General features: G+C 37.4%; 78 protein-coding genes, 1 other RNA gene and 2 pseudogenes (1 of these 81 cut by a window edge). 27 read left to right on the top strand and 54 right to left on the bottom strand.

Annotation, left to right across the window (positions count from 1 at the left end):
* Positions 1-623, top strand: a pseudogene (locus AC3WSK_RS05170) (IS3-like element ISBsp3 family transposase); the annotation flags it as partial.
* A 74-nt stretch (positions 624-697) separates the two neighbouring features.
* Here the strand turns inward: AC3WSK_RS05170 and AC3WSK_RS05165 are convergent.
* Positions 698-1,186: a metal-dependent hydrolase gene (locus AC3WSK_RS05165; RefSeq protein WP_079560058.1), complete on the bottom strand. Its 489-nt coding sequence runs from the start codon at positions 1,184-1,186 to the stop codon at positions 698-700.
* 204 nt (positions 1,187-1,390) lie between these two features.
* Between AC3WSK_RS05165 and AC3WSK_RS05160 the strand changes: the two genes are divergently transcribed.
* Complete coding sequence (locus AC3WSK_RS05160; RefSeq protein WP_079560057.1) at positions 1,391-2,635, top strand: ferredoxin reductase family protein; 1,245 nt, start codon at positions 1,391-1,393, stop codon at positions 2,633-2,635.
* A 391-nt stretch (positions 2,636-3,026) separates the two neighbouring features.
* The gene (locus AC3WSK_RS05155) at positions 3,027-3,653 is read left to right on the top strand and encodes a nitroreductase family protein (protein WP_427484679.1); all 627 of its coding nucleotides are present in this window, start codon (positions 3,027-3,029) and stop codon (positions 3,651-3,653) included.
* Positions 3,654-3,818: 165 nt separating this feature from the next.
* Here the strand turns inward: AC3WSK_RS05155 and AC3WSK_RS05150 are convergent, their stop codons facing one another.
* The 3 genes from AC3WSK_RS05150 to AC3WSK_RS05140 form a co-directional block, all read right to left on the bottom strand.
* Positions 3,819-3,926 carry a putative holin-like toxin gene (locus AC3WSK_RS05150; RefSeq protein ID WP_427484680.1) on the bottom strand — a complete coding sequence of 36 codons (108 nt, stop codon included), beginning with the start codon at positions 3,924-3,926 and terminating at the stop codon, positions 3,819-3,821.
* A gap of 220 nt (positions 3,927-4,146) precedes the next feature.
* Entirely contained in the window at positions 4,147-4,368 is a 222-nt protein-coding gene (locus AC3WSK_RS05145) for a YdbC family protein (RefSeq protein ID WP_079560055.1), read from the bottom strand.
* A 364-nt stretch (positions 4,369-4,732) separates the two neighbouring features.
* Entirely contained in the window at positions 4,733-5,476 is a 744-nt protein-coding gene (locus tag AC3WSK_RS05140; RefSeq protein ID WP_492412787.1) for a hypothetical protein, read from the bottom strand.
* Between the two features lie 432 nt (positions 5,477-5,908).
* Here AC3WSK_RS05140 and AC3WSK_RS05135 point away from each other — a divergent pair, with 432 nt between their 5' ends.
* Complete coding sequence (locus tag AC3WSK_RS05135) at positions 5,909-6,394, top strand: hypothetical protein (RefSeq protein ID WP_492412785.1); 486 nt, start codon at positions 5,909-5,911, stop codon at positions 6,392-6,394.
* A gap of 26 nt (positions 6,395-6,420) precedes the next feature.
* On the opposite strand, the gene AC3WSK_RS05130 is transcribed toward AC3WSK_RS05135, so the two are convergent.
* The 3 genes from AC3WSK_RS05130 to AC3WSK_RS05120 form a co-directional block, all read right to left on the bottom strand.
* Complete coding sequence (locus AC3WSK_RS05130) at positions 6,421-6,693, bottom strand: lipoprotein (RefSeq protein WP_427484684.1); 273 nt, start codon at positions 6,691-6,693, stop codon at positions 6,421-6,423.
* Between the two features lie 85 nt (positions 6,694-6,778).
* The gene (locus tag AC3WSK_RS05125; protein WP_427484685.1) at positions 6,779-7,114 is read right to left on the bottom strand and encodes a pyrophosphohydrolase domain-containing protein; all 336 of its coding nucleotides are present in this window, start codon (positions 7,112-7,114) and stop codon (positions 6,779-6,781) included.
* 24 nt (positions 7,115-7,138) lie between these two features.
* On the bottom strand, positions 7,139-7,831 hold the full coding sequence (locus AC3WSK_RS05120; RefSeq protein WP_079560051.1) for a nuclease-related domain-containing protein: 693 nt from the start codon (positions 7,829-7,831) through the stop codon (positions 7,139-7,141).
* Positions 7,832-8,045: 214 nt separating this feature from the next.
* Here AC3WSK_RS05120 and AC3WSK_RS05115 point away from each other — a divergent pair, with 214 nt between their 5' ends.
* Complete coding sequence (locus tag AC3WSK_RS05115) at positions 8,046-9,227, top strand: pyridoxal-phosphate-dependent aminotransferase family protein (RefSeq protein ID WP_492412782.1); 1,182 nt, start codon at positions 8,046-8,048, stop codon at positions 9,225-9,227.
* A 449-nt stretch (positions 9,228-9,676) separates the two neighbouring features.
* On the opposite strand, the gene AC3WSK_RS05110 is transcribed toward AC3WSK_RS05115, so the two are convergent.
* On the bottom strand, positions 9,677-10,258 hold the full coding sequence (locus AC3WSK_RS05110) for a TetR/AcrR family transcriptional regulator (protein ID WP_079560049.1): 582 nt from the start codon (positions 10,256-10,258) through the stop codon (positions 9,677-9,679).
* Positions 10,259-10,510: 252 nt separating this feature from the next.
* Here AC3WSK_RS05110 and AC3WSK_RS05105 point away from each other — a divergent pair, with 252 nt between their 5' ends.
* From AC3WSK_RS05105 to AC3WSK_RS05090, 4 genes are all read left to right on the top strand, one after another.
* Positions 10,511-11,728, top strand: coding sequence for an MFS transporter (locus tag AC3WSK_RS05105; RefSeq protein ID WP_079560048.1), 1,218 nt, complete (start codon positions 10,511-10,513; stop codon positions 11,726-11,728).
* Between the two features lie 22 nt (positions 11,729-11,750).
* On the top strand, positions 11,751-12,824 hold the full coding sequence (locus AC3WSK_RS05100) for an LLM class flavin-dependent oxidoreductase (RefSeq protein WP_427484688.1): 1,074 nt from the start codon (positions 11,751-11,753) through the stop codon (positions 12,822-12,824).
* 29 nt (positions 12,825-12,853) lie between these two features.
* On the top strand, positions 12,854-13,795 hold the full coding sequence (locus AC3WSK_RS05095; RefSeq protein ID WP_492412779.1) for an alpha/beta hydrolase: 942 nt from the start codon (positions 12,854-12,856) through the stop codon (positions 13,793-13,795).
* 227 nt (positions 13,796-14,022) lie between these two features.
* On the top strand, positions 14,023-14,214 hold the full coding sequence (locus AC3WSK_RS05090) for a hypothetical protein (RefSeq protein WP_053482024.1): 192 nt from the start codon (positions 14,023-14,025) through the stop codon (positions 14,212-14,214).
* Between the two features lie 128 nt (positions 14,215-14,342).
* Here AC3WSK_RS05090 and dsdA read toward each other — a convergent pair whose 3' ends face one another.
* Both dsdA and AC3WSK_RS05080 read right to left on the bottom strand, forming a co-directional pair.
* Positions 14,343-15,662 (bottom strand): D-serine ammonia-lyase, encoded by a 1,320-nt coding sequence (dsdA, locus tag AC3WSK_RS05085; RefSeq protein WP_492412793.1) that lies wholly within the window; start codon positions 15,660-15,662, stop codon positions 14,343-14,345.
* The gene (locus AC3WSK_RS05080; RefSeq protein WP_492412776.1) at positions 15,652-16,125 is read right to left on the bottom strand and encodes a YaiI/YqxD family protein; all 474 of its coding nucleotides are present in this window, start codon (positions 16,123-16,125) and stop codon (positions 15,652-15,654) included. Before AC3WSK_RS05080 ends, dsdA begins: the two co-directional genes overlap by 11 nt.
* 187 nt (positions 16,126-16,312) lie before the next feature.
* On the opposite strand from AC3WSK_RS05080, the gene gdhA reads away from it, so the two are divergent.
* From gdhA to AC3WSK_RS05065, 3 genes are all read left to right on the top strand, one after another.
* A complete protein-coding gene (gene gdhA, locus AC3WSK_RS05075) occupies positions 16,313-17,686 on the top strand; it encodes an NADP-specific glutamate dehydrogenase (protein ID WP_492412774.1) in 1,374 nt (457 codons plus the stop codon).
* Between the two features lie 173 nt (positions 17,687-17,859).
* On the top strand, positions 17,860-18,546 hold the full coding sequence (locus AC3WSK_RS05070) for a phosphoribosylaminoimidazolesuccinocarboxamide synthase (protein ID WP_197144151.1): 687 nt from the start codon (positions 17,860-17,862) through the stop codon (positions 18,544-18,546).
* Between the two features lie 171 nt (positions 18,547-18,717).
* Positions 18,718-19,371, top strand: a complete 654-nt coding sequence (locus AC3WSK_RS05065; RefSeq protein WP_427484691.1) for a Yip1 family protein — start codon at positions 18,718-18,720, stop codon at positions 19,369-19,371.
* A gap of 60 nt (positions 19,372-19,431) precedes the next feature.
* On the opposite strand, the gene AC3WSK_RS05060 is transcribed toward AC3WSK_RS05065, so the two are convergent.
* On the bottom strand, positions 19,432-20,634 hold the full coding sequence (locus tag AC3WSK_RS05060) for an NAD(P)-dependent malic enzyme (RefSeq protein ID WP_427484692.1): 1,203 nt from the start codon (positions 20,632-20,634) through the stop codon (positions 19,432-19,434).
* A 403-nt stretch (positions 20,635-21,037) separates the two neighbouring features.
* Entirely contained in the window at positions 21,038-21,868 is an 831-nt protein-coding gene (locus AC3WSK_RS05055; RefSeq protein WP_079560039.1) for an MBL fold metallo-hydrolase, read from the bottom strand.
* Positions 21,869-21,983: 115 nt separating this feature from the next.
* Between AC3WSK_RS05055 and AC3WSK_RS05050 the strand changes: the two genes are divergently transcribed.
* A complete protein-coding gene (locus tag AC3WSK_RS05050; RefSeq protein WP_492534971.1) occupies positions 21,984-22,529 on the top strand; it encodes a hypothetical protein in 546 nt (181 codons plus the stop codon).
* A gap of 154 nt (positions 22,530-22,683) precedes the next feature.
* Here the strand turns inward: AC3WSK_RS05050 and AC3WSK_RS05045 are convergent, their stop codons facing one another.
* The gene (locus tag AC3WSK_RS05045; RefSeq protein WP_079560037.1) at positions 22,684-23,493 is read right to left on the bottom strand and encodes a sulfurtransferase; all 810 of its coding nucleotides are present in this window, start codon (positions 23,491-23,493) and stop codon (positions 22,684-22,686) included.
* Between the two features lie 10 nt (positions 23,494-23,503).
* Positions 23,504-27,115, bottom strand: a complete 3,612-nt coding sequence (locus AC3WSK_RS05040; protein WP_492412769.1) for a dynamin family protein — start codon at positions 27,113-27,115, stop codon at positions 23,504-23,506.
* Between the two features lie 563 nt (positions 27,116-27,678).
* On the opposite strand from AC3WSK_RS05040, the gene AC3WSK_RS05035 reads away from it, so the two are divergent.
* Positions 27,679-28,098: a DUF4183 domain-containing protein gene (locus AC3WSK_RS05035; protein ID WP_492412767.1), complete on the top strand. Its 420-nt coding sequence runs from the start codon at positions 27,679-27,681 to the stop codon at positions 28,096-28,098.
* A 205-nt stretch (positions 28,099-28,303) separates the two neighbouring features.
* Here the strand turns inward: AC3WSK_RS05035 and AC3WSK_RS05030 are convergent, their stop codons facing one another.
* Entirely contained in the window at positions 28,304-28,918 is a 615-nt protein-coding gene (locus AC3WSK_RS05030) for a pyroglutamyl-peptidase I (protein WP_492412766.1), read from the bottom strand.
* A gap of 582 nt (positions 28,919-29,500) precedes the next feature.
* Between AC3WSK_RS05030 and AC3WSK_RS05025 the strand changes: the two genes are divergently transcribed.
* The 4 genes from AC3WSK_RS05025 (at position 29,501) to AC3WSK_RS05010 (ending at position 32,606) form a co-directional block, all read left to right on the top strand.
* The gene (locus AC3WSK_RS05025; RefSeq protein ID WP_079560033.1) at positions 29,501-29,956 is read left to right on the top strand and encodes a chemotaxis protein CheX; all 456 of its coding nucleotides are present in this window, start codon (positions 29,501-29,503) and stop codon (positions 29,954-29,956) included.
* 357 nt (positions 29,957-30,313) lie between these two features.
* The gene (locus tag AC3WSK_RS05020; protein WP_255505077.1) at positions 30,314-30,436 is read left to right on the top strand and encodes a hypothetical protein; all 123 of its coding nucleotides are present in this window, start codon (positions 30,314-30,316) and stop codon (positions 30,434-30,436) included.
* A gap of 30 nt (positions 30,437-30,466) precedes the next feature.
* Positions 30,467-30,961, top strand: coding sequence for a cupredoxin domain-containing protein (locus AC3WSK_RS05015; RefSeq protein ID WP_079560032.1), 495 nt, complete (start codon positions 30,467-30,469; stop codon positions 30,959-30,961).
* Positions 30,945-32,606, top strand: coding sequence for a b(o/a)3-type cytochrome-c oxidase subunit 1 (locus tag AC3WSK_RS05010; protein ID WP_079560031.1), 1,662 nt, complete (start codon positions 30,945-30,947; stop codon positions 32,604-32,606). The genes AC3WSK_RS05015 and AC3WSK_RS05010 overlap by 17 nt, the downstream gene beginning before the upstream one ends.
* A 59-nt stretch (positions 32,607-32,665) precedes the next feature.
* Here the strand turns inward: AC3WSK_RS05010 and AC3WSK_RS05005 are convergent, their stop codons facing one another.
* From AC3WSK_RS05005 to AC3WSK_RS04880, 26 genes are all read right to left on the bottom strand, one after another.
* Entirely contained in the window at positions 32,666-34,162 is a 1,497-nt protein-coding gene (locus tag AC3WSK_RS05005) for a carboxypeptidase M32 (RefSeq protein ID WP_492412764.1), read from the bottom strand.
* Between the two features lie 492 nt (positions 34,163-34,654).
* Positions 34,655-35,095, bottom strand: coding sequence for a DUF1453 family protein (locus tag AC3WSK_RS05000; RefSeq protein ID WP_079560029.1), 441 nt, complete (start codon positions 35,093-35,095; stop codon positions 34,655-34,657).
* Positions 35,096-35,396: 301 nt separating this feature from the next.
* Positions 35,397-36,410 carry a serine hydrolase domain-containing protein gene (locus tag AC3WSK_RS04995; protein WP_492412762.1) on the bottom strand — a complete coding sequence of 338 codons (1,014 nt, stop codon included), beginning with the start codon at positions 36,408-36,410 and terminating at the stop codon, positions 35,397-35,399.
* Between the two features lie 16 nt (positions 36,411-36,426).
* Complete coding sequence (locus tag AC3WSK_RS04990; RefSeq protein WP_492412760.1) at positions 36,427-37,251, bottom strand: MerR family transcriptional regulator; 825 nt, start codon at positions 37,249-37,251, stop codon at positions 36,427-36,429.
* A 292-nt stretch (positions 37,252-37,543) separates the two neighbouring features.
* A complete protein-coding gene (gene mdh, locus AC3WSK_RS04985) occupies positions 37,544-38,491 on the bottom strand; it encodes a malate dehydrogenase (protein ID WP_079560026.1) in 948 nt (315 codons plus the stop codon).
* Positions 38,491-38,850, bottom strand: coding sequence for a BMC domain-containing protein (locus AC3WSK_RS04980; protein WP_079560025.1), 360 nt, complete (start codon positions 38,848-38,850; stop codon positions 38,491-38,493). Before AC3WSK_RS04980 ends, mdh begins: the two co-directional genes overlap by 1 nt.
* On the bottom strand, positions 38,843-39,127 hold the full coding sequence (locus AC3WSK_RS04975; protein ID WP_079560024.1) for a EutN/CcmL family microcompartment protein: 285 nt from the start codon (positions 39,125-39,127) through the stop codon (positions 38,843-38,845). Before AC3WSK_RS04975 ends, AC3WSK_RS04980 begins: the two co-directional genes overlap by 8 nt.
* A 37-nt stretch (positions 39,128-39,164) precedes the next feature.
* Positions 39,165-40,031 (bottom strand): phosphate propanoyltransferase, encoded by an 867-nt coding sequence (locus AC3WSK_RS04970; RefSeq protein WP_079560023.1) that lies wholly within the window; start codon positions 40,029-40,031, stop codon positions 39,165-39,167.
* Positions 40,032-40,043: 12 nt separating this feature from the next.
* A complete protein-coding gene (pduL, locus tag AC3WSK_RS04965; protein WP_492412757.1) occupies positions 40,044-40,634 on the bottom strand; it encodes a phosphate propanoyltransferase in 591 nt (196 codons plus the stop codon).
* Positions 40,635-40,872: 238 nt separating this feature from the next.
* Complete coding sequence (locus tag AC3WSK_RS04960) at positions 40,873-41,151, bottom strand: BMC domain-containing protein (RefSeq protein ID WP_053482447.1); 279 nt, start codon at positions 41,149-41,151, stop codon at positions 40,873-40,875.
* Positions 41,152-41,167: 16 nt separating this feature from the next.
* Positions 41,168-42,658, bottom strand: a complete 1,491-nt coding sequence (locus tag AC3WSK_RS04955; protein ID WP_492412755.1) for an aldehyde dehydrogenase family protein — start codon at positions 42,656-42,658, stop codon at positions 41,168-41,170.
* Between the two features lie 14 nt (positions 42,659-42,672).
* Complete coding sequence (gene eutL, locus AC3WSK_RS04950) at positions 42,673-43,323, bottom strand: ethanolamine utilization microcompartment protein EutL (protein WP_427484702.1); 651 nt, start codon at positions 43,321-43,323, stop codon at positions 42,673-42,675.
* An 11-nt stretch (positions 43,324-43,334) separates the two neighbouring features.
* Complete coding sequence (gene eutC / locus AC3WSK_RS04945) at positions 43,335-44,369, bottom strand: ethanolamine ammonia-lyase subunit EutC (RefSeq protein WP_492412753.1); 1,035 nt, start codon at positions 44,367-44,369, stop codon at positions 43,335-43,337.
* Positions 44,370-45,740 carry an ethanolamine ammonia-lyase subunit EutB gene (locus AC3WSK_RS04940; protein WP_492412751.1) on the bottom strand — a complete coding sequence of 457 codons (1,371 nt, stop codon included), beginning with the start codon at positions 45,738-45,740 and terminating at the stop codon, positions 44,370-44,372. It abuts the gene before it with no gap.
* A 5-nt stretch (positions 45,741-45,745) separates the two neighbouring features.
* The gene (locus AC3WSK_RS04935; RefSeq protein WP_079560017.1) at positions 45,746-47,170 is read right to left on the bottom strand and encodes an ethanolamine ammonia-lyase reactivating factor EutA; all 1,425 of its coding nucleotides are present in this window, start codon (positions 47,168-47,170) and stop codon (positions 45,746-45,748) included.
* A 21-nt stretch (positions 47,171-47,191) separates the two neighbouring features.
* On the bottom strand, positions 47,192-47,689 hold the full coding sequence (locus tag AC3WSK_RS04930) for a EutP/PduV family microcompartment system protein (RefSeq protein WP_079560016.1): 498 nt from the start codon (positions 47,687-47,689) through the stop codon (positions 47,192-47,194).
* A 10-nt stretch (positions 47,690-47,699) separates the two neighbouring features.
* Positions 47,700-48,041, bottom strand: coding sequence for an ethanolamine utilization microcompartment protein EutS (gene eutS, locus AC3WSK_RS04925; protein WP_079560015.1), 342 nt, complete (start codon positions 48,039-48,041; stop codon positions 47,700-47,702).
* 15 nt (positions 48,042-48,056) lie between these two features.
* Positions 48,057-49,310 (bottom strand): ethanolamine utilization protein EutH, encoded by a 1,254-nt coding sequence (eutH, locus tag AC3WSK_RS04920; protein ID WP_427484706.1) that lies wholly within the window; start codon positions 49,308-49,310, stop codon positions 48,057-48,059.
* An 81-nt stretch (positions 49,311-49,391) separates the two neighbouring features.
* Positions 49,392-49,970, bottom strand: coding sequence for an ANTAR domain-containing response regulator (locus tag AC3WSK_RS04915; protein ID WP_079560013.1), 579 nt, complete (start codon positions 49,968-49,970; stop codon positions 49,392-49,394).
* On the bottom strand, positions 49,963-51,393 hold the full coding sequence (locus AC3WSK_RS04910) for a sensor histidine kinase (RefSeq protein ID WP_079560012.1): 1,431 nt from the start codon (positions 51,391-51,393) through the stop codon (positions 49,963-49,965). The genes AC3WSK_RS04915 and AC3WSK_RS04910 overlap by 8 nt, the downstream gene beginning before the upstream one ends.
* 256 nt (positions 51,394-51,649) lie before the next feature.
* Entirely contained in the window at positions 51,650-53,557 is a 1,908-nt protein-coding gene (locus AC3WSK_RS04905; protein WP_079560011.1) for an ATP-dependent DNA helicase, read from the bottom strand.
* A gap of 85 nt (positions 53,558-53,642) precedes the next feature.
* The gene (locus tag AC3WSK_RS04900; RefSeq protein WP_492412746.1) at positions 53,643-54,779 is read right to left on the bottom strand and encodes a THUMP domain-containing class I SAM-dependent RNA methyltransferase; all 1,137 of its coding nucleotides are present in this window, start codon (positions 54,777-54,779) and stop codon (positions 53,643-53,645) included.
* A gap of 3 nt (positions 54,780-54,782) precedes the next feature.
* The gene (locus AC3WSK_RS04895) at positions 54,783-56,522 is read right to left on the bottom strand and encodes a putative bifunctional diguanylate cyclase/phosphodiesterase (protein ID WP_427484707.1); all 1,740 of its coding nucleotides are present in this window, start codon (positions 56,520-56,522) and stop codon (positions 54,783-54,785) included.
* A 293-nt stretch (positions 56,523-56,815) separates the two neighbouring features.
* An RNA gene (rnpB, locus tag AC3WSK_RS04890) (RNase P RNA component class B) lies at positions 56,816-57,196 on the bottom strand.
* A gap of 60 nt (positions 57,197-57,256) precedes the next feature.
* Positions 57,257-57,550, bottom strand: coding sequence for a cell division regulator GpsB (gpsB, locus tag AC3WSK_RS04885; protein WP_079560008.1), 294 nt, complete (start codon positions 57,548-57,550; stop codon positions 57,257-57,259).
* Between the two features lie 117 nt (positions 57,551-57,667).
* A complete protein-coding gene (locus AC3WSK_RS04880) occupies positions 57,668-58,924 on the bottom strand; it encodes a ribonuclease H-like domain-containing protein (RefSeq protein ID WP_492412743.1) in 1,257 nt (418 codons plus the stop codon).
* A 380-nt stretch (positions 58,925-59,304) separates the two neighbouring features.
* Here AC3WSK_RS04880 and AC3WSK_RS04875 point away from each other — a divergent pair, with 380 nt between their 5' ends.
* Complete coding sequence (locus AC3WSK_RS04875) at positions 59,305-59,895, top strand: hypothetical protein (protein WP_492412741.1); 591 nt, start codon at positions 59,305-59,307, stop codon at positions 59,893-59,895.
* Positions 59,896-60,055: 160 nt separating this feature from the next.
* Here AC3WSK_RS04875 and AC3WSK_RS04870 read toward each other — a convergent pair whose 3' ends face one another.
* Positions 60,056-60,796 (bottom strand): S-layer homology domain-containing protein, encoded by a 741-nt coding sequence (locus tag AC3WSK_RS04870; protein ID WP_492412739.1) that lies wholly within the window; start codon positions 60,794-60,796, stop codon positions 60,056-60,058.
* A 274-nt stretch (positions 60,797-61,070) separates the two neighbouring features.
* Here AC3WSK_RS04870 and AC3WSK_RS04865 point away from each other — a divergent pair, with 274 nt between their 5' ends.
* The 3 genes from AC3WSK_RS04865 (at position 61,071) to AC3WSK_RS04855 (ending at position 63,781) form a co-directional block, all read left to right on the top strand.
* Positions 61,071-61,661, top strand: a complete 591-nt coding sequence (locus tag AC3WSK_RS04865; protein ID WP_079560005.1) for a copper amine oxidase N-terminal domain-containing protein — start codon at positions 61,071-61,073, stop codon at positions 61,659-61,661.
* Positions 61,662-62,437: 776 nt separating this feature from the next.
* The gene (locus AC3WSK_RS04860) at positions 62,438-63,424 is read left to right on the top strand and encodes an ETX/MTX2 family pore-forming toxin (RefSeq protein ID WP_492412737.1); all 987 of its coding nucleotides are present in this window, start codon (positions 62,438-62,440) and stop codon (positions 63,422-63,424) included.
* Positions 63,425-63,472: 48 nt separating this feature from the next.
* Positions 63,473-63,781 (top strand): hypothetical protein, encoded by a 309-nt coding sequence (locus tag AC3WSK_RS04855; protein WP_079560003.1) that lies wholly within the window; start codon positions 63,473-63,475, stop codon positions 63,779-63,781.
* Between the two features lie 35 nt (positions 63,782-63,816).
* Here the strand turns inward: AC3WSK_RS04855 and AC3WSK_RS04850 are convergent, their stop codons facing one another.
* The 3 genes from AC3WSK_RS04850 to AC3WSK_RS04840 all read right to left on the bottom strand — a co-directional run bounded on the left by AC3WSK_RS04850 (position 63,817) and on the right by AC3WSK_RS04840 (position 67,215).
* Positions 63,817-66,084 carry a DEAD/DEAH box helicase gene (locus tag AC3WSK_RS04850; RefSeq protein ID WP_492412735.1) on the bottom strand — a complete coding sequence of 756 codons (2,268 nt, stop codon included), beginning with the start codon at positions 66,082-66,084 and terminating at the stop codon, positions 63,817-63,819.
* A complete protein-coding gene (locus tag AC3WSK_RS04845) occupies positions 66,059-66,442 on the bottom strand; it encodes a YppE family protein (RefSeq protein WP_079560001.1) in 384 nt (127 codons plus the stop codon). Before AC3WSK_RS04845 ends, AC3WSK_RS04850 begins: the two co-directional genes overlap by 26 nt.
* Before the next feature lie 578 nt (positions 66,443-67,020).
* Positions 67,021-67,215: an endonuclease gene (locus AC3WSK_RS04840; protein WP_079560000.1), complete on the bottom strand. Its 195-nt coding sequence runs from the start codon at positions 67,213-67,215 to the stop codon at positions 67,021-67,023.
* 423 nt (positions 67,216-67,638) lie between these two features.
* Between AC3WSK_RS04840 and recU the strand changes: the two genes are divergently transcribed.
* Together recU and AC3WSK_RS04830 are read left to right on the top strand one after the other, a co-directional pair.
* Positions 67,639-68,289, top strand: coding sequence for a Holliday junction resolvase RecU (gene recU, locus AC3WSK_RS04835; protein WP_079559999.1), 651 nt, complete (start codon positions 67,639-67,641; stop codon positions 68,287-68,289).
* Positions 68,286-70,988 carry a PBP1A family penicillin-binding protein gene (locus AC3WSK_RS04830; protein ID WP_492412732.1) on the top strand — a complete coding sequence of 901 codons (2,703 nt, stop codon included), beginning with the start codon at positions 68,286-68,288 and terminating at the stop codon, positions 70,986-70,988. The genes recU and AC3WSK_RS04830 overlap by 4 nt, the downstream gene beginning before the upstream one ends.
* A gap of 68 nt (positions 70,989-71,056) precedes the next feature.
* Here AC3WSK_RS04830 and AC3WSK_RS04825 read toward each other — a convergent pair whose 3' ends face one another.
* The 6 genes from AC3WSK_RS04825 to AC3WSK_RS04800 all read right to left on the bottom strand — a co-directional run bounded on the left by AC3WSK_RS04825 (position 71,057) and on the right by AC3WSK_RS04800 (position 75,897).
* Positions 71,057-71,371, bottom strand: coding sequence for a YpoC family protein (locus tag AC3WSK_RS04825; protein WP_492412730.1), 315 nt, complete (start codon positions 71,369-71,371; stop codon positions 71,057-71,059).
* Entirely contained in the window at positions 71,368-72,030 is a 663-nt protein-coding gene (nth, locus tag AC3WSK_RS04820; protein WP_079559996.1) for an endonuclease III, read from the bottom strand. Before nth ends, AC3WSK_RS04825 begins: the two co-directional genes overlap by 4 nt.
* A 13-nt stretch (positions 72,031-72,043) precedes the next feature.
* On the bottom strand, positions 72,044-72,772 hold the full coding sequence (locus AC3WSK_RS04815) for a DnaD domain-containing protein (RefSeq protein WP_079559995.1): 729 nt from the start codon (positions 72,770-72,772) through the stop codon (positions 72,044-72,046).
* Between the two features lie 108 nt (positions 72,773-72,880).
* The gene (asnS, locus tag AC3WSK_RS04810) at positions 72,881-74,176 is read right to left on the bottom strand and encodes an asparagine--tRNA ligase (protein ID WP_492412727.1); all 1,296 of its coding nucleotides are present in this window, start codon (positions 74,174-74,176) and stop codon (positions 72,881-72,883) included.
* A 28-nt stretch (positions 74,177-74,204) separates the two neighbouring features.
* Positions 74,205-75,398, bottom strand: a complete 1,194-nt coding sequence (locus tag AC3WSK_RS04805; protein ID WP_492412725.1) for a pyridoxal phosphate-dependent aminotransferase — start codon at positions 75,396-75,398, stop codon at positions 74,205-74,207.
* Between the two features lie 16 nt (positions 75,399-75,414).
* A complete protein-coding gene (locus AC3WSK_RS04800; RefSeq protein ID WP_079559992.1) occupies positions 75,415-75,897 on the bottom strand; it encodes a cell wall elongation regulator TseB-like domain-containing protein in 483 nt (160 codons plus the stop codon).
* Between the two features lie 520 nt (positions 75,898-76,417).
* Between AC3WSK_RS04800 and AC3WSK_RS04795 the strand changes: the two genes are divergently transcribed.
* Positions 76,418-78,421 (top strand): multicopper oxidase family protein, encoded by a 2,004-nt coding sequence (locus tag AC3WSK_RS04795; RefSeq protein ID WP_427484717.1) that lies wholly within the window; start codon positions 76,418-76,420, stop codon positions 78,419-78,421.
* 118 nt (positions 78,422-78,539) lie between these two features.
* Here AC3WSK_RS04795 and AC3WSK_RS04790 read toward each other — a convergent pair whose 3' ends face one another.
* Positions 78,540-78,719: a hypothetical protein gene (locus tag AC3WSK_RS04790; protein ID WP_427484718.1), complete on the bottom strand. Its 180-nt coding sequence runs from the start codon at positions 78,717-78,719 to the stop codon at positions 78,540-78,542.
* A 76-nt stretch (positions 78,720-78,795) separates the two neighbouring features.
* Positions 78,796-79,560, bottom strand: coding sequence for a MerR family transcriptional regulator (locus AC3WSK_RS04785; RefSeq protein WP_079559989.1), 765 nt, complete (start codon positions 79,558-79,560; stop codon positions 78,796-78,798).
* Between the two features lie 191 nt (positions 79,561-79,751).
* Here AC3WSK_RS04785 and AC3WSK_RS04780 point away from each other — a divergent pair.
* A pseudogene (locus AC3WSK_RS04780) lies at positions 79,752-79,943 on the top strand (hypothetical protein); the annotation flags it as partial.
* A gap of 179 nt (positions 79,944-80,122) precedes the next feature.
* A complete protein-coding gene (locus tag AC3WSK_RS04775; RefSeq protein WP_079559988.1) occupies positions 80,123-80,656 on the top strand; it encodes a hypothetical protein in 534 nt (177 codons plus the stop codon).
* A 280-nt stretch (positions 80,657-80,936) separates the two neighbouring features.
* Here the strand turns inward: AC3WSK_RS04775 and AC3WSK_RS04770 are convergent, their stop codons facing one another.
* A protein-coding gene (locus AC3WSK_RS04770; RefSeq protein ID WP_079559987.1) for an MFS transporter crosses the window boundary here: on the bottom strand, positions 80,937-81,349 show its 3' end. The gene runs 850 nt beyond the window's last position; the window shows 413 of its 1,263 coding nt (coding positions 851-1,263); the start codon falls outside the window, past its right edge — the gene reads right to left on this strand; the stop codon is at positions 80,937-80,939.

Here is an 81,349-nt window from a genome sequence, read left to right as displayed (position 1 = left end):
TACGATTAATGCGTAAATTCAATCTATATTCGAAAGTAAGACGTGCAAACCCTTATCGAAATCTTGCCAAAGCTACAAAAATCCATCGTCAAGTACCTAATCATCTAAATCGTAATTTTCATCAAACAGAGCCAGGCAAAGTGTTTTTAACAGATATTACGTATTTACAATATCGTGGCGGACAAACAGCGTATCTATCGTGTATAAAGGATGTTGCAACACGAGAAATCGTTGCATATGAGGTATCGACAAGTTTACGCATGGAGTTTGTTTATCGTACGCTAAAGAAATTAGAAGAACATATCAATGACAATTTACATCCTGAAGCGATGATTCATTCAGATCAAGGTTTCCACTATACACACCCAGCATTTCAAAAATGCGTCAAAGAAATGGGATTACTTCAGTCAATGTCTCGCCGAGGAAACTGCCTAGATAATTCGCCAATGGAGTCATTCTTTGGGCATTTTAAAGATGAAATAGAATATAAAGAAGCTGGAAGCTTATCAGAATTAAAATATATGATAGATGATTATATGGAGCACTACAACAATACAAGAAAGCAATGGACGTTAAAAAAAATGACTCCGGCAGCATACCGAAGTCATTTAATCGCTGTTTAATGTAGCAAATGGTCTTTTATTAAACTGTCTACTTTATAGGGTTCAGTTCAAAAATTTCGTACAGGGCTTCTTTTTTATACTGTCTGTATTAGCTTAATCATAATTTCATAGCTAAAAAAGACTGAAAGTATTGTTAACAACATAAACACTACCTTTTCAGCTTTACTACCCGTTTTTGTAGTAATGGGTAGACGCACTGAAATGGAAACTGGGAAGAACAGTTTAACACCCTTCTTCGTCCCCATATCAAGAAGTATATGACTGGCCATCCCTAATAAAATACCTAGTGAAATGGATTTGTAAGGTATAAATGTATGTAGTAGCATTCCAACTAGAAATAAAAAAAGCAAACTATGTGTAAAGGAACGATGTCCAAACATAGTATTGACAATCTTTGAAATAATGGGAAGCTTCCTCCCAATTTTACTGCCGCCATGGCAAATATCTGGAAGTAATGCACCGATAACTCCTGCTCCTACTAAAACAAGAGGATTATCATTAGAAATTTGTGCAAAAGCAAGGCTTGCCGTGATGCCTCCGATAATATGTGTATTCCCTTGCATATTTACTTCCACTCCTTATGTCTCTATATTTTTACCTTTCTTAATTTATCACACCCCAGCCCAAAAGGGAACATATATTCCGAACAAACAATCCCCCTTTTTTATATTTACTCGTAAAAAACTCTCATAAAAATCAGAAACATTTCACGTTCTTATTGTATATATAAGATGATTAGAGATAAAAATGAGTATTGGAGGTTATATATGAAATCTATCAAAGGAATTTTGTTTATTATACTAATAATGAGTAGTAGTGCTTACCTGTGGTATTTTGCTACACCTATAGAACCTATCCATGCTATTAACAGGCTTAGTCATATCATTGGAGGCATGGCCATTACAGGCTTCTTTCTTGTCTTCTTTTTAGCAACAAGAATAAAAATTTTTGAGCGTTGGTTCTATGGGCTAGAGAATGTTTATTTTTATCATAAATATTTAGCAATATTTTCACTAGTATTGGTGATTATCCATGGGCAATTACAAGATCTAGTCCCCCGCTTCGATAAAGTAGAAAGAACTTCATTCAGTGAATTTGCGAAAGAACTAGGGTCACTTGGCCAATATGGGTTCATTGCGCTTATTTTAATTGCACTTTTAGCTAAATTTCTAAAATATGAACATTGGCGGATCTTTCATCGGTTATTGCTTATCCCTTATACATTTGGAATTTATCATGCTTATTTTTCAAGCAGATACGATTTATTACAGCCTACACCTTTAGGAATTTTCACCGTAATAACGGCTACTATTGGATTTATGTCAGCATTATATATGTTGACGATGTATCAGGATATGTTTTTTAAATATAATGGCAACATTACGGGGATCAAAAAATTGGGGCCAAATGTTATTGAGCTGGAACTCACACTTGATAAAACATTACCGTATCGACATGGACAATTTATTTTTATCAAGATTTTGCAAGATGGCATAGAAAAGGCGCCTCATCCATTTTCTATTTCAGGTGGCGATGAAAAAAAAGTATTTATCTCTATGAAGGTACTTGGTGATTTCACAAAAAAAGTATATGATTCCGTGCAACTGAACACACCAGTCACACTTGATGGTCCATATGGTCATTTTAATTTTGAAAATGCCTCACAACAACAAGTTTGGATAGCAGGTGGCATAGGCATTACTCCATTTTTATCTTATTTGCAATCACAGCCCGTCGATCGTAATATCGAGTTATTTTACACTTATCATGGCGAAGACAACGCAATCTATAAGGAATTTTTACAGGAGTATGCACAAACAAATCAACAATTTAGCGTGAATTTTATTGATACTGCCCAAATGGACAGGCTTTCTTTTGAAAATATTTCAGTGCCCGCGCATACGAGTATTTTTATGTGTGGCCCCCAAAAGATGCTTAAACGTTTTGCAAAGCAATTGAAAACCTGCAATAAAGATCTAAGCATTCACTTCGAAGCATTTAAATTTAAGTAATTAATCAATGTCCGGAATCGGCTTTGTGCTTAGGCCTACACGAGGGCCGACACGATGTCGGTCATTTCGGTAATGCCACAGGACGTGGCATTTTTACCGATGCAGGTCAGTTAGCCGTTATCGCATGGATGCGATGATTTTAGGCTAACATCCTAAGTGAACTCCTTTCCGATTCCGTGACATCCGCCGGAGGCTTTAGGCCAACACGATGTTGGTCACTCAGCCGTTGCCACAGGGCGTGGCGTTCTTAGACTGAGTTCCACTATTTCAGCAGATGTTTGGATACCCGCTAAAAGAAGTCAAAACTCTCTAATTCGAGCAATTTACTTGGAATATTAAAAAGGATATCGTATAGTAAAAATCTCATCAAATTTAAAGGAGATTTTTTAACATGACTACAACTAAAAGTTATTTAAATAAAGTAATGCACGATCGTAAATCTGTTCGTAAATATGAGGCAAATTTTAAAATTCCACAATCTGAATTAGAGGACTTGCTTGTTGAGGCAACAACCGCTCCATCATCAAGCAATTTACAACCTTGGCGCTTTTTAGTCATCCAAGATGAAGCAGTAAAAAAAGAACTACGTTTGATTGCTAATAACCAGGAGCAAGTTGAAACTGCTTCTGCCATCATTGCGGTATTAGGCGATACTGAAATGTACAATAATGTAGAAGAAGTCTATACAAAAAATTTCGAACTTGGCTATATGGATGAAGCAACATCGAATATGATGATTGAAAATTCATTAAAGCTTTATTCAAACCTTCCTAAAGAGGTTCTAAAAAATATTGCTACATTTGATGCAGGCTTAATTTCTATGCAAATCATGCTTTTAGCAAAAGATATGGGCTATGATACAGTACCAATGGGTGGCTTCAATAAAGAGGCTTTTGCGAAACACTTCGAATTAACAGATAATCTAGTGCCAATCGTCTTAATCGCCATCGGAAAAGCAGCAGCACCAGCTTACGGCTCATCTCGTTTAGCGTTAAATGACATTGCCAAATTCATTTAAGACTATACAAAATGTTCTTTTTAGAATAAATATGATACACTGACTATAGAATAAAAAAGACTGGATGCGTTAACATCCAGCCAAAAGCAACAATCATGCCGCAACCATAGCGGCTGACCAAGTGAAAGTTATAGCAATCGCCACCTTACTTAGCCGGCAGGGTGGCTATTTCTTTTTATTTTGAGAGACAATAATGCTAAGCATCAGTGTAAGTACTGCAATTAGCAAAATGCTACTTTGTACAATCAAACTGAATGCTTCAAATACTGTCATCCGCCTCACCCCCTTTCAAAAGGGAGTTCAGCCGCCACCTGCTTTATGAATTGTTGCTATTGATAGTCTACCAATTTTTTGAAATATATTCTACGGAAAATCCTCAGAAGATTTATGTTTTCCTCGCAGATAGTCAGGAAAGGCTATATTCTCATTTGCCGCTTCAGGAGCACGAATCCCGACTTACGTTGTGCCTAATAAACACGAAAAGATTCCTTTGTTATTCTGACAATTTAGCTAACGACTCTTTCAAAAGCTGCAGTTCGGGCATTGATAACGTAACACCCTTTCCCATCTTTGTATGATCCTCCGACCAATCTCTAATATCGTATTTCGGTTCACGATCATTCCAACTAATTAAATTCAATTCTTTTTTCCAGCCTTTATTGCCCTCCGATAACACCGCAATCGTTTCAATAATTTCGTACTTAATTTCTGCCATATGTATTCCTCCTTAATGCATCTGTAATAAGAACTATATCTTGAAATAATAGGATTATCAAACGTGACAAAGCATGAAATAATGGAATTGTATAGAAATTAGATCGCGAAATCTGGACTTTTCTATGGTCTTCCTTAAAGTAATCAAATTATTACTTCAATTTGTGTACTTTCTTTGGTTTCTATACTTCAAGTACTAATGGCAACAACCTTCCCAATTTAGTCTTTGCCCCATTGAAATTCCTTCAATGCTCATAAAAAAAGATAACGCCTGCACGATACAGTCATCATCTTTTTTAAGTTACCTAAAGCGTATTGTCTTTTACAAAGGACACAAATTATATTATTGTTAGTTTTTCTTTTTATTATTTTGTAGGAATCATTTCAATTTGATCAACAATGAATTCATTCTTGGCACTATCGAATTTATATGTGATGTTGAAATCACCTCCATATACTGGAGATACTCCTACAGACCCAGGCATATTTAATTTTATTTTTTGATTTTCCAATGTATAAACAACTACACCGCCGAAAGCAAGTTCATCTTGATCTAGATTTGGCGCTGGATCAAAATCATAATCAAATTTAGATTCTTTTCCTTGCGCTGTAGCTGTAATCGTTAATGTACCATCATTATTTTTAACAACTTTTGATCTAATTTCATTAGCCACAATGTCTTCATAACTTTGTACTTTAAACTCTGATAAATCCTCAACATTAATAACATGAATATCATAGTTATCTAATCCTGTTCCTCGTCCAGTTTGGATTATAACTACGGCTTCTTCCTTATCATCATTTGTAAGATCTGTATAGAAAAGCTGGGGTTTAGTTCCTGTATTAGGGATTTCCCAATCAAAGTTTTTTCGTTTACCATCAATATCCAAAACTACGCTTTTTATTTCATTGTTTTCTTCATTAAGTGCGTAAAGTTTAACTTTTTTATCATCTGAAGTCTCAATCAACTTTTCATCTTTCTGTTGCTCCGACTGCGTTGTTTCCTGTTCACCAGAAGCCTTTACTGTACTTGCTGTTGACTTATCTAAACTGCATCCAGATAGTGTAAAAATACTCAACAACATCAATATTCCAATTTCTTTTTTCAATTTCTATGCGCCCCTTCCGCCTATTATTTTACACGTGCTACATGCAATATAACATGTACTCTCTTCTACTGTAAAATAAAGGATAAAAACAACATTCATTTTTAAAATAACATCACCGAAGGCTTTAGGACAACAGATATTCTTTTGTGCTAAAGCCTAGTTCCAACGTAGCGGCAGCAACATTACTACCGAACTAGGAAGTAACGACAAGGCTAAGCCATCCTTTGTCATTACTTCCTTTTTTGGTTCAATCACTAATTCATGGTTTGTCTTATAATCCGGTAGCAAAAACACATTATTATTATCAAATATAATTCCAAGAAAATAATATAAATATGTTTTTACCATTAAGTTCCGGATATTTTTAACTGTAGATTTATTACTTTAGCACTGTTATCATAAAAAAGTATTTTTTAGAAAGGAGGTTATCTTGTGTACGATTCTTATTATTACGATGATTTTGATGCGGCTCTCGGAGGTATATTTATCATTATTATGTTAATTGGGCTTGTGCTGAGTATTGTAAGCTATGTTATTAGTTCACTCATTTATTATAAGGCTTCAAAAATAAATGGTTTTAGCGATTTAGCTTATATTGCATGGATTCCAATTATTAACGTTTATAGCCTTTTCCTATTAACTGCAAAGGGTGAAGATAACGCAACTGTCCGTGGTGCAGCGAAAAAGAATGCTCTTATTTACGTTGGATTAATAATTGTTTCATTTGTTCCGCTTATAGGTATTATTGCTTCATTAGGTCTTTTGGGCTTTACTTTATATTTCACTTATCGTCTCTTCTATCGTTGGACTGGTGAAACTGGCAAAGCTATACTTTATATCATTTTATCATTCATTACATTCGGACTATTCTATTATATTTACGGCTTAATGAAAATGAATAAACCTTTCGTTGCATAAATACATATGCAAGTACAAAAACCTCTTTACACCTTTAAAAGGGTATAAGAGGTTTTGAACTTATTTTTACTATAGAATCTCCTGATTTTTAGGGAAGACCTTATCTCACGTTTTAACTTTTGAATTTTTGATTCCTCTATCCTACCATTGTAGTTATTCGAAATTACTTGAGAAATCATTGTATATTGTTCTCCATTCACAATAACTTTGCCTCCAGGCTGACTAACAGTACCGTTTGGAAAACCGTTACATCCACTCAAAAGAGGTACAATCAAAATGGATAAAATTATTTTTTTCATTCCAATCACCCCTATAAATAAAATTATAGAATCGATCATAGTAAATGTTCTTCAGTATCCTATGTAAATGTATATCATTATAATTTTAGCTTCCCTCCTCATCCTTTACTTCAATTAAATATATACCTTTTGAAAACCCTCCTCGTTGCCTCTTCTTCTGAGTCCGTATTTCTTTTAATTGTTTGTAGGAAACATCGTACATTTGTATAGCTGTATGTACTAGTTCTAAAATATCTGCAAGTTCCTCAATGGCTTCTTTTGGAGAGGTTGCCTTTTGAAATTCTAATGCTTCTTCTTGCATTTTCACTTTTATTTCTTCTAAATGTTCACTCTGCTCTAGTATTCTTATGTTACATGTTTTACCTCTCGCCTCAATTACTTGTGGAATTAAATCACGTACTAATTTATTGTATATTGGCATGTCCCCAGTCTCCCTTTTAACATCTTATTTTTCACCATACTTCTGCTGAATCATTTGAATATGTTGTTTTTTGACTTCATCTGATACTTGCATTTGAGGCACAAGCTTATTGTAAATTGCTTGAATATCGTCTTGAGAGAAAAGCTGTCTTGCAGTTTGCTTTTGTGTTTGGATAAAACGCCTTAAATTCTCTCGTTTTACAATATGTACATTTTGGGAAGTTACAGCCACTTTTTTCAATGTACAGCGCTCACTAAACACAATGACTGAATGAATTGATTCTATCGGAAGCTCCAGGAAATCTTGAATTGCACGTATGTGCGTAGCATTTTGACGGATCGGATTGAAAAATTTATATTTTTTCTTATTCGGCATCGTTTGTGTCCATTGCTGTTGTGCTTCATTACCAAAAATCCAACCACTATAGTTTTTTGACTCAATCACATATAGTCCCGTTCGATCAATAAATAGAAGGTCAACTTCCGTTAATTCATCTGAATTTCTCTTTGGAACATATACATTTAATAATTGCCTATGACTCTGTAAAGCATGCTTCTCAATAATTTTCGATGTTAAGTACTCACCATTTCTCCCTTTATTGAATTTAACTGCAAAGAAATTATTTTTTGTCAGTTTATAATAGACACTTTTCCGATAATTTTTGTCCATGAGGTAAAAGCTTAAAACTATCAATACAAAGAAAATAATTAGCAACATAAATCCCCCTATCTTATAATTTTTTTACTCCATAAAGGCAATAATTCCCAAAATCATTATACCAATTTTACCAATTATGTTTTTACATTCTTCAACTATTTTCCTTATCAATTACCACTGTATTTTTGAAAAAGAAGTTAGCTATCAAAAAGTATGTTATAATATAATTAGAATATTTAGAATCTACAAATTTTAGCGCAAAGGGGTTATGATAGTGTACGAAAATATTTTAAGACATCCTGGGCCTACTCCTATCCCAAAAAAGGTTCAGCTTGCGATGAATCGTGATATTATTAGTCATCGAAGCAATGAGTTTGTGGAGCTTTACCGTGAAACAATTGAATTAGTAAAACCTGTCTTCGGGACAAAACAGGATATTTTACTCCTTCCATCAGGTGGTACGGCCGCTTTAGAAGCTGCTGCGATTAACACTGTTTCTGCTGGTGAAAATGTTGTTGTAATCACTGTTGGAGCGTTCGGAGACTATTTCGTTTCGATTTGTGAGAAATACGGTTTTCATGTACATAAGCTTGAAAAAGAATGGGGACAAGCTTGCACAGCGAAAGAGCTACGAGAATTTTTGCAGCCGTTACAAGAGATTAAAGCTGTTTTTATCACTTACAATGAAACTTCGACTGGGATCATAAACCCAATTGCTGAATTAGCACAAGTTGTTCGTGAAGAAACGGATGCATTATGTATTGTCGATGGTGTAAGTTGCCTTGGTGGAGCTCCTGCTGAAATGGATGCTTGGGGCATCGATATTCTTGTTACTGGCTCTCAAAAAGCCATGATGCTACCTCCTGGACTTTCTTTAGTCAGTGTAAGCGAAAGAGCTTGGAAAGTTATTGAAGAAAATAAAGCACCATCCTATTATTTAAACTTATTGAGCTATCGTAGCTGGGCAGAAAAAGGAATGACTCCGAATACGCCTACTGTCACACTAATATATGGACTTCATGAGGTATGTAAGCTTATAAAGGAAGAAGGAGGCATTGAACAAACAATTGACCGCCATGAACTTATGAAAAACATGGTTCGTCATGCAATGAACGCCCTTAATATTGAACTTCTCACTACTGATGAGCAGGCTTCTCCGACCATTACAGCGATTATGGCACCAAAAGGAATAACTCTCGGTGACTTCTTGTCACATTTAAAGCAGCAATATCATTTAGATTTCGCTGGAGGACTTGGTCATTTGCAGGGTAAAATTTTCAGATTCGGTCATATGGGCTATTGTTTCCCAAGTGATATTTTACAGGCCGTTTCTTTAATGGAAGCAGCACTTCAAGACTTTGAATATGACTTTGAGCCAGGCGCAGGTGTACGGGCAGCACAAGAAGTATTTTTAACCGCCCAGCGAAAACAATGCCACGAAAAAGCGAGACTTTAATCAGTGAGGTCTTCTGTATTCCCAGAGATTAGTCTTCACCAATTGGGCTTATACGAGCAGTTAATCTCCCATCTAGCTTGTTGTTTTCATTCTTACTGCTTGTAACGTGGGATAAAGCTTTAAACCTCCAAATCTATATATGGATTTGGAGGTTTGTTTATTTATTTGAGTTAATTTCATAAATTTAATCCCTCTAGTTTCAATGGGCCCGAAACAAATTTTTCGTTACTGCTTTTTATATTGAGGCTGGGACATAATTAGTCTCGAGAAGGAATAAAAAAAAGTGAAATCACGTCGTCGATTTCACTTTTTTTATTATTTTTGAAAGAGGCAGACAAGGCTTTGCCACCTTGTCTTATATTTTCGAATATTCACGGCTATTTCAGAAATTTATTTTGTCTCAGCCTCTACATGTACCATTTAATTTTATTCGTAATAGTTTACAAAATTTATTTAAGTAATGTGAGAGTTGTTGCGATTGCATTGTCAACAAATGATTTTTGTGGTTGAGATTTCATCATGACCGTTAATCCAATTAACGCTACAATTAGAGCCTGTGCTATAGACTTTGCATCCGTGCCTTCCTCTAATTCACCTGATTGGATTCCTCGTTCAATTGTCTCCTGAAAAATGACTGCTAGATAAAGTTGATGTTCTCTCGTTAAGATTTCAAATCTCTCATCATGAGGAGCTAGTTCAACCATTGTATTGATGCAAAAACAGCCGTTACTAAGATCTTTCGTATATTCAGCAGCAATCACTTCTTCAAAAAAAATAGCAAATGTCTGTTTTACAGAGGTATGACCTTGAAGTCTAGCTCGTATATCAGCTGCACGAGATGTCGTATATCTACGAAGTGCTGCTTCGAATAGTTCTTTTTTATCACCAAACGTTGAATATATACTCGGACGTTGAATCCCCATTCTAGCAGTGAGATCACTTAAAGAAGTAGCTTCATAGCCCTTCTCCCAAAATAACTGCATGGCAGCCTCTAAAACTTTTTCCTCATCAAATTCACGGGTTCTTGCCATAAAAAATCCACCTCCATTGTTTAAGAGTTAGTGAGTTTGTCACTTTAAATTTTTAAATACCAAACAGTATGTAAATATTGTATAATCAGCTGCTTTTATTGTCAATTTTCATTGTGTTAGGTAAATACGGAGTAAAATAATTTTAAATAAACACTTGACATTATAAACAGCACTAAGATATATTTACCAATAATTATATTGTACCGAACGGTATGTTATAATTAAAATCCAATATTGAATGGAGGATAGGGTATGGACAATGATCTGAGGCCAGAAGTGGATGCTTCTGTGATGATTCTACAACCCTCTATGTCTAGAACTGTAACTTTATTATTCGCTACAGCCTGTGGAATGTCTGTCGCCAATATTTATTTCGCACAGCCGTTACTTGATCAATTGTCTAATGAATTTAATATTGATCACTCGACAATAGGTGTTGTAATTACCATCACGCAGATCTTTTATGGGTTGGGCTTATTATTTCTAGTGCCTCTTGGAGATTTACTAAACCAGCGACGCTTGATTATCGGACAGATGCTATTATCCACAACGGCTTTGGTTATAGTTAGTACCGCTTCTTTTAGCGTGGTACTTTTTACAGGTATGGCCTTAGTTGGTCTACTTGCAGTTGTGACGCAGACACTTGTGGCGTTTGCAGCAACTATGGCCTCCCCTACAGAACGCGGACGTGTTGTTGGTATTGTTACAAGCGGGATCGTCATTGGCATTCTTCTCGCTCGAACCTTTGCTGGTCTATTAACAGACCTTACAGGATGGCGTTCCGTCTATCTAGTCTCTGCCGCCCTCATGTTTGTAATGGTTTGTATGTTTCTGAAGGTGTTACCAAAGGTGGAGCGTGAAGTAAAATCACTCCCCTATCATCAGCTAATTAAATCCGTTTTCACTCTGTTTATGCAAGAAAGAACATTACGCATCCGCTCAGTTTTAGCCATGCTAATTTTTGCTGATTTCAGTATTTTGTGGACTTCACTTGTTCTGCCACTTAGTGCGCCACCATTCGCTCTTTCACATAGTGTAATTGGCGCATTTGGTCTCGTTGGAGTGGCTGGTGCACTAGCTGCAGCACAGGCTGGGAAACTGGCCGATCGAGGTTACGGACAAAGAACGACAGGTATTGCTTTAATTCTATTACTCATTTCATGGTTGTTTATCGACTATCTAGAACAGTCGTTATTGGCATTAATTGTAGGTATTGTGTTGCTTGATTTGGCCGTACAGGCAGTACATGTCACTAATCAGACGATGATTCTTCCATTACGTACAGAGGCACGGAGTCGACTTACCGCGGGATATATGATGTTTTATTCCATCGGCAGTGCTGGCGGCTCATTTGCTTCTACACAGATGTATGCACACTTTGGTTGGGAAGGGGTTTGTTTCCTCGGAGCTTTAATCAGTGCAATTGCTCTAATTTTTTGGGTTACGACTAAACGGTTTACAAAATATTAGATTTGACTAGGAGAGATAACAAATGGAAATAGGAATTACCTCTTTTGTAGAAACAAAACCAGATGTTCATAGTGGTGAAGTGATTAGTCATGCACAACGTTTGCGTGAAGTGGTTGAAGAAATCATTCTTGCAGATCAAGTGGGGCTGGATGTGTTTGGTGTTGGCGAGCACCATCGAGAAGATTATGCTGCATCCTCTCCAGCAATGGTGCTATCTGCTGCAGCTCCACAAACAAAAAAGATTCGGCTTACAAGTGCGGTAACAGTTCTATCTTCAGCTGATCCTGTACGTGTCTTTCAGGATTTTTCCACATTAGATGGACTATCGAATGGGCGTGCTGAGATTATGGCAGGTCGTGGTTCCTTTATCGAATCCTTCCCCTTGTTTGGCTACAATTTAAATGATTATGATGAACTATTTGAGGAACATTTGGACTTACTCCTCAAAATTCGCGAGTCAGAAAAAGTAGTATGGGAAGGTAGACATCGACCAGCAATCAATAATTTAGGTGTGTATCCAAGACCCGTTCAAAACTCCTTACCAATATGGGTTGGTAGCGGAGGAAATCAACAATCTGCCATCCGTGCTGGACTTTTAGGATTACCACTTATGCTAGCAATCATCGGTGGCAATCCAATGCAGTTTGCACCTATCGTACAGCTCTATAAAAAGGCAGCTGCTCAAGCAGGGCATGATCTATCAAAACTTCAGGTGGGATCTCATTCGATAGGTTTTGTTGGCCCGAATACTGAATGGGCAGCGGATACGTTTTTCCCATCAACAAAGGCAGGTATGAATAAATTGGGCAAAGAACGGGGTTGGCGATATTATGATCGCACTAGCTATGATGCTGCACGAAGTTTCGAAGGTGCGTTATATGTAGGTGATGAAGATACAGTTGCTGAAAAAATCATCCATCTTCGTAAACACGTAGGGATTACACGTTTTATGCTGTACGTACCATTAAGTACAATGCCACATGATCAAGTTATGCAAGCTATAGAATTGCTCGGAACAAAAGTTGCTCCTCGTGTACGTGAGGAAGTTGCCAAATGGGAGGCGAAAATAGCACTAGAAGGACATCCATTTCTTTAAGATATCATTATTTAACAGGAGGAAATTATATGTCGATCAATAATCGAGTCTTGCCAGAATTAAGACAGGCTTACTCCCAATTTCCAGGCTTTCGGTTGGAGAAAGATTTAGAGTGGAGTCGAAGTCTCTTGTCCACCCCACCTTCGGAGAAGTCAGAACTTGTCCACACATCAAACCGTATGATTCCCAGGGGGGATAGAGACGAGATGTTGGTTAAAATTTATGAACCAGTTGAACGAAATATTAATCAACTTCCAGCGATGCTTTGGATTCATGGCGGTGGTTTCGTTATGGGACACCTTGATATGGATGATATTTTATGTGAACGCTTTGTTCAAACTGCTAATTGCGTTGTCGTTTCGGTTGATTATCGACTTGCTCCTGAGCATCCCTACCCGGCGGCTATAGAAGATTGTTATGCAGGGTTAGTATGGATGACAACCGAGGCACCATCCCTCGGCATCGATGTCAAACGGGTGGCGATTGCAGGCGCAAGTGGTGGCGGAGGACTAACAGCAGCTCTAGCATTATTGGCTCGCGATAAAGGAGGACCTTCAATTATATTCCAGATGCCACTGTATCCAATGCTTGATAACCGAAATGAAACACCTTCCAGCTATGAGATTACTGAGGACCATGCAACATGGAATAGAACTAATAATTTGACCGCTTGGGGTATGTACTTAGGTGAGGAAAAGGACACCCATGAGCTATCTCCGTATGCGGTCCCTTCAAGAGCAGATAACTTAGCAGGATTACCTTCAACTTATACATGTATAGGTCAACTCGATTTATTTCGAGATGAAACCATTGATTACGTGACACGTCTTGCCCAAGCAGGAGTAGATGTTGAATTCCAACTCTACCCTGGTAGCTTCCATTGCTTTGAAGTCTTTGTGCCAGATGCAGAAGTAAGTCGACGAGCTAGTCAGAATTATTTAGATGTCATGGCACGCGCTCTTCATTCTTAATATCGGATAACCTTAACTTCAAATGAAGCCCTCTCCCCTACTGGCTGATTTGAAAAAGTTGGACTGCGTAAGAGAACGATACACCTAAGTAAAATTGCAATTTAGGCCAATATTTCATGGCAGCGACTGAATAATCTTTTAAAGCTAGAATTATGAATATGAGTGCATTTTCAAAAGCTAAAAGTGTTATACTTATAAGCACGTTATAAAATGAGGAGTTAGACAGAATGAAATATTTTAAACCACAAATGCAGCAACTTGTGAAAGAAAACCGTGAATTACATGATCGCCTAAAAGAATTAATGGCCGAAATGGATTTACAAAAAAATTATGCTTTAAAAGCTCTATATCACGCTGAAGTAGCGGACGGTGGACGCTATCAGCAAGATTATCAAGCGTTGGACTATTTATATAAATAACCTCAATGAGCAAATACACTTTTAATAATTTCAAATCAATTGTTTAAAAGTAATAAACGCAAGAATGTTGATTCCGATCGCATTCTTGCGTTTTCTTATTAAATACTTTAATCATCAATCCTTGCTACTTACACTACCTTTGTCATGTATTCCTCACGCATTTCCACCGGCACCATACTTCCACCTGTTGCCCAAATAAGATGGGTAGCTTGCTCCATCTTATTAACTAAATCATGCTTTTCTAAATAACTTTGTCCTTTTTTCATTAACTGAATTGGTCCGAACATCCCTGCATGTGCAGATGGCTCTAAAAATAAACCTTCTACTTCCATCGCTAATGCAAGCGATTTAAATAATTGCTCATCTTTTACCGTGTAGCAGCCACTAATATAAGTTTCCATTACTTTCCCAACAAACTTAGAAGCGCGACCAACAGCAAGGCCATCTGCTTCTGTTTTATTATCAAGACCAATATCTTCTACACTGATGGCGTCATGTAAACCCGTCATCAAGCCCATTGTCATACAAGGAGAAGCTACGGGCTCAGCGAAGAAAACATGGGCATGTTCTCCAAAAATTTCACGTATACCGTATGCAACACCGCCTGGTCCACCACCTACACCACACGGCAAATACACGAACAATGGATGGGCTTGATCCACTGTAATATTCGTCTTTTCAAACTGTACTTTTAAACGCTTCGCCGCCACTGCATAGCCAGCAAATAAGTCCTTCGAATTCTCATCATCAATGAAATGGCACATAGGGTCAAGTTCAGCTTCTCGACGCCCTTGTTCCACAGCAACGCTATAATCTGCTTCATATTCAATAACTGTCGCACCTTTTTCACGCAACAATGCTTTTTTCCACTCTTTTGCATCACTCGACATATGTACAACGACATTAAAGCCGAGTTTTTTGCCCATAATGCCGATACTTAATCCTAAATTACCTGTAGAACCTACGGCAATTGTGTATTGCTGGAAGAATGACTGAAAATCATCTGTTGCCAATACAGCATAATTGTCCTCTTTTGTTAGTTTGCCACTAGCGATGGCAAGGCGCTCTGCATGCCTTAATACTTCAAAAATACCCCCACGAGCTTTAATAGAGCCTGAAATTGGCAAAGTATGATCACATTTTAAGATCAATTGACCTGGTATGAAAACGTCAAATTCCTTTTCAAGAGCTTTCTTTATCAAAGCTATGTCTTTTATAGATGATTCAATAAGTCCTTTACTTTCCAAAAGCTCAGGAAATGCAATAATCAAATAGGAAGAAAAACGTTTAAGTGTTTCTTCTGCTTCCTCAACCTCTTCCATTGAAAAAAGATTGGTTCCCCCCCCTTTTTTTCGATTTGTATTTTCCCATAGCACAGTTTCATGATTCGCTAGCTCTTCTAATCTCGGAAATCGATTAAATAGTTCGTGTTTAAGTTCATTTTTCACCATTAGATTCCTCCACTTTTTTAGCTAAAATTGCTCGTTCACAAATTTGTCGAAATTTCAATTCGAACGAAATATTGTTTTCTTGTGTTCGTTTTTTAGGCCCTCTCGTACGTCCACCTGCACGTCTAATTTTTTGTCCAACATGGCGCATATCGAGCAAACGTTCGATATTTTCATCGGACATCTCTCTTCCATTTTGATCGATTGGATAACCACCTCTTGCCAAAACCATTGCTGCTAATCCGTAATCCTGTGTAATGACAATATCATGCTTTGAAAGCGCATTCACTAGCGTAAAATCAACCGAATCTGGTCCCTTAGGAACAGTAATTGTTATTACATTATCACGTTCAACACGGTGGGATGTATCGCAAAACAAGATTGTTTCAATCTCAAACTCAGATGATATAGATAGTGCTAAATCCACGACTGGACAAGCATCAGCGTCAATTAAAACCTTCACAATAAAGCATCATTCCTTTCTCATAATTAGATAGATCAATCACATTATTATTATTTTAATATAACAAATTCTCGCCCCCGTTTGTTAAATTTTTCACAAACTTAAGACTGTTAAAAAAAGTATTTTATTGAATAGTGCGAAAAATAGATATACGATACACCTATCAACTTACTGGAGGTTTTTTACTATGACAACTTTAACTGTAAGCAACGAACAATTAGCAAAAGAATACGTTGATGGCGTATTTGAGCAACTAAAAAACCAAAATAGCTATCAAGCAGAGTTCTTACAAGCAGCTGAAGAAATTTTTATTTCATTAGTGCCTGTATTTGCACAACACCCTGAATATATAAAAGCCAATATCTTATCTCGTATCGTTGAGCCAGATCGAATCATTTCCTTCCGTGTTGCTTGGCAAGATGATAACAATCAAGTTCAAGTAAACCGTGGTTACCGTGTACAATACAATAACGTAATGGGGCCATACAAAGGCGGCCTTCGCTTCCACCCTTCCGTAAATGAATCCATTATCAAATTCTTAGGCTTTGAACAAATTTTTAAAAATGCTTTAACTGGCCAACCAATCGGTGGTGGTAAAGGCGGCTCAAACTTCGACCCTAAAGGTAAGTCAGATTCAGAAATCATGCGTTTCTGTCAAGCGTTCATGACTGAATTATACCGCCATATTGGTCCTGATGTCGATGTTCCAGCAGGTGATATTGGTGTAGGCGCTCGTGAAGTTGGCTATTTATGGGGCCAATATAAGCGCATAACAAAAGCAAGTGAATCTGGTGTATTAACTGGAAAAATTCCTGGCTATGGTGGTTCTTTAGCCCGTAAAGAGGCAACTGGTTATGGTACTGTTTATTTTGTAAATGAAATGCTAAAAGATGCCAACGATTCTTTCGAGGGTAAAACAGTTGTAGTTTCTGGTTCTGGTAACGTTTCAACATATGCAATTGAAAAAGCACAATCCTATGGTGCAAAAGTTGTTGCTTGCTCTGACTCTTCAGGCTATATTTACGATCCAGAAGGTTTAGACCTTGATGCAATTAAAGAAATTAAAGAAGTAAAAGGCAATCGTATCTCCACTTATTTAAACCATCGTCCAAATGCTACATTTAAAGAAGGCTGCACAGGTATCTGGACGATTCCTTGTGACATCGCGCTTCCATGTGCTACTCAAAATGAAATCAATGGCGATTCGGCTCGTACTTTAATTGAAAACGGCGTAAAAGCTATTGGTGAAGGTGCAAACATGCCATCAGACTTAGAAGCAATTAATGAATTTTTAAATGCGGGCGTATTATTTGGTCCTGCAAAAGCGGCTAATGCCGGAGGTGTTGCTGTATCTGCTCTTGAAATGGCGCAAGATTCAAGTCGCGTATTCTGGTCATTTGAAAAAGTAGATGCTAAATTACACGAAATTATGAAAAATATTTACGCAGATAGTAAAGCGGCTGCTGAAAAATATGGTTACCCTGGGAACCTTGTAGTTGGCGCGAACATAGCTGGCTTCGTAAAAGTTGCTGATGGTATGCTTGCTGAAGGCGTATATTAATAACTTTACCTCACCCTAAGATGATAACGAATATTCGTTATCATCTTATTTTTTAATAAAAAAAGCGTTGAAATACGCTTAAAATTTACATTAAAACGAACGATTTTACTATTAAATAATCAAAACATTCGTGTTATAATATTGGAGTACTACAACATATTGGAGGGTTTTTTGTGGAATTATTGTATACAGGTAAAACGAAAAATGTGTTCAAGTTAGAAGATGGTCATTACTTATTAAAATTTAAAGATGATGTAACTGGTGAAAACGGCGTATTCGACCCAGGTGCTAATACTGTTGGATTAACAATCGACGGTGCTGGTTTGGCTGGTCTTCGCTTAACTTCTTATTTCTACTCAAAACTAAACGAACAAGGTGTTCCTACTCACTATGTTGATGCAAACTTCAACGATGCAACAATGACGGTAAAACCTGCAACTGTTTTCGGTAAAGGGTTAGAGGTCATTTGCCGCTTCAAGGCAGTAGGTTCTTTCCTACGTCGCTATGGTGCTTACGTGAAAGAAGGTCAAGACTTAGATTCTTTCGTAGAAGTTACCATCAAAGATGATGATCGACTAGATCCTCCTATTTCTGAAGATGCTTTAGCAATGTTAGACCTGTTAACACACGAAGAATATGCAATTTTAAAACAACGTACAATTGAAATTGCTAAATTTGTTGCTGCAGAACTTGCCAAAAAAGGGTTAACTCTTTACGATATTAAATTAGAATTTGGCCGTGATGCTCAAACAAATGAAATTTTATTAATAGATGAAATTTCAGGTGGTAATATGCGCGCTTACAAAGGTGAACAATACATAGAACCATTAGAGCTTGAAAAAATTATGTTAGCTGAATAAAAAAACCATTCTATTAATATGCTATGTAAGACTAGTTACGAGTAATCAAAAGAGTCGCTTTTTTTGCGGCTCTTTTTGTTAATAAAATGATTTCTTTTGAAACTTTTCACTAGGTCATTCCGTATACTCATTATACGCATAAATTTATCCTATTATTTTGGAGGTAATTTGATGGATAACTATAATGAATCATCACAAGAAAGGCCAAAGGTTAATCCATTTTTGTCTATTTGGTTGCATCCAAAGAAAACAACCCGTTACATGATTGAAGAAAAATCAATAGGTTTTGCGATTCTTCTCATGTCAATTGGTTATATTGGCGTTACACTTACAGACCTTATTGATAGCACATTTTTGTCAGACGTGTCTCCTTGGTTTATCGTCATTTTTTGTGTTATTGCAGCACCGATTTTAGGGCTAATTGGTACGGCTTTTTCTGCACTAATCACTTGGCTGTTCGGTAAACTTTTTAAAGGAACAGGTACGTACTCACACTTATTCAAAGGGCTAAGTTTAACTTCTATCCCATTTATAGTACTTATTCCTTTTTATTTAATTTGGTTATTTACATCACCTGAGTCTTTAATGAATTCTGACTTCGCTGGAACTTATCCTTGGGTTATTTGGCCAGCACTTTTATTAACCCTTGTGGTTGTAATTTGGTCCCTCGTTATTACAGTAGGAATTGTTGCCGAAGCACATCAAATTCCAAATTGGATGGCCTTCTTAACGCTCTTAATTCCAACCATTATTTTCGGTATACTATTCATTATTCTTATTATTGTTCTATTTTTCATTTTCGGCATTTTTATCGGAATGATGTAAAAAAATCTCCCCTCTCTATGAGAGTGGGAGATTTTTTAGGTTCACCTGTATACGTAAATGTTAAACTGAAAGCACTGTATTTTGTTGGAAGAGCTCCGACACACCTGACTCAACAGCTGCACCACTTACAGCTTGCGAAACAATTTCAACAACCCGCTCATCTAATGATTTAGGTACAATATATTCTTCGGTTAATTCCTCATCACTAACAAGAGCCGCTATCGCTTCCACTGCCGCTATCTTCATCGCTTCATTAATATCTGTCGCTCGAACATCCAATGCCCCTCGGAAAATACCAGGGAAAGCGAGTACATTGTTAATTTGGTTCGGATAATCCGAGCGTCCTGTCCCCATAACACGCACTCCCCATGCCTTGGCGTTTTCATACGTAATTTCAGGATTTGGATTCGCAAGTGCAAACACGACCGGATCTTCATTCATTGAAGCAATATGTGCTTCTGTTAATAAATTGGCAACCGATACGCCGATAAAGACGTCAGAACCTTTAATGGCATCCTCCAATGTACCATGTATTTTTTCTGGATTTGTTAAATGGGCAACCGTTTCTTTAATCGGATTCATACCTTCAGCGCGGCCTTCATAGATGAGTCCCTTTGTATCACACATAAAAATATTTTTATAGCCCATTTGCACAAGAATACGCAAAATAGCAATACCCGCTGCTCCTGCACCATTAATCACAACCTTCATCGTTGCCACATCTTTCTTCACAATACGATTGGCATTAATCATCCCTGCACCTACTACAATCGCTGTCCCATGCTGATCATCATGAAATACAGGAATATCACATTCTTGGCGCAGACGATCTTCAATTTCAAAGCATCTTGGTGCTGAAATATCCTCTAAGTTTACAGCACCAAAAGTTGGAGCAAGTGCCTTCACAATGCTGACGATTTCATCCGTACTCTTCGTATCTAAGCAAATAGGAAAAGCATCAACATTGGCAAAGCGCTTTAATAAAATCGCCTTCCCCTCCATTACCGGTAATGCCGCCTTCGGACCGATATCTCCTAATCCCAATACCGCTGTACCATCTGAAACAACAGCCACCATATTTCCCTTCATTGTATAGTCGTAAACAAGCGATGGATTTCTTTCAATCTCTACGCAAGGCGCAGCTACCCCCGGAGAATACGCAAGACTTAGATCATATGAATCTTGCACAGGTACTTTAGAAATCACCTCTAATTTCCCAGTATAATACTCGTGCATTTCTAAAGCCTTTTTCATAATGTCCATTCAATCCCATCCTTTTCTTTTCAATTTATTATATATTCCAGAATCATAATACTTTGTGAAAGTAAAGTCAACGAATTTTCTGCCAATTATATTTCGTCTTCGAAATAGCGCCATTTTTAATCGTTCATTCCTATTTATCGTCTTGTTATCCCCTTCACAATCAATTATTTCAATATAAAATTTACAACTATTAGCCTTTCAATAAATGTATAAATACCGGCATTAAACCTGCTCAACTTTTCACATAGTATTTTTCTTATGTAAATGAGAATTTTTTCACAAACTTATGTAAGCGCATCCATTACTCTATCTAGTTTCGTCACATTTTCTCCACATTTTTTCACAAAGTTTTTTATTATATTCATTCCTTAGCAGTGTCACGTTAATCAACAAAAAAGAGCCCTTATTTCAAGGACTCTTGCGTAAACTGATTTATAAATGCGGTGATAATATGCTTGGAAGACCATTGTTCCCCTGATACTTTTGTAATCGGGTATTCTCGAGAAAAGATTGATTTTGTCATTTCCTCTACCGAATAACCTTTATGAAACAGTTGCCTTATATTCGCCTCCATCTCTTCTAAATAAGCAATTTTTTCTTGTATTTTCGCTCGACCATCCGCTATAAAGCCTGCATGACAACAATATACTACCTCAAAATCATAGTTTGCTATTTTTTTCAAAGACGCTAAGGTATGTACGATATTTTCTTCATCAAGGACAACCTTAGTTTTCGTTTGTATATACAAATCGCCTGTAAACATAGCACCCGTTTCCCGATTATAAAATGATACATGATCTGTCGTATGCCCTGGCGTTTCAATAACATCCCAAGTAGCTGAATTCGTTTGTAACGTATCGCCAAGCGGTTGAGCTATAAACGCCGGTCGCTCACCCCATAATGCCTGTCGATAAAATGGATACTCCCCATCCTTTGCGCAAAGGCTCACTGAATCACAGTGAACATAGATAGGTACACCCGTATGTTGCTGAATCCATGCCGCATTTCCCGAATGATCCTCATGAGAATGAGTGAGCGCCAATTGTTCAATCGGTAATTCTTTAAAAAAAGATTGGAACTCCTGAGAAAGTGAGTATGAGCCTGTATCAATTAATAACCCATCTACAAAAAAGCTAAAAACACTCATGCCAATACCCTGAACCGCCACTTTCCCATGAGCACATTGCACATCACGATTCTGTTGAATTTCTATACTTTTCTCTCGTTCAAACATCCTTTCTCCCCCTTTGTAAAAAGAGTTTAGCATAAAATGAATATTCAGTCATTTCATTAATACATGAAAACTCGGTTCGTTAGTATAATTTCGCTTTGGTGGGGCTATCCACGGTTTGGATGGAGCTATCCTTCATTTTGACGGTTCTATCCACGATTTGGGCGGGGCTATCCTTCTTTTTGACGGTTCTATCCACGATTTGGGCGGGGCTATCCACGACTTTGATGGTTCTATCCACGATTTAGGCGGAGCTATCCTTCTTTTTGACGGTTCTATCCACGATTTGGGCGGGGCTATCCTTCTTTTTGACGGTGCTATCCACGATTTGGGCGGGGCTATCCACGACTTTGATGGTTCTATCCACGCTTTGGGCGGGGCTATCCATCTTTTTGACGGTTCTATCCACGATTTGGGCGGGGCTATCCTTCTTTTTGATGGTTCTATCCACGGCTTTGGCTTTTCATTCCGTCGCTTTGATTTCTATCCGTCACCTCCGCTCTTCTTTCCGTCTCTCTTGCCTTTCTTCCCGTCGCTTCGACCTTTCTTTCATCACTTCAGCCTTTCTTCCCGTCGCTCTGATTTCTATCCGTCACCTCCGCTCTTCTTTCCGTCGCTCTTGCCTTTCTATCCATCACTTCAGCCTTTCTTTCCGTCGCTCTAATTTCTATCCATCACCTTTGCTCTTCTTTCCGCCGCTCTTACCTTTCTTTCCTTCACTTCGGCTTTTCTTTCCGTCGTTTCGACCGCTTTCCACCTTTTCCACTCCAATAAAAGCAAAAAACGCCCACCAAAGTGAGCGTTTCTTCTATAATCTTTTATTCATTTGTCCCTTTTTCAACGTCATATTGTGTAATCCAGTCACTATAGCTACCTACATACAGTTGAATATTTTCGTAGCCTTCATCTGCTAGCACTGCATACAATGGTGATGCTGTAACACCGCTTCCGCAGTATACCACAACGTGCTCATCACGAGTAACCTTGCTACGTAACGCATCATTCGCTTGTAAATGACCGTCTGACTTTAACTGCTCCCAGTCAAAGTTTTTCGCAGTTGGAATATGCCCTGCTACCTTATCAAGAGGCTCCATCTCACCACGATAGCGAGCTGCGGCACGTGCATCTAATAACGTAGCATCGACTTCTCCATCTACAATAGCTTTCACAGCTTCACGTGGAGCATATAGTTCATCTCGCCAAACAAATTCGATTGTAGTTGGTGGATATTTGATAATGTCTTTTGTGAAAGGTATTTTCTCCTCAAGAGCCGGTGCGCCACCATTCACAATTACGACATTCGGAAAGCCTGCATAATTCAGCATCCACCAAGCACGTGGGGCAAATGGAGCAGCTCCTTGGTCGTAAACGACAATTTGATCCTCATAGTTTAATCCCAATCCTTGAAATACTGCTGATAGCTTTTCCTTATTCGGCATGGGATGGCGACCATCACTGGATCCCATATCAGATAAATCTTGCTCTAGATCGATATAAATTGCTCCTGGTGCATGTCCTTCTTCAAATGTTTTGCTACCTGCCTCTTTCTTTTGTAAATCAAAGCGAGCATCTACGAAACGGACTTCATCAAACTGAATTTCCTCAACTGATTTGAATACTTTTCCCAAATGAATCACCTCATGCGTATTGTAATTGAGCATAAATAGCTTTCCAAGAAGCTAAACGACTTTCTTCCTGAAGTGCAAGTCTTTCTGTTGCAATTTGTTCAAGCGCCTGATGATAAATATGCAGACGTAATTTCTCTGCTTCCTCTGCAATATAGGTAATCGCCCATGCCATGAGAGATACTTTTTGTGAATCTAAATAATCTTGCGCATCTGGTTTTGTTAAGACCTCTAACGCCTCACTTAACTTCACTTTTTCATTCTTCTCAAAGAATGCCTTTTGATTACGGAAGTGTGATTTCACACCTGAATATTTAGTGATACCTGTAAATGGCACTTCAAAATCAAGTAAATCTGGCTCAGAAGATTCAAACGCTAAAAACGAGAAACTTCGATTTAATTCTTTAAGCTCACGCACTTCATCTTTAAAGCGCAGTTGCATTTTTTTACTAATAAACTGTGATAAACGGAAGTTTGTTACACGCATTTCTTGTGTAAAATCAAATCGTAAACTTTGCATTACTTCCTTTAAAGCATGCTCTAATGCTTGCTGAACCGGCATTGCTGCAAATGTTGACGGATTGTAGCCTTCCTTAAAGAACTCTGGGTAACGATAGTACACACGCTGAAGAACATAATACAGTAATTCATCAAGCTCTTGCTTCGTTTCACTTTCTACCATACTTGTATTAAGCGAATTGAATTTCGATTTCACATGTTGTTCAAGAGTTGTTAATTCCTCTAAACGCTCATCCTTACGTTTTAAGTTCTCTTCTGTTTGCGCAATTAAGTCACCTAAACGTTGCTCCGTTTTATCGACTTCCTCTGCAAGTGCCTGAACCGCCAATGCACTTAATTCATCATTTAAGAATGTGTGGAAAGAATCCTCGAAAGGTGGCATACCAGATGTTAAATCCGCACCCTCTACTTTTTCCTTTAATGCTAATAAGCTAGACACACCGTAAAGTCGTGGGAAGCGAATGCCAAAGCGTTGTAATTCTGAACGCACATAGCCTTTTACATCTTCCTGTTCTTCTTCTGTTGTCGCTAAATCAATCGCATTGACGATAAAGAACATCTTATCAAGCTCGAAGGCATCCTTCACACGACCAAGCTGGATTAAAAACTCACGGTCCGCTTTAGCAAAAGCATGATTATAATAAGTAATAAACAAGATTGCATCAGCATTACGGATATATTCAAATGCCACACCTGTATGACGCGCATTTATAGAATCTGCTCCTGGTGTGTCAACAAGTGTTACACCCATGCGTGTTAACGGACTGTCATAATAGAAATCAATATTATCGACAAAGCATGATTTATTTTCCTGCGCAACAAATTTTTCGAACTCTTCACGGTTTACACGTAATACTTTTCCAAGCTCAGACTTAAATGATGGGAACCCTTCTTTATATGCGCGAATAAATGATTTATGCACATTTAAGCGTTCGTCAGATAATTGCACCGCAAGTCCCTCATCTGCACGATTGAATGCTTCTTCTAACGAAGAAACCGATAAACCAATCGCTGCATATGAAGCTTGAATATCTTCTAGCATTTGGTCAGCTGTCTTTAACTGTACATCTGCTGTTTCATGCGGATGATCTGGTGACACAGGACGAATTTTATTAATAGCCGCTGTTGTCGGGTTTGGTGATACAGGTAAAACCTTGGCACCCATTAACGCATTAGAGAACGAAGATTTCCCTGCACTAAATGCACCGAAAAGCGCAATTGTGAAATCCTTTTTCTGTAAGCGTTCTACTTTATTTTCTAAGTAAGTTGCTACCTCCGCAAAGCCCTGTACATCTTTTACAGCAGTTGCCGTGTGAAGTGCACGCTTCACTACACCTTCAATAGGAAGACTTGTTGCACTAACTGCCTGCTGTGCCTCTTCCTCAATTAACGCTTCCTCTTTTGGCTTTAACATCGATTCGTCAAATAATCGAATATCTGCTAAATCTTGCTTAAAGGCATGTTCCCAATTTGTCAGCTGTTGATTTGCTATTTTACGTATTTCATTGCTTGCCTGATGCATAATACTTGCACTATATTGCTGATAGCTCTCGATTTCAAGCACTTCTTGAATGGCATCAACTTTCTCTTGCATCCCTGCCATTTTTAATTTAGATGGAGCAGCCGTTTCTGTAGCTACTGCTTCCAAAGTTGTTGCTTGCGCATCTTTCCACTTATCAGTTTCCTGGATGTAGTAGCGCTTAGTCGCTTCTGCCACACGGTTGGCAAAATTCAACACAGCATCTCCTGTTAAAATTGCGCCAACTTGTACCTGCTGCTCTATAAGGGAGAAAGGTAAATCAAAGGCGTAGGCATCAATAGTTGTAGCACGTTCTTCATTTAACGCACCAACATCCTTTATCACCTTTTTCATTAGCCCTTTTAAATGTCCAGTAATTTGTGCATGAACAACATTTTGATAGGCACTATAGGCATCCTCTTTACGGCGGTTACGCTCTTCCACTGTTTTTTTCTTAGCAGTAAATAAGCCCCCTACCTTGAAACCTTCCTGCTGACTTTCTAAATAAAGACGTAATTTATCGCGTAAATCTGCTGGCATAATTGCTGCATTCGCAAGAAGTTCTTTACGTTGCTCTTCGAACATTTCATTCCATGCCTCAACTGAGAACAATTCAACTTGACGATTTAGCTTATTGTACTGCTCTAAAATATCCTTATGGTTTGCCCAGTCATCGGCACTTAATACATCTTCATCAATGTCTAAACGATCCTGTCTTTCTTCCGTTAAATAATTGTCATGCTCACTTTGTAATAAACGCAATGTATTTGATGCAGTTTGTACAAGCTGCTCCTGCCAATCATTCATACTATCCATAACGATTTTCTTTACAACCGCAAAATCGTTATTAGGGTGCTCCGGCTCTCTTAATGAAGTGAAAAATACGCCTTTTGGTACTACTCCCCAAGCTGCAAAGGAATTGTGAACAGTTGCTTTAAATTCCTCAAAGCTTAATTCATTTTCCTTATGTTTATCAATCATGTTAACGATTAAATAAACGTTTGGATTGTACTTCATTAATTGCTTTGTAAATTGAAAATTCAATTCCGATTGCACGTGATTGTAGTCCATTGTATAAAATACGATATCAGCAATATGAAGAGCAGACTCTGTTGACATACGGTGTGCATCATCTGTCGAGTCAACACCTGGCGTATCCATAACAGTGACACCTGGTGGTAATGTCGATGTACTATGACCAATTTCAATTTGTGACACTAGGTCCCCATTTTTACTAAGTTCTTTAACTGTTTTAAAATCATATCCTGCTTCGAATTTTACAGGCTTTTCATTATGCATATAGACAATCGCAAAGTCTTCTTCTGATTTATGGACTTTGACGATATTTGCACTCGTTGGAATAGGGCTTGCCGCAAGTAAATCTTCACCAGATAATGCGTTAATCATACTCGATTTACCAGCAGAGAAATGGCCTGCAAAGCCAATAACGTATTCTTTTTGCTGTATTTTACGAGCAAAAAGTGATGTCTTATCCATACGCTCTGTATCACCATTATGCTGATAAATTATGTATTGTAACGAAGCCTGCTTTAAAAGCGCCTCCAATTGTTGTTCAAAATCTTTCATAAAAACCAGTAACCCCTTTATTCATATTAATCAATTTCGCCTTGGCGTAATTGCGTTCGGATTTTTAATTGTGGAGCACAATTCACTCCTCTAAAAATCCGTGACATCCGCCGGAGGCTTTATCTTCAATCAGTGATGTTTGGGAAGGAACTATATCCGTATTCATCTTACAACTTCAAAGGAAGCAGTTTTTACGAATGAAGATAGTCATAAATAATATTCTACCTTATTCGACAAGCAAAGTATAACACTAATTTACTATTAAAAGCATATATATCAGGATTTCAGACGCCATATTCATCCATATCGTCCTGTTTATTTATAAAATTAAAGCATTATAGGCTCATTATTGCTAGGCAATGATGTTTGTTAAAACCTTATACTAGGAAAACGCCCAGCCTGAACAGAAATCACCCACATGTTATTTTCTATTTGCAAAAATGGATGTCCAACTATTCAACTAATAATTTTCTTCATATTTTAAAGTAAGAAAAAAGATTGGTGTGCGATTGTAAATCTAATAGTGAATAGATAAGTACGAAGTTAAATGGAGTGATAAACTTATGGTGAACTTTAGGAACCAACGGAAAATCGAGCAAGAATGTGAGTGTGAAGATCGATTTATTTGGCCACGTATAAAAGCTAGTACCATTCCTTCGGAAGACCCTCCCCCAGTTGTTGAACCTAGTAGAAATATTATTCCAACAGTAAATAGATATTTCAATATTGTTACATCGGATATTGATTTGACTAATGGGGCGACTCTATCAGCTAGCCAATTTTGGAAGGATAATGGGAACCAAGCAACCGAATTTATCATTTTTAATCCGAATGGCTACGTTAATCTTTATATCAATGCCGTCATGCAAGAAGGTGGAATTTATACCTTAACTCCAACCACGTTAACCTTAAGTCCAAGTAATTCAACAATTTATAGTGGTACTCCAATCATCATAGAATCAATAGGGTTTTCAACACAGTAATATAAAACCTTGAAATAGGTACTTTATCTGCCTAGACACTGTATTAGTGATAGAATAAACGGGAGTACGTTGATATCAAATCAATCCTACTATCCAATAATTTGTTTCATTACTTATCTAACTAAAAATGGATGACCTAAAATGATGATTATCATTTTAGGCCATCCATTTTACTTCTTTATTTATCCCCATCGTTTGAGGAAAGTCAATCATTTGTTACACGAATTGTCTCCTCGATACAGAGCCTAATACATGTGATTAAATCTTGGATATTCCATCCCGGTATTTTCCCATGTTGAATCGCCAAATCAAATGACGCAGGAATATGAATAAATCCAGCACGGACCTCTTTATGTTGCTTCGCGTAAACAAGCCCTTCATACATAATATTATTACATAAATAGGTACCCGCCGTATTTGAAATCTCCGCTGGATATCCTTCTTTACATAATCGATTTACCATATTTCTAATAGGTAGATTCGTGATATAGGCATCTACACCATCATCATAAATGCTCTCATCTACTGGTGTATAACCATCATTATCTGCTTCCCCATCTTTAATATTAATCGCAATTCGCTCTGGCGTTATTTTAAAACGCCCTCCAGCTAATCCTAATGAAATAATGATTCGTGGCTTAATCTCAGCAATATATTGTTTCAGCTGCTGAGCGGATTGCTGAAAATCTACAGACAATATGCGTCCTTCAATTTCATAGCCATCCATCTTTTCTCCATTTAATTTTTCTACAATTTGCATCGTTGGATTTATTTTATATTCAAGAAATGGCACAAACCCTGTTAATAATATCTTCGTCATTTTTTTCACCTAATTTTCTATAGGACGTCGCTTGATTGCCTATCCATTTTTATTTTTTGATACCACAGTTGCCAGAACGACCATTAGCATCAGATAAACATTGTATGAAGTTAATGTCTTATTAATAGCCTCGTAACCATACTACAAAAAAATAATTCTCATTTTCAACATTTTTCAAAAAAAACAAATAATTATCCTCTTTATTTTCTCTAAAGTATGTAAGATAAATATTTTCGTAAAAAAAAGCATGATCTCTAAATTGCTTAGATCATGCTCTACTTTAATAATATTGTCGTTATTGTTCATTCTCTTATTTTAAATGCGCAGTCGCCTGTTTCATAACGTGTTTCCCTACTCCAATATAGATAACCACTACCGTTCCAATCAATACGAATGTCATCGCTAACCGCTCCTTTTTTATAAAAATTTGTATTTTAAAAAACTTAATCGTCCATTTAATGTTTTTGAAAATCATTCTCATTAATATAATATAAATTTCCCATTAATTCGTCAAGACATACTTTCATCTTACCCATTTAACATGGTAAGATGTAGAAAAGTCGGAAAAAGGATGCGGTAAAAATGAGTAATTCGAAGTACTTTCAAACTATTTTAAATGGGACAATCCACGCTTTAAAATCGATTCTACCTATGGAGATAGACGTGAAAACGCCGAGTATTATTTCTGAACCATTTCAACAACAGCAAATGGGTGTTTTAATTGGTTTAATAGGAGATTTAAAGGGTCGAGTAATCATTGATTCGTCTCCAGAAACATTTAGTGGCATCGGCAATACGATGTTTGGTATGCCTCTCGAAGGAGAAATGTTGGAATCCTTTACAGGGGAATTTGGCAATATGATTGCAGGGAATCTATGTACTACCGTCGGACAAGAAAGCTTAGAAATTGATATCACACCACCAACAGTGATGGTTGGTAACACAAAATTATACGGCTTTGAAAAGGCCTTTATACTACCTGTCACAATTCCAAGCGTCGGTCCACTGACAGTTCTTTTAACAATTGAAGAAGAATAGAATTCTAGAATATCGAACTGTTCAATTTATACATCCTATGCCTCTACATCAAACAATTATGATCACGCTTTATCATTCTCTTTAATAAACGATGAATGCCCCATAAGGCTCAAGTCCAAATATCATATAGTAAAATTTCTTGAAAAATAATAGATTTCAATAAAAATCACTTCATTTTCAACCGAAATGCGGCCATCTCAATGACTATTGAGATGGCTTTTTTTTATTTCCTCCTCAATTTTTCACATTTTTTTCACATTATTCGTCAAGATGTGTGATTTTTTTCACATCAAAAAGAATTTTATTTATATATCATGGCAATATGAAAGACACACTAAAAGCGAAGGAGGAGCAAAAATGGCAAATAAAAAAAAGTCAGATGAAAATTTAAAAGGTTCACTCTATGCGGTATTTGGAGTAGGAATCATTATTATCTTACTTTGGGTGTACTGCTTCGATTTGTTCATCAATCGTTTTTAATCTACTAAGAATAAGAAAGGACAGAGACATATGCACTTACATAAGTATGAGAAATACTGGCTTGTGTTTGGAGTTACTACTTTAGTAGCATTCCTTATCATTCTCGGCATCGGTGCATTTCATCAAGGCTCACATCCGAACAATGGTAAAAAAACACTAGATTATGAGAAAGTAAATGAATTCCCTCCCTTCGATAATCCTGGTGTTCACAAAGTAGAAGGTAAGGATTGGGACTATGAAGTGGTTGTTTTAGCATCAGCATTTAATTACAATCCGCCAGAAATAGAAGTCCCTCTAGGAGCTAAGGTGAAATTTATCGCAACAAGTGCGGATGTCATGCACGGTTTTGAAGTTGCAGGTACAAATATTAATATGATGCTTGAACCTGGTTACATTTCTGAATATGTGACAGAAGTAAATAAAGTAGGAGAGTTTTTAATTGTATGTAATGAATACTGTGGTACAGGACATACGATGATGCACTCTATGCTAAAGGTGGTGGATCCAAATGAGTCTCAAAAATAATTTGACAAAAGTGGATCGTCGTGATGCGAAGCTAGCAATGGCACATATATACGTGGCATTCATCGCATTATTATTAGGGGGTCTTGCAGGTTTATTGCAGGTTTTCGTTCGTTCTGGTCAATTTACATTACCAGCAGGCATTGGTTACTATCAAGTTTTAACTGTACATGGTGTTTTACTCGGTCTTATTTTAACAACATTCTTTATTTTCGGTTTCCAAATTGCCAGTGTTAGCCGTACATCAGGAACTTTTTCAAATGGACAACGTCGCCTTGGCTGGATCGGCTTCTGGTTAATGACTATCGGTACAGCAGCAGCTGCAGTAATGGTTCTATTGAACGAAGCATCTGTTTTATATACGTTCTATGCTCCACTGAAAGCTCACTGGATTTTCTATTTAGGCCTTACATTAGTCGTTGTTGGTTCTTGGGTTGGCGGCGCAGGTCAAATTTTACGATATGCTCAGTGGCGTAAAGAAAACAAAGGTAGCGGACAACGAAGCCCATTACTTTCATTTATGGTTGTTGTCAATAATTTAATGTGGTTCGTAGCAACTCTAGGTGTAGCTGTTTCTGTTCTATTCCAGTTACTTCCATGGTCCTTAGGCTTTATCGAACGTGTTGATGTAGCACTTTCCCGTACATTATTCTGGTATTTTGGTCATGCTCTTGTGTATTTCTGGCTATTACCAGCTTACATGGTTTGGTATGTCATTATTCCGAAGGTTATTGGCGGAAAAATTTTCTCTGATTCTTTAGCAAGACTGTCATTTATGCTGTTTTTAATATTCTCTGTACCAGTTGGGATCCATCACCAATTAACAGAGCCAGGTATTGATGCTACGTGGAAATTCATACAAGTTGTTTTAACATTTGCCGTAATCGTACCATCTTTAATGACCGCCTTCTCGATGTTTGCAATGTTTGAATTACGCGGTCGAGAATTAGGTGGAAAAGGGCTTTTCGGCTGGTTTAAAAAATTACCATGGAAAGATGCTCGTTTCTTCGTGCCATTTATCGGTATGTTAGCATTTATTCCTGGTGGTGCAGGCGGTATCATCAATGCTTCTTATCAAATGAACCAATTAATCCATAATACTATTTGGGTTACAGGACATTTCCATTTAACAATTGCAACAACAGCCGTATTAACTTATTTTGGGGCGGCATTTTGGTTAATTCCGTATTTAACAGGTCGTACGCTGACTAAATCTTTAAACAATCTTGGTAATTTTGCCGCTATTTTATGGGCGGTAGGTATGACAATTATGTCTTCTGCTATGCATATTGCTGGTCTGATTGGTGCACCGCGTCGATCTGATTACTCTGAGTATGGCGGAGCTCAGCAAGCTTATGATTGGATTCCTTATCAAATCGCTCAAGCTGTTGGTGGCACAATTCTATTCATCGCCATCATAATCATTCTTTATATTGTGGTGAAATTAGCATGGTTTGCACCAAAAGGCGAAGAGGAATTCCCTGTTGGTGAGGTACATGAAAACGGTGGTACGACACCAGCTATTTTAGAGAACTTTAAAGTATGGCTAGTTATTTTAGTTGCATTAATTTTATTTGCTTATACTATTCCAATTATCGATATTATTTCTAATTCTCCACCTGGCTCTAAAGGCTATAAGCTCTGGTAACAATATTTTGCATCTTCATAAAAAGCGATTTCTCTATAGTAGAGAAATCGCTTTGTCCTTTAAAGTTGATATAGCTTCGTATACTTTTCTTGTAAATAATTTGCTAAATATTTGGCGTTTAAGCCTTCCCCTGTTGCCTCTTGTAACAATTCGAACGGTTTCTTCAGCGCTCCGTATTGATGGACTTTGTCTGTTAACCACTCACGAATTGGAAGAAGCTCACCTTTTTCTAATAACTCATCAAAGTTTGGAATATCTTTATCCATTGCATGTTTCCATTGTGCAGCGTAAATCATTCCTAAAGCATAGGATGGGAAATAACCAAACATGCCCCCTGACCAGTGCATATCTTGTAAAACCCCTTTTGCATCTGTCTCAGGGCGAATACCTAAATATTCCTCGTATTTATCATTCCATATTTGTGGAAGATCTTTCGCTTGAAGATCGCCATTAAATAGGTCACGTTCAATTTCATAGCGAATCATAATATGTAGTGGATATGTTAACTCATCTGCTTCAATGCGAATAAATGAAGGTTCCACCATATTAATTGCTCGCAGGAAATCAGTTAATGGTACATCACCAAATTGTGCTGGCGAATGGTTTTGCAGTCGCTCGTAATTATGCTCCCAGAACTTTTCATTCCTACCAACAAAATTTTCATAAAATAAAGATTGAGATTCATGTATTCCCATCGACGTACCCGTTGCTAACGGTAAACCATCAAGCTTCACATCGATATTTTGTTCATACATAGCATGCCCACACTCATGGATTGTTCCAAAAATTGCTGAGCGGAAATCATTTTCATCATATTTCGTTGTAATTCGATTATCTCCATGATTTAAGCCAATCATAAATGGATGCACACTTTCGTCTAGGCGACCTGCATCAAAATCATAGCCAAGTTGTGCTAACATTTCCAATGATAATGCACGTTGAGATTCACGAGGGAAATGTTTAAATAATATGCTTGTATCTGGTTTATTTGGTGAATCTGCAATTTTTTGCACAAGAGAAACGATTGTTTCACGTAACTCACCATAAACTTGATCTAAAACATCAGTCGTCATATCCGGTTCATATAAATCTAGTAATGTATTGTATGGAGAACCGTTTTTAATACCCCAATATTGAATGAATTTCTTCTGCCAGCTTATAATTTCCTCTAAATAAGGTAGGAATAAAGCAAAATTATTCGTCGCTTTTGCTTCTTCCCATGCTGTTTCTGCTTTAGATTGTAGAATGACAAATTCCTTATATTCATCAGCTGGAATTTTTTTATTTTGATCGTAATCTTTACGTACTTTCTCTACTAAACGCAGCGTAACATAATCGAGATCTGCCTTTTGCCCCTCTAGTTCCGTTAGTAACTTCCCTAACTCTTCACTAGTTTGCATCTCAAATAAGGAAGCAGATAATGTTCCAACTACCTCTGAACGTTGAGCTAACCCCTTCTTAGGTGCACCGGTACGCATATCCCAATAAACCACACTCAGTGCTTCTCCGTAGTGCTGCATTTTTTTTACATAGTCAGTAAATTGTTGTACAGTCATGCTAACATCCTCCTTTTCACGCTATTAGTTTATCATATTTTCGAAAATTTTGTATATTATGGACTTTTAGTATTTTTCTAGTTCTACTTAAATTAAATATTGATTCTACAAAAATTTAAGGCTATGTAAAAAAGGATGCATGGGGATAAAGATTCTACTATTGGATTTTCTATAATGCGTTCAGGAGATTATTATGCCACTGCATACTAGATGAGTGGCGATGTCACATAATTATGTGGTTATGTATCTGGCGAAAAATACTTATTGAGGAAGTAGACAAAGAGAATACAACTTTGTCTACATTGACCAAACATGGACAATAGAAGGCTGCATCTATCAAACTTAGGGCCAAATTATTCTGTTAAAATCATTCCTGCAAGAATATGCTATTTTTCACCAAATATACTAGATGACTTTATTAAAGCTGAATACAGAATAATAAATCACTATGATTAGTCTTCGATTTAAAACAATTCTATACTTTATATTGCTTTACTCGCCCATAAGTTGTTTGTATCTCAAGTAGATAATATAGCGACGAGAACAAATACTACCTAGTGGTATGAACATAAGAGCATTTGTTAATGATAGCAATGCATGCTCTCTACTCCAATGACCTACCAGTATCCTTAAAAGAAGAAACCCGAAAAACAAAATAATTCCAGCAATAGAGCTTTTTGTAGTAACGATTCCTCTAGTGTGATTCTTACGAATTTTTTCTAGTTTTCCTTTCCATACTCCTATACCCAATCCAACCATTAAACAACTGATATACATCATAATACTTAAAGGCGTTAATTTAATACTTGAAATAGTAGAAAACACCACACCAATTAACAAAACTGGTATGACCCACAATCGAGCTGGTCTAACTTGTTTCTCTTTTAACATTATAAGGACAATGACAATAAAGACGACCAAGTAGCTAACCATTTCTTTCCCTCACTTTATTTTAAAAGTAAAATTCAACCTCAAACTGAAGATGTAGTGAGCACGACCTTCAGAAAAGGGATCTTTCAATACGCTTCTTCATAATGATAACTTCATCAAATTAGACAATAGACTATTTATTATAGCCTATTGTCTAATTTGATGGGATCAAAATTTTTCCTATGTCATAAGTTGATTGGGGTCGAGACTACGAAATACGTTGGGGGATAGTACCGATGAACTTGAAGCAAGCGTGCATCCACCTAATAGGAAAGGAATTATTCCCCTCACTTGAAATATAAAATTATTGATTATTTATTACAGCCGGGATTATATACTCCTTCATTAACGGCCATCTATCTCGAGGATTCATGATGAATTCTGAACTAATTGCCACAACCATATTCAATTTCGGTATACAACAAATCATATTGCCTCCATCCCCTATTGCTGAATATGTAAATAATCCATCTTCTTGGCGTAGCCACCATAAATAACCGTAATTGTGATAGTTTATCTCCGTGGATTCTCGAATCCATGTTTCTGAGAGGACCCTATTATTATTCCACATGCCATTGTTTATATAGAGGTAGCCAAATCGTGCCATATCACGAGTAGTTAATGTTAGTCCCCACCCACCTGCTGAAAGACCGTTTGGATCATGGACCCACCCCTTGACGTTTTTCCCGAATAAATCATCAAACCCATAGGCATTCATTTCGTAGTTCGGAATTTCTTTCATGCCAAGCGGTGTAAACAAATGTTCATTGGCGAACGCTCGTGCACTCTTGCCAGTACTTTTAGTAAGAATTGCTGACAAGACATGTGCTCCAGCTGTAGAGTATTTAAAAGCACCTAAACCCCCATTTGCACCCATTAAATCAAGTGTATATTTTATCCAATCCTGCTGTTGACATAGCTTATCTAGTGGCTCATGCCAATCCTCAAATGGATAAGGTACTGTCATCGTGAGAAGATGTCGTATAGTAATCTGTTGTTTCTGCTGATCAGAAGCAAACATATACTCTGGGAAAAAATCCAACACCTTTTCTTCAACGCTATTAATATAGCCTTTATCAATTGCGATGCCTATAAGTGCAGAAAGTACACTTTTTGTTACTGATGCTATATGGTGACAATGATCAGAACCTTTGCCATTAAAATATTTTTCATATGCTAAATGACCATCTTTAATAATAATAATGCCATTAATATTGTGATAATCACTTTTTATCGTCTGTTCTAGCTTGGAAAGTTTTTCATTGTTCATATATATGCTTTCAGGTTTTACGGCTTGCCAATTTATTGTTGTTTGCATAGGAACCTCCTAATTATCATTTTTTCTTTACAGGAAAATATACTTCAGTAACATACTCCTCAGGGGCGATTGCTTGATTTGGGTCTGTTACATATATTTCATATGGTGGCAATAATAGCTCATATCCCTCGTTTTCAATCCACTTCATCAAATTAGCGTAGACGGATGTCAATTCTGGATATGCCCCCTTTAAAACAGATTTAGCACAGAGGCTACCAGGCAAATTTCTCGTACCCTTAACAGACTCAGCTATTGAAACGGCGAACTCGGTATCATTGCCAGCAGGATTAAATTCAGGGCTATGGTAAATCGTCATCGCCTGACTAAGTAAAGTGAGCTTCTCCTTCGCAATCCTTTCATATAACTCGCTAAAATAACGACCATATCCCGATGCATAATCATCACTGCTCAATATTAATCGCTTATAAAGGATATTCATTGGCTTTGTTTCTACTAGTTGTACTTCGAAGTCGTCAAGATACGACATGATTGGTACCCCTTTTTCTAGATTTGAAATATCTTGACTTAGTTGTTTTACAACATATTCAAAAGCCTTTAATTTCTCTTGAATTTCATTTCTTTTCTGGTTCAACGCTGAACAAAGTATTTCTTCGGATTGATCCTCTTCTAATGCCAGCATCGTTTTAACTTCTTCAAGAGAAAAATGATAGGATTTTAAACGATTGATATAGAGCATCCTTTTTAGTTGTTCGATGGAATAATACCTATAACCGCTTTCCGCATTAATCTCATCTGGGTTAATTAATCCAATTTCATTGTAGTATCGAAGTGTTTTTGTAGAGACACCACATATTTTTGAGAACTCCCCTATTGATAGCACAAAACCACCTCACTCATTTATTTGTTACTTGCTACCATTCATTTATACACCTTCCCCTAAGGATAAAGTCAACGGTAAAGTTAACTTTATCCTGTGGCGTCTTCTTCAACAAAATGAAGCTCTCTTCGAACTTTCACGTTCAAAGAGAGCTTCTTATTCTATATAAATAAGGGGAATTTTAACTAGCTTTTAAGTGCAATGTTTAGTTTCCAAACATTTTTAAGAGCTAAAGGCTTTTACAACAGATATATAGTTGGGGATCCTACATATCTTATTGCAGCATAGCGTCTGATTACTCTATGTTTTGACAAATTGTTATTACTTGTTTGACGGCTTCTGCCGATTGGTGGAGTGCCGTTTTTTCTTCATTTGTCAGGTGCAATTCAATAACTGATTCTATACCATTGCCGCCTAATATTGTCGGTACACCTAAAAATAATTCGTGGTAACCGTACTCTCCTTCTAAAAGGGCAATAGAAGGAATTATTTTGCGTTGATCTTTCATGATGATTTCGACCATCTGTGCACAGGCAGCAGCTGGCGCATAATAAGCACTGCCATTCCCTAACAAACCAACAATTTCTCCGCCACCTTTACGTGTACGCTCTACGATTTGCTGCAGTCTGTCTTGAGGAATCAGTTTTTCTAAAGGGATCCCTCCAGCATAGGAATATCGAATTAAAGGGACCATTTCGTCGCCATGCCCACCTAAAACGAATCCTGACACATCCTCGGGTGCAATTTGCAGCTCTTGCGCTACAAATGTATTAAAACGTGCTGTATCTAACACACCTGATTGGCCAATGATCCGATTTTTCGGAAAGCCTGTTTCTTTATAGCAAACATAAGTCATTGCATCAACCGGATTGCTTAATATAAGAACGATGCTGTTTGGAGCATAATGTTTTATTTGTCTAGATACCTGTTGAATAATTTTTGCATTCGTCGCCACTAAATCATCCCGGCTCATGCCTGGCTTACGGGGAATACCAGCTGTAATAATGACAATATTTGCTCCTGCTATATCCTCATAATTACTCGTTCCTTTAATAGAAACATTAAACTTTTCGATTGGTCCTGTTTGTAATAAATCTAGCGCCTTTCCTTTTGTCGGATTCTCCGCTTCTGGAATATCTAACAGGACAACATCTCCTAGTTCTTTTTGTGCCAAAAATAAACTTAAAGTTGCGCCAGTATGACCAGCACCAATTACAGCAATTTTACTTTTCCGAAAAGACATTATGCCTCACCTCGTTGATCAGTTGCAGCTGTTTCCGTCGTTTTTTTAGCACGTGTTGATGTTGTTGCTGGCTTTTTCTTTGGTGCTTCTGGTCCTTTAATCATTTGAAAAACATCTTCATCAGGTCTCGGAATTACGTGAGCGCCTAATAGTTCTCCAACACGCATTGCAGCGGCTTTTCCAGCTTCTACTGCTGCCTGGACAGAACCAACATCACCTTTCACGACAACTGTTACAATCCCGCCATCAACGAACTCTTGCTTGACGATTGTTACATCTGATGACTTAATCATTGCATCAGCAGCTTCGTAAGAGCCTACTAATCCTTTTGTCTCTATCATTCCAATAGCGCTACTCATTCTCCTCACCTCTCATAACTTCCGTAGAATCAATAATACCTATAACAACTGCATCGATAGGCAACGGATTTTCTTTCATAATATATCGTGATGACCCACCACTTGTAATAAGCACATCATCGCCAATTCCTGCCCCGATACGATCTGCTGCTACAATCTCTGAACGAATTGGCTGCTGATTGGAGTCAATTGGTTGAATAATTAATAGTTTTAAGCCATTCAACCCTTCTTCCTTACGTGTTGCCCATACACTGCCTATCACTCTTCCCATTTGCATGAACTTCACCTACTTTATCCTGAATGGACTTTTCTAATTACTCCGAGCGAATTGTTAACGTCTTATTTAACTCTCGTATTTTGTCATAAGCCAATGCCGTGACAATTGTGTTTTTAGGAACAACAATTTCCCGCGCTTCTATTTCAAGTACTTCTACTTGCGAAAGTAGCTTCTTATCAAATTGATAGCTGGATGGTCTTTCAGCTTGTTTTAAGACTGGAGGAATTTCTTTGACATCCATTTGTTCGTTAGCTTGTACATAGATAATTTCAGCAAGTGCACCTTGTTGAATTAATCCTGCATTTGCTTCATCTGTGTCGATATGCATCTCCAATCGATAACGATCCGAAACACGAATAATTACATTGGATAAAATAATCGGTCTCATACCTTCTACTTTAATTTGTACCGATTGTCCATCTGCTACTTGGAACCGAGCGCTATCAGCTGATGACATATGAATATGCGCTTGCGCAATAATGAGCCCTTCATTTAGCACGACACTGCCATTTGGACCGATAAGTGTGACAGGACTGGAACCTTTAATATCTCCTGAAATTCTTAATGGTGGCTTCATCCCTAATTTCATCGCATCTGTCCAGCTTACTTCTACTTGAGATAATGAACGAGCTGGGCCTAATATTCGCACCCGCTCAATGGAACCCTTAGGACCAGCAATAACAACGGTTTCCTCTGCAGCAAACTGTCCTGGCTGTGAAAGTTCAAACTTAGGTGTTAATTGATAGTTCTCACCAAAAAGCTTCTCCACTTCCGCTTGAGCAAGATGGACGTGTCGTGCTGAAACACCAATAGGGATTTTTCCATCATATAGAGAAGAAGGCTGTTTTTTTAAAACTTGTTGCAATACTTCTTCGACAATTTTTTGGACTAAATTTTCCTGCATCTAACCTCCTCCTTACGTTAATGATCTGATAATTCTCCCCTGTGCTTGCTGTTCAATAAAGCCTGCATTCGCTTCATCTGTATCAATATGCATCTCCAAACTAAAATCGTTTGACACACGAACTACAACTCCACGAAACGTCACAGGTCGCTCACTTTCCACTTCAACAGATACAAATTCATTATTTTGTACGTCCAATGCTATTGCATCCTCTCCCGTCATATGAATATGTGCCTGTGCAATAATGACTCCCTGCTTAATTATGATTTCTTGTTCTTGATTGATTAATTTGATGCCTGCTGAACTTTCGATATCTCCCGATTGCCTTAAAGGAGGGGTTAATCCTAGTTTCATTGCATCTGTTCGACTAATTTCCACCTGTGTTGCCGCTCTTACAGGACCTAGTACACGCACATTGTGAAGAACACCTTTTGGTCCCTCAATAGAGACACGCTCTTTGGCTGCAAACTGTCCTGGCTGTGAAAGATCAAAATCCTTCGTTAGCGTTGCATTCGGACCAAAAAGTGCTTGTAAATCCTCTTCACTGACATGTATATGGCGAGCTGAAATGGCCACAGGAAATATCTTTGTTGCTGTTTTCACGTTAGCCACCTCTATATCTATTAGCTATATTGTTATAGGAAATGAAAGCAGGATGAAGCGCAATGTGTAGCATCCTGCCCTTTACTTTATGATGTTCTATCCGTCGTTTCGGCTTTTCTTTCCGTCGCTTCGTACTCTATCCATCGTTCCGGCGGGTCTTTCCATCGCTTCGATGGTTCTATCCGTCGCTTCGGCTTTTCTTTCCATCGCCTTTAATACGGCTCAGCTCAACCTGAAATTAAGCCTCTGCTTTTGGTAAAATTAATTCTAATTCATGGTGTGGACGTGGGATTACATGAACAGATAGGAGTTCTCCAACACGTTGTGCCGCTGCTGCACCTGCATCAGTAGCTGCTTTTACCGCTCCTACATCACCACGAACTAATACAGTGACAATCCCGCCACCAACATGTACTTTTCCTACTAAATTAACGCTAGCAGCCTTCACCATTGCATCTGCTGCTTCAATTGCTCCTACTAATCCTTTTGTTTCTACCATTCCTAATGCTGTACTCATTTGTCATTCCTCCAAATTATTTATTTTGTAATGTTATTTGTTTTAATACTTGATCAACAATTTGTTGAACCACTGCTGTATCCAGCGATGGATCTTGTGCCTTAATGTTCTCTACTACTGGTTTTGTTAAGAACTTTGGTTTTGGTACCTCTACATCTTTAATGCCATAAGCCATACGTTTAATATTCAATAAATGTCTCGCTGTAATGTTATCGGACGTAATATTGCCACCAAACGTGCCACATCCTAATGTGAAAGATGGTGCTAAGCCTGTAGTTCCACCTACAGCGCCAATAGATGATAATGTATTGATCACAATTCTGGACACTGGTAATTCAATAGAAAATTGCTCAGCTAAAGCTGTATTTTCTGTATGGATCGAGCATGTATGTCCGCGTCCTCCTATGTTTAGCAAATCAATCATTACCTGTTTTGCCTCAGTACTGTCCTCAACTGTGTATAACGCAAATATCGGGGACAGTTTTTCCAATGAAAATGGAATGTTCTTGCCAATCATCGTTTCCATACCAACAAGTACTTTTGTATCTTCCGGCACAGTAACACCGATAGAATCTGCTAAGCAAGCCGCTGACTTACCTACAATTTGAGGATTTACTTTCCCAGGGATTGGAGAAATCAACTTCTCCATTTTTACCTTCTCTTCATCACTCAAAATATAAGCACCGTTTTTCTTTAACTCTGATAAAACTTGCTCGGCAATAACTTTATCTACAATAATTGACTGCTCTGTAGCACAAATCGTACCGTTATCAAAAGACTTACTTTGGACAAGCTGGCGAACAGCTTTGGATATATTCGCCGATTTTTCAATATAAGCTGGAATATTTCCTGGTCCTACACCGTAAGCCGGTTTGCCCGAACTATAGGCTGCTTTTACTAGCGCACCCCCACCAGTCGCTAATATTAAGTGAATATCGGGGTGCTTCATTAATTGCTGCGTAGCCTCCATGGAAGACAGTGTTAAACAGTGTAGCAAGCCTTCTGGTGCTCCCGCTTTTTCTGCTGCTACTCTACAAATCTCTAAAGCTTCCTTTGTACATTCAACTGCATATGGATGCGGGCTTAGAACAAGACCATTTCTAGTTTTCAATGAAATAAGTGTTTTAAAAATTGCTGTTGATGTCGGATTTGTCGTTGGGACAATGCCCGCAATTACGCCAAACGGACTTGCAATCTCTGTCACTTTCTTCATTCGATCGAAACCTACGACACCGACAGTCTTTAAATCTTTAATATCTTCATAGACATCTCTAGAGGCAACCTCATTTTTCATCTTTTTATGATTAGGAACACCCATCCCTGTTTCCTGAACGGCCATATTTGCCAACCGTTCTGCCTCTTTAAATGCGGCATCCGCAACAGCTTTGACGATATGATCTACCTGCTGCTGTGAATACTGCATATACGTAGCCTGTGCAATATTGGCATGTCTCACAGCGTCTCTCATTTCTTGAATGGCTAATAAATCTTTATCAAATGCGGCCATAAAGACCCACCTTTCTAAACAACTGGATTTCTTGTTAAATTTTCAATAGCTTCTCTAAAAGCATTTGCAGCAGCTTGGCAGGAAGATTGACTACCACTTACTAAACCGCCACCGAAATTGGTTTCAGATGGTGGACCAAAGAAAACCTTTAGCTCTACATCTGCCGCCTTTAATGCAGCATCTAAACCAACGACAGCTTCAAGTGGCGGTGCGATTAAATAAGCGAGGGCTGTCCCAACCTTAACGTTCGCTAGCTCTGCCAAATACGTGCCACAGCTTGCTACAGTATGTGCAAAAAGAGCGTGGTTTTCATTTTGAAGGATCGCTTCAAAATACGTATCAAACTGAATTTTCTGCTGAATCGCATCGAAGCCACTTCGTATTTCATCAGGCGATCTACCAGCAATGATGCCAATGACTTCACCAGATAATGGGCCAGATGCATGAGCCGCTCCAGCATAAAAGCTTTTCGCATACACAACATCAACATCTGCTTTTTTCGTAGCCTCGTCCAAAGCTACATAGCCAACATCATCTATTGTTAGTGTTACGAGTCCAATGCTATTGTGATATGGCTTTAAATCTAATTGCTCCGCTAGTTCACTATTCACTCTTGGAATGACTTGCATTGCTAAAATTTCTGCCATAATTTTTTGAGGATTCATCGTTTGGCCCCCTAACCTTCTTTTGCCACAAGACCAACTCCACTTGCCTTGTAATGCAATATTTTTTGCACGACTGTTCCTAAATAGGCTCCAGCCTCTAACGGCGGGATACCACCTTTATGAATGTTCGAAACGACCATTCGATCAGCCTCTACTGTGCCAATTCTAGGTTGATAGCATATATAAGCACTCATTGACTCGGCTGATACAAGTCCCGGACGCTCACCGATTAGATAAACAATCACTTCTGCTTGTAAAAGCTCGCCTATTTCATCCATAAGAGCTACACGCCCTTTATCAATATAGAAAGTCGTTCCTATTTCTATATTTAAATTATTAAGACTTTGCTGTAACGCTAAATAAACATCTTGCACATTTTCTTCAATCGCACTTGCACTTAATCCGTTAGATATGATGATTTGTACCTTTGGATTTTTTGTACACTTCGATTGGATAAGCGTTTTTGATTCAGCTGATAAACGACGACCTAAATCTGGTCTAGTAATGTATTCCTCCTTATCTGTCACTCTTGTTGTTACTTGAAAGACATCAAGCTTTTGTAGGAGCCCTTCTGTCACTTCCCCATAAACTGCATCTACTGCCGCTGCATGATCGAGACGGAACTTTAGCCAAGTTTTGGTTTTTGGCCTTGTCCCCGCTCTCCCAACACCTATTCTTGCAGGTGTATGCTTTTTAGCAGCTTGAACACTTTCAGACACTTCATCCTCTTCAAATTTAAAGGCTGTAATAGGTGCCATAGTGTCAGTTGGTTCATCATTACTTACGCTGTAGTACGATTGTTCATGGTTATGTGATTCAGATTGATAAAGTTTTATTAATGGTTCATTTGACCATTCTGTTGCGCTCGGAATTGCTACTATATCAGCTACACTAGTTTCCTTAGCTTGAAGTTTAATAAGTATTTCCTTTTGGTCTTCTGGTGGTACAGCCGTATCATGAGATTGTTCGTCGGGCGTTTGATTGCCCATCTTATCTATTACGAGCTGTGTAATCATTGATACTAATTGTTCATTCAATGGACTCACCTACCTTTCAAATATAGATAAATCGCCAGCTATTGCAGATAGACGACCATTCTCATAAATGCCCATTTTTTCTAACCACGCTAGAAATGCAGGTGCTGGTTTTTTACCAAACGTTTGAAGTAATGTAGCGACATCATGGAAGCTCATTGACTGATAGTTCAGCATGACATCGTCGCCCATTGGTGCAGCTATAATAAAGTTGACACCAGCAGCTGTTAATAAAACACTTAGATCTTCAACATCATTTTGGTCTGCTTTAATATGGTTTGTGTAACAAATATCAACGCCCATTGGAATGCCGTGCATTTTGCCCATAAAGTGATCTTCTAGTCCTGCACGTATAACCTGTTTGTTATTGTATAAATACTCAGGTCCAATAAAGCCAACTACCGTGTTCACAATATACGGATTAAAATGTCTAGCAAATCCGTAATTGCGCGATTCAAGTGTTACTTGGTCAATACCCATATGTGCCTCAGCAGATAGCTCCGAGCCTTGTCCAGTTTCAAAATAGAATAAATTCGGTCCAGTTCCTGTTCCTTGCTTTTTCACAAGCTCCTCTGCTTCTCTTATTAGGTCAGCAGAAATACCAAACGAGCGGTTAGCAATTTCTGTTCCAGCAATACTTTGGAAAATCATATCGGCAGGTGCACCTTGTTTAATAGCCTTCATCTGTGTTGTAATATGTGCTAACACACAGTTTTGTGTAGGAATCGACCGATCATTGATAAACTCCTTTGTTGCTTGCAATACTTTTTTCACACTTTCAACTGAATCATCTACTGGGTTAATCCCAATGACCGCATCACCTATACCATAGGACAAGCCTTCTTTTAATGAAGCAATAATACCGTCAATATTGTCTGTTGGATGATTCGGCTGTAATCTTGAGGAAAGTGTGCCCTTTTGTCCGATCGTACTATTACAAGTTGACAGTATTTCCACTTTATTGGCCGCATGGACAAGATCTAAGTTGGACATTAGCTTTGTAACGGATGCAATAATTTCTGAATTCATGCCCTTGCTTAAGCGTTTTAATTCCCTGTCGCCTGTGTCATTGGATAAAATGTATTCTCTAAGTTGCTCGATACTCCAGTTTTTAATTTCTCCATAAATTTGCTCATTAACATCACCTTCAATAATGCGTGTCACTTCATCCTCTTCGGGAGGAACTAATGGATTTTCTCTTATATCTTTCACTAACAGCTCACTTAGAACCGCCTTTGCCGCAATTCTTTGTTGTACAGATTCAGCAGCAATTCCAGCTAACTGATCTCCTGATTTTTCTTCATTGGCCTTGGCCATTACATCCTTCAATGATTTAAAATTATATTTTTCTCCACCAAATATCACCGATAGATTCACATTCATCCTCCTTACTTTGAGTGAAAAGCAAGTGTTTTTACAACGACTGGGACAACTCCAGATGGCAGTACTTCCCCAATGTCAATGTAATCGCCTGTTTCCACTTTGATTTGATCGATGCAAATGATGGGAACTGTTTGATTAATCGCTTGTAACGTTTGCCCAATAACTTTTGCATAATCTGATTGAATGACTATGATAATTGGTAGTTCCTTGGAGCTTATCGTCGCTAAGTGTTTCAAAATAGCCTCACATAAAGCACGGACATCCTGGAAGCTTAAATAGGGTAACTGGCTGAAATAGAGTGCAAACGGAGAGCGATTCTCCTGTATAGAAAATAGAGCATCGGCTCGTTCAACCGCTGTTTTTACCGCATAGTCGAATTCTTGGCTGTTCGTATCCAAATGACAATCGAAAACAGGCACATTTTTTAAAGGCAAAATTTCCGCGTCTACTTGAATCGTTGCACCACTAATCTCAGTTGTTTGGGTACCTGCACCAGTCACCGTTGCCCGTGCTGTTTCCTCTGGTTTTAGCCATAAAAAGGATTGTAACTGTTCGTGCTGCAAAAGATATGTCGCCAATTTTTCGCCGATATCATCATATTGACGGTTTGTACATTCCTGTTCATAAATACAAGCAGCTACACCACCGGAAAAAACGACTGCTTCAACTGGTTTATTCCAAGTTGGCAAATGTCCTAGCAATAACGGATGTTGTTCATCTGTCAATTGTCCGCTTAGAGTCATCGCTACTATATCCGCCATTTCTTGGATTAGTTGTGTGACACGTACATCCTCTGCTGCATCACCCACCTTTAATGGCTTTGACCATTTTTTCATCAGTTTCATAATGGGTGGTGAAATCGATTGGACAATGCCATTTTGAAATTCTATGAGTCTCCCTCCGACATGCAATGTACACGTACCGATTACTTCTCCGTACTGCATTACCGCAATATTTGCTGTACCACCACCGATATCGATATTAGCGATAACTTTGGCCGTATTTTTAGATTGTTGTAAAGTACCCGCGCCCTTTGCTGCAATGATTCCCTCCAAATCGGGTCCGGCAGTAGCAACTAAAAAGTGTCCAGCTGTATCTGCGATCGCATGAACCACCTCGCTAGCATTTTCTTTTGTTGCAGATTCGCCTGTAATAATAATGGCACCTGTTGCAATATCTGCTGGTGCAATTTGGGCCAATTGATATTGCTGAAAAATAAATTGCTCGATTTTTTCCATATCGATAATTTCTTTATTGATAAATGGTGTTTTAATAATCGGGCTTTGATGTAAAACCGTTTTTTCAATAATTTCTATTCGAGGCACATGCGTTACACCTGCAACGTTTTTCAACAGAAAACTACTGACGACCATTTTTGTTGTACTTGTTCCAATATCAATGCCTGCACTATAAATTTTTTCGGTCTTCAACTTACTCCCCCCCTCTCGCCACTACGGGCTATACATGAGATAAGGACTATCACGATCCTTCACAAATTGGCGAATTTCTTCGTCACAATTGAGCTGAATAAGTGGCGCTATAAACTCAACACCAAGCTTTTGCCACGAAGAGGTTTTCACAATAGGACCATGTGTCATGACATTTTGTAATAACGCTGTTGCTCTTTCTACATCTGCAAGTGGTGCATCAATTTTTGTAATAACACCAATTTGTATTTTAGGAATTCCTAAGCTAAATTGCGGAGGAAAAACACTCCTTGATGACGTGGCATCCTGCAAATAAATTACATGTGTCACTTCAAGCGATGTTGCCATGATGTTTTTGTAATACATTGGATTTTCTATATATTCTCCGGGTGTATCAACAATCCAGTCATCATAAACGAGCGCCTGTGTTTTATTGGCTTGTCTATCTTTTCCTAATAACGCATTCATTAATGTCGACTTCCCTGCTTGCACACCACCTATGATCATTACTCGATTTTTCATACGGCACATCCTATGACTTCGTTATTTTTGATGGCGTATAGCCAAGCTTCTCTGATAGAAAACGATTAATCTCTAACATCGCCATTTCAACCTCGGAAACACTGCCAACAATTACGAGACTGCCGGTAAAGCGATCTAAAAACCCAAGTTTTACGTTCGCTGCCTTTGTTGCTAAATCCCCTGCGATAATAACTGTCTCACTTGGTGTACATGTCATGATGCCAAGTGCACCTGCTTCTTGAATACCTAGCTTTTGAAACATATCAGGGTCAGGGTTTGCGATTAGATGACTTAATGTTAGCTGCTTTCCTGGCACAAACTCCTGAATAAACCGTTTCTTTTCTTCACTCACACGTCATCACCTCTTTCAAGTTTTTTCAAGGCTAGTATCTGTTAAATATTCTCCTTCTTTAATAATGCCTGCCTCACGATCCTCTTGTTCTAGCCTTAGAGCTGTAGGAACAGATAGCTTATAGGCCAATATAATTGCGATAACACCCGCTAAAAACTTACCTGCAATAACCGGTAAAATAATGGTCGGTTGGAAGTTAGCTGTAAACGATAAATGATCTCCTAGAAGGAATGCTGAACAAACTCCAAAGGCAATGTTAATGACCTTATCTTTCGGTGGCATATGTCGAACAAGTGTAAACATGGCTAAAATATTAGCAATTGTCGCTAAAATACCTGCGCTCCCTACTGACGATAGGCCTAATTTTTTACCTCCTGCCTCTAGAGGCTTCGATGCATATTTTCTTATTAAGTACACCATTGGGAATGCACCCGCTAGCATAATACCGATGTATCCAGCTGTTTCAAGTGCCCGGAATTGATCGACTTTATCTGCCATGATCGGATCAAAGCCCCATGCACCAAAAACCTTCGTAAAAATACCTGTGAAAATTTCTACAATCGAGAACACTAGCACAAGCTTGATAGCAGCATCCATCACACGTCCAAAAATCATGAAGCCTTTGATCATGCCATTTGGAATTAGTTTTAGACCTAACGCAATTAACACGACAAAAATAAATAATGGCAATAAATTAATTAATATTTGTAAAACAGAAATGGCAAAAACATATGTTGGTGCCGCTGTTGTACTAATTACTTCACGAACCTCCGTATTGAACATCACAATCAAAATAGAAGAAATAAATGCTCCAATCGGAATTGTTAAAACACCCGCCATAATACCTAAAGCCATATATTTATGATCTCGCTTATCTAACATGGCAAGCCCCATTGGAATAGAGAACACAATTGTTGCACCTGACATAAATCCGACAACTAGAGCCATGACCCATCCCTCATAGGACTCTTTTAAAGCATTTGCTAATTGATATCCCCCCATGTCCGACGCTAAAATTGTCGTTGCCGCAATCGCTGGATCAGCACCAATCCATTCAAAAATCGGGCTAATAAAATGACTTATAAACCACGTTAAGTAAGGTATAGCTGCCATGATCCCTGCAGCAGGTACAAAAATATGTCCAACCGTATGAATTCCATTCATAAACTCTTTACCGATTCCATATTCAGCATCTCGAATTGCTCCAATTGCTCCTAATACTGCACAAATCATAATAATATAAACGATCACCGTTCCTATCATTGCCATCCTTCTCATCACCCCTTTTATTTTTCTATATATAAAAAAAAGACGCATTTAAAGAGGAGATCTCTTTAAAGCGTCTTTGCTTTAACTATTTACTTGTAAAGTATTGATAATGCGCCTTGCAATAAGCGCCATTTCCTGTTGAGTCTGCATACTTTCACTTCGAATTTTTTTATAAGCTTCGTCCTCACTAAGGTTCTCTGACTTCATGAGCAAACCTTTTGCTCGTTCGATTATTTTTCGCTTTTCTATTTCTGTTTGTTTATGCAGTAATTCCCCGTTTAAACGGTTGAACTTATCAATCTGGTGAAATGCTACTTCCAACGCCGGAAGGACATTCTTCTCAGAAAACGGTTTCATAACATAGCCTAAAATATTATCCTGCTTCATGTACAGTAACAATTCTTTTTCACTATAAGCTGATATAAATAGCACTGGTATACCAAGCTGCTGTTCAATAACTTTACTTGCCTTTAAACCATCTAGCTTTGGCATTTTAATGTCCATTAAGATTAACTGTGGCTTATGTGTAAAAGCCAACTCAATTGCTGATTCTCCATTGTTTGCTTGCGCTACCACTTCGTAGCCATTATCCTCTAACATAAACTTCAAATCAATTGCAATAAGGGACTCATCTTCGACAATCATAACTTTCCTAGTCATTTAGGATAAATACCTCCTCACTTACAGGGAACTGGATTTGAGTATGTGTACCTTGTTCACTAGGGATAATTGAAAATATGCCAGCTAAATCATGTTCAACAAGCCTTGTTATAATCTCCATTCCAAACGATGCCTTCACCTCTTGCATTCCAACGCCATTGTCAGAAATATGAAGTGAAATAGAAGAAGCATCTTTTTGAAATTGGATATCGATTGTTCCCTCTTCACGACCAATAAAAGCATATTTCAGTGCATTTTGCAGTAGCTCACAAATGATTAATGCGAGCGAAACAGCTTTTTTAGAATGACAAAATAACTGTATATTATCGTGATGAAAGGTTAATTGAATAGATGATGTGTTGGATGTGCCAACCATTTTATGACCAATCTTTTTAGATAACGCGATAACATCTACTTTCTCTTCAGCGTTATCCTCATTTTCTAAAATAAGTTCATAAACAGATGAAATACTATATATACGATTTAATGCCTCTTGAAAAGCACTCGCACTGGAAGCTGACAAGTCATTTCGCATTTGCAAGCGCAATAGACTCGTGACTGTTTGTAAATTATTTTTCACTCTGTGGTGAATCTCTCTTATAGCGAATGTTTTCATCATTAATTCATTTTCTTTCAGCTTAAGCTCTGTAAGATCATGAATTATGAGAAGTGTCACTTTATCACGTTGATCACGAATAGGAATTTTCTTCACAATAAAAGATTTACGATCAATCGTAACTTCTAAGAAAAAGACATCATCGCCTTTATCATAGATTTCCTGTAAAAAAGGTAAAATTTCATCCAAAGCAACGTTGTTAAAACGCTCAAGTCCGGATAGCTCTGATATAAATTGGTAGCCTGCAGGATTGCTATAGATGACTTTGTTTTCATGATTTGTAAGAATAATCGATTCCACTAGCAAATCAGAAACAACTGGAATCGGTTGAGAGTTCGGCTCAACAATATGCTCAATTAATGCAAAAGGCATTTGTTGAAAATCATCTTTAGGTGTTGTTTTCATTTCCACCTTTTTTTCTTGGATTAACACAGCAATAACTTGTTGTTGGTCATTAAAGAGAGGAACAACGTTTTGTTCAACCGTTATGCCTTCCTGAGTGATTGCTCTAGTCATTGACGATTTTTCTTTATTTTTAAAAGCAGCAAATACTGCTGGCTCAAAGCTTTCAAAGACAAATTTGCCAATTACAGATTTTTCGTATAAGCCTCTTTCTGTTTTTGGGAATGCCTCTGCCACAACAATTGCATGTGGCAAGTTTTCCAGCATACAATCTATGAACATATAACAATCTGTCAACTCAGCGTAATACGATAATGTAATTTCAAGTTCTATTAACTTCTCTACATCCGTTGCAGATAAGCTCGTATATTTTCGACACAATGATTGAATGTTCGACAGGTTCATGCCCCCTATCACAGAATAATTAAATATTAAATTTGATTATTCTAAAATTTCTTGTCATTATTATAAACCTTTTGCAAAATTATTTTCAATATAAAAAATAATTTATTTTATTAAATTTCATTGCATTACAAAGAACTATATAGCTTAAAAGAGAAATATTCAACACTTTTTTCAAACACAACATTATCCCACGATAAAAATGTTATTTTAATATATAAAAAAAGCGAGAATGCAACAGGTGCAAACTCGCTTTTTTCTACTTTATTTCTGGGGTAACAGCTAATATATCTTCAAATGTTTCCCGCTGCTTTGCCTCTTCTTCATTCATTAAAATATGGATATCTCCGCGGTCGTTTGAAGTACGAATTAAACGCCCCATTCCTTGCTGCAAACGAAGTTGCATAAATGGTAATTCCACTTCTTCATATGGATTTTCTGCAAATGTACGTTTCGCATCAAATAATGGATCGTGTGGAGGGAACGGTAAATCAAAAATAATAACTCGTGTTAATGCCTCCTCCGGCAAATCTAGACCTTCCCATAAATGATAGGAGCATAATGTTTTGATCGCGCCTTCTTGGAAATCACGAACAATTCCTGACAGTTCACGATCCCCTTCAAACGCTACATACATTCGTTCCATAAGAGGTAGTTCCGCTTTGAAATCTAACATTGCTTGTTTGGATTTAAATAAAATTAAAGTTTTTTCACCGTCACGTAATAGCTGTTGAACCCGCGACGTTTTCTCCTTTTGAGAAAGTTCATGTAAATAAATTCGCATAACTTCTTCATAATCAAATGGAGAAGGAACAGAAAACGATTGATAATCACGAATTCCTAAACTATAGGCAATATATGAAAAATCTTTTTTCACTGATAAAGTTGCTGAAGAAAATATGATTGGAAGTTTTTTAGAGAATAGTTTTTCTGCTAAAACTTCTGTAATAAGACGCGGCATAATGACAAGCGTTTCTTCCCCATCAGTTTCCTCTAACCAATCTACTGCATCTCCTTGTGCTATAAAAATACGTAAAGAAGCCTCGTATTGTTCTAAATACTCCTCTGCCATATTTAATTCATACTCCGGAATCATATACATTTCAGATTCAAAGACAAATTCCTCAAGTAATGTTTCGACATCTTGAATAAGTTGTTTCCCGTATTTCAATAGATTTGGCGATTTGTTAATACGTTTACGCTCTTCTTTAGAAGCGACTAGATCGTCTCGTAGTTGGTCAAAAAATAGCTCATGGTCATCTTGTAATTTTTCCATCGCGTATAATGTACGTTCTCGCACACCATCTACCATTAAACGCTCTAACAATTGAACAATAGTTGTCGCCTGTACTTTATACGTCATTGCTTTTTGTGCAGCATATTCTAATAAATGACCTTCGTCTAGCACAATCATTGATACATCCGGCAATAAAGCTAATTGCCCTTCACGTTCACGCGACTCCTTTGTAGCTAAATGTTCCATCAAAAAATCTTGTGAACAAATAATGAGATCCGCTGATTTACGATAATGTGCACGATGTAATGTTTGACCACATCGATTACGTAGGTCACATACTGAACACTGCATAATCGAGTTGTAATTTACTTTTTGCCAATCTTCATCACTAACTGTTGGATAATCGCTTCTTTCACCATAGGGTTGTATTGCAATCATCGAGCCCTGTGCATACACTCCATCAGGTATAGAAAACGAAATATCATCAATCCATTCATCAGTTTCGACTTTCTCAGCTTCCTCAAAACGCTTTAAGCATAAATATTGGTCACGTGACTTTGCTAGGCGGACATCGATTTCAAGACCTAACGTTTTTTGTAGCTTATAAATATCGCCGCCCTCTTTTACTAACTGGTCAATTAAGGTTTCATCAGCACATGCGATAAGGGCTGGTTTACCAGTATAGCGTGCATAAGATACAGCCGGTAGTAAATAGGCAATTGTTTTACCAGTCCCTACCCCTGCCTCTGCAAAAAGCACGTTTTTCTCTTTGAGGGCCTGCTCGATTTGATAAGCCATAAAGATTTGTTCATCACGGCATTCAAAGCCCTTTTCAGGTAATTCATCGTAAAGGACGTCCCCCATCCAGTCACCTAATGACTCAAAAAATGAGCGGTCCTTCGTTAATACAAATGGTAAAGATTTACGCAATTGACGCTCCCCCTCTAACTATCTGGTCCTATTATACGCGACGAAACGGAAGATAAGAAAAAATCTTATCTTCCGTTATCATTCGTTAATCTCTTTTAGACTTTTGTCCCCAGAACTGGTAATAATTCGTTTCAATAAAGCCATTGAATAATTTACGTTTCTTTGTCGATTGACGACCGTACAGCTCCTCAAAGTTTTTCATTGAAGATAGCATGTACACAGACCAAGTCGGGTTGTTTTTCATGACTTTTCCTAAATCACGAATTACCTGCTCCACGATCTCAATGTCCCCAATACGCTCCCCGTATGGTGGATTACCAATCATAACACCATCTGTTAGCTGTGTTGTAAAATCACGTGCTTGCATTTGCTTGAACGTAATCATATCACCAAAGCCCGCTTCTAGTGCATTTTCTTGTGCAATATTCACCATGCGATGATCGATATCTGACCCGAAAATTTCTAATGGTTGATCATAGTTCGCTAAGCTATCAGCTTCATCTCGCACTGCATCCCAAATTTTTGCCTTCATCCATGGCCATTCCTCTGAAATAAATTCACGATTATAGCCCGGTGCAATATTTTGTCCAAACATTGCTGCTTCTAAAGCAATTGTGCCCGAACCACAAAATGGATCAACGAACGGTCGATTTGGATCCCACTTTGAAATTTGTACGAGTGCCGCTGCTAATGTTTCTTTTAATGGTGCTTCACCCTGTGCTTGACGATACCCACGCTTATGCAAGCCCACACCCGATGTATCAATAGTAAGTGTAGCCACATCTTTTAAGATTGAAACTTCAATTTTATAAGTTGCACCAGATTCATCTAAAAATCCTAAACGCTTATAATGCTGTTTCATGCGCTCTACTATTGCTTTTTTAGTAATAGCTTGACAATCGGGTACACTAAATAATTTTGATTTTACAGACTTCCCCGATACTGGGAAAGCTGCATCAACGGGTAAGTATTTTTCCCAAGGTAACGCTTTTACACTTTCAAACAATTGTTCAAAAGATTTAGCCGGAAACTGACCTACAACGATTTTTACTCGGTCTGCTACACGTAGCCATAAGTTTGTTCTTGCAATGGCCGTCTCGTCACCTTCAAAATACACTTTACCGTTATCGACTGTTGTTTCATAGCCTAGAGCCTTTACCTCTTGTGCCACAATCGACTCTAATCCCATTGCAGCAGTTGCTACTAATTTATAGTTTGCCATACACTAATTCCTTCCTTGATGTTCAATTTCCCAATACTCCAGAAACTCCATAAGTTCGTGAAGTGGTAAAGGTTTACTGTAATAATAGCCTTGGATTATATCACAGTTCATTTTACGTAGTATATCCACTTGTTGTGCTTGTTCTACACCTTCAGCAACAACTTTCATTTTTAAGCGATGCGACATTTGAATAATCGCATCCACTACTGCCTGTTTTTCATCGAGCGAGCCAATATGCTGAATAAAGCTCCGATCGATTTTTAAATAATCAAGGGGAAAACGAACTAAATAACTAAGAGACGAATAGCCCGTCCCAAAATCGTCAATAGAAATTTTAAAGCCCATGTTCTTGAGTCGCACAAGCTTGCTAACCGTTTCATTTGCGCTGTTCATCACTGTTCGTTCTGTAACTTCGATTTCAAAATTGTTAGCAGGTGTGTTATAACGCTCTAATATCGCTTGAACAGAGTCTAAAAAGTTTTGTTGCTTAAAGTGAATGCTGGAAATATTGATAGCAACTGGAGTCTTATAGCCATATTGACGCATCTCTATAACTGCTTCACAAGCTTTTGCTATAATTACTTCGCTCAAAGGTATGATTAATCCTGTTTCCTCCGCATAAGGAATAAATTCTGCTGGAGAGACAAATCCTAGACTTTCACATTTCCAGCGAATAAGTGCCTCTACCCCTTGTATCTCTTCATTTTCCATAGATATTTTAGGTTGGAAGTGCAGCTCAAAATCCCGGCTTTCAATGGCTCTCCGTAGTTCCGAATCTAATAATAAAACACGCTGTGAGTCCGTCTTCAATTCATCAAAATAAAATGCATAGTCGTTAAGGCCATTCTTTTTTGAATAAGTCATCGCCTTGTCAGCACAATGAATCAATTGCTCTGTTGTTTCACCATCAATTGGATACATACTGATACCAATACTTGTAGAAATAAAAATATCTTGGCCATTAATATCTAAAGGCTGTTCAATAATACCTATAATTTGTTCAGCAAAATTTGCAGCTTCTTTAGCACTTTTTACATTTGTCAACGTAATAATAAACTCATCACCGCCATATCTAGCGATGATATCTTTATTTTTCAACAATGTTTTTAAGCGTTTTGCTACTTCTACTAAAATGGTATCTCCAACAGCATTTCCTAACGTATCATTAATTTGCTTAAATCGATCTAAGTCTAAAAAATAGACTGCATGCTGTACCGAATGAGAGATAGTAGAAGTTGATTCTAATAAATTATCCATTCTTTCAATATAAGCAAATCGATTTGATACTTCCGTTAATGAGTCCGTTAACAATCGCTTTTCTAGTTCATTTTCTACGATTTTTCTTTCAGACAAATCTGAGAAAATGCCACAGTAATTTGTAATCTCTCCATCATCGTTAGCTACACCGACAATTGTTAACCATTCTGGATATACGTCTCCGGTTTTACGACGATTCCATATTTCCCCCTGCCAAATGCCTTCTTGTCGTATCATTTGCCACATATCTAAATAAAATTGTATTTCATGTACACCTGACTGTAGAACGGCTGGTGTTTTTCCAATCACTTCATCACGTTTATAGCCAGTTACAAATTCAAATGCAGGATTGACCAATTCAATTCTTTTATTTTTATCCGTGATCATGATACCTTCAGATACACTTTCGAAGATTTTTGTCAATAAGGCAGTAGGATATTTGGAAATCGAATTTAGCTTCTCCAGACTATCGTTCACTCCGCTCATGATTCCGCTCCATCCTATCTCTCTTTACTACCCTCATTTTTTAGAAAAGCGCTTTTGCGCCAGTCTACTCGTATGTAGACAATATGTACATCGTTGCGATAATAGTTTGATCTAGATGTTTGTTTCGAATCGTAGCGACAGAGGCATGACCAACAGTGTACAGCCTTATTCTCAAACGTATATCGCGCATGTTTAGACATGCTTCACAAGTAATTTTTTCTTACTATAGTCAAAAGAAAAGCTCTCCACCAAATTGGAGAGCGCTTGTCATTTCATAATAAGCATCAAAAAAATTCCATAAGCCATGTTTTGTTCCCGAGTACTCAAACAGCTATCGCCTCGTACGACCGGGTAGTAATCATCTATCTACAGAGCGAACTCTGTCCCTCTATCCGTTCAATTCCTTTTAGAGAGTGCCCCTACCATAATTTGGGTTTCTCACTCGTGGGGTTTACCTCGTTCCACCTTGCATGTTTCCAAACAAGCTACGTCACTGTGGCACTTTCAGGAAGTTTCAACCATATCATAAAGACTTAGGTTTTCCTTCCGCCGTCAGCTTTTACAGCTGCCTTACCTTATTTTTTCAGTAAGCACGAACACTACGGTCATCTCAGAACCGTGCGAGCATGGACTTTCCTCTACGACGTCTAGCGCCGCAGCGATTACCAGAATTTCATGATGATAAAAAGATTATACTAGAGTTTTATGATAAATACAACATTATTGACAAAAATTTATTCGTACAATTTACTACCAAAGACATGTTTCTCTAAATTAGAAAGACGTTTTAAAATATCAAAGTTAGTCGTACCAGATGTCGATGCGACAGGTTGTCTCTTAGGTGTATTATCAATTTCTTCTTTTAACTGTTTATTTTCTTCACGAAGTTGGGCCACCGCTTTTTCGAACGTTTCATAGTCTTGTATTATCTCATCAAGAAATGAATCGACTTCTTCTACATTGTAGCCTTTAAAGTTTTTCTTAAATTCCTTTTCAAGGATCATTTTTGACGTTAATTTAATATCCATTTACATCGCCCTTCCTCACACTACGTCGTTTCATTATAGCATACTTCATCACATTATATCTTCTGAAAACATCAAATGTAAGGCAAAACTTGTCGTTTCTTGCGCTTACCCGGGAAATTATTTCTTATTTCCTAACCTGAGCAACCTCTTCTCCCAAGAAATTCCCCATTTTTGCTTTTGTTCTACTCTCCATTGCTCATTCTTCTTAATTAAATTTATACCCTCTTGCGTATAATAAAGGGCTTGGTCATAATCTTTCATTTGATGCTCATATATCATAGCTAGCTGTTCTAATACGTGCAACTTTTTTCGTTGATCAACAAAATGTAGAGAAGCAACAAATGCATCGATCGCTTCACTAAACTTTTTATTTTTTTTATGCTGTATGGCCAAATAATATTGTGCATTTCCCGCTTCAAGTGCATCAAATTGGGTCGTAACTTTCTCTAAAACCTTTACACTCTGCGAACTCTCTTTTAAATCGGCATACCACTTACCGATATTTGTAAACGTTTTGGCCGATTCTTCACCTGTCTCTTCAAATAGCAAATTTGTAGAATGGACATAAAGCGTAATCAGTGAAAGTAAATCCCATTCATTATGAAGAAGGACTTTCATCAGTGCATCAGGAACACCGCTTTTAATGGCATCTAAATATATAATAGGTGCAAGATATCCAGGTATATCTCCAATGCGGGAAAAGCCAAGCTTCTCTTCTTCCACAGATTTTAATTTCATTCGCTCCATATCATTTTTCCATAAACGCTTTGAACTATGCAATAAATCGATTTGACGTTGTGTACGTAGCTTAGGTAACTCTTTTTGGTGGAGTGTCCAACGTGTTTCAAGTTGTGGCCAGTCAAAGCTTTTTCCATTGTAAGTAATAACCGTCGCAGTTTTTTGCCAAAGCTTTGATTCAAAAAGTAACGCTGCTTCATGAGCAGGATCCGCTAAAAGATATTGAGTTAAAATAAAACTTTCATCTTCCTCTGACACTTCTAAAAAACCTAGAAGAAAAATTTGTGTACCTACACCCTTTAAGCCAGTCGTTTCCGTATCAAAAAACAATACTTTTTCATTCATTTCTAACGCATATGGATGTTCGAACTTTGCCTCTTGCCATTTTACTAATGCATCAAAAAATGACTGCAATTTATGATGACCATGCTGATAACTAAATGGATAACGCACTTGCCGTTTAAAAACAATACCGAATTCATTTTCAACAACTGTCAGTCCCGCCTTTTCCCACTGCTCTGTATAGCTTGGAGGTACAGGTTTTTGAAAAGCGGGTTTAGCCTCTTTTTTTATAGTTGTTGTCGTTTTTTTACCGAGCATTTTTTTCATTTGTAAAATATTATTTTCGTAAGACATTACCTTCACTCATTTTCTACATTTTATATTGCTAAAACTTATAGTATTTTTTCTCATTTACTGTAATCATAACTCATCTTTTAGCTTCTGCACAAAGAGAAGGTAAAAGTAGTAAGGTTAGACGAGTGTTCTTACCACTTTTCTTTCTCCGCAGGTAAATTTAAGTGGCTATATATATATGAAGCCTTATGGATGATGTAGTTATACGGTATAGTTAGGATGTATTATAATACAATAAATAATTGAATATAGCGAAATTGGACACTTAATTCGCGCGACCGGATCAAGGAACATAAAAACAAGATATTCAAATTATCGGCACACATGCATAGGAAAATGAAAAATAAATTAAGAAATGGGGAAATTAAGGAGGTTTTAGTATGCTGAACACTTCTTCGAAACGTGCTATCGCACTAACCGTTGTTATACTCGTAATCTTTTTATCTTTGTTATTAATAATGAATATAAAACCGATTCCAGAAGTTCAGGTAGACGCAAATGAAATTACATTTAATACTCCTGAAGAACTGGATGCTGCGGCAGATCTCATTATGATCGCATCTCCATCTAAAGAGTTTATGGACCGTGAACACAAGGTAACATTTTTTGATGACGATACAATCCAAGACTACTATACTTTAACAGAAGTCCAAGTTGAAAAAGTTATTAAAGCACCTAACAACTTTCATCTTTCCAAAAATAATATGATCAAAATTATTGAACCTGTTGGAATTGTAGGTCGAGGTACAGGGAAGAGAAAGCTAGTCACTAATCAATATGAGGAGCTCAAAGAAAAAAATTCTTACATTATGTTTTTACAGCAAAACTCAAAGGGACAGTACGGAATAATTAATAATAATTTAGGTAAATTTAACTTAGATAATAAAGATGCTTTAGATATGGGAGAAAAAAAATCTTCAGAGGATAAGAAGTTTAAAGATGATGTTCTCCAAAAATATTCTATCGACTAATTAACAGTTCGCTTAACCGTAAAGGCACTAAACCTCACAAATTTATGGCTAAAAACCTCTATACTATAAAAAAGCTCAGGCTCAAAATTAATTGAGTACCTGGACGTTGATGATTAATAGATCAAATATGAAAACGACAGTTTGATTAAATCATTGCTTATTACTTGTAGATAATCACACTACGATCAAGCGCTAAAGATAATCCATCTCCGATCTTATCGAAAACTAAACTGGCACCTGTAGAAGTTTTAGCTTCCGTGCCCATCCAACCATAATATTTTTCACTCGTAGTTTCATATTGAAACAAACCTTTTCCTCCTAGTAAAAAACTAACTTGTTCATAACTCATACCAGACTCTAACTTTTTTAAGTTCTGTTCTGTTACTTGAGGGTATTTCTTATTGGAGGATTCATTACCACTAGCATCTTTAGACCTTACTGTGTCGTCATTGTTAAACGTTACAGTTATGCTCAAGTCTTTTGTAATTATATAATATTCACCATAATTAGAGCCTGGACTGTACTTTCCAAACATCTTAATCGAATCGTCTGATGTTGTTTTTCCAATTTCGATAGCTGCATACTTCTCAATACCATCTAAAGGAACATCAGTATCAATATAACCCTCTTCGGCTAGGTTTTGTACAACACCTGTTAATTCTGCACGCGCGACGTTGCCATTTGGTTTAAACGTACCATCTGGATAACCACTAACTATTCCCTTTTCTTGTGCCCAAATAACTGCATCTTCGTACCACGCACCAGCTTTTATATCCTTAAATGTTCCACTCGCTGCGCTTACAGTTAGTGTAGCCCCCCCTAATATAATCGCTATGTAAATCCTAAAACAAAGCCTTTTAACGTTTTCTTCTGCGTATCCAATTTCCTCTCTTATGTACATATATTTTCCACAATTATTGATGCTATCATAGAGTCGGATATTAATATCCAAGTAAATATCGATAACCTAATCCATCCATCTATTTCCCATTACAACCAATATTTTGAATTACGGTCATTTATCTAAGAGATACAAGCAACTTGAATAAATACAAAAATGACCAGGTCCAAATCAATTAAGAATCTGTATTTTGAAGATATTTGCTATAAAACCATGTTAATATAACCAAACTATTAGTATAATAATTACATACTTTGTTAATAGGAGGATATTTATGAAAAAATTAGTTTTATTTATTACAATGTTGTCTTTATTTATGGCGACATCCTTAACGGCTGATGCACACCCGGGTCGTCTTGATAGTAATGGTGGTCATAACTGTTCTGATAAGTCTAAAGAAAAAGGTCTTTGCTCAGGTTATCATTATCATAATAAAGCCAACGAGCCTGTGCCTTCTACCAATATAAATCAGAAAAAACCAACACATCAAAGCACACCAGAACCAGTGCTTACAACTGTAGATGTATATATCAATAACGTTAAGCAATATTACAACCCAAGTGCTTATATTAAAAACGGAACAACTTTAGTTCCTATGAAAGCTATTTTTGTATCACTTGGTGCAACTGTTACTTATGACAATGCAACAAAAAAAGTGACTGCACACAAAGATAATAAAAAAATCGTCATTGGCATTGGAAATAAAAAAGCATACGTTAATTCAAACGGCGTTACAACTACAATTAATTTAAATCATGCAGCTGAAATTTATAAAGGAACTACTATGGTGCCTTTACGTTTTGTAAGCGAAGCACTAGGTGCAGGTATTACGTTTGATGGAGCTGTATATATTACAACAAAATAATTAGGTTGAATCACACGGGGCAGCATATTATTTAATGGTGATTTTTTATATCTTTCTAGTAAGTCTTATTCAACAATGCGATCTCGTAACCGTAAGATAATCTTTAAACTGATAAATAAAGTGGGCTTGAGGAAATAACTTGGTTATTCCTTAAGCCCTCTTTTTAATTTAATTTTGATTAATTTGATTTAAGATCCGAAGAAGTTCTATTATCCTCATTAAAATCCCTTCAACTGCTTTTTGCCTTTCATCTTTTAAATCCAGATATGTTGAAGAAACAAAAAACTGCAATTTCTTTTCCAGTTAATCAGTCTCCTAGCTTTACTATACAAACATCGCATTATTTTTGTAAAATACTCCAATGTAGTTAAGGGATAAAAATCAAAAACAGGCCTCATTTAATTAATGTTGATTTGGAATTTATTAAAGTTTTAGCTCTCTAAAGAGAAGATGGATTTATTATTCAAAATTTTGCGGATACAATCTAAACCATTAAAATATTTATCTTAAACTTAAACCTTGTTAAATATTGGGATATTATCTTTTATATTTTTTGTGACATTTTATATAAATTAAATGAGTCTCCTCATTAGAATTATGAGTATTTTCGTATATTTTAGTAACATTTATACCCTAAATAAACTTATATATAATAATAAACTATGTTATATTTGGTAATTTTACTAACTTTTTGGAAAATTCGCATTTTAAAATATTGTTATGTATGATTGTAATGTAATGGAAAATAAAAATATGAGGAAGCTAGGAGGAAAGATATGAAGAAAAAAATTACGAAAACATTATTATGTGCGACTATGGGGATAAGTATTTTAACACCCTTAGCGGTATCCGCCAAAACAGAGGATAATAACGAGCAACAATTGATTACACAGATTAACCAGAGGGAGAATAGTTTCCCTAATGTAGGACTAGGCACTCAGTGGCTTTTCCAATATTACGATAAATATTTAAGAGCGAATGGATTACTTCGTGTTGCTCCAGTTGTAACTGCGGAAGATTTAGAAGTTAAAAATTCTTATGGTCAATTAGCAATGGAACCCCAAGTAATAAGTACTACCCCACTTTGGGCTGGACAAAGTGATTTAGAAAATGCGACTGACCGTGAACAAACTTTAAATTCAACAGAATTTCGTAAAACATATACCAACACTACAACTTCTTCTACAGAACATGGATTTATGCTAGGGACTGAAACATCTCTTTCAACTGGCATACCCTTTCTAGCAGAAGGAAAAATCACCTTAAAAGCAGAATATAATTTTAATAGTACTCAGACGCATGAATCTACTGAGACTGTAGAGTATGTAGCCCCAACTCAAGCAATTATTGTTCCACCACAAACAATTGCTCGTGTAACGGCAACATTAGATGTAAAAAAAATTAAAGGTAAAATGGACCTTCATTCAGAAATTGGATTGAATAAAGAAGTATATGGTTCCGATAAAATCACAATGTATCATGTATTTGAAGGTATAAAAGGTTCGGTAAGCCTTGGTTCTATTTATGACGATGCCTACAAGCAAGCAGAAAAAGATGGGTATAGTGAAATACCTGAGATTAAAGCTCTTTCAAGAAGTACTAATAATCCCGATTACTTTTTAACTAGTGGAGTGGGGAACTTTGAATCAGAATACGGCAGTATTTTCAATGTTAAAGTTGAATTTATAAATATAAAAACCAAAAAGATTGATAAAACAGAACATATAGTTATACAACCTAAAATAAAATCACTAACAGAATGAGTGATATGCTCCCCCATTAATTGAGTACCTGGGCTTTGTCATTGGTTTATGCGTGTTCATTTATATACAATGACATCGATAGATTACTACATCATTCTCAACAAAAACTTACATCGACTTTCCGAAATTATGCATTCAAATGTTTCAATTCTTGAATCAGATCAGAGTCGATTTGGGAAATTTAAAAATGTAGCACTAGCAAAAGGTAGTGACGAGTTGAGAACAAAAAGGCTTAAGTTACTCCGCGCAACTTTGAAAAAACACCCTAACGCTTCTGGACGTCAACTAGAAGAAATTACAGGAATTAACTGTAAAATGATTTATAAATTAATTAAAGAAGAGGGCTTGAAGGAATAGTGCTAGACTTTTCCTCTCATGCCCTCTTTTTATCTCTAATTTAAAATTCGAAGTAACTCTACTACTCTTTTCTTCGCTTGTTCCAAGCTATCCTGAGCCCCTATACATGATGGGCAGCCGGATTTACAAGCACAATTTGCTACGTGCTCCAATGTCTTAATTAAAAGCTCTTCCCATAAATCATACACCTTTTCACTTAGACCAATACCCCCAGGATACTTGTCGTAAACAAAGAACGTCGGCAATTCATTATGAGCAGCCTTTACTTGTGGAACTACTGCGACATCGCTGCTGTCACATTGAATGAATATCGGAATGAATGCATTCATTGCATAAGCTGCCCCTGCCATAGCGGCTGTAAGCTCCGCTTCCGACCATTCTGATGTATTTTTGAATGATAGCCAAGACGAGCTTGTATGCATTTCGTCCGGTGGTAAATGAATCGGCCCCGAACCTATATTATCATGATTTCCATTGAACTTTATTTTTTTAAATATCGTTGCCTGTGCGACTAAGCCGACATCACCGAAGCCAATAATGCCACCTTTATAATCTCGGCTCCGATCTTCTTCTAGCACCTTCATCTCAACTGCTAGATTAGCGTCAGTATAATAATCGACATCTACTTCTCGTACATAGGCTTTCTTCTCTTCCCAATCAAGCTTTTCTACTTGAAATTGAATGCCCTGATGCAAATAAATAGCCTCTTCATGTAGCAACGTCATCGCACTATGACGATCCATTTCACCAATAACCTTTGTTTGCGCAGGGACAGTCATATCAATGATTACAACATTTTCTTGCGAAGCAGAACGAAGACTAATATCATGTGCTGGAAAACGGTCACTCATCCAATGCCACTTCTCACTCGTTTTAAAAATAACGCCTTCCTCCGCTAAATAGTCAAGTAACTCCTGAATCTCATATTCACCATACGTATCATGCGTGGAAAATGGTAGCTCAAACGCTGCACATTTCAAATGATCCATTAAAATTAACATATTTTCAGGATAAATACGCGCTTCCTCAGGTGCACTACCAAGTAAAAAGAGTGGATGGTTCACTACATATTGGTCAAGTGCGGCTGATTGTGCTACATAAATAATTAGCGCCTCGTCCTGACGACGGCCAGCACGACCCGCTTGCTGCCACGCACTTGCGATATTTCCCGGATACCCTGTCATGATACATGCTTGTAATTGGCCAATATCGACGCCTAATTCTAGCGCATTTGTACTCACTACGGTTTGAATTGTACCGTCGCGAAGCCCTCGTTCAATAACACGTCGCTCAGAGGGTAAATAACCTCCACGATAACCTCGTACCGATTCATCTAAAAGCTTATTGCGTGTAAGCTCCTTTAAATACGTCACAATCATTTCTACTCGCACACGACTTTTGGCAAAAATAATGGTTTGAATACCTGCTGTATATAATCTTTTAGCGAGGTCACTCACCTCCAAAACAGCACTTCGACGTACGCCAAATGTTTTATGGACGATCGGTGGGTTATAAAAAAGAAATGTCTTTTTCCCAACAGGCGCTCCAGAATCACTAATTAAGGCATGACTTTCATTTGTTAAAGCTTCCGCCAGCTCTTTTGGATTTTTAATGGTTGCTGATGTACAAATGAAAATCGGCTTACTACCATAAAACTCACAAACACGCTTCAGCCTTCGAATAACATGCGCAACATGTGAGCCAAACACACCTTTATATGTATGCAACTCATCAATGACGATATACTGTAAATTTTCAAATAGTGAAACCCATTTCGTATGATGTGGCAATATCCCCGAATGAAGCATATCCGGGTTTGTCATCACAATATGCCCTACCTTACGTACTTTTTGACGAATGCCTGGCGCAGTATCCCCATCATACGTATAACTTAAAATTTCTTCGCCGCTCTGTTCGATTAATTCATTTAAATCATTTTTTTGATCCTGCGCTAAAGCTTTCGTAGGAAATAAATAAATAGCGCGCGCATTTTTATCTTCTAATATTTTTTGAAGTACCGGTAAATGGTAGCAGTATGATTTTCCAGATGCAGTTGGTGTTACAGCAGTAAAAGAAACACCTTCCATTGCGTAATCAAATGCCTGACGTTGATGAGTATACAGTTGTTCAATTCCTCTTGATTGAAGAGCCTTTACAAGTGAAGGATGTAAGTTGGCAGGGAAAGGTGCATATTTAGCCTCTCGCCCTTCAAGTGTTTGCCAGTGTACTATGCGTTCCTTCAATTCCTCATCATATCTCCATTCGCTTAACAGTTCACTAATGGTCCTTTTTTTCGATAACATCTGGTTGTGTCTCCTTCACTACCCGTTCTAAAATTTCCAGCGTATATGAGGTTGAATGAATCGCATCTAAAAAACGCTTTTTACTTGTTTCTTTATAAAAGGATTGCACAACAAATTGCTCCATCGATTCTGCCGCTGAAGCAATTTGTTGTATATGCATATATTTTGGTCGATTTTTTTGAATCCACACATTCGCCTCTTGTTGCCATTCTTTTAAAAGTTGGTGAATGATATCTGCGTGTGGTTTAACCTCCTCAAAAAAGTCGGGCGTACGATCCTCCTCACGCATTTGCCAGAAGCGTGAAACACATTTTTCACATTCATCTATTAATTTGGAAGTTTGCTGTAATAATAACAAATTTCGCACCTCTTCTTATTCAATTAAGGCTCATCACCAAAATGGGTGAATTTCCGTTCCAACTGGGCACTTGCTTAGGACATTTGATAAGCCATTTGGGCATCACTTTGTTCCTCTATAGGTGCTCCAAGCCTTATAACAAGGCATACATTTAAAAAATGTCTCCCAAAATTTTTGGCGATGAGCGTTAAAATATATTTTTATTATTAGGTCAGTACTACTTAAAATAAGATTGAACTACATTAATATAAACGCATAATCTCATTATAAGCTAGTTTCGAACCTGCTATTTTAAAATTCGTCTACAAAATAATTTATGCTATATGAGTAATTTCTCCCAACAATAGATAGAAGTCTTTATTTATGGCTCATCATCATAACTCGGGATTGATTTTCGTTCCACAGTCCTGAAGCCTTTATCACAAAACGTATGCTTTTTAACCTTCGTCCCACTCACGCCTTTGACCAAGGAGTCCCCTGTTTCAGTAAATGTCTAATCAAACATTGACAAATAATGTATGAAAAATGCTCATATTGAGTTAGTTACACTGCATATGAGATAAGTGTACCAAAGTCTATCATTTTTCACTACTAATAGGCGAACAAGCATTCTTTACTTGCCAGTTCTTTTCTGCTAAGCTTACTTTCTGGCTAACAGATTTGAGCTGCTCAAAAAAATGCATACTCTGTGCATTGTTTTCCAAAGACACTCTTGTTAACAGTAATTGATTGACCAGATCCAACTGCGCAACTAATTGTTTTAACTTGTTCAAAATAACGCCTCCTTTGCTTTAATTTATGTATTCCTCGTATGTATAAAATTACCTTCATGCGTGACAAAATAAGCGTAAGTTAGCTGAAAGAAGAAGTATTTCGATAAAAAGTTGAACTAGTCTATTAAATTCCCTTGTCTTGAAACTTGGAATCAAATAGAGAAGTTAGCGTGGAATACCGTATTTTCTATAAATCCGCTTGAAAATTTCATCAGTTTTTTTGGCGATTCGCGTGAAAGAGCTAATTAAATTACTTGCTATTTTTCGACTTTAAGAGGCGAAAATTGCCCAAAGATTGATCATCTGCGGGTAAATTTAACTATAAAAAATCTAGCGTCAATCATACTATTAATGGAAGTAGAGAACTGCTACTTAATCGTGGTAAACTATTGTATAATAGCAGTATTATAGAGGGTGAACTAAATGACAATTCGTTATCCGAATGGGAAATTGTATTCCCCCAATCCTACTGTTCAAAAAACGGTTAAAAAGGGGAAAGAAAAAGATGTTTCTTTTAGTAATCGAGGAAAAACACTAGAAGATGAAATTGATGAAGCAAACGATTATTATGTAAAAAGACGACTTGCTATCATTCATAAGAAACCTGTTCCCGTGCAAATCGTCAAAGTAGAGTACCCATCACGAAGTGCTGCAGTTATTCGTGAGGCTTATTTTCGAACACCGTCAACAACAGATTACAACGGTGTATGGAACGGGCGTTATATTGATTTTGATGCAAAGGAAACCGCTTCAAAAACCAGTTTTCCCCTAAAGAATATTCACTTACATCAAATGACACATATGCAGCAAGTGACGGAACAAAATGGTGTGGCCTTTATTATCGTTCGTTTCTCGGCTTTTGAACGGTATTTTATTGTGCCATATGATGTTTTACAAAAGGCCTGGCTAGCGATGGAAAACGGTGAACGTAAATCGATTCCCTTTTCAACTATAGAAAAGGAAGCTTTTGAAATTCCTACAAGCTATTATCCACGTATCGATTATTTACCGATTATCCAACAGCTCATTGAAGCACAAAGTCATGGTTCTGAAAGTGAGGAGATAGTAGAATGACTGAACGTCGTCCAACACGCGGTGAGCATCAAAAAGCTCTCGCTCAAAAAAATAAAAAAAGCGCTCCGAAACCATCGAAGAAAAAATGGTTTAAGCGCATTACGCTAACACTTGTAGCAATTATGGCTGCATGTTTTATTGGTGGTGCTGGATTATTCGCCTATTACGCAAGTACCGCACCTAAATTAGATGAAAGCTTACTGAAGGACCCCGTTTCTTCTGAGTTCTATGATAAAAACGGTGAATTATTTGCCACAATTGGTGCAGAAAACCGTAAATATGTAAAATATGAAGATATACCTAAGGATATGGTTAATGCAATCCTTGCAACGGAAGATGTACGCTTTTTCGAGCACGGTGGTATGGACTTTTACCGCCTTGGTGGAGCAATACTCGCTAACTTCCGTGATGGCTTCGGGGCACAAGGGGCCTCTACATTAACACAGCAAGTTGTTAAAAACTCATTTTTACAAAATGAGAAAAAATTAAAACGTAAAGCACAGGAAGCTTGGCTAGCCTACCAATTAGAACGTAAATATTCAAAAGAAGAAATTTTTGAAATGTACTTTAATAAAATGCTGATGTCAGGTCGTGTTTATGGCTTCGGAACAGCAGCCCAATATTTCTATGGGAAAGAACTAAAAGATTTAGATTTAGCTGAAGAAGCATTACTTGCAGGTTTAGTACAGCGCCCAAATGCTTACAATCCATTAAAAAATCCTGAACTTGCGGAAAAACGCCGTAATACCGTTCTAGGATTAATGTATCAACATAAAAAAATTACAAAAGCCGAGATGGAAGAAGCAAAGAAAGTAAAAGTTACAGCTGGTCTGGCTGACGATGCGACACGTCAAAAATTTGCTGGCTCTAAATACGATGCCTTCCTTGATGTCGTTATTAATGAACTAGAGGATAACGGTGATGGTAGTGCAATGGCAGAAGGTATTAAAGTTTACACAACACTTGATCCGAATGCTCAGCAAATTGTTGAAAATATTATGAATGATGACAGTAACTTCCCAACAGAAGAAATCCAATCGGGTGTGTCTGTCATTGATACGAAAACTGGTCAAATTCAAGCAATCGGTGGCGGACGCAATTACGGGGCTGAACGCGGTTGGAACTATGCATATGACTTACAACATCAACCAGGTTCGACTATGAAACCATTACTAGATTATGGTCCAGCAATCGAAAATTTAAAATGGTCAACAGGTCAAACACTTGTGGACGAACCAATGAACTACACTAATTCGCGTCAAACGATTACAAACTGGGATAATAAATATATGGGTGCCATAACAGCACGTAAAGCTTTATATGCTTCACGTAACGTTCCAGCTGTTAAAGCATTACAAGAAGTTGGTATTGATAAAGCTAAAGAATTTATTGGTCGTTTAGGTATAAATGCTAAAAATGTTTATGAATCTGATGCAATCGGTGGTGGGGATATTACGATGTCTCCTACGCAAATGGCTGCTTCCTTTGCAGCATTTGGAAATAATGGTGTTTACACTGATCCTTATTCAATTACAAAAATCGTTTACCGTGACGGTAAAACAACAAAAGACTACACACCAGAGTCTAATGTAGCAATGAGCGATTATACAGCTTATATGGTGACAGATATGTTACGTGATGTTGTCGGCAATAAGCCCGATGCGTCAGGTACTTACGCCAATGTACCTGGATTAGATATCGCAGGTAAAACAGGTACAACGAACTACGCAGCTGCTGATTTTAGCAAGCATAATTTACCGGATACAAGTGTACCGGATTCATGGTTTGCTGGGTACACTACAAACTATTCAATCGCTATTTGGAGTGGTTATGAAGAACACTTTGATCCAATTACAACTTGGGATGAGCGTCGTTTACCACAAATTTTATTTAAACAAATTATGCAAGATATTTCGGAGAACGTTGAAACACCACGTTTCAAAAAGCCAAATTCAGTTGTTGAAGCTACAATTGAAGTAGGATCAAAGCCACTTAAATTAGCAAGTAGTTTTACTCCGAATGAGTTACGTCGAACAGAGCTATTTGTACGTGGTTCAGAGCCTAATGAAGAATCAAATAAATACGCTGCACCAGAGCTTTCTACACCTTACAATGTAAGTGCAAGCCTAGATTTAGAAGGTCAATCTATTAATATTTCTTGGGAGCATGATGCAATGCTTAATCCGGATTCAAATGAACCGCTACCAACAACCTTCGAAGTATCCGCTAAAAAAGAAGGTGGAGAGACTATTTCTCTTGGTACAGCGGATAGCAAAGGTTTAACAGTTAGCAACAAATTGGAAGATGGCAACTACACGATTTCCGTAGTAGCAGTTGTAGATGGTACACGCAGTAAACCAGGTACAACTACTTTCCAAGTAACAGGTACGGCTGAAGAAGATAAAGAGCCAGATACTCCTGAGGAACCTGATGTTGAGGAACCAACGGAACCGGACGAAAATGGCAATACCGAGGACAACGGTAACCACAATGGTAACGGAAATGATAACAATGGCAATACCGGCAACAATGGCAACAACGGCAACGGTAATGGGAACGGCAATGGAAATGGTAACAACGGCAATGCAGGAAATGGCGGTACCCCGCCAGGTAACAATGGCAACAATAATGGTAGCCAGCCACCAACAACGCCAACTGACCCAACCGCTCCGGATGATGGTACCGGTAGTACTGAATAAAAAAAGTAGAGTAGCTTACCGCTACTCTACTTTTTTGTTGTTCTGATTCCTGAGATTATTTATCTGTATTACTTTTTTGTAGCCTGCAAACGTAGTCGCGCTGTTCGTTTTTTTGTTTCCTTAAATAATTCATCAAGCTGACGATAACAAGCATATTGGCTTGGCTTTGCTTTTATAAAGTTTAGTCGTTCGACACCGTTAATGGGTAATACTTCATCCCCTGCTTCCTGCACTAAACGCTCAAACAATACAACGGCCTCTTCCATCAATCCTTTTGCTTCACCATTCCTTGCATCATGTGCTGCATGAATTTTGGCTTCAAGTTCCGTCCATTCTGCAAACCAAGCATCCATTTTTTCCTTTGCGATTGTCTCTACATTCACGATTCCTTCACCAGCCCTTTTTTCAAACGCTTTTGCCCTTCTCTACAATCATCAAATAAAGGGCATGTGTGACAGCCAGGATTTTGAGCCTTACAATGATAACGACCGAAGAAAATAAGCTGATGATGTGTTTTCGACCACTTGTCCATCGGTGTTTTTTTCATAATTGTTTCTTCGACTTCTAATACTGAATCCTTCCAGCGGCAAAGCCCTAATCGTTTAGATACGCGCTCTACATGTGTATCCACTGCAAGTGCAGGAATATCAAAAGCTACAGACAACACGACATTAGCCGTCTTACGACCAACACCCGGTAACGTAACTAGTGCTTCACGATTTGCTGGTATTTCTCCCCCGTATTCCTCTAATAGTCGTTGACATAATGCTTGTATGTTCTTCGCCTTATTTCGATACAAGCCGATGGAGCGAATATCCTGTTGTAGCTCCTCTAAAGATACTGCTAAATAATCTTCAGGCTTTTTATATTTTTGAAACAATGTTTTCGTTACTTTGTTTACAAGAACATCCGTACACTGTGCAGATAATAGCGTGGCAATAGTTAGTTCAAACGGATTGTCATGCACTAGCTCACAATGTGCATCAGGGAACATACGATCCATTTCCGCTAGACAATGTTCCCATTGTTTTTTTGTTAACATGTCGGAAGCCCCCCTATTCTCTTTCTTCTAACCAATTATAAAATGGTACTTTATTTGTTGACTGCGATTCTTGCTGCATTGTACGAACTGACGGTCTGTTAAATGTTTGCTTTTCGCGAAACTGCTCGCTTTGTTTTTGCGCAGCCTGTGGTGTCGTAATATTTTTCTTTTTCCACTCCAGTAATATTCGATCAATATAACGAATACTTAACTTGCCAGCAAATACAGCCTCCTTCAACGCCTCTTTAATAAGCGCCGGACTATGCTTATCGTCATCTAACCAAGACCCTATTTTTTCTAGCTCTAAAGGAGATAAAAGTCGTCCCATTTCCTCTTCAAATAATCGGAAAATCTCCCCCTCTTCTTGTCGGAGTGATGCCGCTGATTTTTGCTGTTCCTTCATTTCAATAATCTGCATAATGCGCTCCCAAAGTGGGTATACCGAGTATTTTTCATATAGTTTGCCATTTGCGTCAACGTCGCTTGTTATTTCAAGGAAACCCTTTTGCATTAATCGCTGTAGATGTGAAGTAATATCACTGCTAGGCATTGTTAGACGATTCATTAGATCATTAGGCGTTGGAAAATCATTACCCTCCGTATAGAATGCAAGTAAATGAATAACAATCAGTGCCTCATCATCCTCAATTTTTAACTCCTTATAAAACTGAAAAAAAAGCTGAGGAATTTGAATCATTCTCTGCTCAGTCCATGTACGGAGTCGATTATTATTTGCGCTCATATGATACTTGACTCCTTTTCCATCGTAAGTAGAAAAGCCGCGTAGATATATCACTACGCGACTTTTTTAATTTTACACTTTCAATACCTAAAACAAACTAGTTATAGCTTATGGATATAGGCGGTTTAGTAAACGTGGGAATGGGATTGTTTCACGAATGTGCTCCGTGCCAGAAATCCATGCCACTGTACGTTCTAATCCTAGACCGAAGCCTGAATGTGGTACAGAGCCTTGTTTACGTAACTCTAAATACCATGCATAAGCGTCTAAAGATAAATGATGTTCTTCAAGACGAGATTGTAATAAATCAAAGTCATGGATACGCTCAGAACCACCAATGATTTCACCATAACCTTCAGGTGCAATTAAATCTGCACATAATACTACATCATCGCGGTCTGGATGCGGTTGCATGTAGAATGGTTTAATGCCTACTGGGTAGCAAGTGATGAATACAGGTTTGTCAAATGAATTAGCAATTGCCGTTTCATGCGGTGCGCCGAAATCATCGCCCCATTTAATATCATCAAACCCTTGTTCATGCAATAATTTTATAGCATCGTCATAAGAAATACGCGGGAATGGCGCTTTAATATTTTCAAGTTTAGATGTATCACGACCAAGTCGCTCTAAATCTAATTTGCAATTTGCCAGAACGGATTGCACAATATGCTCCACGTATTGTTCTTGTACTTCTAAGTTTTCTTCAAATTCAGCAAATGCCATTTCCAGCTCAATCATCCAAAACTCGATTAAGTGACGGCGTGTTTTAGATTTTTCAGCACGGAATGTTGGACCGAATGAGAATACTTTACCTAAAGCCATCGCAGTCGCTTCCAAGTAAAGCTGACCAGATTGAGAGAGGAATGCATCTTCATCAAAATATTTTGTATGGAATAGCTCAGAAGTACCTTCAGGTGCTGAACCCGTTAAAATTGGTGGATCCATTTTTGTAAAGCCTTTGTTGTTAAGGAACTCATAAGTTGCGCGAATAATTTCATTACGAATTTTCATGATCGCATGTTGCTTACGAGAACGTAGCCATAAGTGACGGTTATCCATTAAAAACTCAGGACCGTGCTCTTTTGGCGTAATCGGAAAATCAGTTGCAGCATGTAGTACTTCAATACCCGTTACAACAAGCTCACAACCAAAGCTTGAACGCTCATCTGCTTTAACCTCACCTGTAATGTACATGGAAGTTTCTTGAGACATACCTTTTGCAATTGCAAAAATTTCTTCGCCTACTTCTTCTTTTACAACAACGCCCTGTACAAAGCCAGATCCATCACGTAGTTGTAAAAAGGCAATTTTACCACTTGAACGTTTGTTAGATAACCAAGCACCTAGCTTGATTGTTTCGCCGATATGCTTTGGCATATCTTGAATCATAATTTTTTTCATAGAAATCCTCCAAAATTGGTTAAAAGGATTAGTCTTGCCATTTTGATTTTACAAATGAATCAATTCGACGGACTGCCTCTTCTAATAAGTCTAAAGATGTAGCATAAGATAATCGCATTGTAGTTGGTGCACCAAAGCCAGAACCTGGAATCACTGCTACGTTTGCTTCTGTTAAAATATCCGCAGCGAATGCATCTACAGAATCATAGCCAGTATGAGCCATAGCTTCTGCTACATCTGGTAATAAGTAGAATGCACCTTGTGGTTTTAATACGTTGAAGCCAGGAATTGCACTTAACTGTGGATAGATTTTTTCAAGACGTATTTCGAATGCTTGACGCATTTCTTCTACAGCATCTTGTGATCCGTTATAAGCTTCCACTGTTGCATATTGTGCAGTTGTTGTTGCGTTCGAAGTAGAGTGTGATGCAAGGTCAGTCATTGGTTTAATAATGTCCGCATCCCCTGCAGCATACCCGATACGCCAGCCTGTCATAGAGTGAGATTTGGCAACACCGTTTACAACGATTGTACGTGCTTTCACCGCATCAGATAGCTGTGCAATTGAAAAATGCTCAATACCATTGTATACAAGCTTTTCATAAATTTCATCTGACACGATTAAAATATCTTTTTCTTCTGCAACTGCAGCAATTTCAGCTAGCTCTTCGCGGGAATAAATCATACCTGATGGATTGCTAGGAGAGTTTATAATCACTGCTTTTGTTTTATCTGTCACAGCAGCTCTTAATTGATCTGCAGTAATTTTATAGCCTTGCTTACTTGTGCCTTCCACATAAACAGGTACACCACCCGCTAATTTTACTTGCTCCGGATAAGATACCCAATAAGGAATCGGAATAATAACTTCATCGCCCTCGTTTAAAATAACTTGGAATAAAGTGTATAGAATATGTTTTGCTCCAACACCTACAATTACTTCATTCGGCTTGTATGTAAGATTGTTGTCGCGTTGAAGTTTATCGATAATAGCTTTCTTAAGTACCGGAAGACCGCCAGCAGGTGTATATTTTGTTAAGCCTTTTTCCATCGAATCAATGGCAGCATTTAAAATATTTTGTGGCGTGTTGAAGTCTGGTTCACCAGCGCCTAGGCCAATAACATCAATACCTTGCTCTTTTAACTCCTTCGCTTTCGCAGTAATGGCTAAAGTTGAAGATGGTGTTAAAGTTTTTACACGGTTTGCTAATAAATTTTTCATACGGGATCTACTCCTCTTATAAATTCGTAATGCGCTTCCACCAGTCGCCGTCCTTAAACATAATATAGACATAGTTGAGCTTATCGTGATCGTTTAGATATGAAATTTCCCAAACAGCACCTGGCTCCTCATAGCCTAATTTCACATTGAGGACTTTTTGTACATTTCCTTCCTTTTTTAAAACCGATAATGCTTCCTTTTCCGTAATACCATCTTTTAAATGCACATCCTTAATCGAATCAGCTTTTAGATTCGTCGGAACAAAGACAGCTTTTTTATCACCATATTCATCTACCCCGAACACAGTGACATACGAATGTTTGCCATTATATGTGTAGGACTCCGAGACAATTGCGAGGGCTTTGGCATCAAGTGCCAACTGTTCAGCCTGTTCTTCAATTGAATCGAATGGAGCCTCGGCTTTCCAGAGTACTAAAATACTAATGACAAGTGACAACGAAACCATAAAGACAGAAATGAAAATCAACCAGTTTTTCATATATTCACCTTATGTTTCACATCTAGCTTATTCTTTAACACGAATGCCTGATGCTTTTGCATGTTTATAACTGCGTATACATTCATTTTGCTTTCCATTTTTGTCAACCTGCTTTCTTTCCTCATACCACAACATTATACAACAATTTTGTGCTGTCGTGTTTCTTAATTTCATATATTGTACGTTGATAACATAACGTTTTCAAATGATTCGAGTAGTAATTTTTTTCTTTTTCGTTCAGCTCTAAAAAAAGGTACCCTTTTTAATGTAAAAAGCCCTATTCACCACTGCAATTAGGAATACAGGAATCAATCTACTTGCTCAACTGGATTTTATTTATTGAAATGTTTTTTTTGCTCAAACGCCTTGTTTGCTTAAAATATCGAACTCCTTTAGATGCTAAAATTTTTGTATTTTTATATTCGCACAGTATCTCCATTATTGTCCTAGTCGCCCATTATTTTTACCCATATGATGAGGTAATTAGCACTTTTAAGAATTAAAAAAGGGACGTGATGTTTTGACGAAAGAAGTCAATCCTACAGATCCAGCAACAATACCAAAATTTGTGGATGAGCTGCCAAAACCGGTTACCGTTAAACCAAAATACTATAAGGGGCCTCAAAGAAAAGATTATTATGAACTTAAAATGATGCAAGCAGAGCATTGTTTCCACGAAGATTTCCCAAAATCAATTATATGGGGCTATAACGGGCTTTATCCCGGGCCAACTATTGAAGCTAAAAAAGACAAAAGCATTTATGTACGCTATCAAAACCAATTGCCCTCAGAACACTTTTTACCTATCGATTTTACACTTCATACGGCAAACGATTCTCAAGAAGTAAGAACTGTTACACATTTACATGGCGCAAATGTAGATTGGGAGAGTGACGGTCATCCCGAGGCATGGTATACACGAGATTATGCACAAACAGGTCCAAATTTCAAAAAAGAAATACATGAATATACCAATCATCAACCCGGCACAACACTGTGGTATCATGATCACGCAATGGCGATCACCCGTTTAAATGTGTATGCAGGATTAGCAGGTTTTTATTTACTGCGGGATACACTTGAAGAGCGTATTAACCTTCCTTGTGGTGACTATGAGTACCCCATTTTAATTCAAGATAAATCGTTTAATGAAGACGGCTCGCTTTTCTATCCTGATGAACCACCATTCCCCGTTCCCGTACATCCATCTATTACACCTGGCTTCGTCGGCAATACAATCGTCGTAAACGGTAAGGTCTGGCCTTATTTAAATGTCGAGCCTCGTAAATATAGATTTCGTTTTCTCAATGGTTCAAATAGAAGAGGTTATATCATTAGCCTTTCAAATGATGAGCCTATGATACAAATCGGAACAGATGGAGGGTTTTTAACAGCTCCTCAAGAAATTCAATCTGTCGAGTTATTGCCGGCAGAACGAACAGATGTTATCGTTGATTTTTCAAAATTTGAGGGTCAGGATATAACGTTAATCAATTCTGATGAAGATTTTTTCGATGAACATACAAAAGTCATCATGCAATTTAAAGTATGTCTTCCTCTAAAGTGTGAGGATACTAGTGAAATACCTGAAAGACTCGCAGTATCAATGGATTTACATCCCCACGATGCAAATACTGAAAGGCATTTACCCTTATCCGCCGCGACAGATGATTTTGGTCGACCAATGTTATTATTAAATAACCGAATGTATCATGACCCTGTAACTGAAAAACCTACACTAGATAGTATAGAGATATGGAATTTCATTAATGCTACACCGTTTGATCACCCTATCCATCTTCATTTAATTCAATTCAAAATACTAGAACGACGCCCTTTCAATATGGAGCTCTATCAAAATGAAGACAGACTGGAGTTTACAGGTCCCCCTGAAAATCCGCATATCTATGAGCAAGGTTGGAAGGATACTGTAAAAGTGGAAGCTGGAAAGGTTACGAAAATTATCATGCATTGGAAGGATCATGTCGGTCATTATATGTGGCATTGCCACTTTCTAGAGCACGAAGATCATGACATGATGCGACCAATACTCGTCATGAAGGAGGTTCCCCCTATGCAAGAGCCACATACTGAAATAGAGAACCATGAAATTGAGCATTCGCCAAAACAGAATCATGGTGACTCTACTATTATAACAAGCAATAATGAGCACACTGTACCGCTCCTTAACAATATTCAAAACATCACTCCGACACATGCTTCTGTGCAAACAACTTATTTAGAAGATGAAATAGAATATATTCCGCAAACTATTCCTCTCTTAACTAGTGCCCAAAACATCACTCGCCCTACTAAAACAGCTTATTCAGAAAACAATGTGGAATATAATCAGCTATCTAAACCATTTTTGAACAATACTAAAAATATCATTTTTTCAAAAGTAGAACACTCAGAACATCATAAAGTTTCTGATATTGAAAGTATCCCTCAGCCAACCCACTCGTCTGCTGAGTTCCAAACACGCCAAAGAATATCACCTAGGCATCGGAGAAGATGGTTTTAATACTGCAGGTCTAAAACGGAGACATAAGTCGAAAACTAATTGTTTTTTAGTAAGAAACGTACAATATAAAACCGTAGGAAATCAAGGTTTATAAATTTGATTTTCTGCGGTTTTTTTATTAATCAATTCCCTTTCCATTTGCTCCCCCTATATCATTCATCGCTTGTTTAGGTGAAGCTCCTTGATAAGGGATAACTACTGTTAAATATGGCATATCAATTTTCGGATATTTTTCAATATGTAAAGTTTGTAATGAATAAATTCCTCCAACAATAATAAGTGGTATTACTAATATCATTGTTTAAGCATTTTCATACTTAAGCGGTGAACCGTTTCATATTGCACCTTCCTCAAACTATTCCTAGTAGTATTTTCTACTCCATTTGTATAACAGGCAACAATAAATCTAATTGAGTAAAGTCATCACCTCGATACCACTCAAGAATGGAGCGTGTCGGCACCCATTTATGTTGAAGCGCATATTGAAGTAATTTTATGTATCCATCCTTGATCGTTGTCATTTGTTCTTTAAATGGTAATGCCAGACATATACAAGAAGGCATATGTTCAATAAAATCACTTTCAACAAGATCATGTATTTTTGTATCTGCTGGAACACCAAAGCCGATTTGAGCTTTGATTACATCTTGACCTGATAAATAATTTAAATAATAACTTTTAATACTTATATTTAATTGTTTTAATTCGTTTGCTCTTTTTTCAAAGTGCGCGCCAAATTTACCCGTTGCTGATTGAGCTGTATACCAAATAATTTTTTCATCATTTTTATCAATCAAATAGATACCATCTCGAATCGAGTTACTTTCCAAGTAGCGTAAGCTAATATCCAGCAGATTTCGTTTTTGTTTCATTTTTTGAATCCATGTTTTCATCATTTCCTGGCGAATCGTTTCATCCTGCTCGTGTAAATAATTTTGAATTTCCTGAATTGATACATCTGCTAATCGCAAAGTGGATATTAACTTTACTGTCGCAATTTGACTATCTGTATATACTCGATAACCATTTGAACTTCTTTCCTCCGGTAACAGTAATTTTTTAGTTTCATAAAAGCGTAATGTGCTTTTAGCTATACCTGTTCTTTCAGAGAATTCCTGAATGGTCATATATTTCTTCAAATCATCACACCTCTCTTAATTCCAATGTAAACCTTCAACCAACTTGAAGGTCAATACATATTAGCGATATTTTTCTATTTTATACAATCATCCTTTATCGCCAATAAATAAAGACCCGCCTTGTAACTTTGAGTCGATATTCGTTCCGACTATGCCCCTTCCTGGATAACAGGAACCTAATTGTCAGCTAACGATTTCAGGGCGTTGGTACGTATTATTTGGATAGTTACCTTTACTGGTGTCGTTGGCTTGAGTTACATAAATACTTGGCATTTGAAAATCGGGTAGAGCAAATGCTTATTTCAACTTGTCAAAAATCTAACTATTTCACAATTGAAGCAATAAGAAAAGGCAAAGAGCACCATTTATCAGATGCTTTTTAAGCGGATTCAGTGGTTTACTGTTATTCAATTAGCGAAGCAAAAAGAGGTTTTCGCTTAATTAATATGGTAAATTTGATAAAAGGTGGAATTTTTTATTGTTTCTCCTTATAATATACAATATATAAGCGTGTGTTTTCATACTACTAGATTTTTTGTAAGTAAAAGTGTGGGGTGGTTAATTGAATTTTATTACTTGGTCAATTATTGCAGCAGAAATTGGTTTTTGGATTGTTATAATACTCGGTCTAACTTTACGTTATGTATATAACTTTAAAAAAATGGGATCGTTCTTTTTACTTCTAACACCGGTGATTGATTTGTTTCTGTTAATCGTAACTGCTATAGATCTATTAAAGGGTGGAAATGCAACTACGTCTCACGCAATTGCTGCTATCTATTTAGGTGTGTCGATTGCTTTTGGAAAGAGTATCGTTCGTTGGGCTGATGAAAGGTTCTTATACTACATAAAAAAAGAGGGAACAAAACCTGAAAAAAAGACTGGTTTCGCATATGCTCGTAATTCTTTGAAAGGGTCTTTTCAGCATTTATTTGCATATATCATCGGAGCAGGATTTTTATTAATATTGATATACTTAGTAAATGATGCGGACCGTAGCTCTAAACTTTTTGAAACACTAAAAGTATGGTCTTTAGTACTGGGAATTGATTTTATCATATCTATTTCATATTTCATTTGGCCACAAGGAAAATAGTTATTTTACATAGAAGTAAGTAAAATATTTTAAAAATAATGAATGTTTTTTCTTCAACTAACCAGAGCCTTCGTTAAATTTTCGATTCACGAAATATCAAACCGAAAAGACAAATTTATCCTACACATTTTGTAGATTAAATCTGTCTTTAACAGCAACAATCTTTTAGAAAACAGCCAACTTTATTATTATTCAAAAATGTGGTTGCGTCAGAAACTTGCCTGTAAAAGCTTTCCTTTACACATAATAAAAATCTCAGAGAAAATGTGGATAGCGAGAATCAATTTGCTACCTCGCTCTTTTCAAATCGTAAAATCCTCTTCGTGGTAATTGCCATCACTACCATGGCAATACATATCATTAAAATAGGAACGTAGACTTTAACACTAAATGCTTCGAATAATAAGCCATACACAATTTGCCCAATTGGTGCCATACATTGTGAAACGGCAATGATAATAGCCATGACCTTCCCTAAGTTTTCATTAGGTGTTTCTTTTTGTACAAGCGTAATAACATAAATGGAGATGATTGTCATAATCATAGCGATTAAAAGTGCGCTCAAAACAAATAAAATATAAGATGGATAATAGCCAATATTCAGCAACAGAGGCGTAACCGCTATAGCCATTGGGATAATCAATAAAGCAGTAATGAAAATCCAACTATACAAATTAGTGATACCCATTTTTT

This window comes from Lysinibacillus sp. EB271-A1-10B, assembly GCF_058791335.1.
Note: the sequence above shows the minus strand (reverse complement) of the source record. Positions and strands in the feature narration are given on the sequence as shown.

Coding starts and splice junctions, on each gene's coding strand:
- AC3WSK_RS04805 (WP_492412725.1), bottom strand. CDS start 75,398: ATGAAAAATTTATTAGCAAACCGTGTAAAAACTTTAACACCATCTTCA.
- AC3WSK_RS04980 (WP_079560025.1), bottom strand. CDS start 38,850: ATGAGTAGCGCTATTGGAATGATAGAGACAAAAGGATTAGTAGGCTCT.
- AC3WSK_RS05020 (WP_255505077.1), top strand. CDS start 30,314: ATGGCAAATAAAAAAAAGTCAGATGAAAATTTAAAAGGTTCACTCTAT.
- AC3WSK_RS04910 (WP_079560012.1), bottom strand. CDS start 51,393: ATGAACCTGTCGAACATTCAATCATTGTGTCGAAAATATACGAGCTTA.
- AC3WSK_RS05055 (WP_079560039.1), bottom strand. CDS start 21,868: ATGTTTGAACGAGAGAAAAGTATAGAAATTCAACAGAATCGTGATGTG.
- AC3WSK_RS04830 (WP_492412732.1), top strand. CDS start 68,286: ATGACTGAACGTCGTCCAACACGCGGTGAGCATCAAAAAGCTCTCGCT.
- AC3WSK_RS04975 (WP_079560024.1), bottom strand. CDS start 39,127: ATGCAAATGGGAAGAGTGATAGGCAGTGTATGGGCAACACGTAAGGAA.
- AC3WSK_RS05040 (WP_492412769.1), bottom strand. CDS start 27,115: ATGAAAGATTTTGAACAACAATTGGAGGCGCTTTTAAAGCAGGCTTCG.
- nth (WP_079559996.1), bottom strand. CDS start 72,030: ATGTTAACAAAAAAACAATGGGAACATTGTCTAGCGGAAATGGATCGT.
- AC3WSK_RS04940 (WP_492412751.1), bottom strand. CDS start 45,740: ATGAATGTGAATCTATCGGTGATATTTGGTGGAGAAAAATATAATTTT.
- AC3WSK_RS05035 (WP_492412767.1), top strand. CDS start 27,679: ATGGTGAACTTTAGGAACCAACGGAAAATCGAGCAAGAATGTGAGTGT.
- AC3WSK_RS05125 (WP_427484685.1), bottom strand. CDS start 7,114: ATGCCAATATACAATAAATTAGTACGTGATTTAATTCCACAAGTAATT.
- AC3WSK_RS05165 (WP_079560058.1), bottom strand. CDS start 1,186: ATGCAAGGGAATACACATATTATCGGAGGCATCACGGCAAGCCTTGCT.
- AC3WSK_RS05105 (WP_079560048.1), top strand. CDS start 10,511: ATGGACAATGATCTGAGGCCAGAAGTGGATGCTTCTGTGATGATTCTA.
- AC3WSK_RS04960 (WP_053482447.1), bottom strand. CDS start 41,151: ATGAGTACAGCATTAGGAATGGTAGAAACAAAAGGATTAGTAGGAGCA.
- AC3WSK_RS05120 (WP_079560051.1), bottom strand. CDS start 7,831: ATGTTGCTAATTATTTTCTTTGTATTGATAGTTTTAAGCTTTTACCTC.
- AC3WSK_RS05005 (WP_492412764.1), bottom strand. CDS start 34,162: ATGACTGTACAACAATTTACTGACTATGTAAAAAAAATGCAGCACTAC.
- AC3WSK_RS04970 (WP_079560023.1), bottom strand. CDS start 40,031: ATGCAGGAAAATTTAGTCCAAAAAATTGTCGAAGAAGTATTGCAACAA.
- eutL (WP_427484702.1), bottom strand. CDS start 43,323: ATGAATCCTCAAAAAATTATGGCAGAAATTTTAGCAATGCAAGTCATT.
- AC3WSK_RS05000 (WP_079560029.1), bottom strand. CDS start 35,095: ATGGTTAGCTACTTGGTCGTCTTTATTGTCATTGTCCTTATAATGTTA.
- mdh (WP_079560026.1), bottom strand. CDS start 38,491: ATGTCTTTTCGGAAAAGTAAAATTGCTGTAATTGGTGCTGGTCATACT.
- AC3WSK_RS05065 (WP_427484691.1), top strand. CDS start 18,718: ATGGATAACTATAATGAATCATCACAAGAAAGGCCAAAGGTTAATCCA.
- AC3WSK_RS04790 (WP_427484718.1), bottom strand. CDS start 78,719: ATGATATTAGTAATACCACTTATTATTGTTGGAGGAATTTATTCATTA.
- AC3WSK_RS05030 (WP_492412766.1), bottom strand. CDS start 28,918: ATGACGAAGATATTATTAACAGGGTTTGTGCCATTTCTTGAATATAAA.
- AC3WSK_RS05110 (WP_079560049.1), bottom strand. CDS start 10,258: ATGGCAAGAACCCGTGAATTTGATGAGGAAAAAGTTTTAGAGGCTGCC.
- AC3WSK_RS05160 (WP_079560057.1), top strand. CDS start 1,391: ATGAAATCTATCAAAGGAATTTTGTTTATTATACTAATAATGAGTAGT.
- gpsB (WP_079560008.1), bottom strand. CDS start 57,550: ATGGATATTAAATTAACGTCAAAAATGATCCTTGAAAAGGAATTTAAG.
- AC3WSK_RS05025 (WP_079560033.1), top strand. CDS start 29,501: ATGAGTAATTCGAAGTACTTTCAAACTATTTTAAATGGGACAATCCAC.
- AC3WSK_RS05100 (WP_427484688.1), top strand. CDS start 11,751: ATGGAAATAGGAATTACCTCTTTTGTAGAAACAAAACCAGATGTTCAT.
- AC3WSK_RS04850 (WP_492412735.1), bottom strand. CDS start 66,084: ATGTTATCGAAAAAAAGGACCATTAGTGAACTGTTAAGCGAATGGAGA.
- AC3WSK_RS04880 (WP_492412743.1), bottom strand. CDS start 58,924: ATGTCTTACGAAAATAATATTTTACAAATGAAAAAAATGCTCGGTAAA.
- AC3WSK_RS04915 (WP_079560013.1), bottom strand. CDS start 49,970: ATGACTAGGAAAGTTATGATTGTCGAAGATGAGTCCCTTATTGCAATT.
- AC3WSK_RS04895 (WP_427484707.1), bottom strand. CDS start 56,522: ATGAGCGGAGTGAACGATAGTCTGGAGAAGCTAAATTCGATTTCCAAA.
- AC3WSK_RS04815 (WP_079559995.1), bottom strand. CDS start 72,772: ATGAGCGCAAATAATAATCGACTCCGTACATGGACTGAGCAGAGAATG.
- AC3WSK_RS04860 (WP_492412737.1), top strand. CDS start 62,438: ATGAAGAAAAAAATTACGAAAACATTATTATGTGCGACTATGGGGATA.
- recU (WP_079559999.1), top strand. CDS start 67,639: ATGACAATTCGTTATCCGAATGGGAAATTGTATTCCCCCAATCCTACT.
- AC3WSK_RS05015 (WP_079560032.1), top strand. CDS start 30,467: ATGCACTTACATAAGTATGAGAAATACTGGCTTGTGTTTGGAGTTACT.
- AC3WSK_RS04930 (WP_079560016.1), bottom strand. CDS start 47,689: ATGAAAAATCGAGTAATGATCATAGGTGGTGTGCAAGCAGGGAAGTCG.
- AC3WSK_RS05155 (WP_427484679.1), top strand. CDS start 3,027: ATGACTACAACTAAAAGTTATTTAAATAAAGTAATGCACGATCGTAAA.
- AC3WSK_RS04995 (WP_492412762.1), bottom strand. CDS start 36,410: ATGCAAACAACAATAAATTGGCAAGCCGTAAAACCTGAAAGCATATAT.
- AC3WSK_RS04955 (WP_492412755.1), bottom strand. CDS start 42,658: ATGGCCGCATTTGATAAAGATTTATTAGCCATTCAAGAAATGAGAGAC.
- gdhA (WP_492412774.1), top strand. CDS start 16,313: ATGACAACTTTAACTGTAAGCAACGAACAATTAGCAAAAGAATACGTT.
- AC3WSK_RS04865 (WP_079560005.1), top strand. CDS start 61,071: ATGAAAAAATTAGTTTTATTTATTACAATGTTGTCTTTATTTATGGCG.
- AC3WSK_RS05130 (WP_427484684.1), bottom strand. CDS start 6,693: ATGAAAAAAATAATTTTATCCATTTTGATTGTACCTCTTTTGAGTGGA.
- AC3WSK_RS04855 (WP_079560003.1), top strand. CDS start 63,473: ATGCGTGTTCATTTATATACAATGACATCGATAGATTACTACATCATT.
- AC3WSK_RS04870 (WP_492412739.1), bottom strand. CDS start 60,796: ATGTACATAAGAGAGGAAATTGGATACGCAGAAGAAAACGTTAAAAGG.
- AC3WSK_RS04800 (WP_079559992.1), bottom strand. CDS start 75,897: ATGAAAAACTGGTTGATTTTCATTTCTGTCTTTATGGTTTCGTTGTCA.
- AC3WSK_RS05010 (WP_079560031.1), top strand. CDS start 30,945: ATGAGTCTCAAAAATAATTTGACAAAAGTGGATCGTCGTGATGCGAAG.
- AC3WSK_RS05145 (WP_079560055.1), bottom strand. CDS start 4,368: ATGGCAGAAATTAAGTACGAAATTATTGAAACGATTGCGGTGTTATCG.
- AC3WSK_RS04875 (WP_492412741.1), top strand. CDS start 59,305: ATGCTGAACACTTCTTCGAAACGTGCTATCGCACTAACCGTTGTTATA.
- AC3WSK_RS05090 (WP_053482024.1), top strand. CDS start 14,023: ATGAAATATTTTAAACCACAAATGCAGCAACTTGTGAAAGAAAACCGT.
- AC3WSK_RS04900 (WP_492412746.1), bottom strand. CDS start 54,779: ATGGCAAACTATAAATTAGTAGCAACTGCTGCAATGGGATTAGAGTCG.
- asnS (WP_492412727.1), bottom strand. CDS start 74,176: ATGAAAAAAATTATGATTCAAGATATGCCAAAGCATATCGGCGAAACA.
- AC3WSK_RS05150 (WP_427484680.1), bottom strand. CDS start 3,926: ATGACAGTATTTGAAGCATTCAGTTTGATTGTACAAAGTAGCATTTTG.
- AC3WSK_RS05060 (WP_427484692.1), bottom strand. CDS start 20,634: ATGGACATTATGAAAAAGGCTTTAGAAATGCACGAGTATTATACTGGG.
- eutH (WP_427484706.1), bottom strand. CDS start 49,310: ATGGCAATGATAGGAACGGTGATCGTTTATATTATTATGATTTGTGCA.
- AC3WSK_RS05095 (WP_492412779.1), top strand. CDS start 12,854: ATGTCGATCAATAATCGAGTCTTGCCAGAATTAAGACAGGCTTACTCC.